Origin of the sequence: Fundidesulfovibrio agrisoli, from assembly GCF_022808715.1 — a bacterium.
GTDB lineage: Bacteria > Desulfobacterota > Desulfovibrionia > Desulfovibrionales > Desulfovibrionaceae > Fundidesulfovibrio > Fundidesulfovibrio agrisoli.
The window spans coordinates 1-113890 of sequence record NZ_JAKZKX010000001.1; the positions used below are offsets into that span (position 1 = coordinate 1).

At 66.6% G+C, this 113890-nt stretch carries 95 protein-coding genes and 2 tRNA genes (1 of these 97 cut by a window edge); 53 read left to right on the top strand and 44 right to left on the bottom strand.

Annotation, left to right across the window (positions count from 1 at the left end):
* Positions 1-398 (bottom strand): hypothetical protein (locus tag MLE27_RS00005; RefSeq protein ID WP_243309805.1); only part of this gene is annotated, 398 nt, incomplete at its 3' end.
* On the opposite strand from MLE27_RS00005, the gene MLE27_RS00010 reads away from it, so the two are divergent.
* The 6 genes from MLE27_RS00010 to MLE27_RS00040 all read left to right on the top strand — a co-directional run bounded on the left by MLE27_RS00010 (position 363) and on the right by MLE27_RS00040 (position 9448).
* The gene (locus MLE27_RS00010) at positions 363-2081 is read left to right on the top strand and encodes a SulP family inorganic anion transporter (protein ID WP_243309806.1); all 1719 of its coding nucleotides are present in this window, start codon (positions 363-365) and stop codon (positions 2079-2081) included. The two genes, MLE27_RS00005 and MLE27_RS00010, sit on opposite strands and share 36 nt — an antisense overlap.
* A gap of 111 nt (positions 2082-2192) precedes the next feature.
* Positions 2193-6332 carry a two-component regulator propeller domain-containing protein gene (locus MLE27_RS00015; protein WP_243309807.1) on the top strand — a complete coding sequence of 1380 codons (4140 nt, stop codon included), beginning with the start codon at positions 2193-2195 and terminating at the stop codon, positions 6330-6332.
* A gap of 48 nt (positions 6333-6380) precedes the next feature.
* The gene (gene prmC, locus MLE27_RS00020; protein ID WP_243309808.1) at positions 6381-7265 is read left to right on the top strand and encodes a peptide chain release factor N(5)-glutamine methyltransferase; all 885 of its coding nucleotides are present in this window, start codon (positions 6381-6383) and stop codon (positions 7263-7265) included.
* 46 nt (positions 7266-7311) lie between these two features.
* On the top strand, positions 7312-8781 hold the full coding sequence (locus tag MLE27_RS00025) for a fused MFS/spermidine synthase (protein ID WP_243309809.1): 1470 nt from the start codon (positions 7312-7314) through the stop codon (positions 8779-8781).
* A gap of 5 nt (positions 8782-8786) precedes the next feature.
* Entirely contained in the window at positions 8787-9296 is a 510-nt protein-coding gene (locus MLE27_RS00035) for a YchJ family protein (protein WP_279355603.1), read from the top strand.
* A gap of 75 nt (positions 9297-9371) precedes the next feature.
* Positions 9372-9448 (top strand) — tRNA-Met (locus tag MLE27_RS00040).
* Between the two features lie 68 nt (positions 9449-9516).
* On the opposite strand, the gene MLE27_RS00045 is transcribed toward MLE27_RS00040, so the two are convergent.
* The gene (locus tag MLE27_RS00045; RefSeq protein WP_243309810.1) at positions 9517-10026 is read right to left on the bottom strand and encodes a periplasmic heavy metal sensor; all 510 of its coding nucleotides are present in this window, start codon (positions 10024-10026) and stop codon (positions 9517-9519) included.
* Between the two features lie 759 nt (positions 10027-10785).
* Here MLE27_RS00045 and MLE27_RS00050 point away from each other — a divergent pair.
* The 7 genes from MLE27_RS00050 (at position 10786) to MLE27_RS00080 (ending at position 19655) form a co-directional block, all read left to right on the top strand.
* The gene (locus MLE27_RS00050) at positions 10786-11409 is read left to right on the top strand and encodes a nitrous oxide reductase accessory protein NosL (RefSeq protein WP_243309811.1); all 624 of its coding nucleotides are present in this window, start codon (positions 10786-10788) and stop codon (positions 11407-11409) included.
* A gap of 195 nt (positions 11410-11604) precedes the next feature.
* Entirely contained in the window at positions 11605-13884 is a 2280-nt protein-coding gene (locus MLE27_RS00055) for an ABC transporter substrate binding protein (protein WP_243309812.1), read from the top strand.
* Positions 13881-14627 (top strand): LytR/AlgR family response regulator transcription factor, encoded by a 747-nt coding sequence (locus tag MLE27_RS18095; RefSeq protein WP_243309813.1) that lies wholly within the window; start codon positions 13881-13883, stop codon positions 14625-14627. Before MLE27_RS00055 ends, MLE27_RS18095 begins: the two co-directional genes overlap by 4 nt.
* 788 nt (positions 14628-15415) lie before the next feature.
* Positions 15416-15967: a LutC/YkgG family protein gene (locus MLE27_RS00065; RefSeq protein ID WP_243309814.1), complete on the top strand. Its 552-nt coding sequence runs from the start codon at positions 15416-15418 to the stop codon at positions 15965-15967.
* Complete coding sequence (gene ldhH, locus MLE27_RS00070; protein WP_243309815.1) at positions 15967-18096, top strand: L-lactate dehydrogenase (quinone) large subunit LdhH; 2130 nt, start codon at positions 15967-15969, stop codon at positions 18094-18096. The genes MLE27_RS00065 and ldhH overlap by 1 nt, the downstream gene beginning before the upstream one ends.
* A 287-nt stretch (positions 18097-18383) precedes the next feature.
* Complete coding sequence (locus MLE27_RS00075; protein WP_243309816.1) at positions 18384-18812, top strand: MarR family winged helix-turn-helix transcriptional regulator; 429 nt, start codon at positions 18384-18386, stop codon at positions 18810-18812.
* Between the two features lie 264 nt (positions 18813-19076).
* On the top strand, positions 19077-19655 hold the full coding sequence (locus MLE27_RS00080) for a flavin reductase family protein (RefSeq protein ID WP_243309817.1): 579 nt from the start codon (positions 19077-19079) through the stop codon (positions 19653-19655).
* Positions 19656-19871: 216 nt separating this feature from the next.
* On the opposite strand, the gene MLE27_RS00085 is transcribed toward MLE27_RS00080, so the two are convergent.
* The 9 genes from MLE27_RS00085 to MLE27_RS00125 form a co-directional block, all read right to left on the bottom strand.
* Complete coding sequence (locus MLE27_RS00085) at positions 19872-20117, bottom strand: hypothetical protein (RefSeq protein WP_243309818.1); 246 nt, start codon at positions 20115-20117, stop codon at positions 19872-19874.
* A 234-nt stretch (positions 20118-20351) separates the two neighbouring features.
* A complete protein-coding gene (locus MLE27_RS00090) occupies positions 20352-21797 on the bottom strand; it encodes an efflux transporter outer membrane subunit (protein ID WP_243309819.1) in 1446 nt (481 codons plus the stop codon).
* Positions 21794-22777 carry an efflux RND transporter periplasmic adaptor subunit gene (locus MLE27_RS00095; protein ID WP_243309820.1) on the bottom strand — a complete coding sequence of 328 codons (984 nt, stop codon included), beginning with the start codon at positions 22775-22777 and terminating at the stop codon, positions 21794-21796. Before MLE27_RS00095 ends, MLE27_RS00090 begins: the two co-directional genes overlap by 4 nt.
* Positions 22774-23496 (bottom strand): ABC transporter ATP-binding protein, encoded by a 723-nt coding sequence (locus MLE27_RS00100; RefSeq protein ID WP_243309821.1) that lies wholly within the window; start codon positions 23494-23496, stop codon positions 22774-22776. Before MLE27_RS00100 ends, MLE27_RS00095 begins: the two co-directional genes overlap by 4 nt.
* Positions 23497-23498: 2 nt before the next feature.
* Positions 23499-24659, bottom strand: a complete 1161-nt coding sequence (locus MLE27_RS00105; protein WP_243309822.1) for an ABC transporter permease — start codon at positions 24657-24659, stop codon at positions 23499-23501.
* Between the two features lie 315 nt (positions 24660-24974).
* Positions 24975-25307 carry a Rap1a/Tai family immunity protein gene (locus MLE27_RS00110; RefSeq protein ID WP_243310071.1) on the bottom strand — a complete coding sequence of 111 codons (333 nt, stop codon included), beginning with the start codon at positions 25305-25307 and terminating at the stop codon, positions 24975-24977.
* Between the two features lie 85 nt (positions 25308-25392).
* A complete protein-coding gene (gene nifJ / locus MLE27_RS00115) occupies positions 25393-29286 on the bottom strand; it encodes a pyruvate:ferredoxin (flavodoxin) oxidoreductase (RefSeq protein ID WP_243309823.1) in 3894 nt (1297 codons plus the stop codon).
* A gap of 32 nt (positions 29287-29318) precedes the next feature.
* The gene (locus MLE27_RS00120; RefSeq protein WP_243309824.1) at positions 29319-30386 is read right to left on the bottom strand and encodes a phosphotransacetylase family protein; all 1068 of its coding nucleotides are present in this window, start codon (positions 30384-30386) and stop codon (positions 29319-29321) included.
* Positions 30387-30406: 20 nt separating this feature from the next.
* On the bottom strand, positions 30407-32503 hold the full coding sequence (locus MLE27_RS00125) for an acetate--CoA ligase family protein (protein ID WP_243309825.1): 2097 nt from the start codon (positions 32501-32503) through the stop codon (positions 30407-30409).
* A 342-nt stretch (positions 32504-32845) separates the two neighbouring features.
* Here MLE27_RS00125 and MLE27_RS00130 point away from each other — a divergent pair, with 342 nt between their 5' ends.
* Complete coding sequence (locus MLE27_RS00130) at positions 32846-34141, top strand: NAD(P)/FAD-dependent oxidoreductase (RefSeq protein WP_243309826.1); 1296 nt, start codon at positions 32846-32848, stop codon at positions 34139-34141.
* 35 nt (positions 34142-34176) lie between these two features.
* On the opposite strand, the gene MLE27_RS00135 is transcribed toward MLE27_RS00130, so the two are convergent.
* Positions 34177-34557 (bottom strand): restriction endonuclease, encoded by a 381-nt coding sequence (locus MLE27_RS00135; RefSeq protein ID WP_243309827.1) that lies wholly within the window; start codon positions 34555-34557, stop codon positions 34177-34179.
* A 135-nt stretch (positions 34558-34692) separates the two neighbouring features.
* On the opposite strand from MLE27_RS00135, the gene MLE27_RS00140 reads away from it, so the two are divergent.
* Both MLE27_RS00140 and MLE27_RS00145 read left to right on the top strand, forming a co-directional pair.
* On the top strand, positions 34693-34962 hold the full coding sequence (locus tag MLE27_RS00140) for a hypothetical protein (RefSeq protein ID WP_243309828.1): 270 nt from the start codon (positions 34693-34695) through the stop codon (positions 34960-34962).
* Between the two features lie 100 nt (positions 34963-35062).
* Positions 35063-36856 carry a diguanylate cyclase domain-containing protein gene (locus MLE27_RS00145; protein ID WP_243309829.1) on the top strand — a complete coding sequence of 598 codons (1794 nt, stop codon included), beginning with the start codon at positions 35063-35065 and terminating at the stop codon, positions 36854-36856.
* Between the two features lie 87 nt (positions 36857-36943).
* Here the strand turns inward: MLE27_RS00145 and MLE27_RS00150 are convergent, their stop codons facing one another.
* From MLE27_RS00150 to MLE27_RS00170, 5 genes are read right to left on the bottom strand one after another with little or no spacing between them, the layout of a single operon-like run.
* A complete protein-coding gene (locus MLE27_RS00150; RefSeq protein WP_243309830.1) occupies positions 36944-37738 on the bottom strand; it encodes an MlaA family lipoprotein in 795 nt (264 codons plus the stop codon).
* Positions 37739-37749: 11 nt separating this feature from the next.
* Positions 37750-38322, bottom strand: a complete 573-nt coding sequence (locus tag MLE27_RS00155; RefSeq protein WP_243309831.1) for a Tgt2/MlaC family protein — start codon at positions 38320-38322, stop codon at positions 37750-37752.
* Positions 38322-38780: an outer membrane lipid asymmetry maintenance protein MlaD gene (mlaD, locus tag MLE27_RS00160; protein WP_243309832.1), complete on the bottom strand. Its 459-nt coding sequence runs from the start codon at positions 38778-38780 to the stop codon at positions 38322-38324. Before mlaD ends, MLE27_RS00155 begins: the two co-directional genes overlap by 1 nt.
* Positions 38781-38826: 46 nt before the next feature.
* Positions 38827-39630 (bottom strand): MlaE family ABC transporter permease, encoded by an 804-nt coding sequence (locus MLE27_RS00165; protein ID WP_243309833.1) that lies wholly within the window; start codon positions 39628-39630, stop codon positions 38827-38829.
* Positions 39627-40850 carry a class I SAM-dependent rRNA methyltransferase gene (locus tag MLE27_RS00170; RefSeq protein WP_243309834.1) on the bottom strand — a complete coding sequence of 408 codons (1224 nt, stop codon included), beginning with the start codon at positions 40848-40850 and terminating at the stop codon, positions 39627-39629. Before MLE27_RS00170 ends, MLE27_RS00165 begins: the two co-directional genes overlap by 4 nt.
* A gap of 83 nt (positions 40851-40933) precedes the next feature.
* On the opposite strand from MLE27_RS00170, the gene MLE27_RS00175 reads away from it, so the two are divergent.
* The gene (locus MLE27_RS00175; protein WP_243309835.1) at positions 40934-41473 is read left to right on the top strand and encodes a hypothetical protein; all 540 of its coding nucleotides are present in this window, start codon (positions 40934-40936) and stop codon (positions 41471-41473) included.
* Positions 41474-41519: 46 nt separating this feature from the next.
* Complete coding sequence (locus MLE27_RS00180; RefSeq protein ID WP_279355604.1) at positions 41520-42017, top strand: tautomerase family protein; 498 nt, start codon at positions 41520-41522, stop codon at positions 42015-42017.
* 186 nt (positions 42018-42203) lie between these two features.
* Here the strand turns inward: MLE27_RS00180 and MLE27_RS00185 are convergent, their stop codons facing one another.
* Complete coding sequence (locus tag MLE27_RS00185; RefSeq protein WP_243309837.1) at positions 42204-43424, bottom strand: DUF2235 domain-containing protein; 1221 nt, start codon at positions 43422-43424, stop codon at positions 42204-42206.
* 209 nt (positions 43425-43633) lie between these two features.
* Between MLE27_RS00185 and MLE27_RS00190 the strand changes: the two genes are divergently transcribed.
* From MLE27_RS00190 to MLE27_RS00210, 5 genes are all read left to right on the top strand, one after another.
* Entirely contained in the window at positions 43634-44269 is a 636-nt protein-coding gene (locus tag MLE27_RS00190) for a TetR/AcrR family transcriptional regulator (RefSeq protein ID WP_243309838.1), read from the top strand.
* A complete protein-coding gene (locus tag MLE27_RS00195; RefSeq protein WP_243309839.1) occupies positions 44266-45240 on the top strand; it encodes an HlyD family secretion protein in 975 nt (324 codons plus the stop codon). Before MLE27_RS00190 ends, MLE27_RS00195 begins: the two co-directional genes overlap by 4 nt.
* Complete coding sequence (locus MLE27_RS00200; RefSeq protein ID WP_243309840.1) at positions 45237-46199, top strand: ABC transporter ATP-binding protein; 963 nt, start codon at positions 45237-45239, stop codon at positions 46197-46199. Before MLE27_RS00195 ends, MLE27_RS00200 begins: the two co-directional genes overlap by 4 nt.
* A 32-nt stretch (positions 46200-46231) precedes the next feature.
* Positions 46232-47332: an ABC transporter permease gene (locus MLE27_RS00205; RefSeq protein WP_243310072.1), complete on the top strand. Its 1101-nt coding sequence runs from the start codon at positions 46232-46234 to the stop codon at positions 47330-47332.
* Between the two features lie 65 nt (positions 47333-47397).
* Positions 47398-48405, top strand: a complete 1008-nt coding sequence (locus tag MLE27_RS00210) for a zinc-binding alcohol dehydrogenase family protein (protein WP_243309841.1) — start codon at positions 47398-47400, stop codon at positions 48403-48405.
* Between the two features lie 209 nt (positions 48406-48614).
* Here MLE27_RS00210 and MLE27_RS00215 read toward each other — a convergent pair whose 3' ends face one another.
* Positions 48615-49910, bottom strand: a complete 1296-nt coding sequence (locus MLE27_RS00215; RefSeq protein WP_243309842.1) for a YhjD/YihY/BrkB family envelope integrity protein — start codon at positions 49908-49910, stop codon at positions 48615-48617.
* 165 nt (positions 49911-50075) lie between these two features.
* Between MLE27_RS00215 and MLE27_RS00220 the strand changes: the two genes are divergently transcribed.
* Entirely contained in the window at positions 50076-51422 is a 1347-nt protein-coding gene (locus MLE27_RS00220; protein WP_243309843.1) for a TrpB-like pyridoxal phosphate-dependent enzyme, read from the top strand.
* Between the two features lie 84 nt (positions 51423-51506).
* Here MLE27_RS00220 and MLE27_RS00225 read toward each other — a convergent pair whose 3' ends face one another.
* The 4 genes from MLE27_RS00225 to MLE27_RS00240 form a co-directional block, all read right to left on the bottom strand.
* Positions 51507-52247 carry an amino acid ABC transporter ATP-binding protein gene (locus MLE27_RS00225; protein ID WP_279355605.1) on the bottom strand — a complete coding sequence of 247 codons (741 nt, stop codon included), beginning with the start codon at positions 52245-52247 and terminating at the stop codon, positions 51507-51509.
* Entirely contained in the window at positions 52234-53025 is a 792-nt protein-coding gene (locus tag MLE27_RS00230; RefSeq protein ID WP_243309844.1) for an amino acid ABC transporter permease, read from the bottom strand. Before MLE27_RS00230 ends, MLE27_RS00225 begins: the two co-directional genes overlap by 14 nt.
* A gap of 59 nt (positions 53026-53084) precedes the next feature.
* Positions 53085-53822, bottom strand: coding sequence for a basic amino acid ABC transporter substrate-binding protein (locus MLE27_RS00235; RefSeq protein ID WP_243309845.1), 738 nt, complete (start codon positions 53820-53822; stop codon positions 53085-53087).
* 152 nt (positions 53823-53974) lie between these two features.
* On the bottom strand, positions 53975-55096 hold the full coding sequence (locus tag MLE27_RS00240) for an aminotransferase class I/II-fold pyridoxal phosphate-dependent enzyme (RefSeq protein ID WP_243309846.1): 1122 nt from the start codon (positions 55094-55096) through the stop codon (positions 53975-53977).
* Positions 55097-55192: 96 nt separating this feature from the next.
* Between MLE27_RS00240 and MLE27_RS00245 the strand changes: the two genes are divergently transcribed.
* Both MLE27_RS00245 and MLE27_RS00250 read left to right on the top strand, forming a co-directional pair.
* Entirely contained in the window at positions 55193-56188 is a 996-nt protein-coding gene (locus tag MLE27_RS00245) for a polysaccharide deacetylase family protein (RefSeq protein ID WP_243309847.1), read from the top strand.
* A 108-nt stretch (positions 56189-56296) separates the two neighbouring features.
* A complete protein-coding gene (locus tag MLE27_RS00250; protein ID WP_243309848.1) occupies positions 56297-56992 on the top strand; it encodes an HD-GYP domain-containing protein in 696 nt (231 codons plus the stop codon).
* Positions 56993-57062: 70 nt separating this feature from the next.
* On the opposite strand, the gene MLE27_RS00255 is transcribed toward MLE27_RS00250, so the two are convergent.
* From MLE27_RS00255 to MLE27_RS00270, 4 genes are all read right to left on the bottom strand, one after another.
* Positions 57063-57794 (bottom strand): GGDEF domain-containing protein, encoded by a 732-nt coding sequence (locus MLE27_RS00255; protein WP_243309849.1) that lies wholly within the window; start codon positions 57792-57794, stop codon positions 57063-57065.
* Positions 57795-57966: 172 nt separating this feature from the next.
* On the bottom strand, positions 57967-60582 hold the full coding sequence (gene clpB, locus MLE27_RS00260) for an ATP-dependent chaperone ClpB (protein ID WP_243309850.1): 2616 nt from the start codon (positions 60580-60582) through the stop codon (positions 57967-57969).
* A 45-nt stretch (positions 60583-60627) separates the two neighbouring features.
* Complete coding sequence (locus tag MLE27_RS00265) at positions 60628-60948, bottom strand: chaperone modulator CbpM (protein WP_243309851.1); 321 nt, start codon at positions 60946-60948, stop codon at positions 60628-60630.
* Between the two features lie 58 nt (positions 60949-61006).
* Complete coding sequence (locus MLE27_RS00270; RefSeq protein ID WP_243309852.1) at positions 61007-62023, bottom strand: DnaJ C-terminal domain-containing protein; 1017 nt, start codon at positions 62021-62023, stop codon at positions 61007-61009.
* Between the two features lie 230 nt (positions 62024-62253).
* Between MLE27_RS00270 and MLE27_RS00275 the strand changes: the two genes are divergently transcribed.
* The 3 genes from MLE27_RS00275 to MLE27_RS00285 all read left to right on the top strand — a co-directional run bounded on the left by MLE27_RS00275 (position 62254) and on the right by MLE27_RS00285 (position 63712).
* Positions 62254-62958, top strand: a complete 705-nt coding sequence (locus tag MLE27_RS00275; RefSeq protein ID WP_243309853.1) for a Smr/MutS family protein — start codon at positions 62254-62256, stop codon at positions 62956-62958.
* Between the two features lie 162 nt (positions 62959-63120).
* Positions 63121-63357, top strand: a complete 237-nt coding sequence (locus tag MLE27_RS00280) for a type II toxin-antitoxin system HicA family toxin (RefSeq protein ID WP_243309854.1) — start codon at positions 63121-63123, stop codon at positions 63355-63357.
* A 1-nt stretch (position 63358) separates the two neighbouring features.
* The gene (locus MLE27_RS00285; protein WP_243309855.1) at positions 63359-63712 is read left to right on the top strand and encodes a toxin-antitoxin system HicB family antitoxin; all 354 of its coding nucleotides are present in this window, start codon (positions 63359-63361) and stop codon (positions 63710-63712) included.
* A gap of 85 nt (positions 63713-63797) precedes the next feature.
* Here the strand turns inward: MLE27_RS00285 and MLE27_RS00290 are convergent, their stop codons facing one another.
* A complete protein-coding gene (locus MLE27_RS00290) occupies positions 63798-65585 on the bottom strand; it encodes a motility associated factor glycosyltransferase family protein (protein ID WP_243309856.1) in 1788 nt (595 codons plus the stop codon).
* Between the two features lie 60 nt (positions 65586-65645).
* Here MLE27_RS00290 and MLE27_RS00295 point away from each other — a divergent pair, with 60 nt between their 5' ends.
* Positions 65646-67931, top strand: coding sequence for a cysteine synthase (locus MLE27_RS00295; RefSeq protein ID WP_243309857.1), 2286 nt, complete (start codon positions 65646-65648; stop codon positions 67929-67931).
* An 82-nt stretch (positions 67932-68013) separates the two neighbouring features.
* On the opposite strand, the gene MLE27_RS00300 is transcribed toward MLE27_RS00295, so the two are convergent.
* Positions 68014-68985, bottom strand: a complete 972-nt coding sequence (locus tag MLE27_RS00300) for a DMT family transporter (protein ID WP_243309858.1) — start codon at positions 68983-68985, stop codon at positions 68014-68016.
* Positions 68986-69052: 67 nt separating this feature from the next.
* Positions 69053-70084: a tetratricopeptide repeat protein gene (locus MLE27_RS00305; protein ID WP_243309859.1), complete on the bottom strand. Its 1032-nt coding sequence runs from the start codon at positions 70082-70084 to the stop codon at positions 69053-69055.
* Between the two features lie 56 nt (positions 70085-70140).
* Between MLE27_RS00305 and MLE27_RS00310 the strand changes: the two genes are divergently transcribed.
* The gene (locus tag MLE27_RS00310; RefSeq protein ID WP_243309860.1) at positions 70141-70842 is read left to right on the top strand and encodes a TVP38/TMEM64 family protein; all 702 of its coding nucleotides are present in this window, start codon (positions 70141-70143) and stop codon (positions 70840-70842) included.
* On the opposite strand, the gene MLE27_RS00315 is transcribed toward MLE27_RS00310, so the two are convergent.
* The 5 genes from MLE27_RS00315 to MLE27_RS00335 form a co-directional block, all read right to left on the bottom strand.
* Complete coding sequence (locus MLE27_RS00315) at positions 70839-72806, bottom strand: response regulator (RefSeq protein ID WP_243309861.1); 1968 nt, start codon at positions 72804-72806, stop codon at positions 70839-70841. The genes MLE27_RS00310 and MLE27_RS00315 overlap by 4 nt on opposite strands.
* 148 nt (positions 72807-72954) lie before the next feature.
* Positions 72955-74778, bottom strand: coding sequence for a methyl-accepting chemotaxis protein (locus tag MLE27_RS00320; protein ID WP_243309862.1), 1824 nt, complete (start codon positions 74776-74778; stop codon positions 72955-72957).
* Between the two features lie 417 nt (positions 74779-75195).
* Positions 75196-76161, bottom strand: coding sequence for a chemotaxis protein (locus MLE27_RS00325; protein WP_243309863.1), 966 nt, complete (start codon positions 76159-76161; stop codon positions 75196-75198).
* A gap of 15 nt (positions 76162-76176) precedes the next feature.
* A complete protein-coding gene (gene ispH, locus MLE27_RS00330) occupies positions 76177-77028 on the bottom strand; it encodes a 4-hydroxy-3-methylbut-2-enyl diphosphate reductase (RefSeq protein ID WP_243309864.1) in 852 nt (283 codons plus the stop codon).
* Positions 77009-78013, bottom strand: a complete 1005-nt coding sequence (locus tag MLE27_RS00335; protein ID WP_243309865.1) for a tRNA dihydrouridine synthase — start codon at positions 78011-78013, stop codon at positions 77009-77011. The genes ispH and MLE27_RS00335 overlap by 20 nt, the downstream gene beginning before the upstream one ends.
* A gap of 261 nt (positions 78014-78274) precedes the next feature.
* Between MLE27_RS00335 and MLE27_RS00340 the strand changes: the two genes are divergently transcribed.
* From MLE27_RS00340 to MLE27_RS00375, 8 genes are all read left to right on the top strand, one after another.
* The gene (locus MLE27_RS00340; protein ID WP_243309866.1) at positions 78275-79201 is read left to right on the top strand and encodes a branched-chain amino acid transaminase; all 927 of its coding nucleotides are present in this window, start codon (positions 78275-78277) and stop codon (positions 79199-79201) included.
* 42 nt (positions 79202-79243) lie between these two features.
* A complete protein-coding gene (gene dnaX / locus MLE27_RS00345; protein WP_243309867.1) occupies positions 79244-81193 on the top strand; it encodes a DNA polymerase III subunit gamma/tau in 1950 nt (649 codons plus the stop codon).
* 22 nt (positions 81194-81215) lie between these two features.
* Complete coding sequence (locus tag MLE27_RS00350; RefSeq protein ID WP_243309868.1) at positions 81216-81527, top strand: YbaB/EbfC family nucleoid-associated protein; 312 nt, start codon at positions 81216-81218, stop codon at positions 81525-81527.
* 3 nt (positions 81528-81530) lie between these two features.
* Positions 81531-82139 carry a recombination mediator RecR gene (recR, locus tag MLE27_RS00355; RefSeq protein ID WP_243309869.1) on the top strand — a complete coding sequence of 203 codons (609 nt, stop codon included), beginning with the start codon at positions 81531-81533 and terminating at the stop codon, positions 82137-82139.
* On the top strand, positions 82139-84355 hold the full coding sequence (gene recD2, locus MLE27_RS00360; RefSeq protein WP_243309870.1) for an SF1B family DNA helicase RecD2: 2217 nt from the start codon (positions 82139-82141) through the stop codon (positions 84353-84355). Before recR ends, recD2 begins: the two co-directional genes overlap by 1 nt.
* 23 nt (positions 84356-84378) lie before the next feature.
* Positions 84379-85431: a lysylphosphatidylglycerol synthase transmembrane domain-containing protein gene (locus tag MLE27_RS00365; protein ID WP_243309871.1), complete on the top strand. Its 1053-nt coding sequence runs from the start codon at positions 84379-84381 to the stop codon at positions 85429-85431.
* Positions 85428-86234, top strand: coding sequence for a bifunctional hydroxymethylpyrimidine kinase/phosphomethylpyrimidine kinase (gene thiD, locus MLE27_RS00370; protein ID WP_243309872.1), 807 nt, complete (start codon positions 85428-85430; stop codon positions 86232-86234). Before MLE27_RS00365 ends, thiD begins: the two co-directional genes overlap by 4 nt.
* A 116-nt stretch (positions 86235-86350) precedes the next feature.
* Positions 86351-86433, top strand: a tRNA-Leu gene (locus tag MLE27_RS00375).
* A gap of 86 nt (positions 86434-86519) precedes the next feature.
* Here MLE27_RS00375 and MLE27_RS00380 read toward each other — a convergent pair.
* Positions 86520-87668, bottom strand: coding sequence for a GGDEF domain-containing protein (locus MLE27_RS00380; protein ID WP_243309873.1), 1149 nt, complete (start codon positions 87666-87668; stop codon positions 86520-86522).
* A gap of 187 nt (positions 87669-87855) precedes the next feature.
* The gene (locus tag MLE27_RS00385) at positions 87856-88089 is read right to left on the bottom strand and encodes a hypothetical protein (RefSeq protein ID WP_243309874.1); all 234 of its coding nucleotides are present in this window, start codon (positions 88087-88089) and stop codon (positions 87856-87858) included.
* 156 nt (positions 88090-88245) lie between these two features.
* On the opposite strand from MLE27_RS00385, the gene cls reads away from it, so the two are divergent.
* Together cls and MLE27_RS00395 are read left to right on the top strand one after the other, a co-directional pair.
* Positions 88246-89700: a cardiolipin synthase gene (cls, locus tag MLE27_RS00390; protein ID WP_243309875.1), complete on the top strand. Its 1455-nt coding sequence runs from the start codon at positions 88246-88248 to the stop codon at positions 89698-89700.
* 102 nt (positions 89701-89802) lie between these two features.
* Entirely contained in the window at positions 89803-90801 is a 999-nt protein-coding gene (locus MLE27_RS00395) for an aldo/keto reductase (protein ID WP_243309876.1), read from the top strand.
* A gap of 103 nt (positions 90802-90904) precedes the next feature.
* Here MLE27_RS00395 and MLE27_RS17875 read toward each other — a convergent pair whose 3' ends face one another.
* From MLE27_RS17875 to MLE27_RS00405, 3 genes are all read right to left on the bottom strand, one after another.
* Positions 90905-91030 carry a hypothetical protein gene (locus MLE27_RS17875; RefSeq protein ID WP_279355606.1) on the bottom strand — a complete coding sequence of 42 codons (126 nt, stop codon included), beginning with the start codon at positions 91028-91030 and terminating at the stop codon, positions 90905-90907.
* Between the two features lie 70 nt (positions 91031-91100).
* Complete coding sequence (locus tag MLE27_RS00400) at positions 91101-91355, bottom strand: hypothetical protein (RefSeq protein ID WP_243309877.1); 255 nt, start codon at positions 91353-91355, stop codon at positions 91101-91103.
* Between the two features lie 148 nt (positions 91356-91503).
* The gene (locus MLE27_RS00405; RefSeq protein ID WP_341482481.1) at positions 91504-93633 is read right to left on the bottom strand and encodes a methyl-accepting chemotaxis protein; all 2130 of its coding nucleotides are present in this window, start codon (positions 93631-93633) and stop codon (positions 91504-91506) included.
* Between the two features lie 600 nt (positions 93634-94233).
* Here MLE27_RS00405 and MLE27_RS00410 point away from each other — a divergent pair.
* From MLE27_RS00410 to cyaB, 8 genes are all read left to right on the top strand, one after another.
* Positions 94234-94866, top strand: coding sequence for a DedA family protein (locus tag MLE27_RS00410; protein WP_243309879.1), 633 nt, complete (start codon positions 94234-94236; stop codon positions 94864-94866).
* A gap of 167 nt (positions 94867-95033) precedes the next feature.
* On the top strand, positions 95034-96824 hold the full coding sequence (locus tag MLE27_RS00415) for a hypothetical protein (protein ID WP_243309880.1): 1791 nt from the start codon (positions 95034-95036) through the stop codon (positions 96822-96824).
* A 15-nt stretch (positions 96825-96839) separates the two neighbouring features.
* Positions 96840-97175 carry an STAS domain-containing protein gene (locus tag MLE27_RS00420; protein ID WP_243309881.1) on the top strand — a complete coding sequence of 112 codons (336 nt, stop codon included), beginning with the start codon at positions 96840-96842 and terminating at the stop codon, positions 97173-97175.
* A complete protein-coding gene (locus tag MLE27_RS00425; protein ID WP_243309882.1) occupies positions 97172-97531 on the top strand; it encodes a response regulator in 360 nt (119 codons plus the stop codon). The genes MLE27_RS00420 and MLE27_RS00425 overlap by 4 nt, the downstream gene beginning before the upstream one ends.
* A 13-nt stretch (positions 97532-97544) precedes the next feature.
* Positions 97545-99647, top strand: a complete 2103-nt coding sequence (locus MLE27_RS00430) for a chemotaxis protein CheA (RefSeq protein WP_243309883.1) — start codon at positions 97545-97547, stop codon at positions 99645-99647.
* 2 nt (positions 99648-99649) lie between these two features.
* Complete coding sequence (locus MLE27_RS00435) at positions 99650-100504, top strand: CheR family methyltransferase (protein WP_243309884.1); 855 nt, start codon at positions 99650-99652, stop codon at positions 100502-100504.
* Positions 100505-100515: 11 nt separating this feature from the next.
* The gene (locus MLE27_RS00440; RefSeq protein WP_341482482.1) at positions 100516-101595 is read left to right on the top strand and encodes a protein-glutamate methylesterase/protein-glutamine glutaminase; all 1080 of its coding nucleotides are present in this window, start codon (positions 100516-100518) and stop codon (positions 101593-101595) included.
* A gap of 162 nt (positions 101596-101757) precedes the next feature.
* Entirely contained in the window at positions 101758-102369 is a 612-nt protein-coding gene (gene cyaB / locus MLE27_RS00445) for a class IV adenylate cyclase (RefSeq protein WP_243309885.1), read from the top strand.
* 99 nt (positions 102370-102468) lie between these two features.
* Here the strand turns inward: cyaB and MLE27_RS00450 are convergent, their stop codons facing one another.
* From MLE27_RS00450 to MLE27_RS00460, 3 genes are all read right to left on the bottom strand, one after another.
* The gene (locus MLE27_RS00450; RefSeq protein WP_243309886.1) at positions 102469-102888 is read right to left on the bottom strand and encodes a hypothetical protein; all 420 of its coding nucleotides are present in this window, start codon (positions 102886-102888) and stop codon (positions 102469-102471) included.
* 172 nt (positions 102889-103060) lie between these two features.
* A complete protein-coding gene (locus tag MLE27_RS18100) occupies positions 103061-106030 on the bottom strand; it encodes a PD-(D/E)XK nuclease family protein (protein ID WP_243309887.1) in 2970 nt (989 codons plus the stop codon).
* Complete coding sequence (locus MLE27_RS00460; RefSeq protein WP_243309888.1) at positions 106027-109230, bottom strand: UvrD-helicase domain-containing protein; 3204 nt, start codon at positions 109228-109230, stop codon at positions 106027-106029. The genes MLE27_RS18100 and MLE27_RS00460 overlap by 4 nt, the downstream gene beginning before the upstream one ends.
* 186 nt (positions 109231-109416) lie before the next feature.
* Between MLE27_RS00460 and MLE27_RS00465 the strand changes: the two genes are divergently transcribed.
* A complete protein-coding gene (locus MLE27_RS00465; RefSeq protein WP_243309889.1) occupies positions 109417-109734 on the top strand; it encodes a hypothetical protein in 318 nt (105 codons plus the stop codon).
* Between the two features lie 70 nt (positions 109735-109804).
* Here MLE27_RS00465 and MLE27_RS00470 read toward each other — a convergent pair whose 3' ends face one another.
* Complete coding sequence (locus tag MLE27_RS00470) at positions 109805-111937, bottom strand: AsmA family protein (protein ID WP_243309890.1); 2133 nt, start codon at positions 111935-111937, stop codon at positions 109805-109807.
* A gap of 75 nt (positions 111938-112012) precedes the next feature.
* Here MLE27_RS00470 and MLE27_RS00475 point away from each other — a divergent pair, with 75 nt between their 5' ends.
* The 3 genes from MLE27_RS00475 to MLE27_RS00485 form a co-directional block, all read left to right on the top strand.
* Positions 112013-112873 (top strand): pseudouridine synthase family protein, encoded by an 861-nt coding sequence (locus MLE27_RS00475; protein ID WP_243309891.1) that lies wholly within the window; start codon positions 112013-112015, stop codon positions 112871-112873.
* Positions 112864-113364, top strand: a complete 501-nt coding sequence (locus tag MLE27_RS00480) for a hypothetical protein (RefSeq protein WP_243309892.1) — start codon at positions 112864-112866, stop codon at positions 113362-113364. Before MLE27_RS00475 ends, MLE27_RS00480 begins: the two co-directional genes overlap by 10 nt.
* A 103-nt stretch (positions 113365-113467) precedes the next feature.
* Positions 113468-113890, top strand: the 5' portion of a protein-coding gene (locus MLE27_RS00485) for an ABC transporter permease (protein WP_243309893.1). The gene runs 291 nt beyond the window's last position; only the first 423 of its 714 coding nucleotides appear in the window; it begins with the start codon at positions 113468-113470; the stop codon falls past the right edge of the window.

Here is a 113890-nt window from a genome sequence, read left to right on the forward strand (position 1 = left end):
CGGGGGCGGCGCATGACGATATTCTTCCGATATATCGGCTTGCGCCGCCCCCCGCCGCCCCACCAGGAAGACTCAAAAACAAATTGCAAACCCCTTTGGCGAGGGAATGGTGCGAAAAACGTTTTGCATCCCATACTGAAAAAGTTCTGCAGCATGTGCAGAAAAATTCGGCCCCCCCCGGATTTTACCCCTTGAAATGTAGACAAAAAGGCGTAGCTTCGGACCGTTTTTGAAGAAGAAGCACTTTTCTTGTTGTTTAATTGCTTGAAATAGTTGGATAATTTTTTAATTATGCTGGAGGGGGTATGTCTGAAGCGGCTGAGACATTCGGGGGGTCGGAGCGGCGTTTTCCGATCCCCAAATTGATTGAGGCGCTGCGCTGCGGTTACAACGCTCATGACGCCCTGAAGGATCTGGGTGCGGGCGTCACCGTGGGCGTGGTGGCCCTCCCTCTGGCCATGGCCTTCGCCATCGCCTCCCACGTCACCCCGGAACGCGGGCTCTTCACCGCCATCGTTGCGGGCTTCCTCATCTCCCTGCTGGGCGGCTCCCGTTTCGCGGTGGGCGGCCCCACCGGCGCCTTCGTGGTCATCATCGCAGGCATCGTGGACCGCCACGGCTACGAGGGCCTGGTGCTCACGACCCTGATGGCCGGCGTGATCCTGCTGATCATGGGCGCGGCCAAGCTCGGCAAGCTCATCAAGTTCATCCCCTATCCGGTGATTACCGGGTTCACCAGCGGCATCGCCGTGCTGATCTTCTCCAGCCAGATCAGCGATTTCCTTGGCCTGGGCCTCAAGAAGGTCCCGGCGGAGTTCGGGCCGAAGATCGCGGTGCTCTTCGAGTCCATGCATCTGACCGACGCGCCCACCGCCATCATCGGCTTCGGCTCCCTGCTGGCCATCCTAGCGGCGCGGCGCTTCTTCCCCAAGATCCCCGGCCCGGTGTTCGGCGTCACTTTGGGGGCTGTGCTGGTATCGGCCATGGATCTGCCCGTGGAGACCATCGGCACGCGCTTCGGCGGCATCCCCGAAACCCTGCCCGCCTTCACCCCGGTCGCGCTGGACTGGAGCTCGCTCAAGGCCCTGCTGCCCGACGCCCTGACCATCGCCCTGCTGGCGGGCATCGAATCCCTGCTGTGCTGCGTGGTCGCCGACGGCATGACCGGCGACCGGCACGACTCCTCCATGGAGCTGCTGGGCCAGGGCACGGCCAACATCGCCTCGGTCTTCTTCGGCGGCATCCCGGCCACCGGGGCCGTCGCCCGCACCGTGACCAGCATCAAGTCCGGCGCGGTGTCGCCCGTGGCGGGCTGCATCCACGCCATGGTGCTGGTGGCTTTCGTGCTCTTCGCCGCGCCCCTGGCCTCGGCCATCCCGCTCTCCAGCCTGGCGGCGGTGCTCCTGGTGGTGGCCTTCGACATGAGCGAATACCGCAAGTTCGGCCGCCTGCTGCGCGCCCCGCGCTCCGACGTGGCGGTGCTCCTCTCCACCTTCGCCCTCACCGTGTTCGTGGACCTCACCGTGGCCGTGTACGTGGGCGTGCTGCTGGCCTCCCTGCTGTTCATGCGCCGCATGAGCGAGATGACCGACATCTGCGCCTGCAGGCTCCAGGACGGCGAGGACACCTCCCTGGCCGTGGCCGACCTGGCCGGCGGCGGCACCGACGTGGACCTCGGTGGGGACCTCTGCCCCCTGCCCGGCGGCAAGTGGCGTGTGATTCCCGAGGGCGTGCAGGTCTACGAGATCGACGGCCCCTTCTTCTTCGGCATCGCGGACAGGTTCCAGGACATCCTCGACGTGGTCAGCGGCTCGCCCAAGGCCTTCGTGCTCGACGTGACCCACACGCCGACCATCGACTCCACGGGCGTGAACGCCCTGGAGAACTTCCTGAAGAAGTGCCGCCGCAGGGGCATCCGCGTCCTGTTCGTTGGCATGCGCCCCCACTTCATCCGCACGCTGCACCGTTTCGGTACGGACGATGCCATTGGAAGCGAAAACATATTTGCCAGCCTGAGCGATGCCCTGGCCGCCGCGGGTGGATCGGCGCAAAGGAACGCCGCGGGCCATTATGTGACATAGCCCCTTTGAATGCGATCCGATCGCATTTACATCTCCACACGAACGGTTTATGTCTTCTCTGTCTGGGGGTTGCGTCCAGGCATGAGTCCGTCAACAGGGGGCGCAGCCCGAATGCGTTTGTCCGTAGGCTGGAAGAGGGGACACACAGGCCCTGCTCTGGAGGGGCTGCTCCTGGCGGTTGCGGCGCTCCTGGGCCTGTGGCTTCAGCCGGCCCCCCTGGCCGCGCAGGAAAGCTACGTGCCCCGCTTCCAGCATTTCGGCGTGGAGGACGGGCTGGCCCAGTCCTCCGCCGTATGCCTCGCCCAGGACGCCCAGGGCTTCCTCTGGGTGGGCACCTACGCCGGGCTCTCCCGTTTCGACGGGTACGGGTTCAGGAACTTCTCCGCCGGTCCCGACGGCCGCAGCGGTCTGGCCGACAACAACATCCGCTCCCTGGCGGTCTCCCGTGACGGAACCCTCTGGGCCGGCACGCGCAGCGGCGGGCTCTCCCGTTACGACGGCGCGACCCAGAGCTTCACCAGCCACCTGAACAACACCGCCGACCAGGGCTCCGTTCCCTCCAACGAGATCCACGCCATCCACGAGGCGCCAAACGGCATTCTTCTTCTGGGCACCGCCCAGGGGCTGGCCGAATGGTCCCCGGCCCTGAACCGCTGCCTGGCCCGCGCCGGCGAGGACCAGCCCAAGGGCGCCAGGGATGTCATGAGCATCGCCCAGACCCCCTCCGGGGCCATCTGGGTGGCCTCGCGCAAGCGGGTATCCCGCTACGACCTGGAAGCCCACACCCTCCATCCTCTCGAAAACCCGGCCCTGGCGTCGATACTGCCCGGCACGGGCGTCAACACGCTCTTCGCCGACGGCGAGAACACGCTCTGGGTGGGCACCGAGACCGATGGGCTCATCCGTGTCGACCTGGCCACGGGCAAGGCTGACTCCTTCATCCCGGGCGCCTGCGTCTACCGGGTGCTGCGCGACCGGCGGGGGGCCCTCTGGGTCTCCTGCGACCAGGGCCTCGCCCGCTACCGCGTCACGGACAGGGCTGAGGGCTTCGAGATGTTCGCGAACAATCCCCTCGATCCCGACTCGCTCAGCCAGAACGATGCCATGTCCCTGCTGGAGGACGCCTCCGGCATTCTCTGGGTGGGCACGTATTCGGGCGGCCTGAACAAGCTCGTGCCCGGGTCGCGGTATTTTTCCTCCTACAAGAGCATCCCGGGCGACGTCTCCAGCCTGCCCGGGCGCGAGGTCAGCGCCGTGCTGCGCGACCGGGACGGGCTGGTCTGGGTGGGCACCCGCTACGACGGGCTGGCCTGCATGGGCGGGGAAAACGGGGCGGGCCGCCGCAAGGTGCTCAAGGCCTACCGGCACGACCCCAAAAACCCCGCCGACACGCTCACCGAAGACTCCATCAACTGCCTCATGGAGGATTCCAAGGGCCGCATCTGGGTGGGTACGGTGGATACCGGCCTGAACGTGCTGGACAAGAAAACGGGCCGGTTCAGCGCCTACCGCCACGATCCCGCCGACCCGGGCAGCCTGAGCCAGGACAAGATCTGGTGCCTGCTGGAGGACAGCGACGGCTACATCTGGGTGGGCACCAGCAAGGCGGGGCTCAACCGGCTCAACCCCGCCACCGGGAAGGTGACGCGCTACATGCACGACGCCTCCGACCCGTGCAGCATCAGCCACGACCGCGTGCGCCGCATCGTCCAGGCGCGGGACGGTTCGCTGCTCATAGGCACCAACGCCGGGCTCAACCGCCTGGATCGCGGCACGGGCAAATTCACCCACTGGAGCAACGAGCCCGGCAACCCGGGCAGCCTTTCCAACGACCGGGTGACCCCCATCGTGGAGGAGTTCTCCGGCGCGCTTTGGGTCGGCACGGACAGCGGGCTCAACCGCTACAACCCGGATACGGGCCTGTTCACGCGCTACGGCGTGGGGCAGGGGCTGGCGGATGACGGCATCCAGGGCCTGGCCCTGGACCGGGCGGGCAAGGTCTGGATGAGCACCTTCAAGGGCATATCCCGGCTGGACCCCGACACGGGCGAGGTGCGCAACTATTCCCGCCGCGACGGCCTGGTGGGCCTGGAATTCACCATGAACGCCTACTACCAGGCCGCCGACGGGGAGCTGTTCTTCGGGGGCTTCTCCGGCCTGAACTCCTTCTTTCCCGGCCTGGTGGAGGCCAACGGCCACGCGCCGCCGGTGGCCATCTGCGAATTGCGGGTGAACAACAGGCTGCGTCCCCTCCAGGGGTACCCGAACACCGCCGAGGTGCGGCTCGAACCCGCCGACCACAGCCTGAGCATCGACTTCTCCGGCCTGGATTTCGCCAACACGGGGCGCAACCGCTACGCCTACATGCTGGAGGGCTTCGACGCCTCCTGGGTGGATAGCGGGCAGGTTCACAGCGCGACCTACACCAACCTGGATCCCGGCACCTACCGGTTCCTGGTCAAGGCGGCCAACAACGAGGGCCTCTGGGGCGGCGAGAGTGAGCTTCTCTCCGCGGTGGTCGTGCCGCCGTACTGGCGCACGGTGTGGTTCAAGGCGCTGCTTGGACTCATGGCGCTTGGCGCGGCCTATTCCGGATACGCCTGGCGCCTTGGCAGCCTCAAGGCCCGGAGGCTCGAGCTTGAGCAGACGGTCGCCCGCCAGACTGCCTCACTGCGCCACGAGATCGACGAGCGCGTGAAGGCCGAAGCCGAACTGCGCGAGAGCCAGCAGAGCTTCCAGGCCATCTTCCAGTACAGCCCGGTGGCCGTGGTCATCAGCTCCATGGCGGACGGCCGCCTCATCCAGGTGAACAAGGCCTTCTGCAACCTGATGGGCCAGCCCGTGGAGCAGCTGCTGGGCCGCACCGGCCTGGAGGTAGGCCTCTGGGAGGGGCCGGAGCAGCGCAGGGAGGTGGTGGAGAAGCTCAGGGAGAAGCGCCTGCTCCTAAATATGGAGCTCGGGACCATCACCAGCGGCGGTAGAAATATCTACACCCTCTGCTCCGTGACGGTGGTGGACCTCTTCAAGGAGCCCTGCGCCCTGTGGCTCATCTCGGACATCAGCGACCGGAAGACCCTCGAGAAGGAGATCATCGCCGCTCGTGAACGGGCCGAGGCCGCCAACCAGGCCAAGAGCGACTTCCTGGCCAACGTCAGCCACGAGATCCGCTCCCCCCTCAACGCCATACTGGGGCTCACCGAGCTGGCCATCAACCGCGAGCCGGAGCCAGAGCAGCGCACCCTGCTGGAGAAGGTCACCTCCGCGAGCCACGTGCTGCTTGGCGTCATCAACGACCTGCTGGACATTTCCAAGATCGAGGCCGGCAAGATGGAGCTGTGCCCCGCGCCGTTCTCCCTGCGGGCCGTGCTCACGCGCCTGCGCGACATCTTCGAGCACAAGGCGCAGGAGAAGGGGGTGGACTTCAGCGTGGAGATCGGGCCCGGCATCCCCGAGTCGGTGCTGGGCGACAGCCTGCGCCTGGAGCAGGTGCTCATCAACCTGGTGGGCAACGCCGTGAAGTTCACCGAGCGGGGCAGGGTGGCCGTGACGGCCGATTGCGGGCGCGAGCCCGACGGTTCCGTGCTGCTGCGCTGCACCGTGCGCGACAGCGGCATCGGCATGACCCCGGAGCAGTTGGAGAAGGTGTTCCAGCCTTTCGTGCAGGCCGAAGGCTCGACCTCCCGCCGTTTCGGCGGGACCGGGCTGGGGCTCTCCATCGTGAGCCGCCTGGTGGCCATGATGGGCGGCGAGGTCACGGTGCAGAGCGAGCAGGGGCGGGGCAGCACGTTCACCTTCACGGCCCGCTTCGCACCCGACGCCGGGGCCGGCGCCTCCGAAGTCGCCCGCCAGGGTGCGCTGGCCAGCCTCAAGGGCCTGCGGGTGCTGGTCGTGGACGACAACGTCCTCAACAGGGAGCTCACCGCCGAGCTCGTGCGCATGGCCGGCATGGAGCCCACGGCCGCCGCCGGAGGCCGGGAAGCCTTGGAGCTGCTGGAGACCAAGACCTTCGACATCGGCCTGCTGGACGTGCAGATGCCCCTCATGGACGGCTACCAGCTCGCGCGCGCCATCCGCGACAGGCAGGACGGGCGGCGCATGCTGCTGCTGGCCCTCACGGCCCACGCCATGTCCGGCGACCGGGAGAAGTGCGTGGCCGCGGGCATGGACGACTACCTGACCAAGCCCGTGATGCCGGACGTGCTCTTTTCCACCATCGGGCGGCTTGTGCGCCCGCACCCCGGCCAGCTCTGAAAAAAGCCTTGGAATCCTGCCGGGCCCTGGATATGAATCGGCCCATCCATGAGCAGACAGCCCACCCTCCGCGACATCCTGGCCAAGACGGAAACCTATTTCCGCGAGAAGAACGTGGACTCCCCCCGCCTCTCCGCCCAGCTCATCCTGGGCAAGGGCCTGGGGGTTGACCGCATGGGCCTCTTCCTGAACCTGGATCGGCCCTTGCTGCCCGCCGAGCTGGACGCCCTGCGCCCACTGGTGGCCCGGCGCGGCAAGGGCGAGCCCGTGGCCTACATCACCGGGGAGCGCGAATTCTTCAGCATGGCCTTCGAGGTGGATTCCAACGTGCTGATCCCCAGGCCCGAGACCGAGCACATCGTGGAGGAGGCCCTGCGGGCCTTCCCGCGTGAAACGGAGCTCGTCTTCGCGGATCTGGGCTGCGGCTCCGGCTGCCTGGCCGTGACCATCGCCGCCCAGTTCCCTGCCTCGCATGGAGTAGCTCTGGACGTGAGCCCCGGAGCCCTGGGCGTGGCCCGCGCCAACGCCGCCCGGCACAAGGTGGAAGAACGGCTCGAATTCGTGCTGGGCCATTTTGCGGACCTGCCCGCCCAGCCCTGCGGCTACACCCTCATCGTCTCCAACCCGCCCTATGTCAGCGAGGCCGAATACGGGGAGCTCTCCCCGGAGGTGGCCTCGTTCGAGCCGCGCGGCGCGCTGGTCCCAGATACGGGAGCGCCCGGGGCCAACGGCCTGGAGGCCTACCCCGAGGTGGCCCGCGTGGCCCGCGAGCGGCTGGCCCCCGGCGGGGTGCTCATCCTGGAGATCGGCTGGAAGCAGGGGCAGGGCGTCAAGGAGCTGCTGGAGTCCCCGGAGTACGGCTTCGAAGGCGTGGGAGTGCTCAAGGACCTGGCCGGGCTGGACCGCGTGGTCATCGGCCGCAGGCCCTGCTGAACGGAGCGGCCCGCCGAGCGAGGCCCGGGAAAAGCCTGGAGGAATCATGCTTGAAGTGGCGGTGTTCCTGTGCGGCGCGGTGGTCATGGTCATGGAGCTGGCCGCCTCCAGGGTGCTCGCGCCCTTCCTGGGCACCTCCACCGTGGTCTGGACCAGCATCATCGGCGTGATGCTGGGGGCCATGTCCCTGGGCTACTGGTGGGGCGGCAGGCTGGCGGACAAGAGCCCCAAAACCTCCACGCTGGCCCTGGTCATCCTGGCGGCCTCGGGCTTCACCGCGCTCATCGGCTTCTCCCGCGCCTTCATCGTGGAGATGATCCAATATTCAGGCAGCGGGCTGCACCTGGGCTCGCTCCAGGCGGCCATGCTGCTCTTCGCGCCCCCGGCCGCGCTGCTGGGCATGGTGGCCCCCTTCGCCGCGCGCATCCGCCTGAGCGATTGCGCCCACGCCGGGCGCACCGTGGGCAGGCTCTACGCGCTCTCCACCCTGGGCAGCATCGTGGGCACCTTCGCGGGCGGGTTCTTCCTGATCTCCTGGTTCGGCAGCGCGGCCATCCAGTTCCTGCTGGCGGCGGTGCTGGTGCTGGCCTCGTTATTGTGCCACGCCGGGCGCTGGCAGGCCAAGGCCTGCCTTGCCGCGGGCTACGTGGGGCTCTACCTGCTGGCGGCCATCGACGCCGGGGCCTACGCCGCCAACAACATCTTCGACGTGGACACCCCCTACCAGCGGGTGCTGATCTACCCCTCGCGCGACTTCACCACCGGCAAGAGCACCCTGGCCATGAGCACCGGGCCGGAGGGGGTGCAGGGGGCCGTCTACACTGATGAGCCGGAGGGTTTGGCCCTCAACTACACGCGCTACCTCACCCTGGCCGGGCATTTCGCGCCGGGCTTCCGCTCTGCGCTGGTGCTGGGCGGCGGGGCCTACGCCTTCCCCAGGTACGTGCTTGAGCACCACCCCGAAGCGCGCGTGGACGTGGTGGAGCTGGACCCCGGCGTGACCCGGCTGGCCCGCGAGCACTTCCACCTGCGCGACGACCCCAGGATGCGCCTGATCCAGGAGGACGCCCGGACGTTCCTCAACGCCAACACGGCCCGCTACGACGTCATCGTGGAGGACGTCTTCAACTCCCACGCCTCCATCCCCTTCCATCTGACCACCGTGGAGGCCATGCGCCGCCTGAGCGACTCCCTGAATGACCGGGGCGTGCTGCTGGTGAACAGCATCTGCGCCCTGGAGGGGCCGGTGTCGCGCCTGTACACCTCGCTGTACGCCACGTTGCGGGCCGTTTTTCCCCAGGTGCACGTGATTCGGGTCTGGACCTCCGGCGACCCTGCGGCTATGCAGAACATCCTTTTCGTGTGCTTCAAGAACGCGGAGGAACGCCCCTGGACCAGCGATGACGAGGAGCGCCAGGCCCGGCTGGACCGGCGCATCGAACCGCCCTCCCTGGCCGGGGGCCTGGTGCTGACTGACGACTTCGCTCCAGTAGAACGCTTCATAACCGGTTGGTGAAAAACATGACCAAGCAATTGGCCCTCGACGACCCCTGTCCCTGCTGCTCCGGGCAGCCCTACGGCGAATGCTGCGCGCCCATCGTCTCCGGCGACCTGGCCGCCCCCACCGCCCTGGCCCTGATGCGCTCGCGCTACACGGCCTACGCCCTGGGCCACATCGACTACCTCAAAACCTCGCTGGACCCCCGCTGGCAGGCCTCCTTCGACGAGCAGAGCACCCGCGAGTGGTCCGAGAAGGCCACCTGGAAAGGCCTGGAGATCATCGGCTGCAAGGAAGGCGGGCCCGACGACGAGGAGGGCGAAGTGGAATTCACCGCCACCTTCGAGATGGACGGCGAGGAGCAGCATCTGCGCGAGCGCGCCAAGTTCCGCAAGCGCGCGGGGCAGTGGCGCTACATCGACGGGCGGGTGAAGTCCGCCCAGGAACCCGTGGTCTCCGAGGGCCCCAAGGTCGGCCGCAACGATCCCTGCCCCTGCGGCAGCGGCAAAAAGTACAAGAAGTGCTGCGGCTGAGATTTATTTCAGCTTTTTTTCAACTATTCGTTGACACACCCGGGGGAGGCGCGTAGACCTCTCCTTCTGCAGCGACGCGGGGTGGAGCAGACCGGTAGCTCATCGGGCTCATAACCCGAAGATCGTGGGTTCAAATCCCACCCCCGCAACCACGCAATGAAAAGGGCTCCCAGGCGACAAGCCGGGGAGCCCTTCTCGTTTATTCCTGTCGTATCGGGGGCTATTGGCCCATGCCACCCATCGCGCCCATGCCGGCGGCGCCGGCCGCGCCTTGCGCTCCGGGGGGCGAGGACATGCCTCCCATGCTTCCCATTCCTCCCATGCCGCTCATGCAGCCCATTCCGCCCATGCCTCCACCACCCATGCCCATGCCCATCATGCCCATGCCGCCCAACTGCATGGGCAGGCGGATGCCCGTCTCCTTGATGATCTGGGCGTGCATGTCGATGCCGAGATCGAGCATCTGTTCCTGGATGGAGGCGATCTCCTTGGCTGCGGCTTTGGCGTTGGCGGTGTCGGGCCGGGCCTGGAGCATGATGGCCTCAAGCTCCGCCTCCTTGGCGCGCAGGTTCTGGCGCAGGGTGAAGAGGCGCTCGCTGTATTCGTCCTGGATTCTGTACACGGCGAGCAGTTTCTCCTGAGGCACCGTTGCCATGCCGCCCATCATGGGGCCCATACCCATGCCCATACCGCCCATGCCCATGCCCATGCCACCCATGCCCATGCCCATGCCCGCACCTTGGCCGGGCCCGGTATTTGCGCCGAGGCCAGGCGCCTGATTGGCGGGAGCTCCCTGCCCGGCATTCATCGCTCCCATCTTCATGAGGGCGTCCATGCCGGGATTCGGGCCTGGCGCGGGCTTGGCTGGTGCATTGCCGGACGGCGCCGCCGGAGGGGGAGCCGTCTGCGCGGCCAGCGCGGCCGCACCCTGGCACAGAAGAATCAGAACGCAGCATGCCGTTACAATGCTCTTTCCCGGAAGCCTCATGATGGTCTCCTGATGGTGATTTATTCACTCAGTATCACGGATGTCATGCCGTTGGCAAAGGGTGTGCTGTTCTTTGAGGGGCACGGTAGCCGGATGAGAAACGGAAAGATTTGCACCCCCCGACCGGCACACATCCGGCAAAGCGGCAATGGAGCGTTTCCACACCTGGATGATCCTTGCTGGACTGATCCGGTATGATATTTAATTACTCGCAGCAGTCACTCCGAGAGTGCCACGGAGAACATCGTTGCATAGAAAATCAGTATGATGGGTCGGCATGGTCTCGGCGTTAGCCAATGCTGATGACAAAATACAATAGAAAAACAGCATACCCCCTTGCGGCAGCATCCTGCGTTTGCTAACGACATACTTGGAAGCCTTATTCCCGGCCAGGGTGATGTGGTTCACGGGTGAGCGCGCTCTTCTCCAGCGGGGCGGGGCTCCCAAGGGAACCGATCCAGGTAACTTCACGTATGTTCAACTGCTTCAGGAGGTTATTGAATGCGCTTCGTCAACTTCACATTCGCGGCCCTTTTGGCCTGCTGCCTTTTCGCCGTTTCGCCCGCCGCAGCTCAGACGAACATGCCCGCCCAGGGCGACATGCACGGCCACCAGACCCCCGCTCCAGCCCAGGGCGACATACACGGCCACGGGGACAAAGCCCCACAGGGCGACATGGCCTCCATGGATCCCGACGTCAAAGCGCATCCCTCCTGCCCCCTGTGCGGCATGAGCAGGGGCAAGTTCGCCCATTCGCGCATGCTTCTCGAATATGAGGACGGCACTTCCTACGGGGCCTGCTCCCTGCATTGCGCCGTGCTGGAAATGGCCGTGAGCCTGGATAAGGCTCCCACCAGGATTTTGGTGGGCGACTACGGCACCAAGAAGCTCATCGACGCCGAGAAGGCCTATTGGGTCATCGGCGGCGACCAGCCGGGCGTGATGAGCAAGCGGGCCAAGTGGGCCTTTGGGGACAAGGCCGCGGCCGACGCGTACATCAAGCAGCACGGCGGCCAGTTGGCCGATTTCGACGCGGTGATAAAGGCCGCTTTCGAGGATATGGCGGCGGACACCAAGATGATCCGCGAACGCCGCAAGATGATGAAGGCCAAGCAGGCTTCCTGACCGTTCGATATCGCTGAAAAGGAGCCCGGGTTGACGCCCGGGCTTTCTTTTTGCGGGCCTCCCGCCCGGCCTGCCGAACTCGGCAGCCGAACCAGGCCCGCATGACGCCATCCGGCCTTGCCCGCCACGTCCGGTCCGCCCATTCCCTTGCGGCGGGGAACATGCTATTGCTCCGAAACAAGGCCGTTTTTCAGCATGTTCGTCTCCATCATGAACCACCAGGGCCCGTGCATGATCGCGTCCCTTTCCCGAATCCTCCGGTTGGCGGCATTGGCGGTAGTGCTGGCGCTGCTCGCCGCCCAGGGCCGCGCTCCGGCCCAGGCGCAGACCCAGGCGCAGCCGCAGAATCCCGAGCCGCCCACCTCCCAGGCCTTCCCCTCCAGCCAGGAGCGCAGGCAGGTGCTGGTGCTGCACTCCTACCACAAGGGCCTGGCCTGGACCGACAGCGAGGACGCGGGCATCGATTCGGTGCTCGAGGGCAAGCCCGGGCTGGAGGTGTTCACCGAATACATGGACGCCAAGCGCTATGCCCAGCCCGCCGACAGCGAGCGCCTGGCCTCATATTATGCCCGCAAGTACGCCAACGCCCGCTTCGATGTGATCGTCGCCACCGACGACGACGCCTTCCAGTTCCTGCTCGCGCGGCGGGACACGCTGTTCCCCGGGGCGCAGGTGGTCTTCTGCGGGGTCAACTACTTCGACGAGTCCATGATCGCCCACAGCGCCGGGGCCTACACCGGCGTGGTGGAGGCCTACGACGTGCGCAGCACGTTGCGCGCGGCCCTGGCCCTGCACCCGGGCACCTACCGCCTGGTGGTCATCAACGACCGCACCCCCACGGGGCAGGCCAACCGCAAGATACTTGCCGACGTGCTGCCCGAGTTCGAGAAGAAGGTCAGCGTGGTCTACCTGGACGACCTGACCACCGACGAGCTCCTGGCCAAGGTGCGCTCCCTGGCCACGGGCGACATCGTGCTGCTCATGACCTTCAACCGGGACAAGGCCGGGCGGGTGATGGGCTACAACGAGTCCATCTCCCTGGTGGCGGGGCAGTCCAAGGTGCCGGTCTACGGCGTGTGGGATTTCTATCTCGGGCGAGGGCTCACCGGCGGGATGATAACCAACGGGTTGGACCAGGGCCGCCTGGCCGCGCAGATGGCCCTGCGCATCCTGGCGGGGGAGCGGGCGGGGTCCATCCCCGTGGTCAAGGAGAGCACCAACCGCTTCATGTTCGACTACGCCCAGCTCAAGCGCTTCGGCATCTCCCCCGACACCCTGCCGGAGGGCAGCACGGTCATCAACCGGCCCACCTCCTTCTATGAGGAGCACTCCGGCAAGGTGCTGTCGGTGGGCGTGGCCTTCCTGCTCATGTCCGGTATGCTGGTGGCGCTGTGGGTGAACATTCAGCGCCGCAAGCGCACCGAAGCCAGCCTGCGCGAATCCGAGGAGAAGTTCGAGAAGATTTTCCGCCACAGCCCGGACTGGATCGCCATCATGCGCCTCTCCGACGGCACCTACCTGGACGTCAACGACGCCTTCGAAAAGATCACCGGCTTCACCCGCGACGAAGTGCTGGGCAAGACCGCGCTGGACATCGGCATCTACTCCAACCCCAAAGAACGCTACGAACTCGACGAGGCCTTCCTGCGCATGGGCCGCACCCAGATACAGGAGCTGCAATACCGCCTGAAATCCGGCGAGGTCATCACCGTCGAACGGGCGGGCGAACTGGTGGAGATCGGCGGCGAGAGGTGCATCATCTCCATCGTGCGCGACATCACCAGCAAGAAGCAGGCGGAGCAGGCCCTCATCGAGACGGAGAAGCAGAAGAAGCTGCGCGCGGACGCCGAAATCAAGATGCTCCAGGCGCAGATCAACCCCCATTTCCTGTTCAACGCCATCACCTCCATCATGTACTACATCCGTACCGACCCGGAGGTGGCCTACAACCTGCTCGTGAAACTGGGGGACTTCTTCCGCAAGAACATCAAGCCCGGCGGCGCCAGCGTGCCCCTCTCCAAGGAGATAGACCACTGCGAGGACTACCTCTCCATCGAGCGCGCCCGCTTCGAGGAGAGGCTGCGCGTCAGCTACGACATCCATCCCGCCGCGCTGGATTGCCCCGTGCCGCCGCTGATCCTGCAGCCCCTGGTGGAGAACGCCCTGCGCCACGGCATCATGCCCAAGGAGGAGGGCGGCGAGATCGTCATCGGGGCCCACCCCGAGGACGGCGTCATCCGCATTTTCGTGCGCGACGACGGCGTGGGCATGGACGCCGCCACCGTCGCCTCCCTGCTGGACGAAAGCGGAGGCGCGCCCCCGCGCAAGGGCACCGGCCTGGCCCTGCGCAACGTCAACGCCCGGCTGGTGGCCATCCACGGCGCGCAGCACGGCCTGAAGATCGAGAGCGAGCCGGGCAAGGGCACCACCATCTCCTTCACCATTCCGGCCATGGTGACGGCGGCGCCGCAGTGAACGTCTTCATCATCGACGACGAAGGCCCGGTCCGGCGGGAGCTGCGCTACCTGCTGGGGCGCATCGAGGACGTGGCCGTGGTGGGGGAGGCGGCCAACGGCGCGGCCGCCATGCAGGAGCTGCGCACCCTGCAGCCCGACATGGTCTTCCTGGACGTCCAGATGCCCGGGCTCTCCGGCGTGGAACTCTCCTACCTGTTCGACGACCTCCCCCGGAAGCCGCTGCTCGTGTTCGTGACCGCCTACGAGGAGCACGCCGTGCAGGCCTTCGAACTGGACGCCCTGGACTACATCCTCAAGCCCTTCACCCTGGACCGGCTGCGCAAGAGCATCGACAAGGCCCGGCGCTACCTGCGCCTGGAGGAGGGCCAGCCGAGCCAGCCCGCACCCGCCGCAACGCCGCAGCAACTGGAGAAGCGCATCCCGCTCTACGACGGCGAGCGCATCGTGCCCACGCACCCCAGGCACATCTTCTACGTCTCCAGCGACGAGGGGCGCATCACCGTGCACGCCGTTCACGGGCGCTACACGGCCAAGGCCACCATCGCCGAACTGGAGGAGCGCCTGGCTCCGCACGGCTTCTTCCGCGCCCACCGCAGCCACCTGGTGAACCTGAACCACGTGGCCGAGATCATCCCCTGGACCGGCGGCAGCTACAAGCTCATCATGAGCGACAAGGAACGCTCGGAGATCCTTGTCAGCCGCTACAACGCCAAGGATCTCAAGGCGCACTTCGACCTGTAAGCCGGGCCGCGGAAAACGCCTCCGGCGGCCAGAGAGGGCGCTGCACTCTCCGGACTCTCCCGCCAGAGGAACTTCGTTCCTTTGGAATCCTCTCTTGCTTCGCGTCTCTGGGCGTTGCCGTGTCCATCGTGGGGCGGAAAACGCCTCCGGCGGCCAGAGAGGGCGCTGCACTCTCCGGACTCTCCCGCCAAAGGAACTTCGTTCCTTTGGAATCCTTCATTGCTTCGCGTTGGCCGATGCCGCCCCGTCCGTGGCGCGGTATGATGTGCTGTTTGTGATGTCGCCGTCCGGCAGGCCCGCACCGCTGGCGACTGGCCCAGCGCCTGGAGCCTCTGTGCCGATCAAGCACAGGAACGCCTCGATGAACGCGACGCGGAAGGTGATTCCAAAGGGACGAAGTCCCTTTGGCCGCCGGAAGCGCTCATCGTTTCCGGCCGCACCAGTACTCCCGAGCTTCCATCCAAGGGAAAACGGCCTCCATTGAGCCCGATATCCTGACCATTCAACCCAATAAACGCTCCATTGGGGCTTTTTCGTTCTGTAACATGCTGTAATTATTGTACGCACTGCGCCGGATGACGGCCCCGGCGGGGGCAGGGCCTTGCGCTGCCTCGCTCGATGCCCTTTGGGGGGCGGAGGGCCACCATTCATCCTCTGTAGAGGCAGTTTGAAATTATTTTTGGCCATATCCCGCGAGGGTGACTACGTACTCCCCACGGGCCGCACCGCGTGCGGCATGCTTGCAACGGGCGGCGCACCCGCAGCCCTTAATCGAGGAGGACCGAAGCATGTTCGATCTGTTCAAAGCCAAGGCCGAAGCGGTCAGCGCCGAAGTGCACCGCTTCGCCACGAAAAAAGAGGGTTTGGATTTCATCCGTCAGCTCATGACCACGGAGGGCATCGCGGACGAGCCCCAGTCCTACGCGGTGTGGACGGAATGCCCCTTCCTGGAGGGTGTCGACCGTGACGAGTTGGTGAAGGAGTTCCCGGGCCTGAAGTTCAACGTGACCCGCACCTTCGCCGAGCAGTCCAAGATCGGCATCACCCAGATGCACTGGGGCCTGGCCAACACGGGTTCCGTGTGCCAGAACTCCACCCCGGCCGAAGAGCGCCTGGCCTCCTCGCTGTCCTGGATCCACGTGGCCATCCTCGGCACCGATCAGATCCTGCCGGACATGCCCACTTTGCTCGAAAAGGTCGACCCCAAGGACTGCGCCTACCTGGCGATCATTTCCGGCCCCAGCCGCACGGCCGACATCGAACGCGTTCTGACCATCGGCGTGCATGGGCCGCAGCGGCTCGTGGTGGTCTGCATCGACGACCTGGGAGGGACCAACTAATGTCCACGTTCAAAGATTCCGTCGACAAGGCTCTCAATAATCCCAATCTCGGCGGCGCGCTGGGCCGCTTCTCCGAGGCGTACGCCGTCGCCCGCCTCAAGGCCTACGAGGGCATCGACATCGAGGCCCTGCGCAACCGCGTGGCCGCCATCAAGGGCTACGCCGCCGAGCACATGGAAGAGCTGGCCGAACAGTTCACCAAGATGGCCACCGCGCGCGGCGCCAAGGTGTTCCGCGCCCGCAGCCCGCAGGAGGCCAAGGAGTACATCGCCAACCTCTGCCGCGAGAAGGGCGTCAAGAAGATCGTCAAATCCAAGTCCATGGCTTCGGAGGAGATCCACCTCAACGAGCACCTGCAGAAGCAGGGCCTGACCGTCAACGAGACGGACCTGGGCGAGTGGATCATCCAGCTGGCCGGGCAGAAGCCCTCCCACATGGTCATGCCCGCCATCCACATGACCCGCGACGAGGTGGCCGACCTGTTCAGCAAGGAAGTCGACGAGCGCCTCTCCAACGACATCCCCAAGCTGGTCAAGGTGGCCCGCAAGGAGCTGCGCTCCAAGTTCCTGGAAGCCGACATGGGCATTTCCGGCGGCAACATGGCCATCGCCGAGACCGGCACCATCGCCCTGGTCACCAACGAGGGCAACGCCCGCCTGACCACCTCCCTGCCCAAGATCCACGTGGCCCTGGTGGGCCTGGAGAAGCTGGTGCCCACCTGGGCCGACGCCGCCCCCATCCTGGTGGCCCTGCCCAAGAGCGCCACCAGCCAGCTGCTCACCAGCTACGTGAGCCTGATCACCGGCCCCACGCCCAACGACGACGGCTCCATGAAGGAGATGCACATCGTCCTCATGGACAACCGCCGCTCCGAGATGGCCGCCGACCCCGTGTTCAAGCAGGCCCTGCAGTGCATCCGCTGCGCCTCCTGCCTGAACGTGTGCCCCGTGTACCGCCTGGTGGGCGGCCACGTGTTCGGCCACATCTACACCGGCGGCATCGGCACCATCCTCACCGCCTGGTTCGACGAGCTCAAGAAGAGCGAAGACATCCAGGGCCTGTGCATCCAGTGCGGCAAGTGCAAGGAGATCTGCCCCGGCAAGATCGACATCCCCGGCCTGATCCTCGAGATCCGGCGCAGGCTGGTGCAGGAGCAGGGCCAGAGCGTCACCCAGAAGGCCATCTTCTCCGTGGTGAACAACCGCCATCTGTTCCACGGCATGCTGCGCGCGGCCTCCAAGGCGGGCAAGTTCATGGCCAAGGACGGCTTCATCCGCCACCTGCCCATGTTCCTCTCCGAGCTGTCGGAGTTCCGCAGCCTGCCCGCCATCGCGGACAAGCCCTTCCGCGACGTGTTCGACACCATCAAGCAGCCCGTGCTGCCCGGCAAGGTGGCCTTCTACGCCGGCTGCCTCATCGACTTCGCCTATCCCGAGATGGGCGAGAAGCTGGTGAAGATCCTGAACAAGGCCGGCTACAACGTCACCTTCCCCAAGGGGCAGACCTGCTGCGGCGCTCCCGCCCGCTACAACGGCGCCTACGAGGTGGCCGCCGGCAACGCCACGGACAACATCAACGCCCTGCTGGAGAAGGACGTGGACTACGTCATCTCCGCCTGCCCCACCTGCACGGGCGCGCTCAAGCACGAGTTCATCGACGTCTACGAAAACTTGGGCCAGCGCGACAAGCTGCCCAAGGCCCGCAGGCTGGCCACCAAGACCATGGACTTCTCCACCTTCGTCAAGCAGCTGGTGGACGAGGGCAAACTGAGCTTCAAGGAAGGAGTTGATCTGGGTAAAATCACCTACCACGACTCCTGCCACCTCAAGCGCACCCTGCACGCCGAGAAGGAGCCCCGCCAGCTCCTGACCCAGGCTGGCTACGAGATCAACGAGATGTTCGAGTGCGACACCTGCTGCGGCATGGGCGGCTCCTACTCGATCAAGTTCCCCGAGATCTCCAAGCCGATCCTGACCCGCAAGCTCACCAACATCAAGGCCACCGACTGCAAGACCGTGGCCATGGACTGCCCCGGCTGCGTCATGCAGATCCGCGGCGGCTTCGACAAGGAAGGCTCCAAGATCCAGGTGAAGCACACCCTGGAGCTGCTGGCCGACGCCCTGAAATAGCATAGCGTTCCGGGGGCGGCTTGGAGCCGCCTCCGGGTTCTCCCCGGTCGGGCGGCCCTTGCGCGGGAATGGTTCCCGCGCAAGGGCCGTCTTCATTTGCGCGGGCGTCGGTTCGGCGTTTCGCTCCGGGTCGCGTCCCCCTTGCATTCACGCATCCGTGCGGGCGGGCGCTCGCGGGCGAAGGGCAGCCATGCGGGGGGCCTCCAGCGGGAAGCTCAAGGATGCGACATGCGCGTTGACCGGCGCTCCAATTTAGGATATTTGCATGTACAAGCAAGTGAGGACGCATGGATTCCGACCGCCTGTTGAACAACTGCCTGTACTTCACGGCCAACACCCTGGCCCGGGCCATCACCAAGCTCGGGGAGGAGTGCTTCAAGCCGCTCGGGCTTTCGCCCTCCCAGGCTTTCCTCATCATGCTGGCGCTGGAGAACCCCGGAATATCCTCCGGGGAACTGGCGGGCTGCCTGAATCTGGCCCCGTCCACGGTCACCAGGCTGGCCGACGCGCTGGTGGCCAGGGGGCTCATCGAACGCAGGACGCAGGGCAAGAGCGCCAGCATCCACCCCACGGAGCAGGCCACGGAGCTTGCCCCGAGAATCGCGGCGGCCTGGAAGAGCCTGCACAGGGCCTATTCAGACGTGCTTGGGGAGCAGGGCGGGCATGATCTTACCCAGTCCATCCACAAGGCGGCCAAGAAGCTCGGGGAGCGTTGAGGGCGCGCTCGGGCGCGGCGAAGCCGGAGTGTACCGAGGGCGCGTCTGGTGGTAAGGGCACGAGGGCATGACGGCTGAACGCTTGGCCGTGCGGAGAGAGGAGTGCCGGGGGCCCGGAGGCGCTACGAACCTTCGGGGAGTTTGGCGGGCATACTATGTCCGCCTGAAAAGACGATTATTGCGGGCTATAACATTTGCTTGCGCAAGCAAGTTTCGCCCTGCGGGGGTGCATCCCGCCAACATCTGAACGAAACGGAGAACGACATGAAACGCAAACTCGGCCCGGCCAACGCGCTGTATCCTTCGCTGACCACCATCGTGGGCACCGTCGTGGACGGCAGGCCAAACTTTTCGGCCATCGCCCATGTGGGCATCATGAACCACGGCCAACCGCAGTACATCTCCATCGGGGTCAACCGCGCGCACTACTCGGGCCGGGGCATCAAGGAACACAAGTCCTTCAGCGTCTGCGTCCCCTCCGAGGCCCTGGTTCGGGAAACTGACTATGTGGGCCTTGTCTCGGGCAAAAACACCGACAAGTCGGACGTGTTCGAGATCTTCAACGGTGACGTGCCCGGCGCTCCCATGATCGAGGGGTGCCCGGTGTGCATGGAGTGCCGCCTGACCCAGACCGTGGACTTCCCCGCTCACGAGGTCTTCATTGGGGAGATCGTGAACACCTACGCCGACGAGGCCGTGCTGACGGACGAGCGCGTCGATATCGGCAAGGTGCGGCCGTTGCTCTTCGATATGGCCAGCGTCAAGTATTGGTCCCTGGGGAAGGAAGTCGCATCCTGCTGGAGCGTGGGCAAGGGATTGAAAAAAGAGCGGCGCGGGGGCTGAGTCGTTTGGCCGGGGGCGGCGTCCGCCAGATTTGCCGGGAGCATGGCTGTGCGCCCGGCGTGCAGGATGAGAAGCGGCGTGTTGTGTTCGGAAAGCGGACCCAAGCCCGGATGGTCAGGACGCGAGCGGAACGAGGGGCAGGACCAGCAATAAAATACCGGCGGGGGCTTCCGGATGCCCCCGCCGGTGAAGAAATCGGTGCCTAAAGGCTGAACCTTATTTCTTCTTGGCCTTGGGGGCCTTCGTGGCGGCCTTGGCAGGCGCGGGGCCGGGGTAGTTCATGACCAGGCCGCCCATCTTCATGCACTCGTCCAGGGTGGCTGTCATGATCTTTTTGTCGCCCATGGTGCACTCCCACTTTTTGGGGGCTTCCTTCTTCGCGGCCTTCTTTCCAGCGGCCAGGGCGGCGCCGGCGGGCAGGGTCATGGCCATGACCAGGCAAGCAACAAGCAATTTCTTCATGAGAAAAGCTCCTCTCGAAAGGTTTTCAGTATTTTAGCGCAGGAACCTGCCCACCTCAAGTGGTTTCATTAAATTCTCTTCATCTTTCAAATTGGAAAGGTTCAGGCTCGGAATAGTGACGGACACGTCCGCAAACCCAATACTGGCGCGGCTTCCACCCAGAAGCCCCCGGAAGGGCTGGGGGGAGGTGGCTTCATGGAGGCCGCAACCCGAAATGGATCAATGCGGAGGGAGTCAGGAAGATGCGCGCAGAGCGGGGCTGTCCCACCCGCCGCCGAGGGCCTTGTACAGGGAGATCATGTCCTGGAGCAGGCCCGCTTCGGAAGCGCAGAGGCTTTTCTGCGTGTCGTAGAGCGATTTTTCCGCCGAGAGCACGTCAAGGAAGCTGGTGAGCCCTTTGGTGTAGCGCTCCCTGGCCAGGGCCAGCGCCTCCTCCCCGGCCCGCACCGCCTCGGCCAGGCTGGCGCGGCGCTCCTGTTCCTTGGCGAAGGCCGTCAGGGAGTTCTCCACCTCCTCCAGGGCCGTGAGCAGCGTCTGCCGGTAGGCGGCCATGGCCTCGTCGTACACGGCCTTCTGCTTGTCCACCCCCGCCCTGTTCTTCCCGGCGTCGAAGACGGGAGCCGCTACCGAGGGGATGATGGACCAGTACCAGTTGGCCAACCCGGCGAACTTCGTGAGCACGTTGCCTTGCAGCCCAAGGCCCATGGTCAGGTCGAAGGACGGGTACAGCTTGGCGGTGGCCACGCCGATCCCGGCCGAGGCGGAGGCCAGTTGGCGTTCCGCCTTGCGCAGGTCCGGCCTGCGCGCAAGCAGCTCCGACGGCAGGCCGGGGGAGAACGCGGCCTCGGGCCTGGGCAGGGGCTCGGCCTGGCCGAGCTCCACCAGCAGCGCGCCGGGCTCCTGCCCGGTGAGCACGCCCAGGCGGTGGATGCTCTGCCGGGCCTCGGTCTCCAGGGTGGGGATGTCCGCCTGCGTGTTGGCTCGCTGGGCCTGGGCCTGTGACACGTCCAGGTGGCTGGTGAGCCCGATCCTGAAGCGTTCGAGCGTCACGACCAGGTTGTCCTGCTGCGACCGGGCCGCATCCCTGGCGATGGCCAGGCGCTGCTGGGCCGAGCGCAACTGGACGTAGGCCGAGGCCACGTCGGCAAGCAGGCCCAGGGTCACGCCGCGCAATGCCTCTTCGCTGGCCTGGGCGTCGGCGTAGGCCGCTTCGCGGCTGCGCCGCTGCCCGCCGAACACGTCCAGCTCCCAACTGACGCTCAGGCCCGCCTGATACGTGGTGGCGGGCGTGGCAGGAGCGGCGTTCTCCAGCGGCGTGGAGGAAAGGGCGTTCTGGTCGCTGTAGCTCGTGGTGGTCGCGGCCCCGGCGTCCAGGGCCGGAAACGCTCCGGCCCGCACGACGGCGGCCTCGGCCCTGGCCTGCAGCACCCTGGCCCTGGCCTGGGCCACGTCCTGGTTGGCGGCCACGGCCCGGCGCATCAGGCCGTCCAGCCGGGGATCGCCGAAGGTCCGCCACCAGGCGGCCTGCTCGAACCCTTGGGAGTTTTGGGCGGGCTGCGGCTGGGCCGCGTGCCAGGCCGGGGGCGTGTCCAGGCGGGGGCGGCTGTAGTCCGGACCGACGCTGACGCAGCCGCAGAGCAGCGGGAGCGCGAGCCAGCCGAGATGAAGCCTGGCCTTCACGACCCGCTCCCGGTCTGACGGGGCGACCCCTGGGCCATGGACTCGCGCGGCGGGGTCTCGATGAACACGTCCATCTGCTGGCCCACGAACGCGCGGAGCGCGCTGCGCTCGAAAGCGTAGACCACCTGGAGCACGCGGGTGTCCACCCGCTCGGTGCTGCTGCCCGTGAGCGAGGTCTTGGGCGTCACGTAGGGCTCCACGCGCACGAAATCCAGTTCGGCCTTCATCTCGCGGTTGCCGCGCATGAAGGCCGTGGCGCGCGAGCCCGGCTGGGGCCGCCAGGCGTCGTTCTCGTCCACATCCACCCTGATCTGGAGGCGGTCCATGTTGCCCAGGCGCATCAGCGGCGTGCCCAAGCTGCCGGTGGCGGCGAATTCCCCGGCATGGATGTTCACCTGCAACACCTGGCAGTCCAGGGGGGTGCGAACGGTGAGGCGCTCGAGCGTGGTCACCGACGCGGCCAGGTCGGCCTCGGCGGCGTCCACGGCGGCCTTGGCGCTCTCCACTTTGGCCTTGGCCAGGGACTCGGCGTTGCGGCGCTTCTCCACCTCGTCCACGCTCACGGCGCGGCGGTCCGTGACGTTGCGCACGATGGCGTACTGGGTCCGGTAGTCCGCCAGGGAGGCCTTGGCCTCCTCCAACGCGGCCTTGGCTTTGGAGAGGTTCGCCTTCTTCAGGGCTATCTCGGAGTTGGTCTCGCGCTCGTCGACGGTGAAGAGCGGCTGCCCGTCCTTCACGGTGTCGCCCGCCTGCACGTGGACCTTGGAGACGATGCCCGCCACGGAGGTGCCCAGGGCGATGTTCTCCGAACTGGCCTCCACCAGCCCGGCGCCGCCGATGTAGCTGGAGTAGGGGGCCTGCGAGGGTTGGGCCACGGGTTCCGCGGGAACGTACGGGCGCTGCGCCTTGAGCGAGGCGGCCACCGCCACGGCCAGTCCCACTGCGGCGAGCACGGGGAGGATGATGTGTCTTTTCTTCATGAATGTTCACCAGTTGCGGCGCCTGGCCGGACGGACTCGATGCGTCCGTCATCCATGTGGGCCATGGTGTCCGCGTAGTGGAAGATGCGCGAATCGTGCGTGACGATCACCAGGGAGCGCCCGCCGCGCACCACGAGGTTCTTGAGCATGTCCATGACGGCCAGGCCCGTGGTGTGGTCCAGGGCGCTGGTGGGTTCGTCGCAGACCACCAGGTCCGGCTCGTGCACCAGGGCGCGGGCGATGGCCACGCGCTGTTGCTGCCCGCCGGAAAGCTCGGAGGGCATGGCGTCCTCTCGGCCGGCCAGGCCCACCTCCGCCAGGCAGGCGATGCTGCGTTCCCGGGCCTGCCGCCGGGGAGAGCCGTTTATCAGCAGCGGCAGGGAGATGTTGTCCGCCACGGTGAGCGTCGGCACCAGGTTGAAGGCCTGGAACACGAACCCGATGCGCCTGCCCCGGAACGCGGTGCGCTGGGCCGGGGTCAGGCGCTTCATGTCCTGCCCGAAGAGGCTGCACTGCCCGGCGTCCTGGTCGAGAATCCCGGCCATGACGGAGATGAGCGTGGTCTTGCCGCACCCGGAAGGGCCCACGAGCATGAGCAACTCTCCCTGGCGCACCTCCAGGTCAACGCCGCGCAGGGCCACGGTGCGGGTGTCGCCGCTGCCGTAAGCCTTGGTGACGCCGCTGCAGCTCACGGCCGGAATCAGGTTCGTCGGTTCCATCCCTATGCCTTGAAGACCACCGCTGTTTCCAGGCGCAGCACCTTGCGCGCGCTGATGAAGGCGGCCAGCAGCACGATGAACATCACCGCTCCGCCGCTGCCGAGCAGCAACTGCCAGGTCAGCTTGGCCTGCGGCCCGGGGCCGCCCGCCGTGGCGTGCATGAAGGCGGCGGTCGCGCCCGCGCCGAAGCCGAAGCCCACGAAGCCCACCAACAGCGCCTGCAGCAGGATCATGCCCAGAAGCGTCCGGTCGGAAGCTCCCATGGCCTTGAACACCCCGAAATAGCGCAGGTTGTCCAAGGTGAAGTTGTAGAAGATCTGGCCTGTGACCGCCGTGCCCACCACGAAGCCGATGAGCACCACGAAGCCGATGTTCACAAGGATGTTGGTGTGCTTGACGATGTGCTCCAGGGAGGCCTGCTTGAACTCCTCGGAGGAATAGGCCGTCAGCCCGGTTTCGGCGGAGATGCGCCTGGCCACGGCCTCGGGAGCCTCGCCCTGCTTGGCCTTGGCCAGCACGAAGCTGAGCATCTTGCGCTCCGAGAGGGCCAGGGTCTTGGCCCGGCTGTAGGTGGTGAAGACCACCGGCTGGGACATGAAGCTCGGCGTGGAGCGGGCGACGCCCACCACCAGGGCGCGCGTGTCGTTGAATTCCAGTATGTCCCCCACGCCGATGGGCACGGGGGGGCACTCCTCGCAGGCCCGCTTGGCCAACCTGCCGCGCGCCCCGGACTCGTCCACGATGACGCCGTCGGGGATGTGCAGGTCGGCCAGCCTGCCCTTGAGCATCACCGCCGGGCCGCCGATGAGCGTGGAGTCGTCCAGTCCGACAAGCTGGCACATGGCGCTCTCGCCGTTTTCCAGGCGGACCTTCTGCATGCCCTTGTAGAAGGGCACGGCCCACTCCACCCCGCGCACCCCGCGCACCCGGTAGAGCTGCGTGTCCTGGATGGGCTTGGAGTCGTCCACGGATTTCACGCCCGGGTCCATGACCCAGATGTCCGGCAGGGAGATGTCCGAGATGGTGCCGTAGGTTTGCGAGAGCATGTCCACCAGCATGGCGGGCTGCTGGACCATGATGACGGAGGAGAGCGCGATGGCGGTTATGATGCCCAGGTATTTCCCGGGGTCTCCGAAGAGCATCTTCAGGGCTATGTGGAACATGGTTTTTGCCTGGATCCTGGGGGGCTGCGCCGACGTGCTGTGGCGGGACGGGCCGGTCGCGCGGCCTCAGCCCCTAGAGGGCTTGCCGGGAGGGGGAAGTTACAAGTGTCGACGGAAGCGCACGCCCTCTGCGTAAGTGTGTACTTGGAGGGACGGGATGCGGACGCGGGAGGCCGCCCGCAGGCGGAACGGAGATCCTGTGAGCCTGCCGAGAGCGAGGATGCGTGCAGGCCTGGAAAGAGGCGGCGGCCCGCAGGTGGAAAGAGGCGAGAGCCCCCGCGAGGAAGCGGCGGCCCGCGGTGAGGCTGCTCGGGCCTAGGGCTGCACCGTGTACGGCCCTTCCTTGGCTTTGAAGTGGGCCTCCAGGGCCTGCATGATGAGCACCTGGGCGGAGAAGGTGGTCTCCTTGGCGGTGGTGCGCAGGTAGGCCGACACGATGCGCACCAGTTCATCCTCAGACAGGTTCTCGTGCTGGGCGTAGAGCGTGCCCTCGAAGCTGTCGTACACGCCCAGGATATAGCCTCGGGCCGAGCTGTTCTTCGTGCATTCGCCGGAGTCGAGCTGCTCCATGAGCTGCAGCGGTGTGACGAACTTGGCGCTGGCGGGCGCGGCGGCCAGAAGCAGGCAGAGCAGGGCGCAGGCAAACATCTTCACGGTCATATCCCCCCGGCGGCGGTTGCCGCGGGGGGACTATAGCGGAAACCCGGCAAGGCTGGAACACCATTGCCGGGCTTCAAAAAGAAGAGCGGGGGGAGAGGGCTCTTCCCCCCGCTCGGTAGGACCGGCCGGTGTGTGGGCAGCGTGGATAGACTCGCGACGGGTAGGGCGGGGTTGTGGTGGGGCGATGCCGCGAGTCTTGTACCAGCCGATCCCGGGGGCGACAGCATTGCGCTGTGCGGGGCTTCCTGCCGGGATGGGCGGCAGGAAATCCGGGAAATATGAGCCCCGGGCGGCCTTGCGGCCGCCCGGGGGGGGGGTGGGTGGGGGGTTTCATGCCGGCGCGGCCGGCGGGGCAGGGCTCGCCGTCGCCGCCGGTGTGCTCGGCGGTGGCGGTCAGGGTGCAGGCCTCGAAGCCGGTGGCCACGGCGGCGGCGTCGGCAGCCTTGGAGGCCTCGATGCCGGAGTCAACGCCAGCCAGGGCGCAGAGCTGGACCCAGCGGTCGACGACGTCGCTCTCCAGGGTGGTGCGCAGCTGCTTGGCGGTGTCGGGGATCATCTTGTCCAGGGCGGCGAAGCGGTTCTCGCCCATGATGAAGTCCGCGACGGTGCCGTCGGGGGTCTTGGAGTCGATGGTCAAGGGGTTCTTGCCCTCGGCCTTCAGCATGGGGTTGTAGCGGAAGATGGGCCAGTAGCCGGAAACGGTGGCCAGACGCTCTTCTTCCTGGGTCTTGCCCATGCCGCGCTTGATGCCCTGGTTGATGCAGGGGGCGTAGGCGATGATGATGGAGGGGCCGGCGTAGGCTTCAGCCTCGGCGAAGGCCTTCATCAGCTGCTGCTTGTTGTAGCCCATGGACACGGAGGCCACGTAGACGTTGCCGTAGGTCATGGCGATGCGGGCAAGGTCCTTCTTGCGGGTCCGCTTGCCGGCGGCGGCGAACTTGGCGATGGCGCCCGTGGGCGTGGCCTTGGAGGCCTGACCGCCGGTGTTGGAGTACACTTCGGTGTCCATCACCAGGATGTTGACGTCCTCGCCGGAGGCGATGACGTGGTCCAGGCCGCCGAAGCCGATGTCGTAGGCCCAGCCGTCGCCGCCGAAGCACCACACGGACTTCTTGACCAGCATGTCGGCGTCAGCCTCGATGGCCTTCAGAGCGGCGGACTTGTTGGCGCAGGAGGCCAGCAGGCACTTGATCTGCTTGGCGAACAGGGCGGACTTGTCGGCGTCCATGTAGCCGTCCAGCCAGCCGGTGAGGGCGGCCTTCAGCTCGTCGGACAGGGACTCGCCCAGGGCGGCGATCACGTTGGTCTTGAGCAGCTCGCGGCGCTGGGTCACGGCGAAGCCGATGCCGAAGCCGAACTCGGCGCAGTCCTCGAACAGGGAGTTGCCCCAGGCGGGACCGTGGCCGTTCTTGTTGGCGCAGTAGGGGGTGGTGGGGGCGGAACCGGCCCAGATGGAGGAGCAGCCGGTGGCGTTGGCGATGATCATGCGCTCGCCGAACATCTGGGTCAGCACGCGCACGTACGGGGTCTCGCCGCAGCCGGAGCAGGCGCCGGAGAACTCCATCAGCGGGGTCTGGAACTGGGAGCCCTTCACGGAGGAGCGGCTCATCAGGTCGTCCTTGGGAGCCAGGGTCTCGCAGAACTGGAAGTTGGGCACTTCAGTGGCGGTCTGGGTCTCGATGGCGACCATCTCCAGGGCCTTCTTCTTGGAGGGGCAGATGTCCGCGCAGTTGCCGCAGCCGTAGCAGTCCAGGGTGTTGATCTGGATGCGGAAGCCCAGGCCCTTGAGCTCCTTGCCGGTGGCGGGCAGGGTCTCGAAGGTGGCGGGGGCGCGCATCTTCTCCTCATCGTTCACCAGGGCGGAGACGATGGCGGAGTGGGGGCAGACGAAGGCGCACTGGTTGCACTGGATGCAGTTTTCCTTGATCCACACGGGCACGTTGATGGCCACGCCGCGCTTCTCGAAGCGGGAGGTGCCAACCGGGGTGACGCCCGCGGGGTCGAACAGGGAGACGGGCAGGGAGTCGCCCTTCTGAGCCAGCACGGGGCGGGCGATCTTGGTGATGTAGTCGGGAGCGGTCTCGGCGCCCTTGGCGGCGTCGGCGGCGTCGGCCCAGGAGGCGGGGTACTTCACTTCCTCCAGGTTGGCCACGCACTGGTCCACGGCGTCGATGTTCATCTGGACGATCTTCTCGCCCTTCTTGCCGTAGGCCTTCTGGATGGACTTCTTGAGCAGCTCGACGGCCTTCTCGAAGGGCAGCACGCCCGAGAGCTTGAAGAAGGCGGTCTGCATGATCATGTTGATGCGGCCGCCCAGGCCCACGGACTGCGCGATCTTGACCGCGTCGATGTTGTAGAACTTCAGCTTTTTGGCCACCACGGCGCGCTTGAAGGCGGCGGGCAGCTGGGCTTCCATGTCGGCCAGGGTCCAGTTGGAGTTCAGCACGAAGGTGCCGCCTTCCTTGATGCCCTCGAGCACGTCGTAGAGCTGGACGTAGTTGGCCTTGTGGACGGCCACGTAGTCGGCCGCGTTCACCAGGTAGGTGGAGCGGATCGGCGAGGAGCCGAAGCGCAGGTGGGACACGGTGATGCCGCCGGACTTCTTGGAGTCGTAGGAGAAGTAGCCCTGGGCGTACATGTCAGTGTTGTCGCCGATGATCTTGATGGCTTCCTTGTTCGCGCCGACGGTGCCGTCGGAGCCCAGGCCCCAGAACTTGCACTGTACGGTGCCGACGGGGGTGGTGTCGGCGAAGCAGGGCACCTCGAGGGAGGTGTTGGCCACGTCGTCGGTGATGCCCACGGTGAAGCGCTTCTTCTTGCCGGCGGCCATGTTGTCGAACACGGCCTTGACCATGGCGGGGGTGAACTCCTTGGAGCCCAGGCCGTAGCGGCCGCCCAGCAGCATGGCGTCGTTGCCGGCGTCACGCAGGGAGGTGGCGACGTCGAGGTAGAGGGGCTCGTACAGGGAGCCGGGCTCCTTGGTGCGGTCGAGCACGGTGATGGTCTTGGCGGTCTTCGGCAGCACTTCCAGGAAGGCCTCGGCGTTCCAGGGGCGGTACAGGCGCACGGTGACCAGGCCGATCTTCTCGCCCTTGCAGGCGTCGATCACTTCCTTGATAGCCTCGCAGGAGGAGCCCATGGCCACGATGACGCGGTCGGCATCGGCGGCGCCGTAGTACTCGAACAGGCCGTAGCTCCGGCCGGTGGCGGCGGAGACCTTCTGCATGACCTGCTTCACGATGCCGGGCACGGCCTCGTAGTACTTGTTGGCGGCTTCACGGCCCTGGAAGTAGATGTCGGGGTTCTGGGCGGTGCCGCGAACCTGGGGATGCTCGGGGTTCATGGAGCGGGCGCGGAACTCGGCGACCTTCTCCTGGTTGACCAGCTTGCCGATCTCCTCCACGGCCAGCACTTCGATCTTCTGCACTTCGTGGGAGGTGCGGAAGCCGTCGAAGAAGTGCAGGAAGGGCACGCTGGACTCGATGGCGGCCAGGTGCGCCACCAGGGCCATGTCGTGGGCTTCCTGGACGGAGCAGCCGGCCAGCATGGCGAAGCCGGTCTGGCGGCAGGCCATGACGTCCTGGTGGTCGCCGAAGATGGAGAGGGCGTGGGCGGCCACGGCGCGGGCGGAGACGTGGAACACGCCGGGCAGCAGCTCGCCGGCGATCTTGTACATGTTGGGGATCATCAGCAGCAGGCCCTGCGAGCAGGTGTAGGTGCTGGTGAGCGCGCCGGCGGCCAGGCAGCCGTGCACGGCGCCGGCGGCGCCGGCCTCGGACTGCATCTCGCGCACGGAGACCTTCTGGCCGAAGATGTTCTTCATTCCCTGGGAGGCCCAATCGTCAACCATTTCGCCCATGTTGGAAGAGGGCGTGATGGGGTAGATGGCCGCACACTCGGACAGGGCGTAGGCCACCCACGAGGTGGCGGTGTTGCCGTCCACGGTTTTGATGAGTTTCTGTGCCATTACTCGTTCCTTTTTAGAGGGATGTATATGGGTTAGAGTCCAAGACCCTGCTTGATGGCCGCAACGTCGAGGTTGGCGGCAACAAGCTGGGCGGCTTGTTGGAATTTGTGGGGGTCGCGCAGCTTGTGCCTGGCGAGCAGGGACTCCATTCTGCGGGCCACGGAATACGTATCGTCCCGTACCACCATGATGGGCACCTCCGCGTTCTCGGCACGCGAGAGGATGATGTCGTTGGGGTAGAGGTTGCCGGTGAGGATCAGGCAGGCGCAGCGGCCTTCGATGGCCACGAGCTGCAGGTCCGAGCGGTCGCCGCCCAGGATGACGGCCGCCTTGGGGTATTTGCGGAAATGGGTCAGGAAGTTCTCCACCTGCATGGTGCCGATGAGGAAGCTCTCGGCCACCACCTCGCCCTTCTGGGCGCTGGAGATGAGCTTGCCGCCCAGGCGCTCGGCCAGGGCGTTCACCGTGATGGCGCCGAGCAGCCTGTCATGCGGGATGAGCCCCAGCACCTTGATGCCCCGAGAGGCCAGGAAGGGGATCAGCACGGCGTTGAGCTCCTCCAGGTAGTGGCCCGGCACGTCGGAGAGCACGCAGCCGAGCAGCTTGTCGCCCATGGTCTCCTTGATGGAGAGCAGGTAGTCGTAATGCATTTCGTGGGTGCAGCGGTCCACGATGAGCACGGGCGCGTTCAGGGCCTTGGCCACGGTGGGGCCGTCCACCCCGGCGTATATTCCGGAGTGGGAGAACCCGCCCGAGCCGCCCACGAGGGTGATGTCCTTGCCCTTGGAGATCTTTTTGAAGGCCTCCACGATGGGGCCGGTGCGGTCGATGCCGGGGCCCTGGGTGAACGCCTTGTGCATGAAGTCCTGGGTGACGAGCACCGGGGTGGCCAGTTCGGGCGCGATGTCCTGCCCGAGGGCCTGGCTGATGGTGTGGGCGTCCAGGTCGCCCCAGGAGTCGCCGATCCTTGCGGCCTGCGCTCCCACGGGCTTGAAATAGCCGACGCTCAACCCCTCGGCGCGGAACTTGAGGCCAAGCCCCAGGCAGAGGGTGTTCTTCCCTGAAAAGGGGACGGTTGAACCGATGTACAGGCCGGGCATGGTGAGGGGTTCTCCGTTCGCTATTGTGGCAGCAGCATGAGCCGCGCGTCGGCGATGATCGCGCGCTCGTTGTTGACCAGCACCGGGCCGAGTTCGGCCTCGTAGATCTCGGGAAAGTCCAGGGCCATCTGGGAGACGCGGATCACGATGTCCTCCAGGGCCTCGATGTCGACCGGGGCCTGCCCGCGCACGCCCTTGAGCAGCATGTAGGAGTCGATCTCGCGGATGAGCTGCCTTGCGTCGTGCATGGAGACGGGCGCGAGGCGGTAGCTCACGTCGCCCAGAACGTCGGTGTAGATGCCGGAAAGGCCGAAACGCAGCAGGGGGCCGAAGTTGTCGTCGCGCCGGAAGCCGATGGTCACCTCGACCATGTTGTCCGGGGCCTGGGCCTGCACCATGCAGCCGCTCACGTGGGCGTCGGGCCGGGTGATCTTCACGTGGCCGGTGATGTCCAGGAAGGCCGAGCGCAGTTCCTCGGGGGTGGCGACGCCCGTGGCCACGCCGCCGGCGTCGGCCTTGTGGGTGATCTGGGGCGAGGCCACCTTGCAGACCACCGGATAGCCGATCTTGGCGGCGGCGGCCAGGGCCTCGTCGGAGGTCCTGGCCAGGATGGCCTCGGCGGCGGGCAGGTCGTAGGCCTTGAGCACTTCCTGGGCCAGCTCCTCGGGAATCTCGGTCATGCCCTGGGCGCGCACGTCCTTGAGGACGCGGCGGACAATGTCCTTGCGGCCCTCCACGCTGGCCATCACCGGGGAGGGGCGGCTCTTGCGCAGGCCGTAGCGGTACATGGCCTCCAGGCTGCGCACAGCCTGCTCCGGGAAGGTGTAGCAGGGGATCTTGGCTTCCTTGAGGATGGCCACCCCCTCCTCCATGCGGGACTTGCCCATGAAGCAGCACATCACGGGCTTGAGGGTGCCGTCGGAGGCCTTGACCACGGCCTTGGCCATCTTGGCGGCGTCGGTGAAGGCCGTGGGCGCGATGAGCACCAGCAGCGAATCCACCAGGGGGTCTGCCAGCAGGGCGGAGACGCTCTTGCGCAGGCGGGAGTCGTCGGCGTCGGCCAGCAGGTCCACGGGGTTGTAGATGCCCGCCGTGGTGGGCAGGCTCTTCTTGAGCGCCTCCATGGTGCCCGCGGAAAGCTGGGCCATGGCCAGGTGGGACTTCTCCGTGGCGTCGGCGGCCAGGATGGCCGGGCCGCCCGCGTTGGTGACGATGGCCAGCCTGGGCCCGGCGGGCAGCGGCTGGGAGGAGAAGGCCTGGGCCAGGTCGAACATTTCGGATATGGTCCTGGCGCGCAGGATGCCCGTCTGGCGGAAGGCCGCCTCGTAGGCGTGCTCCGAGCCCACCATGGACCCGGTGTGGGAGGACGCGGCCTTGGCCCCCGCGGCGGTGGTGCCTCCCTTGAGCACGATCACGGGCTTCTCCCGGGTGATCTTGCGGGCCATGCGCAGGAAGGCCTCGCCGTGCTCGATGTTCTCGATGTAGCCCAGGACGACCTTGGTGTCCGGGTCCTGCGAGAGGGAGTAGAGCATGTGGGTCTCGTCCACCACGGCCTTGTTGCCCAGGCTCACGAACTTGGAGAACCCGACCGATTCGCCGATGGCCCAGTCCATGATGGCGGAGCACAGCGCGCCGGACTGCGAGAAGAAGGCGATGTCCCCGCGCTTGGGGAAGCCCGGGGCGAAGGAGGCGTTGAGCCCGTCGGCGGTGGAGAGCACGCCCAGGCAGTTGGGGCCGATGAGGGCGATGTCGTTGTCGTGGCAGATGCGGGCGACCTCGGCCTCGATCTTCCAGCCTTCCCGGCCGGACTCGCGGTACCCGGCGGAGACGACCACCGCGGCGCGCAGCCTGTGCGGCACAAGGGACTTGAGCACCCCGGGCACGGCGTCGCGCGGAACGGCCAGCACGGCCAGGTCCAGCGAGGGGGGCAGCTTGGAGATGTCGGTGACGATGGTGTGGCCCAGGATGGTGCCGGGCTTTGGATTGACGGGGAAGAGCTCCCCCTTGAAGCCGGCCTCGATCATGTTCTGGAAGATGGTGTGACCGATCTTTCCGGGAGACCTGGATGCGCCGATGACGGCCACGGTTTTCGGGCTGAAAAGCGCGTCAAGGTGCATCCGTTTCTCCACAAGGCTGGGCGAGGCCCAGGAAATACCAGTTGGTTAGAAAAAAGCGGCCGCCTTGTCCCCCCGGCGAAACCGCTTCGGCTGATGGCCGAAAAAAACTAATACAACTTCCGTTCCATTATGCCTAAAGTCGTGATATCGGTAGCTTACGATGAAAAACCGTTGTCCGGTTCGCCGGATTGAGTCCGTTAGTCCGGTTATTCGGACGGTCGCATGGGGAGAATCCGTCCGGTAGTTCGGACAGCGGCTGGCGGGCTGGCCGCATTCTATGCCCCAAGTGTGGGGGGGCGTCAATGACGCCGGGAAACAGCGTCAATGCTGGGAGGAGGAGGCATGCCGAAGACCGGGTGCGGCAGGAAGACCGTGGTGGTGGCTGGGGCCGGTTTCGGCGGCCTCTGGGCGGCCAAAACCCTGGCCGGAGCGGGGGTGGACGTGGTTCTGGTGGACAGGCACAACTTCCACACCTTTTTGCCCCTGCTCTATCAGGTCGCGGCGGCCGAACTGGAGCCCAGCCAGGTGGCCTACCCCGTGCGCGGGGTGTTCAGGCGCCACCGCAACGTGCGGGTGGCCCTGGGGCAGGTTCTCGGGATAGATTTCGAGAACCGCGCCCTGCTCACCGACGGCCCGCCCATTCCCTATGACTGCCTGATCCTGGCGCTGGGAAGCCAGACCAACTTCTTCGGCGTGGAGGGCGCGCCCGAGCATTGCTTCGGGCTCAAGAGCCTGGAGGAGGGCATCGCCCTGCGCAACCACATCATGCGCATGTTCGAGCAGGCCTCCCTCACGGACGACCCGGCCCTGCAACGCGAACTGCTAACCTTCGCGGTGGCCGGGGGCGGCCCCACGGGCGTGGAGTTCGCCGGAGCCCTGGCGGAGCTCATCCGCGGGCCGGTGGCCAAGGATTTCCCCCTGCTGAACCTGAGCCAGGCCCGCGTGGTGCTGGTGGAGGCTGGCCAGAAGGTGCTGGGGCCCTTTGACGAGTCGCAGCAGCGCTACGCCCTGAACACCCTGGGCCGCAAAGGGGTGGAGGTGCATCTTGGGGCCGTGGTTTCAAAAGTGGGGCCCGACAGGGTGGACTTCAAGGACGGCAGCTCCCTGCCCACGCGCACCGTGGTCTGGGCGGCGGGCGTCAGCGGGCCGGACGCGGCCCGGGATCTTGGGCTGGAGGTCGGCCCCGGCGGGCGCATCCCCGTGGGCGAGACCCTGCAGGTCCGCTCCCACCCTGAAATCTTCGTGGTGGGGGACATGTCCTGGTTCGAGGGGCCGGGCGGCGCGCTGCCCATGCTGGCCCCCGTGGCCATGGACCAGGGGCGCGCGGCCGCAAGAAACGCCCTGCGGCTGCTCGAAGGCAAAAAGCTCAAGCCGTTCCGCTATCGCAGCAAGGGGATCATGGCCACCGTGGGCCGCTCGGCGGCGGTGGCCAGCCTGGGGAGGCTTCGCATCATGGGCTTCGGGGCCTGGGCCGTCTGGCTTTTCGTGCACCTGATGATGCTCATCGGCTTCCGCAACAGGCTGGCGGTGCTCATCAACTGGGCTTGGGACTACCTGTTCTTCGAGCGCTCCGTGCGCCTGATCATCCCCGCGAGGTCCAGGAAGGCGCGGGAGGCCGAAAAGGCGGACGCGGAATAAACCGTGGAAGGGCAGGGCGGGCGCTAGGGGGCCAATCAGGCCGGTTTGGGCAGGGTGAGCCCGGGCAGGGTCAGCGGGGTGCGCTGCGCCTTGCGCTTGCGGCGCTCGAAAATCTCCGGGCGTGAGCCCAGGCGGAAGCGCCACAAGGGGCAGGGCTCGAAGGGGGCGCGGCAGTTGGGTGAGGCGGCGCAGGAGCGCACGCCCTCGCGGTCCCCGCTGCAGATCAGGCACTGCCTGCGGATGGCGCGCACGGGGGGCCTGTCGGTGTCTTCCGCGTCGGCCATGCGGAAGCAGTGCAGGGGGCAGCCGATGGCGCCGCATTCGGCCACGAGCTGGTAGGAGCCGCCCATGCAGGCCACGCAGAACTTGCGGATGGACTCGAGAGCGCCGAGTTTGCGCGTGGTCGTGCCGCTCATGTGCCCTCCCGTGAAAATGTTTCGATCCGAGCCGGATTGCGCCTCAGCGGCGCAGGATATGCTCCCTGTGAGCCTTCCGGCCCTAAATTGCAAGAGGCAGCTTCCGATAAGTGGGACATGAAAAAGGAAAAAGCCATGAGATCCGCTTTCGCCGCCCTGTTTCTCGTTCCGGCTCTGGCCTTGTTCTGCGGCCCCGCGGCCAACGGGTTCGCGGCCTCGTCCGAGAGCGAGAAGGAGCGGCGCGTGGCCGAGCAGTACCGCCAGTGCATCGAAGCCTGCCGGAAGCACTCGCCCAAGCCGGGCAACACCCAGGCGGACTGGACGCGCGAGATCCGGGAGGAGGCCCGCGTCGACGCCTGCGAGCACCACTGCGACCGGCTGATGATGCGCGGCTTCAGGAAATAGCTGGATCTGTCGATGCTGGCGGATTCCGTCGCGTACAAATGAATCGACTTGTGCTTGTAAAAACTGTATAAGAAATAATCTCATTACAGGCGTAGTCACCATGTCCGTCACCCACCCCGCGATAACCAGCCCGCGCTCACGAACCATCCTCAAAGACATCCTCACTCAAGGGCTCGTCAGCATCCGCTCCGGCGCGACTCTGGGCAGCGCCCTGGAGCAGATGCACAAGGAGCGCATCAGCGCCCTGGTATGTCTGAACCGGGGCCGGCCTGTGGGCATCCTCACCGAGAGGGGAGCCCTCACCGCCCTGGCCGGGGCCGGGCAGGACGGCTTGAAACGTCCGTTGAGCGAGATCATGACGTCTCCGGTGTGCACCGCTGGAGAAGATACGCCCGTACACGAGGCTTTCAGCCTATTGCTGAACAAAGGCATCCGGCACCTCGTGGTTGTGGACGCCAAAGACCGTGCTGTGGGCATGGTCACCCAGACCAACATGGTCCAGCACCTGGGTGTGGAATACTTCGTGGAGGTCAAGCGCGTGGGCCAGATCATGACGCGCGCCCTGGCGACTCTTTCCACGGAGGCGAATCTGTCCGAAACCATGGAGCTGATGATCCGGGGGCCGTTCAGTTGCGTGGTGGCTGTTTCCGGCGGCAAGCCGGAGGGCATTCTCACTGAGCGGGACATGGTCGGGCTGCTTTCCGGCCGCCTGGACCTGAAAGCCACGCTGCTGGGACAGGCCATGTCCCGACCGGTGGTCTGCGTGGACGAGGATACCTCGGTGCACAACGCCGCGGCCATGATGAGCCGGAAGAAGATCCGCAGGCTCGTTGTGGTGGACGGCGCTGGCGAGGTGCGCGGCCTGCTGACCCAGTCCGACATCGTCAAGGGGATGGAGGCGCGCTATGTCGAGATGCTGCGCGAGGTCATCCGCGAAAAGGACGAGATGCTGCGGGAGGCCGTGGGCGAGGCGGCCCGGAAATCCATCTATCTTGACAGTATTCTCAATTCCTCCATGGACCTGGGCATAGCCGCCAGTGAAGGAAACACGCTGGCCTTCGTCAACCAGGCCGCGCGCAGGATGCTCTCCCTGCCCGAGGGCGAGGGGATAGGACAGGATCTGCTGGGGCTGCACCGGGCCTTGGGGGTGACGGCCCGGAGTTTCAGGAAGATCCTCGCCGACGCCAAACGCGGCAAGGAGCACAGCTTCTGCATCCAGCTAGGCAGCACGAAAGGCATGCGCTATCTTGAGGGGCGGGTGGCCGGCATTCGCGGGGGCGGAAACCAGGCCGAGGGCTTCCTGCTGACGTTGCAGGACGTGACCGAGAAGCGCACCGCCGAGGAGACCATCAGGCGCATGGCCTACCATGACGCGCTCACCGGCCTGCCCAACCGCTTCCTGGTGGCGGACAGGCTGGAGCAGGGCCTGGCCCAGGCCAGGCGCAAGGGCTGCCTGCTGGCCGTGATGCTGCTGGACCTGGACGGTTTCAAGCAGATCAACGACACGCTGGGGCACAACATCGGGGACCAGCTGCTTCAGGCCGTGGCTGGCCGTCTGGGCGCGCTGCTGCGCAAGTCGGACACGGTGGGCCGTATGGGCGGAGACGAATTCCTGGTCATCCTGCCCGAGGTCAAGACCCCCGAGGGAGCGGCCGCCGTGGCGGGAAAGATGCTGGGCGCCGTGTTCGAGACGTACGCCATCGACGGGCATACGCTCAAGCTCTCCACCAGCATCGGCGTGGCCTTCTATCCCTGGGACGGCTCCGACGCCACGACCCTGATCCAGAAAGCCGACATGGCCATGTATGCCGCCAAGGACGCCGGGCGCAACGCCTTCCGCTTCGCCAGATCCGGCCCGGACGGACAGCCTGACGCGAACCCGCCGTCGCCTTGAGCCGGCAGTCCGCCCAAGAAACAACAACGGCCCGGCGCGCATCCTCGGATGCGGCCGGGCCGGATTCGTTGTGGGTCGGTCGGCGGGTCAGGGCGCGGTCGTGGCCGCCTCGGACGTCTTATGGCCGCCGAAGACCGGGTTGGAGCGCCTTGCGTCCTCGATGACCTTGGCGCGCAGTTGGACGTAGGCGTCGCGGGCGGCGGTGTAGGGCTCGATGGAGGAGCGCTTGAGCTCCTCGTAGATGTCGATCATCTCGGGGAAGCGGTTCACGCGGCCAGCGCCGGAGATCGCCAAGGTAAGCACGATGGGCGTGTTCAGGTAGGTCGTGGGTTGGGCGGCCACGTCCCCGGCCATGCCGATGCCGTCGCGCAGGGAGGAGGGGCCGAGCACCGGCAGCACGAGGTAGAACCCGTGCCCGAAGCCCCACACGCCCAGGGTCTGCCCGAAGTCGAGCTTTTGCGGGCCCATGTCCGGCTTGGAGGCGGCCAGGTCGTAGAGGCCGCCCAGGCCGAAGGTGGAGTTGATGAGGAACCTGCCCAATTCCCGCGAAGCCATGTCCGGCCGGAGCTGGAGCACGGCGTTGACGAAGCGGACCGGGAACAGGAAGTTGGAGTAGGCGTTCTCGATGCGGTCCCTGCCGTACTTGGGCAGCACCCGGGTGTAGACCGCGCTGAAGGGCTTGCCCACGCCCATGTACAGGGTGTCGTTGAAGGCGAACCAGAAGCGGTTCCAAGGCTCGATGGGGTCGGCAACCACAGGCCCGAAGTCGTCGGCGGGGTCGGCTGCGGCAGCGGGGGCCGCCTTCTTTGAGGCGCACCCGGCAAGGCCGGCGAAGGCCGCGAGCAGCAGCACAATGACGAGGAAGCGTTTGCCGTCGAGCATCTTGAAGACCCCTAGCTGGCCGAACCCATGGATTCCACGCGGCTGATGAGCTGCGCGGGGGATTCCTTGACCAGAATCTGATTGAACTGGTTGCGATAGTTCTGGACGAGGCTCACGCCTTCGATCGTCACGTCATAGACCTTCCAGTCGGATTTCTTGATGAGCCTGTATACTATAGGCACTTCCTTTGTGGAAGTGACTATCTTGGTGCTCACCTCGGCCCGGCCTTCGCCCAGCGGGGCTTCGTCCAGAAAAACGACCTTCTCGTCGGTGTAGGCCTCGATTCGGCGCAGGTAAGTGTGCTCCAGCAGCTTGACGAAGGCCCTGGTGAACTGCTGGCGCTCGTCCGCGCTGAATTTTTCCCAGTTGGCGGCCAGCGTGCGCTTGGCCAGTTCTTCGGGGTCGAACACGCGCCCGACCGCGGCGTAGAGTTTCTCCACCCGGCCCGGATCCCCGGCCTTGGTGGTGGTCAACACGTTCAGCACGGCATCCACGCTGGATTTCAGCGCGTCCTTGGCTTCGGCGGCCAAAGCCGCCTGCGAAAAAAGCAGCACGAGGAAGATCGTGCCGATGGCGCGGGCCATCATTTCTTCTCCTCCTTCACTCCACCGAACACATACTTGCCGATGAGATCCTGCAGGTCCACGGAAGATTCCGTTTCCGTCAGCATGCCGCCGGGCGGCACGGGCTCGCCCGCACCTCCGGGGGTGATTTTGACGTACTTGTCGCCGATGAGGCCGTTGGTCTTGATGGAGACGATGGCGTCATCGGTGAGCTTGACGCCCTTGCTCAGGCGCAGGTCCAGAATGGCGCGCTTGTCAGGCGAGAGGCCGATGGCCTCCACCCTTCCAACGCGCACCCCGGCCAGCTCCACGCTGGCGCCCTCCTTGAGGCCGGTGACGTCGATGAACCGGGCCTTGACCACATAGCCGTCGGCCCCGAACAGCTCCATCTTCCCGAGCTTGACGCTCAGGTAGCCCACGCAGAGCAGCCCGGCCAGGACGAACAGTCCCACTGCGGTTTCAAGCGAGTAGCTCTTCATTGTCTCCATCCAATAGGTCCGCCAATTCTGTAATGCAACTTCATTCTTACAGCAAAAAAGAGGTCAGGGCGTAATCAGCCGCCAGGATGGACACGCAGGAGGCCACCACCGCGGTGGTTGTGGCCAGGCTCACGCCTCTGGCGCCGAATCCGCCCTCGCGTCGATGGGCGTAGTAACCCTGGTAACAACAGATCGAGGCCACCAGCACGGCGAACACAGCCGACTTCACAAACCCGCTGGTGACGTCCTGCATGACCACGCCGTCATAGATGCGGGCCATGTAGATGCCGGGGCTCACCCCCAGCATGAGCACGCCGGTCAGGTAGCCGCCCATTATCCCTATGACGTCGAACATCGCTGTCAACAGCGGAAAGCAGATGAGCGACGCGGCCAGCCTGGGGCTGAACAGGTAGCGCACCGGGCTTACGCCCATTGCGTCCAGGGCGTCTATCTGCTCGGAAATGCGCATGATGCCGAGTTCAGCCGCCATGGAGGAGCCCGCCCGTCCGGTAATCATGATGGCCGTGAGCACCGGCCCCAGCTCCCGGATGATGGAGAGGGCCACGGCCACGCCCAGCAGGCCCTCGGCCCCGAACTTCACCAGCGTGTAATACCCTTGCAATCCCAGTACCATGCCGGTGAAAAGCCCGATGAGCAGGATCACCGAGACGGATTTCACCCCGATGAAGAAGACCTGCTGCACGGTCTTGGCCCACTGCAGAGGCAGGCTGAAGGCCAGCAACGCACCCCGGCAGACGAACAGGAACAGGGAGCCGAGCTCCCAGGCCAGCCCCAGGGCCATGCGCCCGACGGATGCCGGAATGTCGAGAATGCCGGAGAGTGTTTTCATGGATTTTGGGAATGGCCGTCACTGGAGGTGGGAGCAGCCGTTACGCGAAACAGCAGGGATTTCAAGTAGGCCGTTTCGGGCATGGCCGGGTGCACCGGGTGGTCCGGACCCTGGCCGCCGCGCCAGACCAGCTGTGAGCGCCGCTTTCCGGAAAGGGCCGAGACGATCAGGCGCTGGAACTGCTGCTCCTCCATGTGCTGGGAGCAGGAGGCCGTGAGCAGGAAGCCGTCGGGGGCAAGCAGCCTGGCGGCCAGCTTGTTGACGGTGTGGTAGGCGCCCATGCCCTGTTCCAGATCCTTCTTGCGCTTGACGAAGGCGGGCGGGTCCAGGCTGATGACGTCGAAGCGCTCACCCTTGGCGGCCATCTCCTCCAGGAAGTCCTGGGCGTCGGCCTTCACGGCGCGCACCTTCTGGGAAACGTTGTTGCGGGCTGCGTTGGCGGCCACGTGCTCGGCGGCCGCGCCGGAGGCGTCCACGCAGACGGCCTCGGTGGCCCCGGCCAGGGCCGCGCCCACGCCAAGGGCGCCCACGTAGCTGAACACGTCCAGCACGCGCCGGCCCTTGCACAGGGGCAGCAGGGAGAGGCGGTTGGGCCGCTGGTCGTAGAACCAGCCGGTCTTCTGGCCCGAGGCCAGGCTGGCCCTGTAGAGGCCTTCGCCCTCCAGCACCTCCACCTCGTCGGGCACGTCGCCCTTGGCGGCCACCACTTCGAGGGGCAGGCCCTCCAACTGGCGGGAGCGAACGTCGCCCTTGAGCAGCACCGCGCGGGGGCGCACCAACTCGTCCAGCACGTCCAGCACGTCCTGGCGCAGGCGCTCCATGCCGGCGGTGAGCAACTGCACGCTCAGCACGTCGGCGTAGCGGTCCACCACCAGGCCGGGCAGGTGGTCGCCCTCGCCGAAGACCATGCGGTAGTACGGCCGGGGGAAGAGCGCCTCGCGCAGGGCCAGGGCCTGGGCGATCCTGTCGCGCAGCCATTCCCTGCCGAGGCGGGCGTTCGGATTCTGGTCGCAGATGCGCGCCAGGATCAGAGAGCCCGGGTTCACGTAACCCACGCCCAAAGCCTGGCCGCGCGCGGAGACAACCACCGCCTGGTCGCCGGGGCTGAAGGATGCGAGGGGGCTGCGGGCGGTGTCCACCTCGTTGGAGAACACCCAGAGGTGCCCCACCTTGAGGCGGCGTTCCTCGTGTTTTTTCAGATGGAGAATTGGAAGGTTCATAAGCGACGGTCCTGTAGGACTTCCGGGCGGGCTTTGCAATATTTCGTCTTGAGAATGAAACCGTTGAGGGTTATTTTTCTCTCATGCGTACGGCAGCATTCATCCTCTTCGCGGTCGTCACGGCCGCTGCGGCGGCACTCTCGACCCTGGTGGCCACGCGTTACCTCTCCCTCGAGAAGGACATGCTCGAGGCGCGGTCGCACCTGGAATCTATAAACATGGAACGCAAGCGGCAGGAAGAGGAAAAAATGGCCCTCCGCCTGGAGCGCGAGCGCATCCAGTCCGAGCTGGAGGCCCGCCTGGCCGAGCAGAAGAACCAGCTGGACGACTGCGCCGCCTTGCGGCTGAACGAATTGGAGGACCTGCGGTCCTCCATGCTGAACCTGAACAAGCGCCTCACCGACATGCAGAACCAGATTTCGGCCTCAGCCTACCGCGAAGGGCGCCCCGACGCGCCCCAGTCTAGTGCGCCCCAGCCTGGAGCGCAGACCCCGGCCGAGCCCGCCGCCCAGGCGGGCGGCCACGAAGCGCAGACCCCGGCCCCGGCCGGCACCACGGACGTGCCCAAGGGGGCCATCCCCACTCCCGAGCAGGAAGCCAGGAAGCTGGACAAGGTGCAGTAGCCCGCCTTTCGCGGGGCCCGACGCCCGAGCCTGAAGCCGGAGCTCGATGCCGGAACCTGATTCCCGATGCCCGAGCCTGAGCCCGGAGCCGGAGGCCGAACACCGTGCCCGAACCGCGCCGCGCGGCGCGACACAGCAACCACCGGAGGAGTCCATGCCGCTCGTAGCCGTCAGCGTTTTCAAGGGCCGCAGCCCTGAACAGAAACACGCGCTCCTGGAGGCCGTGCATGAGGCGCTGGTGTCGGCTTTCGGCATTCCCGAGCCCGACCGCAACATCCGCCTGAACGAATACGCCCCCGGAGAATGGCTGCTGCCACCCGGCAAAACCGAACGCTACACCCTGGTGGAGATCCACGCCTTCGCCGGGCGCAGCCCCGAAGCCAAGGGCGCGCTCTACGCCCGCGTGGTGAGCAATCTGGGCGCGCTGGGCGTGGAGCCCTCGGATATATTCGTTATCGTGGTGGAGCAGCCCCGCGAAAACTGGGGCATCCGGGGCGGGCAGCGGGCCGACCTGGTGGACCTGGGCTATAAGGTGAAGGTGTAAGGGCGGTTGCCGCCCAGGCCCCGCGCGATGGTCGGGGGCAGAGCCCACCGAGTGTCCGAGGCGCTCGGGCCGGTACAGAGCCCCGAATGTTCAGCCCGGACGGATGATTCCGTCCGGGCTTTTTCTTTGCACCAAAGCTGATGTCAGCGTTTTTCCGCCAGATGATGCTCTTTGCGGGGTAATGCTTCAACTCAGATATCCGGTCAGGTTTCCGGGCTCGTAAGTGCTTTCGGAGGCTTTGGGGTCCGCCTTGACCGATTTGCCCAGGCGGTCGCGGAGACTCTGGTGCACATCGATTTTCGGATCTGTCGGGAATTGGCGCGGGGCTGTCAGCATGACGCAATGGCGCCACGGCTCGTGGGCGCAGCCCTCGGCGTCGGGATCCAGAGAATCGCTCCATCCATCCGCAAAGCCCAGCCCGAGACCTTCCAGCTTGCGGATCATCCAAATCAAGGCATGGTCGGAGAGGCCGCTCTCCTTTTTGCTCACGGGGTAGCCTCCGCCCACGTCCGAGTGTGCGCCGGGGAAGAGCGCCTGCTCAACTCGGACGTCGGGCGTCCACAGGGTCGGGGTGAAATCCGTGCGCGCCTCATCCACCGACACCGCGTGGTAGCCGTGCTTCACGCAGCCGCTCAGGTCTGTGTCCGCGAAGCGGAAGACGTCCACGCGCCGGTTGCGGTCGTAGAACGGGATGCCCAGCGCGCCCACCGTGTCCCACACCGCCACGGCCTCGATGCTCTCGACCGGGATGCGGTGTATCGAATCCCCCGCCCGGCCGAGGTAGCCGTCGAAAGGCCGCAGTACCGCGTCAAGCCTCGCCTCGGCGTTTTCTTCCGTGGCATGCGTAGCGAGGTACTTCGTGAAGCCTTTCAGGAAATCCGTGACTTTCACGAACAGGCCCGAGGCGGTCCACTTTTTCCTGCGGTATTCGCTCCAGGTCGCGGTACCGGCTTGGTAGGCGGCATCCTGGTCCATCTGGCCCATCTCCCCCGCGTCCAGGAGTCCCATGGCGCAGATCATGCCGGCCAAGGCCCGCACGGTGTAGGCTCCACGGCTGAAACCCACCAGGATGATCCTGTCGCCCTTCTGGTAGTTGCGCGATATGAAGGTGTAGCCGCGCACGATACGCGCAATGATGCCCGCCCCGAAGGCACCGCCCAGGGCTTGCACGAGCTTGTTGTCGCTGTGCCCCACTCCGTGGAGGTACTTGGCGACCATCTGCGTCGAGCCGTCGGAGGTGAGTGCGCACTCCTGCTCGGTGTCTTTGGAGATCACCGGCGAATCGCATTCAAGCCGCCGGTAGAGCTTGAGCACGTTGGTGATGTCGGGGAGGTTGTCGTGATCGGCATCCTCGCAGTCGGGGCCGTTCCAGGTCCCGTCGGCGCAAAACACGATGAATTTCGCCATGGCTTCTCCTTCCTGGGTTGAGGTTGTCATCCATGCACGACTTCTATGAATCTATATTTAACTATCTAAAATAATTAGATATTCGCAAGTTGGTTGCTTCTAGCACGGGCAGGGAAGGATGCAAGTGCGATCTTGTCTTCGTGTGATGGCGGTCCGGCCGGGTGAATTGCGGTTGACTGTGTTAACCGTTTGGTTAAACTGTCCGGTAAATGAATGCGAAAACCGCCACCGCAAGTCCCGCGCAGCCATCGGGCGACGCCCCCGTGGAGGCCATCCTCCAGGCCGCGGCCACCGTGTTCGCAGAACACGGCTACGCGGGCGCGCGCGTGGATGCCATCGCCCAAGCCGCCGGGATCAACAAGGCCATGCTCTATTACCGAGTGGGGGCGAAGGCCAAACTCTACGAGCTCGTGGTGGGCACGCTCTTCGACAGGGTGGCCCGCGCCGTGGAGCAGGGCAGGATGACCCAGGGCTCGCCGGCGCTCCAGCTCGGAGCAGTGCTGGAACGCGTGGCCGAACTCTTCCGCGCCGACCCGCGCCTGCCGCGCATCATGGCCTGGGAGCTGGCCTCCGGCGGCTCCAACATGCCCGGCGCGGTGGTGCGCCACTGGGGCCGCATCCTGCAATCCGTCGCGCCCTTGGCCGTGGAGCTGGGGCTCGACCCGGTGCTGACGTATTTCTCCATGGTGGGGCCAATGGTCTTCATCTCGCTTACGGAACCAATCCGCAGGCGCTTCGGCGGCGAACTGCCCGAGCATCTGCGCACGGCGGCCTCGGCCCATGCGGGCGACATGGCCGCGTTTCTGGCGGAAATGATCCGCAAGGCAACCGGGGAGGCCTCATGAAACGATTGATTCTCGCGCTGGCCGCCGCATCGGCGCTCTGTTGGGGATGCTCGAAGGGCGCCGAGGGCGTGTACCAGGGCTACGTGGAGGGCGAGTTCGTGTACGTGGCCTCGCCCTATGGGGGGAGGCTGGACGAGCTGGCCGCGCAGCGCGGGGCCACCGTGCGGACGGGCGAGGCCCTCTTCGTGCTGGAGCACGAGTTGGAGAGCCAGGGCGTGTACCGCGCCCAGGCCAACCTCAAGCGCGCCCAGGACACCGTGGAGGATCTCAGGAAGGGCCTGCGCCCGCAGGAGATCGACCAGATCCTGGCGCGGATCGCCCAGTCCGAGGCGGATTTGGCCCTGACCAGGCTGGAGTTGGACCGCAGGCGCAACCTGCTGGCCACGGGCGCCGTCGCCAAGGAGGACTACGACCAGGCCGACACCGCCTACAAGACCGCCAAGGGCCGCCTGGACGACTACCGGGCGCAGTTGGCCACGGGCAAGCTCGGCTCCCGCATCGACCAGATTCTGGCGGCCCAGGCCCAGGTAAAAGCCGCCCAGGCGGACCTGGAGCAGGCCAAATGGTCGCTGGACCAGAAATCACAGGCAGCCCCGCGCGACGCCCTGGTCTTCGACCTGCTGCACTATCGGGGCGAGTGGGTCCAGGCCGGGGCTCCGGTGGTCAAGCTGCTGCCCCCCGACGCCATCAAGGTGCGCTTCTTCATCCCCGAGCAGTCCCTCGGTGCGGTGCGCCTGGGCCAGAAAGTCACGGTGAGCTGCGACGGCTGCCCCAAACCCTTCGAGGGAGCCGTGAGCTTCGTCTTCCCCCAGGCCGAATACGCCCCCCCCGTGATCTACAGCCAGGATTTCCGCTCCAAGCTCGTCTTCATGGTGGAGGCCCGCTTCGACCCGGAGACAGCCCGCCTGCTCAAGCCCGGCCAGCCCGTGGACGTGCGGCTGGCCCCCGCGAACGCCGGGGGCGGCGCGTGAACGCGGCCCGCAACGGCCCGGCCATCGACGTGTCGGGCATCACCAAGTCCTTCGGGGGGAAGGTGGTGGTCAACAACCTCTCCCTGCGCGTTGAGCCGGGCGAGATCTACGGCTTCCTCGGCCCCAACGGCTCCGGCAAGACCACCTTCATCCGCATGCTCTGCGGCCTGCTCAAGCCGGACTCCGGCTCGGGCACCTGCCTGGGCCTGGACGTGATGAAGGACTCGGCCCGCATCAAGACCCGCGTGGGCTACATGGCCCAGCGTTTCAGCCTCTACGGCGACCTCTCCGTGCGCGAGAACCTGGACTTCATGGCCCGCGTCTACGGCGTGGAGGACCGCCGGGGCACCGTGGACAACATGATCGGGCGCATGCGCCTCGGCCCCTACGCCGACCAGCTTGCCCAGAACCTCTCGGGCGGCTGGAAGCAGCGCCTGGCCCTGGCCGCCAGCCTGATCCACGGCCCGGAGCTGCTGCTTCTGGACGAGCCCACCGCAGGCGTGGACCCCAAGGCCCGCCGCGATTTCTGGGACCAGGTGCATGAACTGGCCGGGCAGGGGCTCACCGCGCTCATCTCCACCCACTACATGGACGAGGCCGAGCGCTGCCACCGCCTGGCCTACATCTCCTACGGCAACCTACTGACCAAGGGGACCGTGGAGGACGTGATCGCCGGGTGCGGGCTGCACACCTGGGAGGTCTCCGGCGGAGACCTGTACGAGCTGGCCGCCGAGCTCAAGAAGCTGCCCGGCGTCGAGCAGGTGGCCCACTTCGGCAACACCCTGCACGTTTCCGGCGTAGACGCCGGTGCCCTACGCGCCGCGCTGGCCCCGTTCATGGCCAAGGGAGCGCAGACGTTCAGCGAAGTGCCCACCAGCCTGGAGGAGGTGTTCATCAGCCTCATGGGCACAAGCCCCGGCCCGCAGGGCGGCGAAGCGGCGCAAGGGGGCAGGGCGTGAGCTTCCCATTCTCCCCGAGCCGTTTCTGGGCCATGGTGGTCAAGGAATTCGTGCAGATGCGCCGCGACCGCCTGACCTTCGCCATGATGATAGGCATCCCGCTGATGCAGCTGATCCTCTTCGGTTTCGCCATCAACTCCAACCCGCAGAACCTGCCCCTGGCAGTGCTCTCCAACGACGACTCGGAGTTCTCCCGCACGCTGGTGGCGGCCATGCAGAACAGCGTCTATTTCCGGGTGACCAACATGATCCGCTCCGAGGCCGAGGCCAAGCGCCTGCTGGACCTGGGCGACGTGCAGTTCGTGCTGACCTTCCCACACGATTTCGGCCGCCTGCTGGCCAGGGGTGACCGGCCCCAGGCCCTGGTGGAAGCCGACGCGGCGGACCCGGCGGCCACCGGTTTCGCCCTGGGCGCGCTGGACACCATCTTCAGCCAGAGCCTCTCCCGCGATCTCATCGGCCCGCTGCTGCCCCTGCGCGCCCAGCCCGGTCCGGTGGACCTGATCGTGCACCGGCTCTACAACCCGGAGATCCAGACGCGCTACAACATCGTGCCCGGGCTCATGGGCGTGGTGCTGACCATGACCATGGTCATCATCACGGCCCTGGCCATCACCCGCGAGCGGGAGCGGGGCACCATGGAGAACCTGCTCTGCACCCCGGTGCGGCCCTTCGAGGTGATGGTGGGCAAGATCGTGCCCTACATCGTGGTGGGCTACATCCAGATGATGCTCATCATCCTGGCTGCCAAGGTGGTGTTCGGGGTGCCCATCCTGGGTAGCCTGCCGCTCTTGCTGGCCGTGTCCATCCTGTTCATAGCAGCCAACCTGGCCGTGGGCATCACCTTCTCAACCGTGGCCAGCAACCAGTTGCAGGCCATGCAGATGGCGTTCTTCTTCTTCCTGCCGTCCATTCTGCTCTCGGGTTTCATGTTCCCGTTCCGGGGCATGCCGGAGTGGGCCCAGTGGGTTGGCTCGGTGCTGCCGCTCACGCATTACCTGCGCGTGGTGCGCGGCATCGTGCTCAAGGGCGTTGGGTTCACGGACCTGCTGCCGGAGCTCTGGCCCATCCTGGCCTTCCTGGTGGTGCTCATGACCGTGGCCGTGAAGCGCTACCGGCAGACTCTCGATTAGCCCCGGCCGGTGGTGGACTCTTCCTGAAAACAGGCTATGACAGGAGCCATCAGGAGGACATCGCCATGAAAGCAATCCTGGCCGCAGGCGGCAGCAAGGCCGCCGACCCCAAGGCCTTTCGCGAGGCCGATATCGAAACGCCCCGGGCCGCCGGGCGCGATCTGCTGGTGAAGGTGCAGGCCGTCTCCGTCAATCCCGTGGACACCAAGATCCGCATGCGCACCCCTGTGGGCACCGACATTGTGCTCGGCTGGGACGCCTGCGGCGTGGTGGAGGGCGCAGGCCCGAACCTGCGCTCCTTCGCCGCCGGCGACAGGGTCTATTATTCCGGGGCCATGACCAGGCCCGGCACCAACGCCGAATATCATCTGGTGGACGAGCGCATCGTGGGCCACGCGCCGAAGAGCGTTTCCGTGGCCCAAGCGGCGGCCATGCCCCTGACCACCATCACCGCCTTCGAGGCGCTGTTCGACCGCCTCGGCTTCGCCCCGTCGCAAGGGGCCAACGCCGGGCGCAACGTGCTCATCGTGGGCGGCGCGGGCGGCGTGGGCTCCATGGCCATCCAGCTCGCGCGCTGGGCCGGGCTGACCGTGGTGGCCACGGCCTCCCGCCAGGACACCGTGGACTGGTGCAAGCAGCTCGGCGCCAACGTGGTGGCGGATCACCGCCAGCCCCTGGCCGAGGCCGTTCGCGCACAGGGGTTTCAGGTGGTCGACGCCATTTTCTGCACCACCCACATGGAGAAGCACTGGATGCAGATGGCCGAGATCATCAAGCCCCAGGGTCGCGTGGCCCTCATCGACGACCCCTCGGGCCCGGTGGACATAACGGCCTTCAAGCGCAAGTGCGCGTCCATCCATTGGGAATTCATGTTCGCGCGCCCGCTGTACGAAACGCCGGACATGGGCAGGCAGGGGGAGATTCTCGAGGAGGTCGCCGGGCTGGTGGATGCGGGCGTGCTGCGCAGCACGCTGCGCGAGACCCTGGACGGGCTCACGGCCGCAAACGTGCAGGCCGCGCATGTGAGGCAGGAGAGCGCGACCATGATCGGCAAGCAGGTGATCGTTTTCTGAGGTGAGAGGAGGGGGGAAGCCTCCGGCGGTCAGAGAGGGCGCTGCCCTCTCTGGACTCTCCCGCCAAAGGAACTTCGTTCCTTTGGAATCCTTTATATTGTCGTTGATTGGCTGAACAAACCGGCGGTCGGCGACATTGCCGACAAGAACGCGAAGCCGTATGGGATTCCAAAGGGAGGAACTCCCTTTGGCCGCCGGAGGCTCCCCCCCTACAAGAATCTCCGCCAGCCCGTCGGGGCCGGAGCCTCCTGACCGCTGCCGCCACCGTCGCCTGAATCCCGCTCCTGCGGCAAAGTCTCGTACAGCTCCCGCAGGGTCCTGCCGTCCACCTCCCGGCAGGCGGTCTCCATGCCTTTCCTGAGCCGGGCCAGCACGGGGTATCGTCCGTCCAGGTCGGGGATGGGGCCGTCGCCGCGCAGATTCTCCCACCCGGTGAGCAGCTCGCCCACGGTGATCCTGTCCGGCGCTGCCAGCAGCACGTACCCTCCGCCCTCGACCCGTGCCGCGATGCCGATGCGCGCCAGGCGGGCCAGCTCCTCCTCCACCACCAGGGGCGGCAGCCCTCCGGCCTGGGCCGCGTCCTCCGCCAGCAGGGGGCCGCCCGCGGTCTCGGCCTTCTCCGTGAGCATGAGCGCCGCCAGCAGGGCCACGCCGCGCCTGTCCGCCAGGGAATAGGCCGCGCCGGCCGCCCGCGCGGCCTCACTCGGCGCGCTCTGGATGGCGTGGGCCAGCTCGGCCCCGGCCAGCACGATGAGCCAGCTGATGTAGAGCCAGACCAGCAGCAGCGGTATCTGGGCGAAGCTGCCGTAGATGGCGTTGTAGCCCGTGACCCCGATCTGGTAGCGGATATAGGCCGCCTGGGCCAGCTGCCAGCCGATGCCGGCTGCCAGGGCTCCCGCGGCGGCGGGGAGGGCGCGCACCTCCACGTTGGGCAGGAACTTGTAGAGCACGAACAGCGACACGCAGACCATCAGCGTGGGAACGGCCTTGAGCCCCAGGGTGAAGGCTTTGTTGACCAGCTCGATCTCGCCCAGCCAGTGCACCACCTGCGCGTTCTGGAAGGTGGCCGTGACGCTGAAGGCCGCCAGGATGAACAGCGGGCAGACCAGGATCACGGTGAGGTAGTTGGTGAGGCGGCTCCAGGCCCCACGGTTGCCGGGGGCGCGCCAGATGACGTTGCAGGCTTCCTCCACGGTGGAGATCAGGCCCGCCGAGGTGATGAAGAGCATGGCCACGCCGATGAAGCCCAGGGCGCGCACGTTGGTGTTCTGGATGTAGCCCAGCACCGCGTCCACGATGTCGGCCTTCTCGGCGGTGAGCCGCAGCAGCGCCTCCCGCAGGTAGGGCGCGTCGTAGACGCCGAATCCCTTGGCCAGGGAGAAGGCCACGGCCAACAGCGGCACCAAGGAGAGCACCGTGGCGTAGCAGAGCGCCGAGGCCATCATCAGGCAGCGGTTGCCCAGGAAGGAGCGGACGAGGGTGAGGCCCAGGCGCGCGGGGGTCATGTCGGTCCTCGCAGGAAGTTGATTTTCCGCACGATACCAATCCCGGCCCGGTTTGACGATGCCCTTTTCGCGGGGCGGCCGTCCTTGACAGGGTGGCGAGCCGGTGGGTAGCGAATCCATGCTGGATGATGCCTTTTCACCAACCCCGACTCAAAGAGGATGCGGATGGACACGAAGATCATGCTGCCGGAATCCGAGATGCCCAAGCACTGGTACAACGCCCTGCCGGACCTGCCCACGCCCCTGGCGCCCCCGCTGGACCCGGCCACGGGCAAGCCGGTGAGCCCGGAGCAGCTCGCCCCCATCTTCCCCATGGGCATCATCGCCCAGGAGATGAGCCCCGAGCGCATGATCGAAATCCCCGAGCCCGTGCTGGACATCTACCGCCTGTACCGGCCCACCCCGCTGGTGCGCGCCCGCAGGCTGGAGAAGGCCCTGGGCGTGAAGTGCAAGATCTACTACAAGGACGAATCCCGCTCCCCGGCAGGGTCGCACAAGCCCAACACGGCCATCCCCCAGGCCTACTACAACAAGCTCGAAGGCGTGAAGCGCCTCGCCACCGAGACGGGCGCGGGCCAGTGGGGCACGGCGCTCTCCTTCGCCAGCAAGATGTTCGGGCTGGAATGCACGGTCTACATGGTCAAGGTGAGCTACAACCAGAAGCCGTACCGCCGCATCCTGATCCAGTCCTATGGGTCGCAGATCTACGCCTCGCCCTCCGAGATGACCCAGGTGGGGCGCTCGGTGCTGGCCTCCGACCCGGACTGCCAGGGCAGCCTGGGCCTGGCCATCTCCGAGGCCGTGGAGGACGCCGCAACCCACGAGGACACCAAGTACGCCCTGGGCAGCGTGCTCAACCACGTGGTGCTGCACCAGACCATCGTGGGCCAGGAGGTCAAGAGCCAGCTTGCCATCGCCGGAGACAAGCCCGACTACCTGGTGGGCTGCGTGGGCGGCGGCAGCAACTTCGGCGGGCTGGTGCTGCCCTTCCTGCCGGAGAAGCTGGCCGGGGAGAAGATCACCTTCGTGGCCGCCGAGCCCAAGGCCTGCCCGACGCTCACGCGCGGCCAGTATCGCTACGACTACGGCGACGTGGCCCGCCTGACCCCGCTGCTCAAGATGCACACCCTGGGGCACGGCTACATGCCCGCGCCCATCCACGCGGGCGGGCTGCGCTACCACGGCGACGCGCCCCTGGTGTGCAACCTGATGGCCGAGGGGCTCATAGACGCCCGCGCCTACTACCAGAACGACTGCTTCGAGGCCGCGCTGCTCTTCCAGGCCACCGAGGGCTTCCTGCCCGCGCCCGAGACCTCCCACGCCATCAAGGCCGCCATCGAGGTGGCCAAGCAGGCCGAGGCGGGGCAGAACGTGGTGTTCCTGTATTCGGGCCACGGCCTGCTGGACCTGGCCTCCTACGACGCCTACCTGCACGGCAACCTGACCGACTTCGAGCACTCCCAGGAGGAGATCGACGAGGCGCTCAAGACCTGCCCGACCATCGAAGGGTAGGGCGCGCCTCCCCGCCGCGCCAAACAAAAAGCGCCCGGCCAGACAACCTGACCGGGCGCTTCCCGTGTGACTGCGCGCGTCACATCAGAGGATTTGTTCCAGGAACTTTTGCGCCCTGGGGTGCTGGGCGCTCTCGAAGAATTCCGAGGGCGCTCCCTCGTCGATGATGCTGCCGTGGTCCATGAAGACGATGCGGTCGGCGGCCTGGCGGGCGAAGCCCATCTCGTGGGTGACCACGACCATGGTCATGCCTTCTTTGGCCAAGTCCAGCATGACGGAGAGCACCTCGCCGATCATCTCGGGGTCCAGGGCGGAGGTCGGTTCGTCGAAGAGCATGATCTTGGGGTTCATGGCCAAAGCTCTCGCAATCGCCACGCGCTGCTGCTGCCCGCCCGAGAGCATGGCGGGGAACACCTTGGCCTTGTCCTTGATGCCGACCTTGTCCAGCAGGGCGAAGGCGGTGGCCTCGGCCTCGTCCCGGTTCATGCCGCGCAGCTTCATGGGGGCCAGGGTCAGGTTGTCGAGCACGGTGTAGTGCGGGAACAGGTTGAAGGACTGGAAGACCATGCCCACTTCCATGCGCACCTTGTTGATGTCCACCTTGGGGTCGTCCAAGTCGCTGCCGTCGATGACGATGCGGCCCGCGTCGATGGTCTCCAGACGGTTGATGGTGCGCAGCAGGGTGGACTTGCCCGAGCCCGAAGGCCCGATGATGACCACCTTCTCGCCGGGGCGCACGTTCATGCTCACGCCGGAGAGGGCCTTGAGCTTGCCGAAGTACTTGGCGACCCCGGATATGGTGATGATGGGCTCAGCGCTTGACATAGTAGGAGAGCCTCTCTTCGAGCCTGGACACCAGCTTGGAGAGCAGCAGCGTGATGATCAGGTAGACCAGCGCCACCACGGTGTAGGTTTCGAAATACAGGAAGGTTTCGGACGCGAACTCGCGGCCCCTGCGCAGCAGGTCCGCCACGGCCAGGATGGACACCAGGGAGGTGTCCTTCAGGAGCATGATGAACTCGTTGCCCACCGGCGGCAGGATGATGCGCATGGCCTGGGGCAGGATGACGTAGCGCATTGTCTGGGCGCGGTTGAAACCCAGGGAGCGCGCCGCCTCGGTCTGGCCCTTGTCGATGGCCAGGATGCCCGCGCGGAAAATTTCGCCCAGGTAGGCGCCGTAGCACACGGCCATGGCGATGACGGCGGCCAGGATGTCCGGCACGCGCACGAAGCGGCCCAGGGCGTAGTAGATGTAGAACAGCTGCACCAGCAGGGGGATGCCGCGCACGATCTCCACGTAGGTGGAGGCGATCAGGTTGATCCAGCGGTTGCGGGATACGCGGCCCAGGCCGGTGAGCAGCCCCAGGAACAGGGCCAGCACGATGGAGTAGATGGTCACCTGGAAGGTGACCAGCACGCCGTCGGGTATGAATTTGACGAGGCGCAGGTAGGCCCCTTTCTCCACCAGGACGAGGTAGAGCAGGGTGCCCACGGACACTACCAGGGATAGCCACCAGGCGGAAACGAGCCCCTTGTCCGACTTGCGCGGGATGGCGGGGCCGTCGTGTTGCTCGATGACGGGTACGGTTTGTTGCGTCTGCATGTACAATCGGAAACGGGGGAGCGGGCCTGAAGCCCGGTCCCCCGTTGGAATTTTGTGGTCTACTGACCGATCCACTTCTTGATGAGTTCCTTCTCGATGCCCTTGTCCTTCACGGCCTTGATGCCCTTGTCGATCAGGGCCAGGGTCTCCTTGTCGCCCTTCTTGACGGCGATGCCGTAGAACTCGTCCTCACCGGTCTCGATGATGGCGGCGATCTTGAGCTTGCCCTTGTACTTGTCGTTCTGCAGGGCGTACTGGGCGGCAACGGGGTCGTCGCAGACGACGCCGTCGATGCGGCCGTTGAACAGGTCTTCGATGGCCAGGCCCACTTCGTCGTAGGACTTGTCCTTCACGCCTTCGGCCTTCTTCACGGCGAAGTGGCCGGTGGTGGAGATCTGGGCGCCCAGGGTCTTGCCCTTCATGTCGGCAAGGGTCTTGGCGTTGGAGGCCACGGGGACCACCAGGGCCTGGCGGACCTTGAAGTAGGGGATGGAGAAGTCCATCGCGTTCTTGCGTTCGTCGGTGATGGACACGGAGGAGCAGATGGCGTCGTACTTGTTGGCGGCCAGGCCGGCGAAGATGCCGTCCCAGGCCACGGCCTTGAACTCGGGGGTGAACCCGGCTTCCTTGCCGGCGGCCTTCATGTAGTCGATGGCGAAGCCGGTCATTTCCTTGTCGGGACCGACGAACTCCATGGGCGGCCAGGTGGCGTCGGAAGCGAAGACGATGGTTTTGGCCCAGGCGGACTGGGAAGCAAGGGCGATCAACAGGGCGGCCAGGACGACGATTCTGCGCATGTTCTCCTCCACGGTTGGATGTTATCCGCTCGGGGCTTCGGTTGCTCCAGCGGTTATCAGCTTGGAATGCTCGTCACGCGACCGGAAACAATTGCCCGAATTTGGAAATAATTCAAGCAGAATGAGCAAATTGTCCGGAATGGTCCGCCGTTTCAACGGGTTGATTTCATGAGGTATTCATCCAGCGAGGCCAGCCCGGCCGCGAAACCGGCGCGGCCGAAGCCCATGCGGAAATGGGCGCTCCAGGCCTCGCCGTAAAGGCGGCCCGGCAGCAGCAGCGCGCCGCACCCTTCGAGCACCTCGGCGCAGAAGGGCTCGGCGTCCTCCCCTGAGGCCAGCGCGGGGAAGCAGATGGGCCCGGCCAGGGGGCGCACCCAGGTGAAGAGCCCGGTATGGCGGCCCATGAAGTCGTCGAGCAGGGCCAAGTTCTCAAGGCACAGGGCGCGCAGGCCGGAGACGAGCTCCCGGCCGTGGCGCAGGGCCAGGGCGGCAAGGAACTCAGAGGGGGCGCTGCCGCAGATGGAGGTGTAGTCCTTGGCGGCGGCCATGGCCGCCAGCACGCCCTTGTCGCGGGTGGCCACCCAGCCCACGCGCAGCCCCGCCAGCCCGTAGGCCTTGGACATCACCCCCAGGGAGACCGCCCGTTCATAAAGCTCGCAGGCCGGGCGCGGCGCGTTGGCCATGTCGTACTCCAGGCCCGCGTAGACCTCGTCGGAGAAGAGCAGGCAGCCCCGGGCGGAGACGATCTCCACGATGCGCGCCATCTCGGCCGCGCTGAAGGCGAAGCCCGTGGGGTTGTGGGGCGAGTTGAGGATCACGGCCCCGGTCTTCGGCCCAACCAGGCGTTCGAGTTCGTCGATGTCCGGCCGCCAGCCGTTCTCGGGCCTGGCCTCCCAGGGCAGCACCGTGCACCCGGCCGTGGCCGCCACCTGATGCAGGGATTGGTAGCACGGGGTGTGCGCCACCACCTCGTCCCCGGGGCTCAGGCAGGCGGTGGCGAAATTGAAGATGGCCTCCTGTGCGCCCACATGCACCAGCACCTGCGAGGAGGTGATCCCCCGATATGTGCTGGCGATTTCCTCCCGCAGGGCCGGGCCGCCGGGGGCCTCGGTGTAGCCCAGGGGCAGCGCCTCGAAGGCCTGGCGCGCGCCGGGCTCCAGGTCCAGCAACTGGCCCACGGTGAGGGTTTGGCAGTCCGAGACGCACAGCAGATGCGGGGCGGAGAACTCGTGCGCGGCGAAGTAGCGTTCCAGCATGAACGGGGGCAGTTTCATGGCATCTCCTGTGGTTGCGGTGCGCCCGTGTAGCAGGCCAGACCGCATCTTGCCAGCTCCGGCCTTGGGGCGTAGAGCGCGGCGCGGAGGCGAGGCATGAACAAGGCGATTTCGTGTGCGTGCGCCGCGCTGGCGGCGGTTTTGCTCTGGTCCTGGGCGGCGTGCGCCCAGCGGCCCGTTTTCGAGGCTTCGGAGCTGGCAGGCTCCCCGCAGGAGAAGCTGCCCGGCAAGCTGGGCGCGCCGGACCTCACCGGCCCGCAGCGGGAGATACCGCGGCATGCGGCCCCACCCCTGGCCCCGGAGCTGCGCGGCTCAATCCGCCGTTTGGAAACGGGCGGGCGCAAGCTCGTGGCCCTGACCTTCGACCTCTGCGAACTTTCGGACCAGCGCGCCGGGTACGACGCCCCCCTGGTGGCCGTGCTGCGCGAGTTCAAGGCCCCGGCCACCTTCTTCGCGGGCGGCAAGTGGATGCGCTCCCACCCGGAGCGGGCCATGCAGCTCATGGCAGATCCGCTCTTCGAGGTTGGCAGCCACGCCTGGACCCACGGCAACTTCGGGGTGCTCGGCAAAGAGGCCATGGCCCGCCAGATCGACTGGACCCAGGCCCAGTACGAGCTGCTGCGGGATGATTTGACTGCGCTGGCGGGCAAGAGGGGCGCTGGGTACGCCGTAAAAGGCGTCCGGGACTCCATCGCCGTGTTCCGCTTCCCCTACGGGCGCTGCTCGGCCCAGGCCCTGGAGATGCTCGCGTCGCGCGGGGTGGCCGCCGTGCAGTGGGACGTGAACATGATGGACGCCGCCAAAACCCGCACGTCCGAGGCCATCGTTCGCGACGCCCTGCGCCTGGTGCGGCCTGGCTCCATCGTGCTGGGCCACGCCAACGGCTTCGGCCACGCCACGGCCGAGGCCCTGCGCTCACTCATCCCTGCGCTCAGGGAGAAGGGCTACGAGTTCGTCACCGTGAGCGCGCTGCTGGCTGCGGGCAAGCCCGTGACCGCGCAGGACTGCTACGACTCCCGGCCCGGCGACACCGCCGTGTACGACGCCCAGTTCGGCGAGGGCACGGTGCACCCGCACAGACACAAGCCCTGAAGGCCCACGCGGGCCACGCTGACCCCACCGATGAAATCCTTCACATAGTCTTGATAATGAAAATCAAATTCGATATGAGCACCCGAAATCACTTCGGAGCAAGACGCAATGGAAGTTCTCTGCAAGCTCGAAGACTGCATCGGGGCCTACAAATGTGGCCAGATGGCGGCCACCCTGCACCAGATGGCCGAGAGCCTGGGCCGCGCCGTTGACGCCAAGGACAAGCGACTCTTCGAGCATTCGGCGCTCACGGCCGATCTGGCCACGCTCTTGGCCCTGGCCCATGGCCTTTCCGCCAAGCAGGCCGACATCATCCACATCGCAGGTCACCTGCACGACATAGGCAAGATCGGCATCCCGGACGCGGTGCTGGGCAAGCCGGGCAGGCTCACGGCCCAGGAATGGAGCGTCATGCGGCAGCACCCAGCCATCGGTGCCCAGATTCTGGCCCCCATCGCCAACTTCGGGGCCAAGAACGGCGTGCGGGACATCGTGCTCACGCACCATGAGCGCTACGACGGCTGGGGGTACCCCCAGGGGCTCGGCAAGACGGATATTCCTCTGGGCGGGCGCATCCTGGCTGTCGCGGACAGCGTTGCCGCCATGCTGGAGTACCGCAGCTACCGGCCCGCCCTGGGGCTCGGAGAGGCCTTGGCTGAAATCGAGCGATGTTCGGGGAGCTGGTACGACCCAGCGCTTTGCAGGGATTTTCTGCTTCACGAAGCCGAAGTTGAGGCGGTGGTTCTACGCCACGCGCACACGGAGGCTCTTCAGGGGAGTGGGGCTAAGGAAGCAGTGGGCTGAATCGTGGGCCGGGCGGGTTGCTGCGGCCGGACGGATAGCAGGAGCACGGTGAGGATGAAGACCTCCGGAATCAGGCCATGACCATGCGGCCCCGGCCCTCGGCCTTGGCGCGATAGAGGGCCTTGTCGGCGTCCTCGAAGATGTCCTCGGTCGCCTCCTGGCCCGAGGGCACGCCGCCCGAAACCCCGATGGAGGCGGAGAGCACCACCTCGCGGCCGTCTCCAGTCATGACCGTGGCCTGGGAGAAGGCGCGCAGGATGCGCTTGGCCACGTGTGAGGCCTCGGAAGCGCCGGTGTCCGGCAGCAGCAGGGCGAACTCCTCGCCGCCGATGCGCGCCGCGATGTCGCAGCGGCGCACGGCCGAGCGGATGACCTCGGCGGCTGTCTTGAGGGCCATGTCGCCAACCTGGTGGCCATAGGTGTCGTTGATGCCCTTGAATCGGTCCAGGTCCACGAGCAGCAGGCTCATGGGGCGGCCCTGGCGCTGCGAGAGGTGCGCGAACTCGCTCATGCGCTGTCGGAAATGGCGGGTGTTGGCCAGGCCGGTGAGTTCGTCGATGGTGGCCAACTGGGCGAGGCGTTCCTGCTCCTTGCCGAGGAGCCAGCCGAAGGTGCCGAAAGCCAGCAGGGAGCCCAGGAGCATGTACGCGAAGAGGTCGGCTTGTTGCGTCAGGATATCAAGGGGCGAGCCGCCACGGAAGGTCTGGATCGCGAGCCAGCCCAGGGGCGCGAAAACGGCCAGGAGCTCGCCTTGCAGAGCCCTGATGAGGCGCGGACGGAGGTGGAAAACGGGCAAACCCACGGCTGAAGACCTACCACAACTGTAACGGGTGCGGAGCTTCTACCTGATGGCGGGGGAAAAACAAGGAAAAAATCGTGTTCAGCCAAGCTATTGGGTGACGCCACAGTCTGATATAAAGTGGGTTGATGAAATAGGCCGCGCCGGAGAATCCGGCGCGGCCTGTTTTTGTGCGTTATTGGATAGTCTGCTTGAGGAAGGCGAGTTCTCCGTTCTCCACCCCAATGGTCACCAGCTCCCCGTCGAGCACCTCGCCCGCGATGATCTTGCGGGCCAGGGGCGTCTCCACGTGGGTCTGCAGGTAGCGGCGCAGGGGGCGGGCGCCGTAGACCGGGTCGTAGGCCGCGTCGGCGATGAAGGCCTTGGCCTCGTCGCCGAGCTCCAGCACGATCTTGCGCTCGGTGAGCCTTTCGCGCAGGCCCGAGAGCATGAGGTCCACGATGCGCCCGATCTGCTCCTTGAGCAGGGGCTTGAACAGCACGACCTCGTCCACGCGGTTCAGGAACTCGGGCCTGAAGTGGCCGCGCAGGGTCTCCATCACCTTGTCCTCGGTGCCGGGCTTGAACGAACCGTCGGGGCGGATGCCGTCGAGCAGGTAGGTGGAGCCCAGGTTGGAGGTCATGATGATGATGGTGTTCTTGAAGTCCACCGTCTTGCCGTGGCTGTCGGTGAGCCTGCCGTCGTCCAGGATCTGCAGCAGCACGTTGAACACGTCGTGGTGGGCCTTCTCCACCTCGTCGAAGAGCACCACGGAGTAGGGCTTGCGGCGCACCGCCTCGGTGAGCTGGCCGCCCTCCTCGTAGCCCACGTAGCCCGGGGGCGAGCCGATCAGGCGCGAGACCGTGTGCTTCTCCATGTATTCGCTCATGTCCAGGCGGACGATGTTGTCCTCGGAGTCGAAGAGCGACTGGGCCAGGGTCTTGCACAGCTCGGTCTTGCCCACGCCCGTGGGGCCGAGGAAGATGAAGGAGCCGATGGGCCGCCTGGGGTCGTTCAGGCCCGCGCGGGCGCGCAGCACGGCGTCGGACACGGCGGTCACGGCGTCCTCCTGGCCCACAACGCGCTGGTGCAGCTCCTCGGGCAGGCGCAAGAGCTTCTCGCGCTCGGTCTCCAGCAGCTTGGTGACGGGGATGCCGGTCCAGCGGGCGATCACCTGGGCCACGTCGTCGGGCTTGACCTCCTCGCGCAGCAGGCGCTGGCCGCCCGCTTCCTGGTCGGTCTGCTCCTCGCGTTTGGCCAATTCCGCCTCCAACTGGGCCAGCTTGCCGTAGCGCAGCTCGGCGGCCTTGTTCAGGTCGTAGTTGCGCTCGGCCTGCTCGATGTCGGTGCGGGTGCGCTCGATGTCGCTCTTGAGCTGGCGCAGGCCCTCGATGGACTGCTTCTCGCGGTCCCACTGGGTCAGCAGGATGCCCTGGTCCTCCTTGAGGTCGGCCAGCTCGGCCTCCAGCTTGTCCAGCCGCTCCTTGGAGGCCTTGTCCGTCTCGCGCTTGAGGGCCTCGCGCTCGATCTCCAGCTGCATGATCTTGCGGTTGATGGTGTCGAGCTCCGTGGGCAGGGAGTCGATCTCCGTGCGGATCATGGCCGCGGCCTCGTCGATCAGGTCAATGGCCTTGTCGGGCAGCTGGCGGTCCGGCAGGTAGCGGTTGGAGAGCACGGCGGCCTCCACGATGGCCCCGTCCGCGATGCGCACGCCGTGGTGCACCTCGAAGCGCTCGCGCAGGCCGCGCAGGATGGAGATGGTGTCCTCCAGGGTGGGCTCCTCCACCAGCACGGGCTGGAAGCGGCGCTCCAGGGCGGGGTCCTTCTCGATGTACTTGCGGTACTCGTCCAGGGTGGTGGCGCCGATGCAGTGCAGCTCGCCCCTTGCCAGCATGGGCTTGAGCAGGTTGCCCGCGTCCATGGAGCCTTCGGCCTTGCCCGCGCCCACGATGGTGTGCAGCTCGTCGATGAACAGGATGATGCGGCCCTCGCTGGACTGCACCTCCTTGAGCACGGCCTTGAGCCGCTCCTCGAATTCGCCGCGGTACTTGGCGCCCGCGATGAGCGCGCCCATGTCCAGGGCGAAGAGGGTCTTCTCCTTGAGGCCTTCGGGCACGTCGCGGTTGACGATGCGCTGGGCCAGGCCCTCCACGATGGCGGTCTTGCCCACGCCCGCCTCGCCGATGAGCACGGGGTTGTTCTTGGTGCGCCGCGAAAGAATGCGGATGGCGCGGCGGATCTCCTCGTCGCGGCCGATCACCGGGTCGAGCTTGCCCTTGCGGGCCTCGTCCACCAGGTCGCGGCCGTACTTGGCCAGGGCCTCGTAGGTGTCCTCCGGGTTGGCCGAGGTCACCCGCTGGGAGCCGCGCACGTCGGTGAGCACGGCCAGGATCTTCTCCTTGGTGAGGCCGAACTGCTTGAGCACCTTGCCCAGGGGGGAGGAGGGCGGCTCGTCGAGCATGGTCAGGAAGACGTGCTCCACGGAGACGTACTCGTCCTTCATGGACTGGGCCAGCTCCATGGCCTTGACCAGGATCTCGTTGACCCGCTGGGTGACGGTGAGCTGCCCGGGCTGGGCCCCGGGGCCGGAGACGCGGGGCAGCCTGGCCAGCTCCTCCTCCACGGCGCGCTGGAAGGCGCGGACGTCGTACCCGGCGCGCTCCAGCAGGCGCGGCACGAGGCCCTGCTCCTGCTGCACGAGCGCGAGCATGAGGTGGCCGGCGTCTATCTGCTGATGCCCGAGGCGGATGGCCACGGCCTGGGCCTGGCTGAGAGCCTCCTGGGACTTCTGCGTGAACTTGTTGAGGTCCATATATGTTCTCCTTGAGGAGTCGGTTTCGGATGAGAACGTGAGCCGCTAGATGAGCAGTTTCTCCAACTCTCGGACGCGCTTTTCCAGAAATTCGACGCGCTCCACCAGATCGACGATGATGGAGGCCCCCACCGGGGAGATGTCCAGATCCTTGCAGAGCCGCGAGAGCTTCTTCACCCGGTAGACGTCGGCGTGGCGGAACAGGTACTGGCTGCCGGACGTCAATTGCGGCCGCAGCCAGCCCAGCTCGATGAGTTCGCCCACCAGGGCCGGGTGCATTTCGGTCATCTCGATGAACTGCGCCCAGGCGATCCGGTCCGATTTGGCGGGCAGGTCCGAGCCGTAGAGTATCGTGATATCGACCATGGAAGCCTCTGCTTTGTCGTGGCGTTTGGTCCGGGCGGCCTCGCGGGCCGCCGCCGGATCAGTGGTGCTCGCGCGGATTGAAGGACGACGCCTCGGCCAGGTCGTGCCAGAGGGCGCGCTCCGCGTCCGTAAGTGTCTTGGGCGTGTGGATCATCACACGCACGAACTGGTCTCCCCGGCCCGCCTTGCCCAGCAGCCCCTTGCCCCGGATGCGCATCTTGCGCCCGCTGCTGGAGCCTGCGGGGATGTTCAGGTCGATGTCGCCGTCCAGGGTGGGCACGCGCACCGTGGCGCCCAGCGCCGCCTCCCAGGGGGCCAGGGGCACGTCCACCAGCACGTTGACGTCCTCCAGCTTGAAGCGCGAGTGCGGGCGGATGCTCACCTTGAGGTACATGTCGCCGGCGGAGCCTCCGGCCCCGCCCGGTTCGCCCTGGCCCGCCAGGCGGATCTTGGCCCCGTCCCGGACGCCTGCCGGGATGTTCACGGCCAGCGTCTTGGGGCGGATGTAGGGCCTGCCGTCGGGGGAGAGCGCCTCCTCCTGGATGGTCACGGTCTTGGAGCCGCCGTGGTAGGCCTCTTCCAGGGTGAGCTCCAGCAGGGCCTCCACGTCGCCGCCCCGGGTGGGCCTGCGCTGGAAGTTCTGGCCGCCGAAGCCGCCCTGGCCTCCAAAACCGCCCTGGCCGCCGAAGCCGCCGCGCCCGCCGAAGCCGCCCATGCCCCCGGACCCGCCGAAGATGGTCTGGAAAAAGTCCGAGAAGCCGCCCATGTCGAACTGCTGGCCGCCCTGGCCCGCGCCGCCGAAGTTGTAGCGGAAGTTCTCGTAGCCCGGCGGGGGCTGGAAGTTCTGCCCGTGCTGCCAGTTGGGGCCCAGCGTGTCATAGAGTTTGCGCTTCTCCGGGTCGCGCAGCACCTCGTAGGCTTCGTTGATCTCCTTGAACTTGGCCTCGGCCGTGCAATCGCCCGGATTGAGGTCCGGGTGGCAGGTGCGCGCCAGCTTCTTGAAAGCCTTTGAAATTTCATCCTGGGTGGCCTTTTTGTCCACGCCGAGGAGTTTGTAATAATCTTTGTATTCCACGAGAGTGCCCTCTGTTAGATGGAGCGGGATGCCGCCGCCAAGTTTACATAATAATCTGGTCAGGTGGCCCGTCAAGGCGTCTTCCGAATATTCGGGCCAAGCGCGCAATTGGCCTTGTTTACGGAATTTTCAGCCTGAATGCCAGCCTCGGCGGATGCGGCGGCGCGCCTCGGCGCGGAGCGCGGATGGGGAGCATTGCCATCCGGTCCCGGAGACGTTAGCACGCCTTCATGGCAAAAGACACGTTCAACAATCCCTTCGAGAAGCTGAGGGGCGTCAAGGTCAAGAAGGCCAAGCCCGCGCCCCCGCCGCCTCCCAAACCGAAGCCCGCGCCCCCCGAGACCCCGCAGGACGAGGAGGACCTCTTCAGCATGGCCATGAGCGGGGTCAACCGCATGTCCGGGCAGGAGTCGGGCAGGCAGGTTGTGGCGACCAAGCCCGCCGCAGAGGTGCAGCCGCATGACCCGGAGGCCGAGGCCCGGGCCAAGCTCTACGACCTGGTGGCCGGAAAGGTGGAGTTCGAGCTGGAATACACCGACGAGTACGTGCAGGGCTTCGTCAAGGGCATGGACCAGAAGATCTTCCGCCAGCTCAAGGCCGGGCAGCTCAGCCCCGAAGCCCACCTGGACCTGCACGGCCTCAATTCGGACCAGGCTTTCGAGAGCCTGCTGACCTTCATGCGGGAGCAGTATTTCCAGGGCAAGCGCTGCCTGCTGCTGATTCCGGGGCGGGGCATCAACTCCCCGGGCGGCAACCCCGTGCTCAAGCAGGAGCTCAAGGGCTGGCTCACGCGCGACCCGCTCAAGCGCGTGGTGCTGGCCTTCAGCACGGCCCAGCCGCGCCACGGCGGGGCCGGGGCGCTCTACGTGCTGCTCAGGCAACGCCGCAAGAACGAGGGGCGCATCAAGTGGGAGAATTTGTGGGGGGATGATTGAGGCCTAGCGCTCCACGCACCTGGCCCAGTCACCCTGTGCCATGAGGTCAACTCGTTTTGGGCGTCAGAGCAAAGTCCTTTAAGCCCCGCCCGCGCGGGGCTTTTTCTTGCCTGATGCGCTTGACGTTGGCCCTGTATGCGGTACTGTCATCAAGTGAGCACGATGGAAAAAACTGTCGCCAAGATGCGGCGCAATCCTCGCGATTGGCGCATTGAGTCGTTGATTTCGGTAGCGGAACATTACGGCCTGACTGTCCGCAACCCAAAGGGGAGCCATGTCGTCTTCTCATTTCCCGGCGTGCTCGGCGAAGCGTCCGTTCCAGCCCACAGGCCGATCAAGCCCATCTATGTGGGACAGTTTCTCGCCCTGCTGGATGCGGTGCTCGCCAAGGAGGAATAGCATGGATTTTCACGGATACCCCTTCAATCTCACCCCCCTGTCCGATGAGGACGGCGGGGGCTGGCTCATCGTTTTCCCTGACTTCCCCGGTGCGGTCATGTCCGATGGAGAGACCCCCGAAGAGGCCTTGGCAAACGGCCGGGACGCCCTCGAATCCGTCATCGCCGTATACAAGGAAGACGGGCGTGAACTTCCCGCCCCGTCCAGCGGCGGCGTGTCGGGCAAGTTCAACCTGCGCGCGCCCAAGCGCCTCCATGCCATGCTCAATAGAGTAGCCAGACAGGAGGGCGTGAGCATGAACACTCTGGCGGTCGCCCTGCTGGCCGAGGGGCTTGGCAGGCGCGAAGCCAGATAAGTCACCGAGTCGCAGCGAAAAACAAAACGCCGCCCGGAGCATCCTCCGGGCGGCGTCATTTTTTCGTCGGGGTGGGCGGGGCGGCCTAGGCCACTTTCACGCTACGGTCCAGGCTGGAGGTGCCGAACACCTGGTCCACTCGTTTGACCTTGCTCAGCGCCCGCTTGAGGATGTCCTTGTAGTCGCGCAGGTCCGAGACGGCGTAGCGCTCCTTGAGGTTGGCCAGGGCGGCCATGTCCATGACCTCGTTGAACAGGTAGGGCAGGTAGAGCGGGTCCTGCTTGAGGAACTGGAGCACGTTCAGGAGCAGCTGCTTGATCTCGGCCTGGTTGCGGCCCGGCTTCTTGAGCAGCTTGTCGAAGCGCTTGGTGGCGTGGCGCAGGGAGTCGTTCCAGACGCCGAAGCGCGCCTGGTACACCGGGCGCACCCGGGGCTGGTTCACGCGGCGCAGCGCGCCCAGGAAGCGCTCCTTGGCTCCCGGCTGGGAGGCAAGCAGGCCCTTCTGGTGGCATTCCTCCACATCCACAACGCGGCTGCCCTCGATCTCGGCGCCGCCGCCGTAGATGTTGTAGACCGGCAGCTGGGCCTTGCGCAGGTCCTTCTCCAGGTCGCGCTTGGCCGAGAGGTAGCCCACGTTGGAGAAGATGGTCTCGCCGTGGAGGTTCATGAGCTTCACGTCGCCCCGGGCCGGGTCGAAATTCTGGACGTTGCCGTGGGCGTGGTGGCCGGGCGCGTGGCTGCGCTCGGCGGGCCAGGCGAAGTCCTGCCCGGCCAGCAGGATGCGGCTCACGCCGCACCAGGTGAGGAAGCGCGCCAGGGTGACGCCCACGTTGCCGCCCGCGTCCAGCACCAGCTCGTGCTCGCTGAACACGTAGGTGGCCATGCCGCCCATGGTCCACAGGGGGATCTTGGGGCCGGGGTAGCGGGCCACCACCTCGGGGTCGAGCTTGGTGGAGTAGATCAGGGGCAGGTCGCTAAGCCAATTGATGTCCTTGATGCCGTCGTAGAGGCGCATCATCTCGTGGCGGAAGTCGATGGCCATGCAGAAGTCGGGCTTGAGGCCGATGCGCTCCAGCGCGGGCAGGGTCTGCAGGGCCGAAGCGTATAGGGCGTGTCCCGGGCGTTCGACCAGCTGCGGGCCGGTCTGCGCGAGCGACGGCCCCGCGCCCAGGATCACCGCCGTGACGCCGGAGGCGCAGCCCCGCATGGGCAGCAGGCTGCCGTTGTTCATGGCGTCGTGGAAATTCTGCAGCTCGTTGCCCACCATGACCTCCTGCTTCAGGCGCAGGGTGGCCATCTCCACCGAGAAGTTCTCCAGCTTGCCGCGCAGGATGCCGCTCCAATGGGCGTACTCCGGGCCGACCTGCTGGGAGGGCAGGTCGTTGCGCAGGTGGATGTTGCCGTAGAGCAGGTTCAGGTCCAGCCGGTGCAGGGCCTTTTCGATGATGTCGTGGTCCGGCACCAGGAAGCGCAGCCGCCCGGCCTTGAGGAATGGGCGGTAGTCCGTCTCGCCCAGGCAGGCCAGGAGCATGTCCGGCCGGGGCTCCACCACCAGCACCCGGTGCGTGTTGGGCGTGCCGGTGAGCACGTGGTTCAACCCGTAGCCCAGGTTGCAGCCAAGGATCACGGTGGCGTCCTTCTCCGGCGTGTTCTTGGGCCGCCACTCCTGGTAGAGCACCGGCAGGGGCGGGCAGCGCTCGATGACGCCGCCGCCGTCGTCCATGCGCCAGTCCAGCAGGCCCATGCCGTTGACGAAAACACGGGAGAGCGCGCCCTCGATGTCCGCGATGGACTGCGCCAGCCAGGTGGCCACGGGTTCCTTGAGCTCCGCCAGGGTCTCCAGATTGCCGGTGAGGAATTGGTGCATGTTCATGGTGCCGTACTTTAAGCAAGTTCCTTGCCAGTACAGCGGGTTTCCCCTAAATCCAGGGGCATGGCACACGCAGACATCCTCTCTCTCGCGGGCGACACCCCGCTGGTGACCATCCGGCGCCTCAACCCCAATCCGGACGTCACCCTGCTGGTCAAGCTGGAGGCCAAGAATCCGGGCGGCTCCATCAAGGACCGCGTGGCCCTGGCCATGATCGAGGCGGCCCAGGCATCCGGGGAACTCACCCCGGGCAAGACCGTCATCGAGGCCACCTCGGGCAACACCGGCATCGGCCTGGCCATGGTCTGCGCCGTGAAGGGGCTCAAGCTCACGCTGGTCATGCCGTCCTCCGCCTCGGAGGAGCGCAAGCGCATCATGCGGGCCTACGGGGCCGAGCTGCTGCTCACCCCCGGGCACCTGGGCACGGACGGGGCCATCGAGGAGGCCTACCGCCTGGCCCGCGAATACCCCGAACGTTACGTGCTCATGGATCAGTTCAACAATCCCGCCAGCATAGAGGCCCACTACCGGGGCACAGGCCAGGAAATCTGGGACCAGACCGGGGGCGCGGTCACCCACGTGGTGGCCACCCTGGGAACATCGGGAACCGCCATGGGCATCGCCAAGAAACTCAAGGAATTGAACCCCGCCGTCAAAGTGGTGGCGGTGGAGCCCAGGCCCGGGCACAGGATACAGGGGCTCAAGAACATGCAGGAGTCCTACCCGCCGGGCATCTACGACAAGCGGGCGCTGGAGGTTGTGCGCGTGGAGGACGAGGAAGCCTTCGACATGGCCAGGCAGTTGGCGCGCCAGGAGGGCATCCTGGCGGGAATGAGCGGCGGCGCGGCCATGGCCGCGGCGGCCAGCCTCTGCCGGGAGCTGGTCTCCGGGCTGGTGGTGGCCATCCTGCCCGACGGCGGCGAACGCTACCTCTCCACCGAACTGTACGCCGCGCAGGAGCAGCGCGGCGTGCGCCTGCGCACCGTGGAGACCGGCAAACACGTTCACCTGCCCCCCGGCGCGGCCGGATTCTACACCCCCGGCCCCAGCCTGGACGCCACGGCCGACGCCGAATGCTGGCGGCGCATCGTGCTTTTGGACGTGCTGGCCCGGCACGGGCGCGGGCGGGACGCGGCCTCCTCCGTGGTGGTGGGCCTGGCCGACATGGACGATCGCGCCCTGGCCGCATCGCGCGCGGCGGGGCTTTCGCGGGAGGATTTCGCCCGCCAGGCCCTGGACGGGCTCGGCAGGCTGGCGGCGCAACTGCGCGTGGAGGCCAGCTTCGCCATGGCCTCGGCCTCGCTGGAGCGCATGCTGGACATGACCAGGGCGCTCATGCGCAAGGGCTACAGCTACGAGCGGCTGCGCTCGGTGTATTTCGACGTGGCCCGCGACAAGGGCTACGGGGCGCTCTCCCACGCCAACCTGGGCAAGCTGGCCCTGGGCAAGACCGTGGACCTGGCCGCCTACCTCAAGGACCACCCGCAGGACTTCACCCTGCTCAAGCGCGTGAGCCTGCAGGATCTCAAGCTCGGCCAGGTGGTGCAGACCGAGTGGGGGGCCGTGCGCCCCAGCTGGTTCCTGCAGATGGCGGCCTGCCCCCTGGAGCGGCTGCCCAAGCTCTCGGCGGTGCTGGCGGGCGAGGGGCAGTGCTTCCCCATGCTCGAGAACCTGCGCGCCATCTGGAACCTGACCGGCGTGGCGCGCCCGGCGGCCTGGCTCACCAGCGGCGTGGTCAAGGGTTCGGGGGATTCCTGCGACCTGGCCGAGGTGGCCCGGAGCATGGGCGGGTTCCAGGCGGCCAGGCTGTGGCTGCTCTCGCTGCACTACCGCAGGCCGCTGGACGTTTCGGAGAAGACGCTCTCCATGTGGGCCAGGAACTGGCGCAAGCTCCAGGACACGGCCGTGAACCTCTCGCACTGCGCCGTGAACGATTCCGTGGCCTCGGCCGACGCGGCCCAGGCCGTGGAGACCTTGCGCGCCGAGCTGGAGCAGGCCCTGGACGACGACCTGGGGCTGCACCGCTTCTGGCCGCAGCTCTTCGCCTATTGCCGCCGGGCCAACGCGGCCGCCGGAACGCGCGGCCCCACCCCCGGGGACGCGGCCATCTACCTGGAGGGCCTCAAGGCCGTGAACGCGGTTCTGGGGGTGATGGACGAATCGCGCCTGCCCCTGGCCAGGCAGGCCTGGCCGGGTTTGGCCCAGAGCATGGTGGAGAAGCGCGAGACGGCCCGCTCCGCCAAGGATTTCGACCTGGCCGACACCCTGCGGGAGCAGCTCGGGCTCATGGGCCTCCGGCTGGAGGACACCTCCGCAGGGCCGCGGCTCTTCACCGTCAGCCCGGAATAGGGCGGCTCAGGGCCTCGGGCTGGGCACCCGTCTCCGGCTGGCGCAATCGCCGCCCGATGCGAGGCTCAGTGGCCTCGCAGCATCAGGTGCAGGTTTCGTGTTCCGGGGCCATGCCGTTCTTGCGGGGCCACAGCTCCGACAGCAGCATCCCGGCCAGCATCAGCGCGCAGCCGGCCATGCCGCGCGGGGTGAGCGTCTCCCCGATGAGCAGCCAGCCGCCCAGGGCCGCGAACACCGATTCCAGGCTCAGGATGATGGCCGCGTGGGAGGGGTTGGCGTCGCGCTGAGCCACCAGTTGCAGCGTGTAGGCCAGCCCCACCGAGAGCAGCCCGCCGTAGAGGATGGGCACCGCCGCGTCCATCAGCCCGTCCAGCGCGAAGGATTCCCCCGTCACCACCGCGAAGATCAGGCTCAGCACGGAGCAGACCGCATATTGGCCCACGGCCAGGTGGATGGGGTTCATGCGCGGCGCGAACCAGGCCGCCACCAGCACGTGCCCGGCCCAGAAGAAGGCTCCGATGAGCTCCATGAGGTCGCCGGGGTTGATGCGGAACTGCTCGTTGATGCTCAGCAGATACATGCCCGCCACGGCGCACAATGCCCCGAGCACCGTGCCCAGCGGCGTGCGCCTGCCCAGCAGGGCGGCGAAGAGGGGCACCAGGATCACGTACAGGCAGGTGATGAACCCGGCGTTGCCCGCCGTGGTGTGCAGCATGCCGATCTGTTGCAGGCTGGCCCCGGCGGTCAGCGCGGCGCCGGCGCAGAGGTAGCCAAGCCAGGCGGGCGCGTTCGAGCACTCCCTGGGGAAGATGCGGCCCGTGGAGCGGATGGCCAGCGGCAGCAGGGCGCAGGCGCCCAGGGCAAAACGAACGCCGTTGAAAACGAAGGGCCCCACGTGCTCCATGCCCACGCGCTGCGCCACGAATGCGAAGCCCCAGACGAGGGCGGTGATGAGCAGGAGTATGTCTGCCCGAAGTGACCTGGATATGGCGATGCTCCTTCCCGGGGCCTTCTCCCGTGGCGGGGGCGGACGCCGGATTCCTACGGATTGCATAGGAATTTCCGAGGATTGTCCCTCCGCGAAGGCCGTCCGGGCACTTAGCCGCAAGCCGGAGCAAAGATCAAGCGCCTTGGGCCTCCCCGCCTTCCTGTTCCAGTTCGGCGAGCATCTGGTCCGCTTCGGTGAATTCTGGCCGGATGGCCAGGGCCTGGCGCAGATGATCCCTGGCTTTTTCCCGCCGGGAGGCGTGCACGTAGGCCTTGGCGATGTTGTAGTGCAGGTTCTCGTCGCTGGGAGTGAGGATCAAGGCCTGGGTGTAGGCGTGCAGCGCGCCGGAGAGGTCGCCCGAGCGGCGCAGCCGAACGCCCAGGCTGTTGTACGGGTTGACGGCGTCCGGGTCCTGCTCGAGGATTTCCGCGAAGAGCTCCTTGAGCTCCTGGAGCTTGTCCTGGATGGCCAGGATGTCAGCGCAGCGGTTGAGGTACTCCAGGTACTTCTCCTGTTCGCCCAGGCCCTTGTGGGCGTGGGCCAGGCCCTTGTAGGCCTCGGCGAACATGGTGTTGATGGCCAGGGCCTGGTTGAAGGCCTGGATGGCCAGCCCGAACTCCTGCAGGCGCAGGTGCTCCAGGCCCTGGTTGAACAGGTCCATGGCCTCGTTGCGGGTCTGGGTCACGCTGGAGTAGGCGGCCGCCGCCTGGGCGTGGTCGCCCGCGGCGGCCAGCTCATCGGCCTGGGCCATCCGCTGGGCGCGGTCGTCGTCGGGGTGGGAGGACTCCCAGGCGGAGCGCAGGTGCCGGGCGCAGGTCTGAGGCGTGTAGGGCCGCAGCACATAGCCGCCGCACCCGGCGGAGACGGCCTCCAGCACGCGCTCGCGGCGGCACTCCGCCGTGAGCATCACCACGGCCTTGTGCTGGAGAGTTTTGTCGCGCTTGATGGCCCGCAGGCATTCGATCCCGGAGAGGGCTCCGGTGCGGTCGCCCAGGAGGATGAGCCCCACGCCCTCGTCGCCCAGGTGCGGCCGGGCCTCGACCAGCGAGGGGAACAGGCGTATGCTGCTGTAGCCCATGTCTGAAAGGGTGCGCCTGTCCTTGGCCACCAGGGCCGCGTCGGAATTGATGAGGGCGAGGCCGACTGTCGCGGGATTGTAAACCATTCGCCACACGTAGCACCGGCCAGATGGGCTGGCAATACGCGGCGAGGAGGGGAAAAATGGCGGGAAAAGCTGCCGGAAAATGGCTGACTGCCCTTGGCGCGGCGCTGGCCGTGGGCGCGTTCTTCTGGCTGGGCGGCCCGCGGTACTTCAACCTGGAAACCCTCAAAACCTCTCGCGACGGGCTCCAGGCGCTCTACGCCACGCATCCGGCGTCCATGCTCGCGGGGTATTTCGCGCTCTACGTGGCCGCCGCGGCCCTCAACCTGCCGGGCGCGGCCGTGCTGACTCTGGCGGGCAGCGCCGTCTTCGGGTTCTGGTCGGGGCTGGCGTCCGTCTCGTTCGCCTCCAGCGTGGGGGCCACGCTGGCCTGCGCGCTCTCGCGCTACCTCCTGCGGGACTGGGTGCGCGGCCGCTTCGGGGCCGTGCTGGACAAGGTGGACCGGGGCCTGGCCAGCGAGGGGGCCTGGTACCTGGCGTCGCTGCGCCTGGTGCCCGTGATACCCTTCTTCCTGATCAATCTGGTCATGGGCCTGACCAGGATGCCCCTGGGCAAGTTCTACCTCGTCTCCCAGTTGGGCATGCTTCCGGGGACCATCGTGTTCGTCAACGCCGGAACGGAGCTCGGCCGTATCGACAGGGTCGGCGACATCCTCTCGCCCGGGGTGCTCGGCTCGCTGGCCCTGCTGGCGCTGTTTCCCGTGCTGGCCAAATGGGCCCTGCGCCGGTTCAGGCGCGTGAAGGACGTCCCCCCGGCCTAGCGGCCACGGGCCAGCGCTTTCTCGATGGCCGAGGCGAGGTCGGCCGCCTTGAAGGGCTTGGTCACGAAATCGTTCATGCCTTCGCGCAGGAAGCGGAGCCTATCCCTGTGGGTGGCGTAGGCCGTCAGCGCGATGATGGGTATGGCCCGGTCAACGGAGTGCAATTCTCCGTTGCGGATGAGCCGCGTGGCCGTGATGCCGTCCATGACGGGCATCTGGATATCCATGAGGACCACGTCCACCGGGTTCGTGCGCAGCATCCGCAGGGCCTGCTGGCCGTCCTCGGCCTCCAGCACGGTGTAGCCCCGGGCGCTGAGCATCCTGGCCGCGGTGACGCGGTTGGTGTGTTCGTCCTCCACGATGAGCACCCGGGCGTCGCCGCATTGGCCGTCCACATGTCCGGCCAGCACGTCCTGTACGTCCTCTCCCGGCTGCCAGAAGGATACGGTGAAGCTGAAGGCGCTGCCCGCTCCGGGCGTGCTCTCCGCCCAGATGCGCCCGCCCAGCAGCTCGACCAGCCCCTTGGCGATGGCCAGCCCCACGCCCGAGCCGCTGTAGCGCTTGGTCAGGGTGTCCTCGGCCAGGGAGAAGCTCTCGAAGATGTGCGGCAGCCTGTCCGCCGGGATGCCCACGCCCGTGTCCTCCACGGTGAAGAGCAGCGGCAGCCCGCCCTCGCAGGTGAAGAGGCTCTCGCCGTGCAGGTCGATGGACTCGATGCGCGTGAGCGAAAGCAGCACGTGCCCCGCATCGGTGCACTGGATGGCGTTGGAGAGCAGGCTCACCAGCACCTGGCGCAGGCGGAACTCGTCCCCGGCCACGACCACGGGCACGGAAGGGTGGATCTCGGCCGAGAGCTCCAGCCCCTTGAGCCGGGCCTGGACCGTGAAGTTCCTCACCACCGAAGCCACGCAGCGGTGCAGGTCGAACGGCTTCATGGAGGCCTGGAGCGCGTGGGAGGAGATGTCCGCCAGGTCCAGCAGGGAGTTGATGGCCTGCAGCAGGCGCTCACCCGAATCCCCGACTATCCGCCACAGTTCGGCCTGATCCTCGCTGAGCGGTTCGGAATGGGCCAGTTGCGCCGCGCCCAGAATGCCGTTCAAGGGGGTGCGCAGCTCGTGGCTGATGTTGGCCAGGAACTGGGTCTTGGCCACGAAGGAGGCCTCGGCACGCTCCCTGGCCTTGATGAGCGCCCGCTCCATGTTCTTGCGCTCGGTGATCTCGCGGGAGAAGGAGGCCAGGCGCGTGACGGCGCCCTTGGAATCAAGCACCGGGTAGATGCTCACCATGAAGATGCGGCCCTTGATCTTCTCCTCGTATTGGACCGGGCCTGACCCGGCCAGCACCTTCTCGCACATGGCGCGCCGGAACAGCGAGACCTCCGGGTCAAGGTACTTGTAGATGCTCTTGCCCAGGAGTTCGTCAACGGTCATGGAGCGGCGTCTGGCGGCTTCGTCGTTGAGGGCCACGAAACGGCCGTTGGCGTCGATGAGCACGGCCGAATCCGTGGTGGCGTTGAGCAGGTCCCGCAGGCGGTTGTGTTCGCTGAGCGCCACGCGCTCCATTTCGACCCAGCGCGTCACGTCCTCCCGGATGACCACCGCGCCGCACAACTCGCCCTCCTTGAGCACGGGGGTGGCCCGGATGGTCTGGTAGCCGGATTGCCCCCCGCTGAACTCGGGGGTGAAGACCTTTTCCAAAAGGACGTCGTCGCCATCGAAGACCGAGGCGAGCCTCCCCGCGACCCCGGCCGAATCGATGCCCGGCAGTGAACTGAGGGGCTTGCCGATGAAGTAGTCCTTCTCGTGCAGGCCGCGCGCGAAGTGGGCGAGGTGCCAGTCGTTGACGTAGGAGACGAGGCCCTGCCTGTCGACGTGCATGACCGACACGGGCGCGCGCCTGGCGAGAGTCTTGAATTCAGCCGGCAGGCCGTTGGCCGCCGGGGAAGGGGGGGGCTGCTGATCCATAACTGTAGAGTCTTTATCCCATGCGGCCATCGGGGTCGGAGGCCTGTGCGTTGCTGTTTGCGGTCTCCTCAAAGGATTGGACGCCGCCGTGCCGGATGAAGTTACTCTCCAGGCGAGGGGACGGCCCCGGGCCGTTCTTCGCTCCCGCTCAGCCCCGCGCCAGCGCGCTCCGGCCGCCCGGCAGGGCCGCCTGACCGTCCGCAGAGCTATCCGCCGGGGTGTTCTGCAACTCCATCACGAGATTTCTGAGCTCCTGGGCCTGGGCGGCCAGCTCCTGCACAGCGCTGGCCGACTGCTGCATGGAGACCGCCGTATCGTTGGAGACGCGGCTGACGTCGTCGATGGAGCGGGCGATCTCCTCGCTGGCGGCGGACTGCTCCTCCGAGGCGGTGGCGATGGACGCCACCTGGTCGCTGGTGATCTCCGCCAGCTCCACGATGCGCGTCAGGGCTTCGCCGGACTGCCCGGCCATTTCCGTCGCCTCGCCGATCCTGGCCACGGCGCCGTCCACGCTTTCGATGCTGTGGCGGGTGCTGGCCTGGATGGCGCGGATGGCGTCGCCCACTTCCTTGGTGGCGGTCATGGTCTTCTCGGCCAGCTTGCGCACCTCGTCGGCCACCACGGCGAAGCCGCGCCCGGCCTCCCCGGCCCTGGCCGCCTCGATGGCGGCGTTGAGCGCCAGCAGGTTGGTCTGGTCGGCGATGTCGGAGATGACCCCCAGTATCTGCCCGATACCCTGGGCCTGCTTGCCCAGGTCCGTCATTTCGTCCTTCAGGGAGAGGGCCTGCTGCTGCACCTCGCCGATGCCGGCGATCACCCTGCCCACGATGCCCGCGCCGTCCTCCGCCTGCGAGCGGGCCTTGCCCGACATCTCCGCCGCATTGCCGGCGTTGCGGGCCACGTCCAACACGGTGGTGTTCATCTGCGAAACGGCGGCGGCCGTCTCGCCGATGCGCTGCGACTGCACCTCGCTGCCCCGGGAGGACTGCTCGATCTGCTCCGAAAGCTTGTCCGAGGCGGAGGTGACAACCGCCACCACGCCCTCGATGCGCCGCGCCGCCTGCAGCATGCCCTCGGCCTTGGCCAGCTCGGCCTGGGCCCTGGCCGCATCGGCCTCCCTGGTGGCCTGCTCGGCCTCCTGGGTGCGCAGGCGGGCCTGCTCGGACTGCTCGTTGGCGTGGGCGATCATCTCCTTGAGGCTGGCGACCATGGTGCGCAGGCTCTGGGCAAGCTGGCCAACCTCGTCCTTCTGGTCGATGTCGAGGCGTTCGTCCAGTCGGCCCGCGGCCACGGCCCCGGCGAACCCGACCACGCGCTTGAGCCCGCCGGAAATGGCCCTGGCCGCGAGCAGCGAAAGCAGGATGGAGAGCGCCGCGCAGCTCAGGGCGGTGATGGTCAGGAACCGTTGGGAGGCCTTGCCGTCAGCCACGGAGCTGTCGACCGTGGTCCGGGCTTCGTCGGTGTTGTACTTGACCAGGGCGTCCAGCTTGGCGGCCACGGACCGGAACGCTTCGCGGCCCTTTGAGCCGGATTTGCCCATGGCCAGGGTGCGCTTGCCTTCCTTCACCAGGCCCAGCACCTCGAGCTGGAGCTTCTCCATCTCGGCGATGCCCGCCTTGGCGTCGGCCCATTCGCGCTTCTCGCGCTCGTCCATCTCCAGGGCGTCGTAGGCGCTCACGCCCGCGCGGACCCGCTGCCAATCCTTGTCGAACATGGCGGTACGGCTGGCGATTTCGTCCTTGGTGGACAGCTCGGGTATCAGCAGGCTCTGTTCGATGCGCCTGGCCGAGACGATGCCGTCCTTGCATTCGGAAAGGGCGCTGACCGAGGGGAACGTATTGGTGGCGAAGCTCTCCAGCGACTTGTTGGCCTTGTCCAGGCCCACCCAGCCGCTCATGCCCACCGCGGCGGTCAGCAGGGAGGTGATGATGGCGATTCCGCCAAGCTTTACGAGGAGGGAGGTGTTCTTCATTCGGTCGCCCAGTTGAATAAAAGGTTCGGTATACGCACGAACGTTCAATCGACATTCCGGCGATGCTGGCTGGATGTGGTGAGCTCGCGTTGATATGGCGAACAGGTGCCATATTCCCGGAGCGAGAACAAGTATGGAGGTGGGCCTATGGACAAGGCCGGATCGGATGACTATTGCTGCGGCTGAGATTCAGCGAGGAGGACGCCATGAAGGCGAAAGAGAGCATCGTCATCCGGCAAGAGGAGCTCCCGGCGGTGCGCAAGCGCCAGCCCCCGCCGGGGAAGGCCATGGACGGCAAGGAAAGGTACACCAGAAAGCGCAAACACCCCAAACGGGAAGGGATCGAGGGTGAAAACGAAACGCCCGGAGGCGAAAGCCTCCGGGCGTTGTTGCATTCTGGCGGGCGCGTGGCCGGGTTCAGGCCCCGAGGCGCTGCTCGATGATGGTCTTGGCGCGCAGGGCCAACTGGCTCACCTCGGGCTTTGAAATCTGGTCGTCGGCGCCCACGGCCTCGCCTTTGTGGCGCAGCTTGTCCGTGATGAGCGAGGAGAACAGCAGCACCGGCAGCTTGCCCAGGGCGTTGTCCTCCTTGATGCGCTTGGTGAGGTTGTGGCCGTCCATGGTGGGCATCTCGATGTCGGAGACGACCACCTGCACGTAGTCCGTCACGTCGGAGTTGTTCTCCTCGGCCAGTTGCTTGATCTGCAGCAGGCGCTCCCAGGCCTGGAGCCCGGTGTTCACCACCTCCACGTCGAAATTGGCCTTCTCCATCAGGTCGCGCAGCATCTCGCGCACCAGGGCGGAGTCGTCCGCGATGAGCGCGCGGTAGCGCTTGCTGGCCCGCCAGTCCACGGTGGTGTCCAGCTTGAGGCCCAGGGCGGGGTTCAGGTCGGCCACGATCTTTTCCAGGTCGAGCAGGAAGACGATGCGGTCCTCCAGTTTGACCACGCCGGTGATGGAGTCGCCGCTCAGGGTGGAGACGTAGTTGTTGGGCGGCTCCACGGCCTCCCAACTGAGCCGGTGGATGCGCGTGACGCCCGTGACCAGGAAGGCCGTTGTGACCTTGTTGAACTCCGTGACGATGACCTTGGGGGACTCAGTGTCCTCGCGCTGCTTGTCCAGCCAGACGGAAAGGTCCACAAGAGGGATGATGTGATTGCGCAGGTTGAACGCACCCAGAACGGAAGGGTGGGCCACCTCGGGCAATTCGGTGACTCTGGGCAGGCGGATGATCTCCAGCACCTTGGCCACGTTGACCCCGTAATAGCCTTTGTACGTCGAGAGCCCGGAGGGATCGCCCTCCGGCACCTGTTCGTCGAGGTAGAATTCGACGATTTCGAGCTCGTTGGTGCCGGATTCGAGCAGAATGTTGGTCTGGGCCATCAGGTCCCTCCGAAGTTACAGCTTCAGCAATGCGGTTTCCACCGCGTCGATGATCTTTTTGGGGGTTGAGGCTCCCGCTGTCAAGCCAATGCGGGCGAGGCCGCGCATCTTTTCCAGGGGCAGTTCGTCGGCCGTCTCCACATGCACGCAGGGCACCCCCCTGTCCTGGGCGACCTTGGCCAGGCGGCGGGTGTTGCCGCTGTTGCGCCCGCCCACCACCACGATCATGTCCACCGTGCCGGCCAGGGCGATGACCTCCTCCTGGCGTTTCTGCGTCGCGTCGCAGATGGTGCGCAGCACCGGTATCTCGCGGCCCAGCAGATGGAACAGCCGCTCCCTTATGCGCTCGAAGCCCGCGTCGTCCTGGGTGGTCTGGGCCGCCAGGAAATAGGATTCCCTCGGGTCCAGCGTGTCCTCCGGCAATTCCTCCAGGCTTCCGAAGACGATGGCCCCGTTGGCCGCGTGGCTCAAAAGCCCGCGCACCTCGGGGTGGTCCTCCTCGCCGTAGAGCAGCAGGATGCCCCCCTTGGCGGCCTCCTTGGCGATCAGGCGCTGGGCCTTCATCACTTTGGGGCAGGTGGCGTCGGCCACCTTGAGGCCGCTTGCGGCCAGGCGCTCGTACACCAGGCGGGGCACGCCGTGGGCGCGGATGAGCACGATGGACCCGGCCTCTATCTCCTCGGGGTTCTCTGAGCAGGCCACGCCCAGCTCCTCGTACTCCTTGAGCACCTGGGGGTTGTGGATGAGGGGTCCGAAGGTGCAGATGGGGGCGGAGAGGGACTGGTCCGCAAGCAGCTCGTCGAGCTTGCGCAGGGCCAGGCCCACGCCCATGCAGAATCCGGCCGATTTAGCCCTGATGACTTCCATCGCGCTCCTCCTGGTGGTGGCCTTCGCTGGGCGCGCACTGCGCCTGGGCCACCCGCTCGACGATTTCCGAAAGATGCTCCCACGAGGCGCACGAACCCACTTCCTGGCGCAGCACACGCGCCCCCAGCAGGTTGCGGATGTAGCGGGGCACGATGGAGCGCATGCGCAGGATGGCCTTCTCCGGCCTGCCGAAGCGCCGGATGTAGGCAGCGTGGCGCTCGATCATGCGGGCCACCTCCGGCCCGGAGGGGGCCTGGGGCGCATCGCTCAAAAAGTGGCTGAACACGGCCGGGTCGTACATGGCCCCGCGCGCGAACATCACGCCGTCGGCCCCTGTCCGCTCCAGGCAGCGCCGGGCGTCGGCGGCGCTGAACAGGTCGCCGCTGGCCAGCACCGGGATGCCCGCCTCCTGCTTCAGCCTTGCCACCTGGGACCAGTCCGCCGTTCCGGAATAGCCCTGCCTGGCGTGCCGGGGGTGCAGGGTGAGCCAGGCCGCGCCCAGATTCTCCAGTTCGCGCGCCACCGGGAACACTGCCTCGTCGCCGGCGGCCCAGCCGGTGCGCAGCTTCACGCTCACTGCCCCGGGGCCCGCCTTGGCCACCATGACCTTCACGATGGCGTAGAGCAGCTCCGGGGTGCGCAGCAGGGCTGAGCCCGAGCCGGATTTGACCACCTTGGGCACGGAGCAGCCGCAGTTGAGGTCGAAATAGCGGAAGCCGCGCTCCAGGAGCATGTCCATGGCCCGGGCGAACATCTCCGGCTCCGCGCCGAAGAGCTGCACCACCAGGGGAGAGTCCTCCGGGCAGGTGGCGAGCAGGTCCTTGGTGCCGGGGCTGTGATAGACCATGCCCTTGGCGCTGACCATCTCCGTGACGGCGCAGGCCGCGCCGTAGTCGCGGCAGAGCATCCTGAAGGGGAGGTCGGAGTATCCTGCAAGGGGGGCCAGCCAGGGAAAGCCTGGGCCGATGGGGGGCGTGGTGCTCATGGGCTGATGTCCAATACGCACGGGGAGGCCGCTTGGCAATGGCCGGAGACCTGGGAAGAGAGGGCGCGGCAGCTCCGGCGAGGCCTATCCGCGCTTCCTGGCGGGCACGCGCCCGCGCTGCCGCCGTAAGGCGGCGCTGCGCGTGGCGCGTGCGTTCCCCGGGCCTTCTTGACCTGGATGGGGCTTTTGTCTAGCCTGCCCGTTTCGAGCCCGGGACGCTTCCCGCGCCAGGAATAGTACGTATAAGGAAGGACCGTCTCCATGTCGCCCAAAACCGAGCTGATCTGGTTCGACGGCGCGCTCGTCCCCTGGGATGAGGCGCGCGTTCACGTGATGACCCACACCCTTCATTACGGCGTGGGCGTGTTCGAGGGCATCCGTGCATACAAGCAGGCGGGCGGCGGTTCGGCCGTGTTCCGCCTCAAGGAGCACGTGCGCAGGTTGTTCGAGTCCGCCAAGATCGTCGAGATCGCCATGCCCTTCACCCAGGAGCGGATCGTGGAGGCCATCCTTGAAACGCTCAAGGCCAACAAGCTGGAGGAGGGCTACATCCGGCCCATCACCTTCATCGGCACGGGCATGTCCTTCGGGGTGAGCCCCGGCAAGAACCCCATCCACAACGCCATCTGCGTGTGGCCCTGGGGCGCGTACCTGGGCGAGGAGGCCCTGGAGCTTGGCATCCGTATCAAGACGTCCTCCTTCGCCAGGCACCACGTCAACGTGATGATGACCAAGGCCAAGGTCTGCGGCAACTACGTCAACTCCGTGCTGGCCAAGACCGAGGCCCTGGCCGACGGCTACGACGAGGCCATGCTTCTGGACACCGACGGCTTCGTCTCCGAGGGCTCGGGCGAGAACATCTTCATGGTCAAGGACGGGGCCATCAAGACCCCCCCGCTGACCTCGGTGCTCTCGGGCATCACCCGCGACGCCATCATCACCCTCGCCCGCGACCTGGGCATCCCCCTGCGCGAGGAGCGCTTCACCCGCGACGAGCTCTACACCGCGGACGAGGCTTTCTTCTCGGGCACCGCGGCGGAGATCACCCCCATCCGCGAGATCGACCGGCGCGTCATCGGCCAGGGCAGGGCGGGGGAAGTGACCAAGCTCCTGCAGAAGGAGTTCTTCCGCATGGTCAAGGGCGAAAACCCCGCGTACGCCTCCTGGCTGCACGGATACACCGTCTAGCGATTTTCCATCGGGGGGCCTGGCGGCCCCCCGGGCGAAACCATGTCAGCACCGAGCCTCACATCGAAATACCGGCCCCAGCGCTTCAGCGACGTGGCCGGCCAGGAAGCGATCAAGCGCATCCTGTCCAAGGCGTCCGCCGAGGACAAGATCGCGCCCGCCTACCTCTTTTCCGGCACGCGCGGGGTGGGCAAGACCACCCTGGCCCGCGTGCTGGCCAAGGCGCTCAACTGCGTGACGGCCCCCACGGCCGAGCCGTGCAACGAGTGCTCCCAGTGCCGCCAGATCACGGCCGGGGTCTCCCCCGACGTCATCGAGATCGACGCCGCCACCCACGGCAACGTCGAGGAAGCCCGCCGCCTCAAGGAGGACATCGGCTACGCCCCGCTGCAGAGCCGCTACAAGGTCTTCATCATCGACGAGGCGCACATGCTCTCCAAGGCGGCCTTCAACGCGCTGCTCAAGACCCTCGAGGAGCCGCCTGGCCGCGTGACCTTCATCCTGGCCACCACCGAGCCCCACAAGATACTGCCCACCATCATCAGTCGCTGCCAGCACTATGTGTTCAAGCGCCTGATGCAGCCCGAGCTGGAGGCCCACCTGAGCGGCCTGCTGAGCCGCGAGAATGTGGCCTACGAGCAGGGGGCCGTGAGCCTCATCGCCCGGCGCGGCGCGGGCAGCGTGCGCGATTCCATGTCGCTGTTGGCCCAGGTGCTGGCCATGGGCGGGGAGAGCCTGCGCGAGCAGGACGTGCGCGACGTGCTGGGCCTGGCCGGGCAGGACGTGTTCCTCACGCTCATGCAGGCCTTCAAGGATCAGGACTGCCTGGCCGTGAGCGAACTCCTGCGCAACGTGCTGGACCGCGGCCTGGACATCGGCTTCTTCCTGCGCGAGCTGGCCTCCAGTTGGCGCAACCTGTTCCTGCTCAACCAGGCCGGGGAGAAGGCCCTGGGTTCCCTGGAGCTCTCCGAGGAGGAGGGCCGCCAGTGGCTCGGCTGGGCCAGGGACTTCGAGGCCCGGCACATCCACGCCTGCTGGCAGATGACCCTGGAAGGCCAGCGCCGGGTGATGACCAGCCTGGAGCCAGCGCTGGCCCTGGAGCTTCTGATGCTCAACCTGGCCTACGTGCCGCGCCTGCTCTCCCTGGAGGCCATGAGCGCCGGAGCCTGCCCGCCCGCGCGGCCCTCAGGCCCCAGCGGCGGCCCCGGCGGAAGCTACGGGGGCGGCCCGCGACCCGGCCCCTACGGCAACCCGCCCCAGGGGGCGGCCCAGCAGTACGGTGGGGCGCAATCCGGCGGCGGACAGCAGGGTCCGCAGGGCTGGCGTCCGCCCCAGGCCGCGCCCGCATCTGCACCCGCTTATGGCCCGGAATCCGCCCCGCCCAGAGCCCCGCGCCCGGCGCCCGGCTCCGAGAGCAACGAGGGACAGCACCAGTCTCCGGCTCCGCGTCCTGCGCCGCAACAGGCCCCGTATCAGGCTCCGCAACCGGGCCAGGCATCGGCCCCGTATCAGGCCCAGCCTGCTGGGGGTCCGGCCTCTGCCGGTCCCGCGCCTGGCCCGAACAGCCAGAATGCGTCAGGCCAGACGCCGCCCGCTCCCGCCGTGGAGCGCCCGCGCGGGCCGCGCACCTGGAAGGCCTTCCACGACTACGCCCTGCACGCGCTCAAGAACCATCCGCCCCTGCGCGTGGCCTTCGGGCAGCTCGCCGGGGGGGCTCTGGACGCCGGGGACAGGGGCGACGTGCTGCGCCTGAAGTGCAAGAACGAGTTCATGTACGGGCAGATCACCGGCAAGCCCGAATCCGTCGCCGTGCTGCGCGGCCTCGTGCACGACTATTTCGGCCCTGACACGGGCCTCGATTTCGACGTGGAGCGCACCGCCCAGCGCAAGCCCACGCAGGAGCTGCGCGCCCAGGTGGAGCAGAGCCCGCTCTTCAAGGAGGCCCAGGAGACGCTCGGGGCCTACATCATCGACGTGCAACACAAATCGTGAACCTGATTTCCCGGAGGAAGATATGAAAGGCATGGGAGATATGCTGCGCCAGGCGCAGATGATGCAGCGCAAGATGCAGCAGATGCAGCAGGATCTGGCCAACCGCCAGGTCGAAGCCACCGCCGGGGGCGGCATGGTCACCGTGAAGGCCACCGGCTCCCAGGAGATCATCTCCGTGACCATCGACAAGGCCGTGGTGGACCCCGCCGACGTGGAGATGCTCCAGGATCTGGTGCTGGCCGCCGTCAACGACGCGCTCAAGAAGGCCCGCGAACTCCAGCAGTCCGAGATGGCCGGGATCACCGGCGGCCTGAACATCCCGGGGCTCTTCTAGCGCATGGCCGGACTGCCCAAGCCGCTCGCCGACCTGGTGGGCGAACTCTCCAAGCTGCCGGGCCTGGGGCCCAAGTCCGCCCTGAGGGCCGCGCTGACCCTGCTCAAGTGGCCCGAGGAGCGCACCCGGGGCCTGGGCCGCTCCATCCACGACCTGCGCGACAGCCTGCACATCTGCTCGGGCTGCGCGGGGCTGGCCGAATCCGACCCGTGCCCCATCTGCGCGGACCCGCGCCGCAGCCAGGAGTCGCTGTGCGTGGTCAGCGAGTGGGACTCGCTGCTGGCCCTCGAGGAGACCGGCCTGTACAAGGGCCGCTACCTGATCCTGGGCGGGCTCATCTCCCCGCTGGACGGCGTGGAGCCGGGCAGCCTGGAGATCGAACGCCTCCAGGCCCGCCTTAGCGAGGGCCAGGTGGGCGAGGTCATCCTGGCCCTGGGCACCACCCTGGAGGCCGAGGCCACGGCCAGCTACATCAAGAACCTGCTGGAGCGCCAGTATCCGGGCGTGCGCCTGACGCGCCTGGCCCAGGGCATACCCTTGGGGGCCGAGGTGAAGTACGTGGACAAGGAGACCCTGCGCCAGTCCATGGTCCACCGCCAGGAGCTCGGTTGATGGCGCGCGAGGGCAGGGGGAGCCTGGTGGAGCGGCCGACGCCGCCCGCCGAGCTGACCTGCGAGGTGCACACCGTCACCTTCTTCTCCGAGTCCACAAGCTATCTGGTGGCCAAGGTGCAAGCCAAGGGCGAGCCCGGCGTGGTGACCATCGTGGGCACCATGGGGCTGGTCTCCCCCGGGGAGACGCTCTACCTGCGCGGGCAGTGGACCACCCACTCCCAGTACGGCCGCCAGTTCGCGGTGGAGTACTTCGAGCAGCGCATGCCGGCCTCCCTCACGGGCATCAAGCGCTACCTGGAGTCAAAGCAGATCAAGGGCGTGGGGCCCGTGCTGGCGGGCAAGATGCTGGCCGAATTCGGGGACAGGGTGCTCGACGTGCTGGACGAGGCCCCGGAGAAGCTCCTGGCGGTCAAGGGCATCACCCCCAAGGTGCTGGAGAAAATCACGGCCAGCTGGAACGAGCAGCGCGAGGTGCGCGGCCTGATGCTCTTCCTGCAGACCCACGACGTGCCCACCACCTTCGCCCAGCGCATCTTCAAGCATTACGGCTCCGGGGCTGTGCAGAAGCTCAAGGACAACCCCTACGGCTTGGCCTACGACATCCACGGCATCGGCTTCAAGACGGCCGACGCCATGGCCCTCAAGCTGGGCTTCGCCCCGGACTGCCCCCAGCGCCTGGAGGCGGCCATCATCTACGGGCTCTTCACCCTGGGCGACGCCGGGCACCTGTTCTACCCGCGCGACGAACTGCTGGAGCGCGTGGACGCCATGCTGGGCGGCGTTGGCCTGCACCTGCTGGCCGAGGCCCTGGAGAACCTGGACCTGCAGAAGAAGGTGCGCATCGAGCGCCTGCCCCAGCAGGACATCGAACACGCGGTCTACCTGACCCATTTCTACAACTGGGAGCGCGAGATAGCCGAGCGGCTCTGGGCCATATCATCCCACCCGGCGCCCATGCCCGCGGACAAGGTGGCCAAGATCATGCCCTCTGTGGAGGCCGAATGCGGCATCACCCTCTCCAGCGAGCAGCATCTGGCCGTAACCCAGGCCTGCACAAACAAGACCTTCATTATTACGGGCGGCCCCGGCACGGGCAAGACCACCATCACCAAGGCCATCGTGCGCGCGCTGGACAAGCTGGGCTACAAGGTGCGGCTGTGCGCGCCCACGGGCCGCGCGGCCAAGCGCATGACCGAGGCCACCGGCTTCCCGGCCTCCACCCTGCACCGGCTGCTGGGCTCCAACCCCGGGGGCGGCTTCGCCCACAACGAGGAGCACAAGCTCAAGGCCGACGTGGTGCTGGTGGACGAGGCCAGCATGCTCGACGTGCAGCTGCTCCTGAGCCTGCTGCGCGCCCTGCCGCTGACCTGCCGCCTGGTGCTGGTGGGCGACGTGAACCAGCTTCCCTCCGTGGGGCCGGGCAACGTGCTGGGCGACATGCTCGATTCCGGCTCCATCGAGCAGGCCCGGCTCACGCACATCTACCGGCAGGCGCTGGAATCCATGATCGTGGTCAACGCCCACCGGGTGAACGAGGGCCAGTTCCCGGTGCAGTCCGTGAAGAAGCCCCCCCAGGCGGACTTCTTCTGGGTGGAATGCGACGACCCGCAGCAGGTGCAGGAGAAGATCGTGGACCTGGTGGCGGAACGCATCCCGCGCACCTACGGCTTCGACCCCAGGCGCGACATCCAGGTGCTCTCGCCCATGCACAAGGGCGAGGTGGGCACCCAGGCGCTGAACGAACTGCTCCAGGCGCGCCTCAACCCCTCCGGCAGGGAGCTGGTTCGGGGAAAAAATAGGTTCCGCCAGGGCGATAGAGTCTTGCAGACGAAGAACAACTATGAAAAGGACGTCTTCAACGGCGACCTGGGGTGGATCGTGGACGTGAACCCCCACGCCGTCGAACTCAGCGTCGACTTCGACGGGCGCATCGTGCCCTACGAGAGCGCCGACCTGGACGAGCTCGCCCTGGCCTACGCCGTGAGCGTGCACAAGTCCCAGGGCAGCGAATACCCCGTGGTGGTCGTGCCCATCGTCACGCAGCACTTCGTCATGCTCAAGCGCAACCTCATCTATACAGCCCTCACGCGAGCCCGGAAACTGGCCGTGATCCTGGGCGGAAAGAAGGCCCTGGGCATCGGCCTCGGCGCGGTTGGCGCCACCAAGCGCTTCACGCACCTGCGCTATCGGCTGCAGGAAACCTTCAACCGCTAGCGCGCTGTAAAAAGCCCCCGCAGATGATCGTAAAGAAAACCGTCAGCTTCGTCCTGCGCCTCGTCTTCGTCGCGGTGTGCCTGCTCTACGCCCTGTGCGACATCAACACGGAGGCCTTCAAGCTGGCGGCCTCCCACGGCGACTGGCTGGCCATGCTCGGAAGCGTCCAGTTCCAGGATTTCGACAAGCTCCGCCAGGCCTTCGTCCAGTTCGACTCCACGGCCATCGTGGTCACCACGCTGCTCTCCTTCCTGGGCTACGCGGTCATGGCCCTGCGCATGAACTTTCTCTCCGGGTACGATTGCGGCAACTGGGTGGGCCTCAAGTCCTTCCTGCTGTCCATGGCCGTGAACAACGTGGCCCCGGCCAAGCTGGGCGAACTGGCCAAGTGCTTCTACCTGCGCCGCCAGTGCGGCTACTCCCTGGGCCAGACCATCAGCATGGTCTTCTGGGAGCGCTTCTTCGACCTGAACGCCATCCTGGCCATGGGCCTGGTGGTGGCCTTCCACTTCAAGCTCAAGATGGCCTTCTTCCCGCTGGCCGTGGGCGTGGGCTCCATCTGGGCCTGCCTGTTCGTGGTGCGCAAGTGGCCCGCCCTGGCGGACCGCGTCATCGCCGTCATCCCCGTTGAGCGCCTGCGCGAGTTCATCATCGAGGTCAAGCTGCAGCTGGTGCACGGCGTCACGCTGCGCTACCTGATCGTGCTCATGATCTACACGGCGCTGGTCTGGCTGCTCTACGCCATCCCCACCTTCCTCACGGTGCTGTGGGTGGCCGGGCTCAAGCTGACCATGGGCCAGACCCTGGCCGTATTCATCCTGTCCGCCCTGGGCATGGCCATGCCGTCTTCCCCGGGCGCGGTGGGCGTGTTCGAGGCCGCGGTGATCTTCGGGCTGGGCCTGTTCAAGGTGGACAAGGAGCTGGCCCTGGCCATCGGCTTCCTCATCCACATGATGCAGTACATCCCCACCACGCTCACCGGGCTGCTGGTGCTGGCCAGGAGCGGCCTCTCGCTCAAGTCCATCCGCCATAGCGAAGAAGCCATGGACGAAGCCGAGGAGAGCGCCCAGGCATGAGCGCCCCCGCCTGCGTTCTTACCATCGCCGGGTCGGACAGCGGCGGCGGGGCCGGCATCCAGGCCGACCTCAAGACCTTCATGGCCCACGGCTGCTACGGCGCCAGCGTCATCACCGCGCTCACGGCCCAGAACACCCAAGGGGTGACCGGCATCCACGCCCCGGATGCCGATTTCGTGGCCCTTGAGCTGCGCACCGTGCTGGAGGATATCCCCTTCCGCGCCGCCAAGACCGGGATGCTCTTCAGCGCGGAGATCGCCCGGGCCGTGGCAGAGGGCCTCGAGGACCGCGATTTCCCCCTGGTGGTGGACCCGGTGTGCGTTTCCCAGAGCGGGCACAGGCTGCTGCGCGAGGACGCCGTGGAGGCCATCGTGCGCCACATTCTGCCCCAGGCCGACCTGCTCACCCCCAACCGGCCCGAGGCCGAACTGCTGGCGGGCATGCCCATCGAGGACGAACAGACACTGTTCGCGGCCATGGCGAAGCTGCTCTCCATGGGGCCGAAGGCGGTGCTCATCAAGGGCGGCCACATGGAGCAGAGCGGGGGGCAGTTGACCGACTGGCTCGGTCTGCCCGGGCGCGAACCCCTGGCCCTGCCTGTGCCGCACGTGGACACACCCCACACCCACGGCACGGGCTGCACGCTCTCGGCTGCCATCACCGCCGGGCTGGGCAAGGGCCTGCCCCTGGAGGAGGCCGTGCGGGCCGCGCAGAGATATCTCAACCGGGCGCTCGCCTCGGGCTTCCCCGTGGGCAAGGGGGCCTCGCCCCCCAACCACATGGCCGGGCTGTTCGGAGGCTGAACGGCGGAGCGCGCTATGGCCTTCAACCGGTTGGCATCGAAATCGTTTCGGTATATTTGCACCACTGCGCGCTTGCCGGTCCTCGACGGCGGGCGCCGCGCCTCCTGCCCGATCATGCGAGAGTGGCGGAATTGGTAGACGCACCAGATTTAGGATCTGGCGGGCAACCGTAGGGGTTCGAGTCCCCTCTCTCGCACCACCCCCTCAAGAACGTCCTGCAACCATCTACTATTTTTACGAATTCACAGATGCCGGGCACGCCTGCGCCCTGCATCGGCGGGCGCGTCATTCGTGCAGCGTGGGGCCTTGGGCTTCCTTGGCTTTCGCAAGGTACATGGCGGCGTCCGCGAGCGTGAGCAGGGTGTCGAGCGCCCTGGAATGGTCCGGGAAGAGCGACACGCCGATGCTCGCGCTGATGTTAATGGAAGATCCTTCGATCTCCACCGGCGACTCCAGCGCCCTGGAGAGCTTGCCGGAAACAAGGGCTGCGTCATCCGGCGTGGCGATGTCCCTGATGACGGCCACGAACTCGTCCCCACCCAGGCGGGCCACTATATCCGCCCCCCTTACTGTCCGCCGCATGATGTCCGCGGCCGCCACAAGGGCCTTGTCCCCGACCTCGTGGCCGTATCTGTCGTTGATCTGCTTGAAATCGTTCATGTCTATGAACAGGACGGCCAGCCTGGCGTCATTGCGCTCGGCTTCGTCCGCAGCCTGGGCGAAGAGTTCCGCCAGGAGCCTCCTGTTGGGCAGCCCCGTGAGGTCGTCGCGGTTGGCCAACTCCTGCAGGTCTTTTTTTGCGGATTCGAGGTTCTCGATGAGCTCCGCGTTCTCGAATTTCGCCGTAAAGAGCTCCCGGGAGCCTCTCGCCGTTTTGACGCTCACCGACATGATGTAGGCATAGAATGTTATGATGCTGATGATCGCCGTTACAGGAATTGGTGTCATCCTGATGGACATGGCCGCAATTATGGAGGCGATGGGAAGCGTGGCGATGATCGCCATGCAGACCATGTTTCCGAGGTAGGTATTGACAGAACCGGAAATGATGCCGCTTATGATAAGTATGACTGTCGCCAGTTCCACAGGGTGGTCGCAGTCGACGAACACCATTGGCATGCTCCACAAAATGCCGGTCGAAGCAGCGCTGGTGACTATCAACCCGCCGCGTGTCCGCAGGGATGTCGCTTTGAACCGTTCATAGCGGCGGTAGCATGATAGAAAAGCCTTATACGCGCTGGCCAGGAACACGAGGACAGTCCATGCTATCGCCGTGGGAAGGATATGGTCGCTGGAGATGGTCAGCGTGATGAGTATGGAGAGAAAGGCGGTGGAAACAGCTCCGAGAGACTGTTGTTTTTCCACAACATCGAGAATTGATCGCTTAACCTGCTCTTGCGCAGCGGGCGATGTTTTCAGGTCAACAGTGTCCATGGAGTCGCGCCCCGGCCGGACAGCCTGACACGAAGGCTGTCTGGGCCTTCGGTTGATATATACCCCGGGGGGCTTGTAGTCGAGGGCGGCATATTCGGCCCGGCACGGGGAGGTCTCATGGGGCGGCTGAAAACAGACGCCCCGGGTTTCCCCGGGGCGGCCTGACGGAAATGCTCGTGGAGTTCGCCTAATAGAAGCGCCATTCCCCGGGGCCTTCGCGCATCTCCTCGTCGAACTCCTCGGAGATGCCGACACGGATCTCCTTCTCTCCCTCGGCAGTGGTGACGTTCTTGGCGGGGTCGAGCCCCTGGTCCAGGGCGACCTCCTCCCAGTGTTTGCGGATGGCCGCTGCCGCCTGCCTCACCTCGGCCTCTTTGCCCGCGCTCTTGAGCCAGCGGGCGACCCAGATCCACGTGGTCATGTCGATTCTCCTGTCTGCAGGGTTGGGGGACCGCAACCAGTATGAGCCATCATCGGCCCCGGAAGTCAATCCGAAGAACCGGCCGGGCGGCCACTGCGCCGCTGGCCGATTCTGCCGTTGACGGAAGTGCACTCGTGTCTGTAACAACTGTTCGCAATGGCTGGTGAAAGTCTGCTCTTCGCGCTGGGCACGGGGCTGCTTTGGGCCGTGCATCTGGTCTTCATGGGCCGGGCCATTCTGCGCCCGCACAGGGAGCCTGCGTCCCGCGTGGCCTGGGTGGTGGTGATGGTGGCCCTGCCCGTTGTGGGCATCCTGGCCTACCTGCTACTCGGCGAGACCAACATCGGCAACGCCAGGGTGGAGAAGGCCCTCAAGGCCCGGGAGAAGCAGCCGGATCTGAAGGGCACCCCCGGCGCGGCGGAGCCCTGCTACAAGCCCGGCGCGGACACCCGCTACCCGCACCTGTTCCAGATGGGCCACTCCGTGAACGGCTTCCCGCCGGTGGGCGGCAACCAGGGCTGGCTGTTCACCGACTCCAACGCCAGCATCGACTCCGTCGTGGCGGACATCGACGCCGCGAAGGACCATGTGCATCTGGTGTTCTACATCTGGCTGCGGGACAACAACGGCCTCAAGGTGGCCGAGGCCCTGATGCGGGCGGCCCGGCGCGGGGTGACCTGCCGGGTCATGGCGGACGCCCTGGGCTCGCGCAAGATGATACGCTCCAAGCATTGGCGGGCCATGCGGGAGGCCGGCGTCCGCACGGCCACGGCCCTGCCCATCGGCAACCCCCTGCTGCGCATGCTACGCGGGCGCATCGACCTGCGCAACCACCGCAAGATCGTGGTGATCGACAACTTCGTCACCTACTGCGGCAGCCAGAACTGCGCGGACCCCGAATTCAGGATCAAGGCCCGGTTCGCGCCCTGGGTGGACGTGCTCATGCGCTTTGAAGGCCCGGTTGCCCGGCAGAACCAGAGCCTCTTCGCCGGGGACTGGATGAGCATGGTGGACGAGGACATCACCCCGCTGCTCAGGCAGCCCCTGCCGCCCGGCCAGCCCGGAGTCACCGCCCAGGTGATAGGCACCGGGCCCACCATGCGGCAGTCCGCCATGCCCGAGGTTTTCGCGAACCTGATGTTCGCGGCGCGGCGCGAGCTGTTCATCACCACGCCGTACTACGTGCCGGACGAGGCCATGCAGGCCGCGCTGTGCGCCTGCGCCCGCCGTGGCGTGGCCACCACGGTTGTGTTCCCCGCGCGAAACGACTCCTGGGTTGTGGGGGCGGCCAGCCGCAGCTACTACCCCGAGCTGCTGGAGGCCGGGGTGCGGATCTACGAGTACGAGGGGGGGCTCCTGCACGCCAAGACCCTGACCCTTGACGGCGAGATCACCCTCATCGGCTCCGCCAACATGGACAGGCGCAGCTTCGAGCTCAATTTCGAGAACAACGTCCTCTTCCACGACCCGTCCCTGACGTCCGAGGTGCGCCGCTGCCAGCAGGCCTATCTCGGGCGCTCGCACCAGGTCACCGCCGCCCAGGTGGAGCAGTGGTCCACGGCGCAGCGGCTCTGGGGCAACACCATCGCCATGCTCGGCCCAGTGCTGTGAGCGGGCGCCCGCCAATTTTCCTGTGACCCCTCACCGCAAATTCACGTCCGAAGAAGTGCGGAACGCAGAGGCCGACCCCGCCCGCGAAGGAGAGATGAGCGCATGAAATACAAACTTCTGGGGCGCACCGGGGTGAAGGTCTCCGAGCTGTGCTTCGGCACCATGACCTTCGGCAACGAGGCCGACGAGGCCGAATCGGCGCGCATGTTCGCCAAATGCCGGGACGCGGGCGTGAACTTCTTCGACTGCGCCAACGTCTACGGAGACGGCCGGGCCGAGACCATCCTGGGCGGGCTCATGGCCTCCTGCCGGGACGAGCTGGTCGTCACCACCAAGGTGACCCAGCGCACCGGCAAGGGCGTCAACGATTTCGGCTCCTCGCGCCGCAACATCATGCTCGAAGTGGAGAAGAGCCTGCGGCGTCTGCGCACGGACCGCATCGACCTCTACTTCATCCACCACTTCGACCCCAACACCCCCATGGAGGAGAGCATCCGCGCCCTGGACGACCTGGTGCGCCAGGGCAAGGTGCTCTATGTCGGGGCCAGCAACTGGTCCGCCTGGCAGACGGCCAAGGGCCTGGGCATCTCCGCCGCGCGCGGGCTGGCCCGGTTCGAGTGCATCGAGCCCATGTACAACCTGGTGAAGCGTCAGGCCGAGGTGGAGATACTGCCCATGGCGGAGTCGGAGGGGCTGGGCGTGATACCCTACAATCCGCTGGGCGCGGGCCTGCTCACGGGCAAGTACTCCCGGGAGTACAAGCCCGATGCGGGCCGCCTGGTGGAGAAGGAAATGTACGGCAAGCGCTACAGCGACCCGGCCTACTACGATGTGGCCGAGCGGTTCGTGGCCTATGCGCGTTCGATCGGCGTGAACCCCGTGACCCTGGCCGTGAAGTGGGTGCAGTCCCACCCGGCGGTCACCGCGCCGATCCTGGGCGCCAGGAGCCTGGCCCAGTTGGAGGATTCCCTGGCCGCCGCGGATCTGGACGTTGGGCCGGAGGTGCTGGCCCAGGTCTCCGCCCTGTCCCCCGCGCCGCCCACGGCCACGGACAGGCTGGAGGAGGTGCTGGACCCGCGCTACCGGGCGGCTAATCGATAGGCACGGGAGGAGGCCTTCCCCGGCGGATGCGGGGCGGGAGCTCCGTCACCGGCGGCCGGATGAGCCCCGCCGGCTAGCCCCGGCTGACGCAGGGCGGGCCGGGCTAGAGGTTTTCGAGCAGGATCATGCTCAGAAGGCCAAAAATGAAAACATAGTACAGGACATCCATCGTTACGGCGAATGCGCGTTCCATGGCTGGTCCCTCGTGTTCGGCTGCGATGTTGCTCATGAACACGAGACGTGCCTCCGGGGCCGCCGGTTACACCAGGGGGGAGGAGTGAACGAGGGGGAGCGCCTCGTCAGCGCGCCTCCCCCTGCATGATCTTGAGCACCTTGGCCTTGTGCGTTTCCAGGATGAGCAGGAGCACGTCCGCGCCCCTGCGCCGGGAGTCCCACCATTCGGGGTCGGCAAGCGCAAGGATGGCGTCGGCCACGGCCTCGCGCCTGTCGCGGGGCAGGGCGCGCAGGCGGGTGAGGCACATCTCCCTGGCTTCGGCCATCTTCGCGGCCTTATCCGCTACGCCTGGCGCGGCGTCCTTGGCGGGCATCCTCATGGCATCCTCCCGGTCAGTCTCAGTCAGGGCCGTCTTCGTCCGGCCCCGGGCGAACCCCGTCGGCCGGGGCCGTTTCCGTAATCGCGCGCATTGCACGGAAACGGCCGCGCTTCATGCCGGAACAGGCCCGGCCTTTCAGTGGCCGGATCTAGCGCGGGAGCGCCTTCCCGCCCGGGGCCAGGGCCTGCGCCCCGCCCCCGCCTTCGCTCTGCATGTCCTGGATGATCCCCCGCAGCACCTGGGCCTGGTGGGCCATCTCGGAGACGGCCTGGGCCGCCTGGGTCATGGCCTCGGCGGTCTGGGCGGAGATGGAGTTGATCTCGTCGATGGAGTGGTTGATCTCCTCGCTGGCCGAGGACTGCTGCTCCGAGGCCGTGGCGATGGAGCGGACCTGGTCTGTTGCGGCGTCGATGAGCGTGACGATCTCGCCCAGGGTCTCGCCGGACCGGGTGGCCAGGGTGGTGGTCATCTCGATGGTCTGCACGGTCCTGTCCACGTTGCCGATGTTCTTCTGCGTGCCGGACTGGATGTCCCGGATGGCGTCGCCCACTTCCTTGGTGGCGGTCTGGGTCTTTTCGGCCAGCTTGCGCACCTCGTCGGCAACCACGGCGAAGCCGCGCCCGGCGTCGCCGGCGCGGGCCGCCTCGATGGCGGCGTTGAGGGCCAGCAGGTTGGTCTGGTCCGCAATGTCGGAGATCACGTTGAGAATCTGCCCGATCCCCGCGGCGAGTCTGCCCAGGGAGTCCATGTCGGTCTTGAGTTCCTGGGCGTGGGCCTGCACGCCGCCGATGCCGTCCACCACCTTGCCCACGATCTCCGCGCCCTGCTGGGCCTTGGCCCTGGCCTGGTCGGCGGTCTGGGCCGTGCGGGAGGCGTTCCTGGCCACCTCCAGCACGGTGGCGTTCATCTCCTCCATGGCGGTGGCCGTCTCGGATACGCGGGATGCCTGGAGCTCGCTGCCCCGGCTGGACTGCTCGATCTGGGCGGAGAGCTCCTCCGAGGCGGAGGAAACCACATCCACGATGCCCTCCAGCTTGCCCGCCGCCTGGCGCATGCCCTCAACCATGGCCAGCTCAGCCCTTTGGGTGGCCTTCTCGGCCTCGAGCGTGGCCTTGCGGGCTATCTCGGCCTCGCGGGCGGCCGCCTCGGACTGCTGGTTGGCTTCGGCGATCTTGGCCTTCAGGAAGTCGAGCATTGTCTTCAGGGAACCGTACAGGGTCAGGAGCTCGCCGAAGAATGTCCTCTCCGGCGGGAACTGGGCCTCGAAGTCCCCCTGGGCCACCCGGCCGGAGGTGTCGGCGATGCTCACCAGCGGCTTGGTGATCCTGCGGATCATAATCATGGTCCCGGCGATGATGACGACCCCCAAGCCAAGCACGATGAACAGCAGCGGGGTGGCGATGTGGCCCTGCGCGGTGTAGTTCTCGTCCGTGCTGTTGAGCACGGCCATCAGGCCGAAGACCTCGGAATCCTTCATCAGGGGCTTGTACGTGGAGTAGTATTCCTGGCCATGGATCATCAAGGTCGTGGTGAACGGCTTGGCCTTGGCAACGACGTTCTGGAGCACCTCGGCGTTGTCGAGCCTGGTGCCTGTATCGCGCTTGCCGGCCTTGTCTTTCAGGGTGCTCTGGTGGCGGATGAACTCGCCCGCTTCGTTCTTAACCATCAGAGTGATGTCCGCCCCGCCGGTGACGGCCTTCATGGCGTCGATGAACGTCTCCGTGCCCAGGTCGTACCCGGCGGTGAACACGCCGACGAGCTTGCCGTCCTTGTCGGTGATGGGGAAACGGCAGACAAAGAGGAACGGGATGGCGCGGGCCGTATCGAACCCGATGAACGGCTTGCGCGTGGTGAACACCTTCTGCATTCCGAAGAGGTTGAAATTGCTGTCGCCGTTCTGGCCGGGCTTTTTGCCTCTTGCCAGCACGATGCCCTTGTCGTCTGTGAAGGTGACGGCGCCGAGCTTGAACTGCTCGTACACCTCGTCGGCCACCGTTTGCAGCGCATCCTTGTCGATGGGGTTCGTAGCGTAGGAGCCTTGAACGCGCCTGAGTTGCTGGACCATCTCCGCTACTGCGAGGCAATATTGGCCTTTGTCCTTCAAGAACGCATCGATGGTGTTCACATCGCCGGAAAGGTCGGAATAGGCCTTCTCCGTGAGTGTTTTGTTGATGAGATATTTCGCTGATATGTAGATTGATGCCGAAAGGGCGAGAATGCCAAGGGCTATGAAAGTGCTCAGCCGCCAGAAAATTGAAACGGTCCTGAATTTCGACATCGTTCATGCCCTCCCGGCTTGAGGTGTCGCTGCCAACAAAGCTGCCTCGTGCATTGCTCCCGCAAACGAATCCGCATCGGATATCGAGATTGGATCCTGATAATTTTATTGTAGTTGCAAATAAGCAAAGTCGCAACATCAAGATTGTTGGACGCAGCGTTCTGTTTTGTCAGCGTGACAGACGCCATTGGTGAATCAGTTGCGTGTTGATGATGTATTGTGATGGTCACTCGCGTGTGTAAATGCATGTGCGATCTTGTGTGGTACTGTTTTCATGTGCATGGATCACAAGTGTGGGATGAGTGTGCTGCCTGAGGTGCCCGGGAATGTGGCGGAACGGTGTGTTTTGGGCCGAAATAAATGGAAATCGTGGCGATCGGGTGGCGATTGTGTGAGGTGGTTGCCGGTGACGCGCGAATGAGCCGCCTCCGCAGATTATGACAAGGGCCTGTGACCCTCGCGGGGTCCGGGCGGAGATATGGATGGACAGAAAGGGGAGGGCCGCATAATCATTCCACGCCTGAGGCATTCGGGCAACGCCGCGGCGGACGCGCTCGGCCTAGCCTCTTCAGAACCCAATTCAAGCAGGTTGCGCCAAACATGTTGGAAACTCTTGAAGGCCTTATAAGCAGTTACGGTTATCTCGCTCTTTTTGTCGGCACCTTCCTCGAAGGGGAGACCATCCTCCTTGTGGCCGGTTTTCTGGCGCACAGCGGTCAGCTCGACATTTCGTTGTGCATTCTGTGGGCATTCCTCGGCAGCCTCTGCGGCGACCAGGCCGCCTTCTATGTGGGCCGGTTCAAGGGCAAGAAGTTCGTGGAGAACCGCCCCAAGTGGAAGTGCCAGGTGGAACGCGTTCACGCCATGCTGGAGCGCTTCCACGAGGCGCTGATCCTCTCGTTCCGGTTCTTTTACGGTCTGCGCAACCTGACTCCGTTCATCCTCGGCACCACCGACATCTCGGGGTTCAAGTTCTTCGTCCTCAACGCCGTAGGTGCGGGCATCTGGGCGGTCTGCTTTGCCTACGCCGGATATTTCTTCGGCACCATGGTGGCTAACGTCCTCAAGGACATCCACCATATAGAGATGATTATCCTCATCGTGGCGATCGTAGTTGGTGCAGTCGTATGGTACCTCCGGCACCGCAAGCGGGTCCGCCAGCGGCAGGAAGCCGCCCCGGAAGGGGAGTGCGCGGCCCCGGCCGCTGAATCCACGCCAGAGCAGAACAAATAGTCCCCCGTCCCCCTGCTGACCGGGCATATCCGAATGTGCTGTTAACTATGGGTGTCGGCTTGCCTTTTTTTCACTCTTCGGCGAGATTGGCCCTTCGTGACCATATGCCATGCCATGAAGTAGCCGGTATCGGCTGAACCAGCATATTATCGCAAGCATGGAGTGATATGGCTGCTATACCCCAGTCTGAAGGCGACAACCTTCTGCAGGCCGCCCAACTCTGCGCTGGAGGCCTTGAAGGTCTTGGCCTCGGGTTCCTGAATTCCTTCCACGGGACCGAGAAAGACTTCCTGCGCCTGGGGGCCCAGCTCGAGGGGTTCAGTTCCCGCTCCTCGCAGACGTCGGCGCTGGCGGCCGGCCTCACGGAGCTGACCTCGGGCGAGGCCGTCGCAGAGGCTTCCGCCAAACTCGCCGCCAACCTCGAACGCCTTGGAGGCATCTGCGACGTCGCAGCCACCGACCGGCAGCTCGCCGAGCTTGGCAGGGTGGGCTCCATGGGCGCGAAGCTTGGTGAAATAATGAATGATTTCGCCAGGCTCGTGAAGCATTTAAGCATGCTCGGCGTTTCCACCCGCATCGAAAGCGCCCGCCTGGGCGACCAGGGCGCCGGTTTCGCCACCCTGGCCGACGATGTTGAGAAGCTGGCGGGCAAGATCGGCGAGTCCTCCGGGAAGATCCTCGTCAGCGCCAATGAACTCAGCAACCAATGCCGGAGCGCCTCGATCAGCCTGAAGCAGATGGACGAGGCCCGCAAGGGATGCTCCATCTCCGCCCTCAGCCTGCTCGAAGCGGACCTGAGCGCCCTCGAAGGCCTCACCCGCGCCTCGCGCGAGGCGGCCGATTCGGTATCCTCCCTCTCCCGCAGCGTGGTGAGCAGCATTTCGGAAGCCGTGCTCTCCATGCAATTCCACGACATCATCCGCCAGCAGCTCGAACATGTGGCCGAGGCCGCCGAAGAGGCGCGCGACATCGCCCGCAGCGGGCCCGGCGAGGGCCTCGCGGCCGAGGCGGCCGACTGGGAGGAAGTCTGCGACTGGCTCCACAGCATAGCGGACCTGCAGCGCTCGCAACTCGGCAACGCCAGGACCCGCTTCGCGAAGGCCATGCAGACCCTGGAGGACAGCCTGGCCTCCATAGGCAGCCAGGTGCGCGAGATGGCCTCGGGCGCGGCTTCGCTTGCCGCCAAGGAAGCGGGCCAGGAGGGCGTTCTCGCCCAGATCGAGGCCGGTGTGGGGCAGATCGCCGCATCATTGCGCGAATACTCCCAGCTTGAAACCGGCATGGGCTCCATCATGGCCCAGGTGGCGGAATCCATCGCCGGCATGTCCTCCATTGTGGGCGAAATCGAGGAGGTGGGCTCCGAGATCGAGCTCATCGCCATCAACGCCAGCATCAAGGCCGCCCACACCGGCGACGAGGGCAAGGCCCTCGGCGTACTGGCTTCGGCCATCCAGAAGCTCTCCGTTGACGCCAGAGGGCAGACGGCACGCATTCTGGAGCTTCTCGGCTCGGTGGACGCCGCCACCTTCAGCGCCAACGCCCAGGGGGACCAGGGCGCGCGGTTGGAGGCGGTGGTGAGCGGCTTGGACGCCGAAGTGGCCAGCATCAAGGCCCTGGACCACGAGGCCGCCACGCAGGCGGCCATGGTGCAGTCCGCGGCGGAGGAGCTTTCTGGAGACATCGCGGCCGCAGTGGCCTCCCTTGACTTCCGCTGGGACCTCATCGACGCGGTCACCGCCGCCGAAACGAGGCTCCAGGAGCTCGTGGACGAACTCGGTGCGGCGCTCCCGCCCGGTCACAGGGCCTCCCGGGCGCCGACGCTCATGCAGATGCTGCAGCGCTACACCATGGACGAGGAGCGCCTGGTGCACGAGCAGGCCCTCGGCCTCAGCGGCTCCGTCACCACCACCGCTTCCGGGGACGACGACGGCCTGGGCGACAACGTGGAACTTTTCTGACCCTGGCGGGAACACATGGGATCGACGCGGCAACATCTGGACGCCGATGGGCGTGTGGCGCTGGAGCTCTCCGGGGGCTTCGGCCTGGCTGATTCGGAGGAGCTGAAGCAGGCCCTCTCCGGCGCCCTGGACGCCAGCACCGGCGTGCTTGTACTGGACATTTCCCAGGTTGACGCGGCCAACCTGACATTTTTCCAATTGCTCTTCGGGCTCGCGGCGCAAGCCCGACTGGATGGCAAGGCAGTAGCCCGCAGAGGCGGTCTGCACCCCGCGTGCAGCGGGGCGGCCGCGGAGATGGGCATCACCCAGCAGGACTTCGACCAGGCCTTCGCGCCAGAGGAAACACGATGAAAACCATCATGACCGTTGACGATTCCGCGAGCGTACGCCAGATGGTGGCGTTTACCCTCAAGAACGCAGGATATTCCGTGATCGAGGCTTCGGACGGCAAGGACGCGCTCTCCAAGATCGGCGCCAAGGTGGACATGGTCATCACCGACCTGAACATGCCCAACATGGACGGCATCTCGCTCATCAAGGCCCTGCGCGCCATGCCCGCCTGCAAGTTCATCCCCATCATCATGCTCACCACCGAATCCCAGGCCGGGAGAAAACAGGAAGGCAAGGACGCCGGCGCCACCGGCTGGATCGTCAAACCCTTCAAGCCGGAACAACTGTTGAGCGTGGTGCAGAAGGTGCTGCGCTAGCAAAGGCACCAACATGGAAGATATCCACCGCCAAGCCTTCCGCGATGAGGCGGCCGATCTGCTGGCCGAACTGGAGACGGCCCTGCTGGAGCTCGAAGACGCCCCGCAGGACTCCGGGCTTGTGAACAGGATCTTCCGGGCCATGCACACCCTCAAGGGGTCCGGGGCCATGTTCGGCTTCGACGACATCGCCCAGTTCACCCACGAGATCGAGACCGTCTTCGACAAGGTCCGCGACGGCCTGCTGCCGGTCACCAAGCCATTGCTCGACCTCACCTTCCAGGCCAAGGACCATGTCCGCCTGCTCTTCGAGAACGACGGGGGCGACATCTCCGGCTACCTGGCCTCAGGGACCGCCATCCTGGAGGGGTTCCGGGCCCTGGCCGGAGGAGGCGGCGACCATGCGGAGGCTCCCGGGGCGCAGGCGGGCGCCGTCCCGGCCCAGGAGGCGGACCGCGAGAGGATGTTCAGGATACGCTTCAAGCCGCGCCCCGGCATCTATTCCACGGGAAACAACCCCGAGTACTTTCTGGAGGACATCAAGTCCCTCGGTCCCGCCAGGGTGTTCGCCCACTTCGAGGACGTGCCCCCCCTGCGCGAACTCGACCCGCAAAGCTGCCACATCTGGTGGGACATCCTGCTGGCCACCTCCTCAACAGAGTCCGCCGTCCGCGACGTGTTCATGTTCGTGGAGGACGAGTGCGACCTGAGCGTGACCCCGATGGAGGCCACCTGCGACGACAAGGTGCCCATGCTGGGCGAAATCCTCGTGGAGCGCGGCGACATCAGTGCCGACCAGATCGAGCGCGCGGTCGCCGGGCAGCGCAGGCTCGGCTCCATCCTTGCGGAGTCCGGCGTGGTGGCCGCCAAGAGCGTCGAGGCCGCGCTGGCCGAGCAGTCCATCGCCCGCGACCGGCAGGACTCCAGGAAGTCCGCACCCGAGGCGGCCTCCAGCCTGCGCGTCTCCGCCGACAAGCTGGACCGCCTGCAGGACCTGGTTGGCGAGCTGGTGATCGTGCAGGCCCAGATCAAGCAGGCCGCCGCGCTGCTGGGCAACGAGGCCGTGGTGAACCTGGCGGAGGAGCTGGAGCGCCTGAGCGACGACATCCGGGACTCCACGCTCTCCATCCGCATGCTTCCCATCGGCTCCACCTTCAGCACCTACCGCCGCCTCGTGCGCGATCTCTGCGCCTCCCTGGGCAAGGAAATCGACCTCGTGACCACCGGCGAGGACACCGAGCTGGACAAAACCGTGCTGGACAGGCTGGCCGACGCCCTGATCCACCTGCTGCGCAACAGCATCGACCACGGCATCGAGCTCCCTGCGGAGCGGGAAGCCGCGGGCAAGCCCAGGAAGGGGACCATCCGCCTCCAGGCGGAGCATTCCGGGGGCGACGTGGTCATCGAGGTCATCGACGACGGCAAGGGCATCGACCCCGCCAGGGTGCGGGCCAAAGCCCTGGAGCGCGGCCTCATCACCGAGCACACGGAGCTGAGCCCGCAGAAGACGTTGGAACTCATCTTCCTGCCCGGCTTCTCCACGGCCGAGGCCGTATCCAACGTCTCCGGGCGCGGGGTGGGCATGGACGTGGTCAAGGGCGTGGTGGAGTCCCTGCGGGGGAGCATCGCGCTCTCCAGCGAACTGGGGCGGGGTTCGCGCGTGACCGTGCGGCTGCCGCTGACCCTGGCCATCATCGAGGGCCTCCAGGTGCGCGTGGGCGACCAGGGCTACGTGCTGCCCCTGGAGCTCGTGGAGGAGTGCGTGGAGCTGGACAAGCAGGACCTGGAGGTCTGCACCCGCAAGCGCATCGTGAACCTGCGCGGCCAGGTGGTGCCCTACATCTCCCTGCGGGAGTGGTTCAGCTTCCCCGGGCCGGTCCCGTCCATCGAGCAGGTGGTCATCCTGGGCATGAACGGCCAGCGGGTGGGCCTCGTGGTGGACAATGTAGTGGGCGAGCACCAGACGGTCATCAAGAGCCTGGGCCCCGTGTTCCGCAAGCTCGACGGCTTCTCGGGCGCGACCATCCAGGGCGACGGCAGCATGTCCCTGATACTCGACGTCAAGCGCATCGTGGACATGGCCCTGGAACAGGCCGGCCGGGAGTCGGAGCGCTAGGCATGGCGTTGCAGCCCCAGGGGCGGTCCGCGCCATCCGGCCTTCCGGAAAGGGAATTCAGGCGGCTGGCCGAGTTCATCTACGCCGAGTGCGGCATCAAGCTGCCCCCGGCCAAGAAGACCATGCTGGAGGCGCGCCTGCACAAGCGCTTGCGCGCCCTGGAGCTCGAATCCTACTCCACCTACTGCGATTATCTGTTCTCTCCCAAGGGCACCGAGCTGGAGCTGGTGAACCTCATCGACACGGTGACCACCAACACCACGGAATTCTTCAGGGAACCAAAACACTTCGATGTCCTCAGCGGCAAGGTGCTTCCGGGCCATATCCGCAAGCAGGGCGTGACGGAGAGCTTCAGGCTCTGGAGCGCGGGCTGCTCGACAGGAGAGGAGCCCCACACCCTGGCCATGGTGCTCTCGGAGTTCGCGCGCCTGAACCAGGGGTTCCGCTTCTCGATACTGGCCACGGACATCTCCACCCAGGTGCTCAAGCGGGCCATGCGCGGCGTCTACCCCGAGGACAGGACCCACGCCATCCCCCTGGAATACAAGAAGCGCTACATGCTGCGCGGCAAGAACCGCTCCGCCGGGCTGGTGCGCTTCAACGAGGAGCTCCGCAGGCTCATCACCTTCCAGCGGCTCAACTTCATGGAGGAGTTCGCCTTCAAGAAGCCCATGCACGTCATTTTCTGCCGCAACGTGATCATCTATTTCGACCGTCCCACCCAGCACGGGCTGCTCAGCCGCTTCTGCACCTGCCTGGCCCCCGGCGGGCACCTGTTCATCGGCCATTCCGAGAGCATCACCGGCATGGACCTGCCCCTGGAACCCGTGGCGCCAACAGTCTACAGGAAAAAATAACGGAGCGGCGCGTGAAGGAAGGCAAGATCAAGGTTCTCATCGTCGACGATTCGGCCCTGGTGCGCCAGGCGCTCATGGACGTGCTCTCCCACGATCCCGAGATCGAAGTGATCGGCGCCGCCTCGGACCCGTTCCACGCGGCCGCGCGCATGGCCGAGGAAGCCCCGGACGTCATCACCCTGGATATCGAGATGCCGCGCATGGACGGGCTGACCTTCCTCAAGAAGATCATGACCCAGCACCCCATCCCGGTGGTCATCTGCTCCACGCTGACGGAGTCCGGCTCCGAGACAACGCTCAGGGCCATGGAGTACGGCGCGGTGGACATCATCACCAAGCCGAAGCTGAGCACGCGCCAGTTCCTGGAGGAGTCGCGCATCCGCATCTGCGACGCGGTGAAGGCGGCCGCGCGCTCCAAGCTCAAGGCCCTGCCGCAGATTTCCGCCATGCGCGTGGAGCCCAAACTCTCGGCGGACGCCATGCTGCCCGGCCCCACGGGCAAGGCCATGTTCGGCACCACGGAGAAGGTGGTGCTGGTGGGGGCCTCCACCGGCGGAACCGAAGCCCTGCGCGTGTTCCTGGAGTCCCTCCCGCGCGACTGCCCGGCCATCGCCATCGTGCAGCACATGCCGGAGCAGTTCACCGCGGCCTTCTCCAAACGCCTGGACTCCATCTGCCGCGTGACAGTCAAGGAAGCCCAGGACAACGACACCATGCTGCGCGGCCAGGCGCTCATCGCGCCGGGCAACAAGCACATGCTGCTCAAGCGTTCCGGCGCGCGCTACTACGTTGAGGTCAAGGACGGCCCCCTGGTGCGCCGCCACCGCCCCAGCGTGGACGTGCTCTTCCGCTCCGGGGCGCGCTACGCGGGCAAGAACGCCGTGGGCGTCATCATGACCGGCATGGGCGACGACGGGGCCGAAGGCATGCGGGAGATGAAGGAGGCCGGGGCCTACACCATCGCCCAGGACGAGGCCAGCTGCGTGGTGTTCGGCATGCCGCAGGAAGCCATCAAGCTGGGCGGCGTGGACAAGGTGCTCTCGCTTACGGATATCGCCCGCGACGTGTTGCGGGCCTGCGCCCAGGGGTAGCAGCCTGTTGAAAAATCCTCGCTGGCTGCGTTGCCGCGAAAAAGTCAAACCCTCACGTATGCCAAATACGTATCGGCCTTGACTTTTTCTTGCGCCTTGCCATCGAGTTTTTGACCAGGCTGCGAAATCCAACTGTATCGACGGGTGCTAAGGGGTAGGGGCATGGCCAGGGAGTTGGAGGCGAAATTCACGGTGCAGGGGTTCGCCGCGGTGCGGGCGGCCCTGAAAGGCATGGACGCGCGGTTCACGGGCAACCGCTTCGAGCGCAACGTGGTCTTCGACACCCCCAGGCGCGAGCTGCAGGCCCGGGGAGAGCTGCTCAGGCTGCGTCAGACCGGGCATGTGACCCTGACCTTCAAGAAGCCCAGCCCTGAGCCCGCGCCCGCCGGGGTCAAGGCCATGGACGAGATCGAGACCCGCGTGGAGGATTTCGACGCCACGCGCCGCATCCTGGCCGGACTGGGGTACGTGGAGGCCCTCTGGTACGAGAAATGCCGGGAGGTATGGCGGACCAAGGACGCCGTGGTCTGCCTGGACCTGCTGCCCTTCGGCACCTTCATGGAGATCGAGGCCGAACCCGAGGCCATCGCCCGCACGGCCGAAGCCCTTGGCCTGAATATGGCCGACGCCAGCGCCGTGACCTACCACGACCTCTTCCAGCAGCACCGCGCCAAGCTGGGCCTGCCGCCCGAAGACAGCTTCACCTTCGAGGACAAGGACAAGAAGTGCGTTGAGGCCTTCCTGGCAGAAGGAGGGGGGATTCAAGAGAAGTAGCAGACACGAGTCCCAGAAAGCAGAGGCGTGGCCGCGCCAAGTGCGAGAGCCGCGGCATGGTGCCCATTCTGCAAGCATGCAGAACAATAAGTCACAGAGCTAGTTTTTCAGCCTCTCACGTATGATCCGGCACAGGTTTTCTGACCCAGCTGGACATTGATTCACGGCGTTCTTGAGTATCGTCTCCCCGCCTTCCATGGAATACGCTTCATTGACATGCCTGATTATGAATGCGTTGAACGCAGGGTCTGCTGCCATGATGCTGTTCAGCGTACTCACCTTGTCCCACTGCGAGATGAACAATGCTTCTATGATGTCGTCAATGTCACTAGCCATGTAGCCATCGTCACAATCAGAAAACTTTGTAAAAAACACATGTAGATGGTTCCAGTCTGTTATGGAGGCCACAGCATAGTCTGCAGCGTCTATCTTTTCTCTTGGGCAGGCTGCTGTGACACGTGATGCCAGCAGGAGTGACAAGATGATACAGAATGTTGGCAATATGGCCGATGCGGACAAGTGCCTTGTCATTGTGCTGGCCTTTGTGGAGGGGTTCGGAGTTCTATAGCGCGGCGTATGTTCTCTGGCTGTGTGGTATGGAAGGCAATTGATGCGTGGTCATCGCCCAGTTGCCCCCCGCACGGACCAAGAAACATGGCCGTAAGATCCTCGTCAGGCCGTCAATCATGAACTATCTCTCCGCCGGCTCCTTTCCGCACACCCGCGCATACGCGCACCAGCTACACCCGCGCGAGGGCAGGGGGGCGAAGCGCGGCGTCTCCAGCATCATGCGCACGATGAAGCCCGCGAGCAGGGGCGTCTTCTCCCGCACGCGCTCCTCGCGCTCCTCCTCGCCGATCTTGGGCCCGAACAGGGCCGCCTCCTTCCCGCCCATGCCCAGGCAGACGTAGGCAGCGTCGGCGGCGTCCAGCCCGGTGGCCTTCCAGTAGGCGTGCAAATACAGCGGCATCTGGATGGAACCCAGCCCCGCGCCGATGCGGTCCAGCATGTTGAGCCCCGATTCCACGTCGCCCGCGGCCACGGTGTCCCAGATGTCCTCGTCGTCCCAGAAGGTTGCGGTCTGCTTGCGGGGCTTGCCGGTCTTGTAGTCCAGGATGACCATGCCCTCGTCGCGCTGGTCCAGCCTGTCGATGACGCCGTTGAAGCCGTAGCGCGCGCCGCCCAGCTCCAGGGTGGTGTCCAGGCGCATCTCCAGCTGGGTGGGGATGCAGGCCGGGCTGGTCCTGGCGAACTCCTCCAGGCGGCGCAGGGCCGTGCGCTCAAGCATCAGGCGCGCCTGGGCGGGCATCTGGGCGAAGAAGGGCTCGCTTCGCAGCCTGCGGGAGAACATGCCCGTGAGCTTGGCCGCGTCCAGGCCGCCAGCCTCCACCCGCGTGCCCAGCAGGGGCTGGAAGAAGTCCTGCAGCACGGAATGCACCAGCTGGCCCAGGGCCGGCGGGTCGCCGTCCTCCGCCACTTCGTCCAACGCTTCCAACGGCGTGAGATATTTGTAGAAGAAGGCCAGGGGGCAGGCCAGGAAGCTGTCCAGCAGGGAGGGGTTCACGCCCCGGTAGCGCAGCCTCGTCTCCAGCTTGAGGCGGCAGGCCCGGGAGTTCTCCACCGCCGGGGAGTGAGAGCGCACCCCGCGCATGGGCAGGGTGATGAGCCTGCGCGGGCCCTCGCCGGGCTTGAGCAGGGCCTGGAGGCGTTTCTCCTCCTCCCATATGAGCTGCTCCACGTAGCGGCTGGGCAGGCTCTTGCCGTCCAGCACGCCGGGCTGGATGCCAGAGGAATAGAAGATGCCCACCTCGCGCGCGCCCTGGATCAGTCGGTAGAAAGTGTGGGCGGCGGTCATGTCGCGGGTGCGCTGGTCCGGCAGGCCCAGCACCTGGCGCAGGGGATCGGGCAGCAGAGGGTCGGGCCGGGGCACGCCGGGAAGCACGTCCTCGCCCGCGCCCAGGATGAACACCCGCTCGAAACTGAGCAGGCGCGTCTCCAGCATGCCCAGCACCTGCAACCCCGAGAGGGGGTCGGCCTCGAAGGGCACGCGCTGGCGGTCCAGCATGCCACGGGTCATGGCGCGCACAGCCTCGGGCTGGAAGGTCTCCTGGCTGATGGCGCTGTCGTGCAGCTCGGGGATCACCTGGTCGATCAGGCGGGAGAGGCAGGCCGCGTCGATGACGAAGCGCTCCCAGCGGCCCCCGGAGTGCTCCGGGTCCAGCAGCAGGCGGGCCAGCCCGAGCAGGGCCAGGGCCATGGCCCGGGGGCTGTCCGTGTTCTCGAAGGCCGTGAAACAGACATCCACCACGCGCGCGCAGAGCGCGGCCACTTCGGGCGCGGCGTGGGTGGGCGCCTCGGCCGGGTTCCAGGCGGCGGGGTCCAGGTGCTTTTCGCCCTGGCGGATGGCGGCTTCCCAATCGTGGAAGGCCATGCGCAGCGGGGTCTCGTCCCCGAGACGCAGCAGCTTGATGAGCGGGTGGCGCAGCAGGGCGATGACCTCGCGCCAGTGGTACCCGCCGGGCATGCGGCCGTCCTGCAGGCGCAGGATGGTCTCGATGAGGCTGTGCAGCGGGGAGCGCTTCAGGGCGAAGCCCATGGAGATGTTCACGTCGCGCCGGGGCAGGTGGTGCAGCACGGGCATGAGCATGCTGGTGTCCGGCAGGACCACGGCGAACCCGGCGGTTTCGGCGCTGGCGTCCAACTCGCGGCGCAGGGCCACCAGCTGGGAGTGCAGGTCGAAGCCCTGGTGGAAGACGATCTTGGCCCGGCTGGCCGGTTCCTGCGCGGGTTCCGCCGCGAAGAGGCTCAACTGGTCGGTGCGCTTGCGCCAGGCGGGCAGGGGGGAGCGCTTCTCGTCCGTAAGCAGCACGGCGCGGGCCTTCCAGTGCTTGAGCCACTGGGCGTGCTCCTCGCAGGACCAGTGGGGCGAGCCCCCGGGCGTGGCCACGGCGGGGTCCGTGTGCCAGAGTATGTCCGCGCGGCCCTTGCGCCACAGGGCCTTGAGCAGCTTCTCCTCGCTGCCGGAGAGGGCGTGGAAGCCGCAGGCCAGCACGGTTTGGCCTTCCAGCAGCTCCACGGCCTCGGCGGTCCGTTCGGCCACGATGGAGCGCAGCAGGCCGGGCGTGGCCGTGGCGGAGCCGAGCAGCTCCTCGCGGTAGGCCTTCTGGATGGATTTCAGGCTGCCCAGCAAGGCGGCGGCGGTGGGCAGCACCTGGTCCTGCACGTGGTCCAGGTCGGAGGCGGCCACGCCGTGCTGGAAAAGTTCCTCCATGAGCTGGGCCAGGCGCAGGCCCCAGGGGAAGAAATCCTTGATCTCGGCGGGGAAGGCGTTGTCCGGCCCGCGCAGCCCCACGCCCAGGCGCGTGACCACGGCGTGCGCCACGCCCACGCGGTCAAGTTCCGTGAGCTGGCGCAGCGGGGTGGGGTGCAGCCTGCCCGCGAGCTCCGCGAAGAGCTCGTCGATGGAGAGGATGCGCGGCAGCAGGCAGGGCTTGGGCAGGCGGTCGTCGGCGGCCAGCTTGTCCAGCAGGTAGCGCTTGGGGCGGCGGTGCGGAAACAGCACAAGCGTGGACTGGAAGCGGTCCTGAAAGTTCTCCACCAGGTGGGTGGCCAGGCCGGTGAGGAAATCACGGTCCCAGGGGATCACCGAAACGGGGTTCACCGCGAAGCCTCCGGCAGGATTTCGCGCACGAGGCGCTGGTCGAGATAGGCCAGGATGCCGCGCGCCGGGCGGCCCTCGCAGGCGGGCAGGGCCTGCACCAGGCGCAGGTAGCGTTGCACCTGCAGGGCGTGGGCCGGGTCTTCGCGGCCGGTCTTGTAGTCGATGACCAGGGTCTGCGTGGGCGCGAACACGATCAGGTCCGGGCGGTGCACGGTGCCGTCCTCGTCCATGATCTCGGCCTCGCGCAGGCCCAGGTGGCGGCCCTGGGCGTAGAAGGGCTGGGCGGCCAGCCAGGCGAGGTTCTCGGCCAGCGCCGGCTCCAGGGATTCGTCCTGCAGGCCGCAAAAGGCCAGGGCCTGGCGCACTGCGCGCAATGCTTCCCGTTCAAGACCGGCGGCGTCCGAGGCGTCTTCAGGCAGCGCCAGCAGCTCAAGGGCTTTGTGGGCCACCACGCCCCGGACGCGCTCGCTCAGGCGCAGGCGTTGCTCGGGGTCGCCCAGTTCGCTGCGGGCGATCTTGAGGCCGGGCAGCCAGTCAAGCGGGGGCGAGGCCTGCAGCGGCTCCTGGGGCTGGGGCGCGGGCTGCGCGGCCTGCTGCGGCGGGGACGCGGGCAGCAGGGCGGCCTGGCTGGGAAGCGGCGCGCCGAAGGCCACCTCGTGCTCGCCCACGGGGATGCCCGCGGCCTCGAAGATGATGTCCACGGCCTTGGCCAGGGGGTAGCGGTTGGCCAGCTTCTCGCCGGAGTGCAGGAAGAGGTGCAACTCCTGCTCGGGGCGGGTCCAGGCCACGTAGAGCAGGTTGATCTGCTCCAGGAGCGTCCTGGCGCGGGCGGCGTGGTAGGGTTCGCCCAGCTCCTTGCACAGGGGCAGGGTCAGCGCCAGGCCTTGGCACTCGGCGCTGCACAGCTCCGTGTCCGGCGGGGCGGAGAAAAGATGGAACGGGGCCACGGCCACCGGGAACTCCAGACCCTTGGCCTTGTGGATGGTCAGAACGCGCACGGCACGGGCGTCCTCGGGCTGGGGGATCTTCTCCTCCCGGCCCTTGGCCCGCCAGAACTCCAGGAAGGCGGAAAGGGAGCCGTGCCCCTGGGTCTCGGCGTTGTGCACCAGCTCCAGGAAGCGCCGCAGGAAGACCTCGTCGTCGGGGTAGGCCTCGAACACGCCGCAGGCGCTGAACAGCTCGTGCACCAGGTCGTAGGGGCTGGCAGGGCCAGCGCCGCGCAGGAAGGGCTCCACCAGCCGCTGCCAGGCCTCGGGGAAGTCCCGCTGGAACTTGCGGTGCAGGGGGCCTGCGGACTGTGCGGCCAGCCAGTCCGAGAGGGCGTCGCGGTCCAGCAGCTGTGAGCGGCAGAACAGCTCCCGGCAGGAGAGGAAGCCCCACAGGGCCATGTTGTCCGGCGGGTAGTCCAGGAAGGCCAGGAAGCTCACCGCGCCCTGCACCACGGGGTGCTCGGCCAGGCGCAGGCTGTTCTCCGTGACCACGGGGATGCCCATGTCCACCAGCCACTGGGCGGCCAGGGCCGCCTGACCGTTGGTGCGGGTGAGCACCGCGATCTCTGACCAATCGCGCCGCACGGACAGCTCGTCCCTGAAAAGTTCCTCGAAGGCCTGGCGGGCCTGGGCGGTGTATTCGCCGGGGGTGTCGGCCTCAAGACGCAGGATGCGCACGAACCCGCCAGCTGGCTCGCGGCCCGGCGGCAGCTCCTGGGCGCAGCCCTGGAAGGATTCGCACAGGGAGCGCGCGAAGTCGCCCTCCGCGGCCATCGAAGCCCCGGAGAGCATGGCCCGGGCCACGCGGGCGCAGACCTCGGGGTCTTCCAGCGCGCTGAACACGGTGTTGTTGAAGCCCACGATCTCGGCCGCGCTGCGCCAGTTGTGGGCCAGCACCTCGCGCCGGGGCTGGGCCAGCCGGGTCAGCTCGGGGCTTGCGGCCGCACGCTCGAAAAGCTCGGCCTCGCCGCCGCGCCAGGAGTAGATGGCCTGCTTCACGTCGCCCACGTAGAAGAGCGACCCGCCCTTGGAGAGGCACTCCACGGCCAGCTCCTTGAGCACGTCCCACTGGCTGACGCTGGTGTCCTGGAATTCGTCGATGAGCAGGTGGTTCAGGCGCGAGCCCATGCGGCAATAAGCCTCGGGCACGCCGCCGCCCTCGTCCAGCAGGCGCGCCACCTGCCCCGGCAACTGGGAGAGCAGGGCCAGGGCCTTGTCGCGCCGGTAGGCCTCGAAGGCCTCCATGAGCAGTGCGCCGAACTCCAGGAAGGGCTGCCAGGCCAGTGCCTTGGAGAGCAGCGCGCCCTGGGTCTTGGCCGTGAGGTAGCTTGCGCGGAAGGCCTGGAACAGGGCCTCCATGTCGGGGGTGATCTGGGCCTGTGTGTTCACCCTGACGCTCTGGTCCAGGCTGGATTTTGCCGCGTAGGCCGAATCGCTCAGGGAGGCGAGGGGCCTGCCGGACACCAGCCCGGCCAGCAGAGTCTCGAAGGCCGCCATGGGCTTGACCCCGCCCGCCAGCATGGCCTGGCGCAGCTTCCCGGAATTGGCCGACAGCTCGGCCTGCATTGCCTCCAGACGGGCGTTCAGTGCGGCCGGATCGCAGGCCGGGGCTTCGGGATTGTCCAGCAGGTGGCCGAACACCTGGCGCAGCCGGGCCTCCACCTTGCCCGCCAGCCAGAAGCCGTCCCGCCCTTCAAGAATCGTCAGGGCGTCGGCCATGCGCGCGGTGAGCTCCTCCAACTGCGGGTCCGGCCCGGCGGAGCGGGCGTTCACGGCGTCGTGCAGGGCCTCGAAGACCATGTCCTCGTCGAGGCTGGTCTCGAAATCGGGGGGCAGGCCCAGCTCCAGGGCGAAAAGGCGCGCCAGTTGGTTGAGCAGGCTGTCGATGGTGCGGATGTTGAGCGTCTGCAGGTGGCGCAGGGTGCGCTCCAGCCAGGAGCGGGCCACGATGCGGGCGTCGGAGGCCTTGAAATCCGGGTCGGGCTGGCCCAGGGCCAGGGTCTTGAGCGCGGCGAGCACGCGCTCCTTCATCTCGGCGGCGGCCTTGTTGGTGAAGGTGATGGCCAGGATGCTCTCCGGCCCGTAGCCCTGGCCCGGAACAGGGCCGCACGAGGGCGCGGAGCCGCCCGAAGCCATGAGCAGGCCCAGAAAACGCCTGGTGAGGCGGTATGTCTTGCCGGAACCGGCGGAAGCGTGCAATTGTTCGATCATGAGTGATTTGAGCCTGTGTGCCCGTGAGCTTGTAATCCGTTCGGGCCGGTTGGGCAATCGCCGGGAGGTGTTCCTTTTTGTAAACCGTGTATTACAATTTTGAGGTGCGATCGCCGGAAAAGCTTGGAATCGTGTAGCGGCATGTATTTTGCTTACTATGAGGCATTCGACGAAAGGAGGCGGACCATGAAAGAATCTCCCCATGCCCCGCATTCCGCGAGGCCCGAACTGTCCATCCGCATCGCCGCGAGCCTGGGGCTTGCGGGCAGCATCCTCAACGAAGTCGACCTCGACGACCTCTCCGTGTCCGACAGCGTGATGGAGACCCTTGAGGACATCAGCGCCAACATCATCAGCAAGAACCCGGAGGCCGAAGCGGGGCTGAAGGCCTACTGGATCGAGAAGTCCGACGAACTCGTGCTCTGCGCCGCCTCCGAGGGCAACCTGCACCTGGTGCGCGTTCCAGGCAGGCATTGGGCAGTGAAGCCGCACACCTACCACTAACCCGCCAACAGCCAAGCAAAAAGCCGTAGCCGGAGTCATCCGGCTGCGGCTTCTCATTTCCGAACAAGGGTCACTTCTTCTGGGGCTTGCCCAGGAATCCGCCTACGGCGTCCAGTGCGCCCTTGCCCAGGTTGCCGGGCGCCTTGAGAACTTCCTTGGGCGCATTGACCACGGATTCCATCATGCCCTTGGCCAGGGCCGCCCTGTCCAGTGAAATGGACGGGTCGTCCATCTTGCCCTCGACATGGATCGGTACGGCGGGCAGCTTCACGAAGCTGGCCATCAGGTGCATGTCCAGGGTCTGGCCGGGCAGGTTCACCCAGCCCTGGCCCGTGATTTTGTGCGGGGACATGGCCACCAGCAGGTCGGAGGTGTGGGCCACGCCCCCGCTGATGGCCGCGCTGGCGGAGACCTGTTCAAAAGAGGTGCGGGCCTGGGGCTTGGACCTCCCGGTTCCGCTCTCGAGCGCCTCGGGCGTGACCTCCAGGCCGAGCAGCGCGCCGTCCCGCACACCGAATGCGGCCTTGCCGCCCAGCGTCGGAAGCGCCTTGGCCGGGTCCAGGCCCGTGGCGGTCACGGCCGCGCTGGCCGTAAGCCGCCCGGAGACGCGGGCGTTGCCCGTGGCGTCGCGCAGGAGCGGCTCCAGCTGCACGCCGTCGATGGCGGCGTTGACGGCCAGGGGCGCGTTTGGCCCCTTGCGCAGGTCTGCCCGGAGCGTGGCCTTGAGCGCGCCCTGGTAGAGCGAGACCTGCACCGGGTCCGCCGTGAGCACGCCTTCCCTGAGGGCCGCCTTGGCGGTGACCGGCCCCATGTGCAGCTTGGAGGCCACGAGGGAGCCCATCTCCACTTCCGCCTCCACGTCCATGGGCAGGGCGGGGGGAGCGGGGGCGGATTCATGCTTGCCCTTCTCGGCCTCTTTTCCTGCCGGGGCCTGGTAATGGTCCAGGTTCAGGGCGTCGGCCTTCAGGGCCAGCGACAATTTGGGTCGGCTTTGGCCGGCGGCGGGCGTGTAATCGGCAGCGAGGCTCAGCTTCGTGGAGTCGAACTCCAGCCCCTTGGAGCGCAGGGATGCCGCTTTGCCCTTGGCCTTGATCGCGAAGTCGCCCTGCAGCGCGCTGAGCGTCCCCTGGCCGGCGGTCGCGGGCAGGCTCACGCCCAGCGCGGCCAGCACGTCGCGCGGGTTCGTCCTGGGCAGGGACAGCTCCGCCTCCGCCGATGGGGAGCCGGTCAGGCCCGCCACGCGCGCCCAGCCCGTGAGCGTCATCCCTTTGGAGGCGGCAGTGAGGTCTTTGACCTCCAGCGTGTCGGACTTCTGGCTCAGCAGGAAGTTCAGGCCCAGGCTGAGCGGGGTCTGCCCGAATCCCTTGAGCGACGTGTTCAGGCCGTCGCCGCGCAGGGTGCCCGCGTTGCCGTCGAAGGCCAGGGAGCCGCCGCTGGCCGATTCGAGCGCATCCACGGGCAGGGCCGAGCCTTTCGCTGTGACCTTGAGGGCGATCTTGTCGAAGGCGTAGCGCACCGCCTCGGGCGCGGCCGTGGCCTTGCCGTCGAGCTGGATGTGCCCGGCCACCTCCGGGGAGGTGACGGAGTAGTCCAGACCCAGGGACACGTCGAAGGGCTGGCCGCGCTTCACGGCCCCGGAACGCAGGGAGAGGCCGGAGATGCCCGCCTTGAAGCCGCTGCGCTGATCCTGATAGTTCACGCGCGCACCGGAGACGTCGAGACCAGCGATCTCGTAATCGATGCGGAAGGTCGTGTCGTCCTCGGTGGTGACCACCACGTTGCGGCCCTCCACCTTGACGTCCTTGATCTTGAGCTTGGGCAGGTTGAGCTCACCGGCTGCGTCGCGCACAAGGTTCAGCTCCATTCCCTCGAAGGTCAGTTTGCCGGTCTCCACCCGGCCGGTCATCAGGGGATACAGGCGCAGGTTCACGTCGGCGCGGTCGATGCTGACCAATGGCGGCGCCTCGGCTCCGGCGGGGGAGGCCACCTTCACGGAGCGCAGCTCGATGCCGATCCAGGGAAACCAGCGCAGGCTCACCGGCCCATGGAAGGAGACGTCCAGCCCGGTGGTGTCCTTGATGATGAGGGCGACGCGCCCGGTGATGGCGTTCTTGTCCAGGCTGAGCATCGCCCCGGCCAGCAAAGTCGCCGCCAGCACGGCGCAACCGAGGACCTTGAAGAGGATGTTGGTGGTGCGCGTCATCGCATGCTCCTTGGAAAGAGTCTGATTGTCCTATAAACTCAGGCCGTGGACATGACAAAGGAAAAAGCTTTCCGCGTGGGGAACGAAGCCGGCGGCGAGAGGCTGGACGCCGTTCTCGCCGCGCAGCTTGGACTGGGCCTGCGCGCGGCCAAGCGCCTCGCCGTGGAGGGCCGCGCCCTGGTGGACGGGGTGCCCAGGCCCCCGGCCTACAAGCTGCGCCCCGGCCAGGGCGTGACCCTGCTCGACGCCCCCAAACCGCAGGAGCCTCCACGGATTGAGGTGCTGGCCAGGGGCGGAGGCTTCGCGGCCCTTCGCAAACCGGCCGGGCTGCACACTGCCGCGCTGGAGGGCGGCGGCGGGGCCAGCCTGGAGGCGGCCCTGGAGACGCTGTTCCCCAGCGGCGGGGCCGTGCTGGTCAACCGCCTGGACAGGGACACCTCCGGCATCGTGCTGGCCGCGCTCGACCGGGATGCGGCGACGCGCTACAAGCTCCTGGAGGACGCCGGGGAGGTGGACAAACGCTACCTGGCCGTGGTCTACGCCCGCCTGGAGGCCCCCCTGCTGCTGCGCCGGGAGATCGACATGGCCCGGCGGGCCAGGGTGAAGGTGCTGCCGGGCGACAGCCCCGACCCGCTGCGTGTCACCAATGTGCGGCCCTTGGGCGCGCAGACTCTGGGCACGGGCGAGGGCTTCACCCTTGTCGAGGCGCGCATCGCCAAGGGGGCGCGCCACCAGATCAGGGCGCACCTGGCCGCCGCGGGGCATCCCATCGTGGGGGACGCGCTCTACGGCGGCCCCGATGCCGCCCCGGGCCGGAGGTTGCGGCTGCACCACTGGCGCGTGAGCCTGCCCGGGCTGTGCGCGGCCTGCGCGCCCGGCTGGAAAGAATTTCAAGACGTCATCCAACGCGTGATGGAGGAGAACCCATGCGCCTGATTCTCGTGGCCGCGCTCGCGCTGGCCCTTACCGGCTGTTCCATGTTCGGCGGGGGCAAGCCCCAGCAATTGGCCAGGCAGGACCGCGTCCTGGAGTTCCTGGACGCGGGCAAGCCTAAGGCCGCCCTGGTCGTGGCCGACGAGTTGGTTGCCGAGGCCCCGGACGACTACCGCAGCTACCTGACCCGCAACACGGTGTATCTCGTGCTCAAGGATTTCGCCGCGGCAACGGCGGACAACGAGAAGGCCTTGCAGGTCTACGAGGCCAACCAGAACCGCTACCCCCAGAAGGAGCGGGCCTACAGGCTGGCCAAGGTACAGGAGAGCTTCGCCCTGACGGCCCTGCTGGCCTCCCGCCGGGCCACCGATCCGGCCGAGCGCAAGCGCCTGGAGGACGAGTTCGAGGCGCGCGCGGCCAAGGTCAAGGATCTGGACGAGGAGACCTGGGTCAACCTGCGCGGCATCGCCGGGCAGCCCGTGCCGCAGAAATGACGGAAAGTGGGGCCGCCTTGCCACCCCGGGCTTGTGCTCGGGCGGCGAAGTGGGCTAAGTGGTTGACTCATCGGAAACTCAAGCAGATGGGATTTTGTACGCAATGGCCCAGAAACCTCCCGCACAACGCCCCTTCGCCCCCTCAGGCGAACATGTGGCCCGCCAGGTGCGGCTGCCCATGGGCAAATCCTTCGAGATCAGCGTCAAGAGCCTGAGGGTCCGCTTCTCCCGCTCGCTGATTACGGTGATGAGCCTCGTGCTGGCCGTGGCCTTCCTGGGCTTCACGCTCATCGGGCACGACGTGGCCATGGGCCTGCTGGCCTCGGGCAGCGCGAGCCTCCAGTCCGAGCTGGTCAAGGCCGGGTTCGACCTGGCCCCGGGCCGTTACCCCGGCACCTACGAGGTGGCGGCCAGCGCCAAGGACCGCTGGATCGTCATCCTCTCGCTGCTGGTCTGCGCCGTGGGCATCGTCAACGCCCAGCTCATGGCCGTCACCGAGCGTTTCCGCGAGATCGGCACCATGAAG

What these genes read in the sequence shown, in the direction of transcription:
- MLE27_RS00015 (WP_243309807.1), top strand. Translation starts at nt 2,193, where the DNA reads ATGCGTTTGTCCGTAGGCTGGAAGAGGGGACACACAGGCCCTGCTCTG.
- prmC (WP_243309808.1), top strand. Translation starts at nt 6,381, where the DNA reads ATGAGCAGACAGCCCACCCTCCGCGACATCCTGGCCAAGACGGAAACC.
- MLE27_RS00025 (WP_243309809.1), top strand. Translation starts at nt 7,312, where the DNA reads ATGCTTGAAGTGGCGGTGTTCCTGTGCGGCGCGGTGGTCATGGTCATG.
- MLE27_RS00035 (WP_279355603.1), top strand. Translation starts at nt 8,787, where the DNA reads ATGACCAAGCAATTGGCCCTCGACGACCCCTGTCCCTGCTGCTCCGGG.
- MLE27_RS00045 (WP_243309810.1), bottom strand. Translation starts at nt 10,026, where the DNA reads ATGGGCATGGGCATGGGTGGCATGGGCATGGGCATGGGCGGTATGGGC.
- MLE27_RS00050 (WP_243309811.1), top strand. Translation starts at nt 10,786, where the DNA reads ATGCGCTTCGTCAACTTCACATTCGCGGCCCTTTTGGCCTGCTGCCTT.
- MLE27_RS00055 (WP_243309812.1), top strand. Translation starts at nt 11,605, where the DNA reads ATGTTCGTCTCCATCATGAACCACCAGGGCCCGTGCATGATCGCGTCC.
- MLE27_RS00065 (WP_243309814.1), top strand. Translation starts at nt 15,416, where the DNA reads ATGTTCGATCTGTTCAAAGCCAAGGCCGAAGCGGTCAGCGCCGAAGTG.
- ldhH (WP_243309815.1), top strand. Translation starts at nt 15,967, where the DNA reads ATGTCCACGTTCAAAGATTCCGTCGACAAGGCTCTCAATAATCCCAAT.
- MLE27_RS00075 (WP_243309816.1), top strand. Translation starts at nt 18,384, where the DNA reads ATGGATTCCGACCGCCTGTTGAACAACTGCCTGTACTTCACGGCCAAC.
- MLE27_RS00080 (WP_243309817.1), top strand. Translation starts at nt 19,077, where the DNA reads ATGAAACGCAAACTCGGCCCGGCCAACGCGCTGTATCCTTCGCTGACC.
- MLE27_RS00085 (WP_243309818.1), bottom strand. Translation starts at nt 20,117, where the DNA reads ATGAAGAAATTGCTTGTTGCTTGCCTGGTCATGGCCATGACCCTGCCC.
- MLE27_RS00095 (WP_243309820.1), bottom strand. Translation starts at nt 22,777, where the DNA reads ATGAAGAAAAGACACATCATCCTCCCCGTGCTCGCCGCAGTGGGACTG.
- MLE27_RS00100 (WP_243309821.1), bottom strand. Translation starts at nt 23,496, where the DNA reads ATGGAACCGACGAACCTGATTCCGGCCGTGAGCTGCAGCGGCGTCACC.
- MLE27_RS00105 (WP_243309822.1), bottom strand. Translation starts at nt 24,659, where the DNA reads ATGTTCCACATAGCCCTGAAGATGCTCTTCGGAGACCCCGGGAAATAC.
- MLE27_RS00110 (WP_243310071.1), bottom strand. Translation starts at nt 25,307, where the DNA reads ATGTTTGCCTGCGCCCTGCTCTGCCTGCTTCTGGCCGCCGCGCCCGCC.
- nifJ (WP_243309823.1), bottom strand. Translation starts at nt 29,286, where the DNA reads ATGGCACAGAAACTCATCAAAACCGTGGACGGCAACACCGCCACCTCG.
- MLE27_RS00120 (WP_243309824.1), bottom strand. Translation starts at nt 30,386, where the DNA reads ATGCCCGGCCTGTACATCGGTTCAACCGTCCCCTTTTCAGGGAAGAAC.
- MLE27_RS00125 (WP_243309825.1), bottom strand. Translation starts at nt 32,503, where the DNA reads ATGCACCTTGACGCGCTTTTCAGCCCGAAAACCGTGGCCGTCATCGGC.
- MLE27_RS00130 (WP_243309826.1), top strand. Translation starts at nt 32,846, where the DNA reads ATGCCGAAGACCGGGTGCGGCAGGAAGACCGTGGTGGTGGCTGGGGCC.
- MLE27_RS00135 (WP_243309827.1), bottom strand. Translation starts at nt 34,557, where the DNA reads ATGAGCGGCACGACCACGCGCAAACTCGGCGCTCTCGAGTCCATCCGC.
- MLE27_RS00140 (WP_243309828.1), top strand. Translation starts at nt 34,693, where the DNA reads ATGAGATCCGCTTTCGCCGCCCTGTTTCTCGTTCCGGCTCTGGCCTTG.
- MLE27_RS00145 (WP_243309829.1), top strand. Translation starts at nt 35,063, where the DNA reads ATGTCCGTCACCCACCCCGCGATAACCAGCCCGCGCTCACGAACCATC.
- MLE27_RS00150 (WP_243309830.1), bottom strand. Translation starts at nt 37,738, where the DNA reads ATGCTCGACGGCAAACGCTTCCTCGTCATTGTGCTGCTGCTCGCGGCC.
- MLE27_RS00155 (WP_243309831.1), bottom strand. Translation starts at nt 38,322, where the DNA reads ATGGCCCGCGCCATCGGCACGATCTTCCTCGTGCTGCTTTTTTCGCAG.
- mlaD (WP_243309832.1), bottom strand. Translation starts at nt 38,780, where the DNA reads ATGAAGAGCTACTCGCTTGAAACCGCAGTGGGACTGTTCGTCCTGGCC.
- MLE27_RS00165 (WP_243309833.1), bottom strand. Translation starts at nt 39,630, where the DNA reads ATGAAAACACTCTCCGGCATTCTCGACATTCCGGCATCCGTCGGGCGC.
- MLE27_RS00170 (WP_243309834.1), bottom strand. Translation starts at nt 40,850, where the DNA reads ATGAACCTTCCAATTCTCCATCTGAAAAAACACGAGGAACGCCGCCTC.
- MLE27_RS00175 (WP_243309835.1), top strand. Translation starts at nt 40,934, where the DNA reads ATGCGTACGGCAGCATTCATCCTCTTCGCGGTCGTCACGGCCGCTGCG.
- MLE27_RS00180 (WP_279355604.1), top strand. Translation starts at nt 41,520, where the DNA reads ATGCCGGAACCTGATTCCCGATGCCCGAGCCTGAGCCCGGAGCCGGAG.
- MLE27_RS00185 (WP_243309837.1), bottom strand. Translation starts at nt 43,424, where the DNA reads ATGGCGAAATTCATCGTGTTTTGCGCCGACGGGACCTGGAACGGCCCC.
- MLE27_RS00190 (WP_243309838.1), top strand. Translation starts at nt 43,634, where the DNA reads ATGAATGCGAAAACCGCCACCGCAAGTCCCGCGCAGCCATCGGGCGAC.
- MLE27_RS00195 (WP_243309839.1), top strand. Translation starts at nt 44,266, where the DNA reads ATGAAACGATTGATTCTCGCGCTGGCCGCCGCATCGGCGCTCTGTTGG.
- MLE27_RS00205 (WP_243310072.1), top strand. Translation starts at nt 46,232, where the DNA reads ATGGTGGTCAAGGAATTCGTGCAGATGCGCCGCGACCGCCTGACCTTC.
- MLE27_RS00210 (WP_243309841.1), top strand. Translation starts at nt 47,398, where the DNA reads ATGAAAGCAATCCTGGCCGCAGGCGGCAGCAAGGCCGCCGACCCCAAG.
- MLE27_RS00215 (WP_243309842.1), bottom strand. Translation starts at nt 49,910, where the DNA reads ATGACCCCCGCGCGCCTGGGCCTCACCCTCGTCCGCTCCTTCCTGGGC.
- MLE27_RS00220 (WP_243309843.1), top strand. Translation starts at nt 50,076, where the DNA reads ATGGACACGAAGATCATGCTGCCGGAATCCGAGATGCCCAAGCACTGG.
- MLE27_RS00225 (WP_279355605.1), bottom strand. Translation starts at nt 52,247, where the DNA reads ATGTCAAGCGCTGAGCCCATCATCACCATATCCGGGGTCGCCAAGTAC.
- MLE27_RS00230 (WP_243309844.1), bottom strand. Translation starts at nt 53,025, where the DNA reads ATGCAGACGCAACAAACCGTACCCGTCATCGAGCAACACGACGGCCCC.
- MLE27_RS00235 (WP_243309845.1), bottom strand. Translation starts at nt 53,822, where the DNA reads ATGCGCAGAATCGTCGTCCTGGCCGCCCTGTTGATCGCCCTTGCTTCC.
- MLE27_RS00240 (WP_243309846.1), bottom strand. Translation starts at nt 55,096, where the DNA reads ATGAAACTGCCCCCGTTCATGCTGGAACGCTACTTCGCCGCGCACGAG.
- MLE27_RS00245 (WP_243309847.1), top strand. Translation starts at nt 55,193, where the DNA reads ATGAACAAGGCGATTTCGTGTGCGTGCGCCGCGCTGGCGGCGGTTTTG.
- MLE27_RS00250 (WP_243309848.1), top strand. Translation starts at nt 56,297, where the DNA reads ATGGAAGTTCTCTGCAAGCTCGAAGACTGCATCGGGGCCTACAAATGT.
- clpB (WP_243309850.1), bottom strand. Translation starts at nt 60,582, where the DNA reads ATGGACCTCAACAAGTTCACGCAGAAGTCCCAGGAGGCTCTCAGCCAG.
- MLE27_RS00265 (WP_243309851.1), bottom strand. Translation starts at nt 60,948, where the DNA reads ATGGTCGATATCACGATACTCTACGGCTCGGACCTGCCCGCCAAATCG.
- MLE27_RS00275 (WP_243309853.1), top strand. Translation starts at nt 62,254, where the DNA reads ATGGCAAAAGACACGTTCAACAATCCCTTCGAGAAGCTGAGGGGCGTC.
- MLE27_RS00280 (WP_243309854.1), top strand. Translation starts at nt 63,121, where the DNA reads ATGGAAAAAACTGTCGCCAAGATGCGGCGCAATCCTCGCGATTGGCGC.
- MLE27_RS00285 (WP_243309855.1), top strand. Translation starts at nt 63,359, where the DNA reads ATGGATTTTCACGGATACCCCTTCAATCTCACCCCCCTGTCCGATGAG.
- MLE27_RS00290 (WP_243309856.1), bottom strand. Translation starts at nt 65,585, where the DNA reads ATGAACATGCACCAATTCCTCACCGGCAATCTGGAGACCCTGGCGGAG.
- MLE27_RS00295 (WP_243309857.1), top strand. Translation starts at nt 65,646, where the DNA reads ATGGCACACGCAGACATCCTCTCTCTCGCGGGCGACACCCCGCTGGTG.
- MLE27_RS00300 (WP_243309858.1), bottom strand. Translation starts at nt 68,985, where the DNA reads ATGCAATCCGTAGGAATCCGGCGTCCGCCCCCGCCACGGGAGAAGGCC.
- MLE27_RS00305 (WP_243309859.1), bottom strand. Translation starts at nt 70,084, where the DNA reads ATGGTTTACAATCCCGCGACAGTCGGCCTCGCCCTCATCAATTCCGAC.
- MLE27_RS00310 (WP_243309860.1), top strand. Translation starts at nt 70,141, where the DNA reads ATGGCGGGAAAAGCTGCCGGAAAATGGCTGACTGCCCTTGGCGCGGCG.
- MLE27_RS00315 (WP_243309861.1), bottom strand. Translation starts at nt 72,806, where the DNA reads ATGGATCAGCAGCCCCCCCCTTCCCCGGCGGCCAACGGCCTGCCGGCT.
- MLE27_RS00320 (WP_243309862.1), bottom strand. Translation starts at nt 74,778, where the DNA reads ATGAAGAACACCTCCCTCCTCGTAAAGCTTGGCGGAATCGCCATCATC.
- MLE27_RS00325 (WP_243309863.1), bottom strand. Translation starts at nt 76,161, where the DNA reads ATGGCCCAGACCAACATTCTGCTCGAATCCGGCACCAACGAGCTCGAA.
- ispH (WP_243309864.1), bottom strand. Translation starts at nt 77,028, where the DNA reads ATGGAAGTCATCAGGGCTAAATCGGCCGGATTCTGCATGGGCGTGGGC.
- MLE27_RS00335 (WP_243309865.1), bottom strand. Translation starts at nt 78,013, where the DNA reads ATGAGCACCACGCCCCCCATCGGCCCAGGCTTTCCCTGGCTGGCCCCC.
- MLE27_RS00340 (WP_243309866.1), top strand. Translation starts at nt 78,275, where the DNA reads ATGTCGCCCAAAACCGAGCTGATCTGGTTCGACGGCGCGCTCGTCCCC.
- dnaX (WP_243309867.1), top strand. Translation starts at nt 79,244, where the DNA reads ATGTCAGCACCGAGCCTCACATCGAAATACCGGCCCCAGCGCTTCAGC.
- MLE27_RS00350 (WP_243309868.1), top strand. Translation starts at nt 81,216, where the DNA reads ATGAAAGGCATGGGAGATATGCTGCGCCAGGCGCAGATGATGCAGCGC.
- recR (WP_243309869.1), top strand. Translation starts at nt 81,531, where the DNA reads ATGGCCGGACTGCCCAAGCCGCTCGCCGACCTGGTGGGCGAACTCTCC.
- recD2 (WP_243309870.1), top strand. Translation starts at nt 82,139, where the DNA reads ATGGCGCGCGAGGGCAGGGGGAGCCTGGTGGAGCGGCCGACGCCGCCC.
- MLE27_RS00365 (WP_243309871.1), top strand. Translation starts at nt 84,379, where the DNA reads ATGATCGTAAAGAAAACCGTCAGCTTCGTCCTGCGCCTCGTCTTCGTC.
- thiD (WP_243309872.1), top strand. Translation starts at nt 85,428, where the DNA reads ATGAGCGCCCCCGCCTGCGTTCTTACCATCGCCGGGTCGGACAGCGGC.
- MLE27_RS00380 (WP_243309873.1), bottom strand. Translation starts at nt 87,668, where the DNA reads ATGGACACTGTTGACCTGAAAACATCGCCCGCTGCGCAAGAGCAGGTT.
- MLE27_RS00385 (WP_243309874.1), bottom strand. Translation starts at nt 88,089, where the DNA reads ATGACCACGTGGATCTGGGTCGCCCGCTGGCTCAAGAGCGCGGGCAAA.
- cls (WP_243309875.1), top strand. Translation starts at nt 88,246, where the DNA reads ATGGCTGGTGAAAGTCTGCTCTTCGCGCTGGGCACGGGGCTGCTTTGG.
- MLE27_RS00395 (WP_243309876.1), top strand. Translation starts at nt 89,803, where the DNA reads ATGAAATACAAACTTCTGGGGCGCACCGGGGTGAAGGTCTCCGAGCTG.
- MLE27_RS17875 (WP_279355606.1), bottom strand. Translation starts at nt 91,030, where the DNA reads ATGAGCAACATCGCAGCCGAACACGAGGGACCAGCCATGGAACGCGCA.
- MLE27_RS00400 (WP_243309877.1), bottom strand. Translation starts at nt 91,355, where the DNA reads ATGAGGATGCCCGCCAAGGACGCCGCGCCAGGCGTAGCGGATAAGGCC.
- MLE27_RS00405 (WP_341482481.1), bottom strand. Translation starts at nt 93,633, where the DNA reads ATGTCGAAATTCAGGACCGTTTCAATTTTCTGGCGGCTGAGCACTTTC.
- MLE27_RS00410 (WP_243309879.1), top strand. Translation starts at nt 94,234, where the DNA reads ATGTTGGAAACTCTTGAAGGCCTTATAAGCAGTTACGGTTATCTCGCT.
- MLE27_RS00415 (WP_243309880.1), top strand. Translation starts at nt 95,034, where the DNA reads ATGGCTGCTATACCCCAGTCTGAAGGCGACAACCTTCTGCAGGCCGCC.
- MLE27_RS00420 (WP_243309881.1), top strand. Translation starts at nt 96,840, where the DNA reads ATGGGATCGACGCGGCAACATCTGGACGCCGATGGGCGTGTGGCGCTG.
- MLE27_RS00425 (WP_243309882.1), top strand. Translation starts at nt 97,172, where the DNA reads ATGAAAACCATCATGACCGTTGACGATTCCGCGAGCGTACGCCAGATG.
- MLE27_RS00430 (WP_243309883.1), top strand. Translation starts at nt 97,545, where the DNA reads ATGGAAGATATCCACCGCCAAGCCTTCCGCGATGAGGCGGCCGATCTG.
- MLE27_RS00435 (WP_243309884.1), top strand. Translation starts at nt 99,650, where the DNA reads ATGGCGTTGCAGCCCCAGGGGCGGTCCGCGCCATCCGGCCTTCCGGAA.
- cyaB (WP_243309885.1), top strand. Translation starts at nt 101,758, where the DNA reads ATGGCCAGGGAGTTGGAGGCGAAATTCACGGTGCAGGGGTTCGCCGCG.
- MLE27_RS00460 (WP_243309888.1), bottom strand. Translation starts at nt 109,230, where the DNA reads ATGATCGAACAATTGCACGCTTCCGCCGGTTCCGGCAAGACATACCGC.
- MLE27_RS00465 (WP_243309889.1), top strand. Translation starts at nt 109,417, where the DNA reads ATGAAAGAATCTCCCCATGCCCCGCATTCCGCGAGGCCCGAACTGTCC.
- MLE27_RS00470 (WP_243309890.1), bottom strand. Translation starts at nt 111,937, where the DNA reads ATGACGCGCACCACCAACATCCTCTTCAAGGTCCTCGGTTGCGCCGTG.
- MLE27_RS00480 (WP_243309892.1), top strand. Translation starts at nt 112,864, where the DNA reads ATGCGCCTGATTCTCGTGGCCGCGCTCGCGCTGGCCCTTACCGGCTGT.